The organism is Streptomyces sp. NPDC000878, from assembly GCF_053599695.1.
Genome location: NZ_JBSFMT010000015.1, coordinates 1 through 112609, shown reverse-complemented (window position 1 = coordinate 112609; position 112609 = coordinate 1). Strand labels below are relative to the sequence as shown.

General features: G+C 70.4%; 96 protein-coding genes, 1 tRNA gene and 3 pseudogenes (1 of these 100 cut by a window edge). 58 read left to right on the top strand and 42 right to left on the bottom strand.

All coding sequences use genetic code 11. The features are described 5' to 3' along the window. Nucleotides 1–355, bottom strand: partial view of an FhaA domain-containing protein gene (locus ACWDR4_RS16400; RefSeq protein WP_450409013.1) — the 5' portion only. Its footprint begins 518 nt before the window's first position; 355 of the gene's 873 nt are visible here — the first part of the coding sequence; the start codon lies at nt 353–355; the stop codon falls past the left edge of the window. A 470-nt stretch (nt 356–825) separates the two neighbouring features. Between ACWDR4_RS16400 and ACWDR4_RS16395 the strand changes: the two genes are divergently transcribed. The 4 genes from ACWDR4_RS16395 to ACWDR4_RS16380 all read left to right on the top strand — a co-directional run bounded on the left by ACWDR4_RS16395 (nt 826) and on the right by ACWDR4_RS16380 (nt 3958). Then, a tRNA-Leu gene (locus ACWDR4_RS16395) sits at nt 826–909 on the top strand. Between the two features lie 228 nt (nt 910–1137). Then, the gene (locus ACWDR4_RS16390) at nt 1138–2592 is read left to right on the top strand and encodes a DUF2252 domain-containing protein (RefSeq protein ID WP_450409092.1); all 1455 of its coding nucleotides are present in this window, start codon (nt 1138–1140) and stop codon (nt 2590–2592) included. A gap of 90 nt (nt 2593–2682) precedes the next feature. After that, on the top strand, nt 2683–3591 hold the full coding sequence (locus ACWDR4_RS16385) for a hypothetical protein (protein ID WP_450409011.1): 909 nt from the start codon (nt 2683–2685) through the stop codon (nt 3589–3591). A 37-nt stretch (nt 3592–3628) separates the two neighbouring features. Then, entirely contained in the window at nt 3629–3958 is a 330-nt protein-coding gene (locus tag ACWDR4_RS16380; RefSeq protein ID WP_369029269.1) for a rhodanese-like domain-containing protein, read from the top strand. Between the two features lie 59 nt (nt 3959–4017). Here ACWDR4_RS16380 and ACWDR4_RS16375 read toward each other — a convergent pair whose 3' ends face one another. Then, complete coding sequence (locus ACWDR4_RS16375) at nt 4018–5151, bottom strand: acyl-CoA dehydrogenase family protein (protein WP_450409010.1); 1134 nt, start codon at nt 5149–5151, stop codon at nt 4018–4020. 340 nt (nt 5152–5491) lie between these two features. Between ACWDR4_RS16375 and ACWDR4_RS16370 the strand changes: the two genes are divergently transcribed. The 3 genes from ACWDR4_RS16370 to ACWDR4_RS16360 all read left to right on the top strand — a co-directional run bounded on the left by ACWDR4_RS16370 (nt 5492) and on the right by ACWDR4_RS16360 (nt 8590). After that, on the top strand, nt 5492–6337 hold the full coding sequence (locus ACWDR4_RS16370; RefSeq protein ID WP_450409008.1) for a DUF5819 family protein: 846 nt from the start codon (nt 5492–5494) through the stop codon (nt 6335–6337). After that, nucleotides 6334–7656 (top strand): HTTM domain-containing protein, encoded by a 1323-nt coding sequence (locus ACWDR4_RS16365; protein WP_450409007.1) that lies wholly within the window; start codon nt 6334–6336, stop codon nt 7654–7656. The genes ACWDR4_RS16370 and ACWDR4_RS16365 overlap by 4 nt, the downstream gene beginning before the upstream one ends. Nucleotides 7657–7804: 148 nt before the next feature. Then, complete coding sequence (locus ACWDR4_RS16360) at nt 7805–8590, top strand: TrmH family RNA methyltransferase (RefSeq protein ID WP_450409005.1); 786 nt, start codon at nt 7805–7807, stop codon at nt 8588–8590. 94 nt (nt 8591–8684) lie between these two features. Here ACWDR4_RS16360 and paaN read toward each other — a convergent pair whose 3' ends face one another. Then, the gene (paaN, locus tag ACWDR4_RS16355; protein ID WP_450409003.1) at nt 8685–10391 is read right to left on the bottom strand and encodes a phenylacetic acid degradation protein PaaN; all 1707 of its coding nucleotides are present in this window, start codon (nt 10389–10391) and stop codon (nt 8685–8687) included. Between the two features lie 172 nt (nt 10392–10563). Here paaN and ACWDR4_RS16350 point away from each other — a divergent pair, with 172 nt between their 5' ends. Both ACWDR4_RS16350 and ACWDR4_RS16345 read left to right on the top strand, forming a co-directional pair. Next, a complete protein-coding gene (locus ACWDR4_RS16350; RefSeq protein ID WP_450409001.1) occupies nt 10564–12078 on the top strand; it encodes a 3-hydroxyacyl-CoA dehydrogenase in 1515 nt (504 codons plus the stop codon). After that, nucleotides 12075–12665 (top strand): TetR/AcrR family transcriptional regulator, encoded by a 591-nt coding sequence (locus tag ACWDR4_RS16345; protein WP_450408999.1) that lies wholly within the window; start codon nt 12075–12077, stop codon nt 12663–12665. Before ACWDR4_RS16350 ends, ACWDR4_RS16345 begins: the two co-directional genes overlap by 4 nt. A 12-nt stretch (nt 12666–12677) precedes the next feature. Here ACWDR4_RS16345 and ACWDR4_RS16340 read toward each other — a convergent pair whose 3' ends face one another. After that, a complete protein-coding gene (locus ACWDR4_RS16340) occupies nt 12678–13163 on the bottom strand; it encodes an Lrp/AsnC family transcriptional regulator (RefSeq protein WP_450409090.1) in 486 nt (161 codons plus the stop codon). 190 nt (nt 13164–13353) lie between these two features. Here ACWDR4_RS16340 and pdhA (ACWDR4_RS16335) point away from each other — a divergent pair, with 190 nt between their 5' ends. The 6 genes from pdhA (ACWDR4_RS16335) (at nt 13354) to ACWDR4_RS16310 (ending at nt 20441) form a co-directional block, all read left to right on the top strand. Continuing rightward, the gene (gene pdhA, locus ACWDR4_RS16335) at nt 13354–14487 is read left to right on the top strand and encodes a pyruvate dehydrogenase (acetyl-transferring) E1 component subunit alpha (protein ID WP_450408998.1); all 1134 of its coding nucleotides are present in this window, start codon (nt 13354–13356) and stop codon (nt 14485–14487) included. Further along, nucleotides 14487–15494, top strand: coding sequence for an alpha-ketoacid dehydrogenase subunit beta (locus ACWDR4_RS16330; RefSeq protein WP_450408996.1), 1008 nt, complete (start codon nt 14487–14489; stop codon nt 15492–15494). Before pdhA (ACWDR4_RS16335) ends, ACWDR4_RS16330 begins: the two co-directional genes overlap by 1 nt. Beyond that, nucleotides 15494–16825: a dihydrolipoamide acetyltransferase family protein gene (locus tag ACWDR4_RS16325; RefSeq protein ID WP_450408994.1), complete on the top strand. Its 1332-nt coding sequence runs from the start codon at nt 15494–15496 to the stop codon at nt 16823–16825. Before ACWDR4_RS16330 ends, ACWDR4_RS16325 begins: the two co-directional genes overlap by 1 nt. A 55-nt stretch (nt 16826–16880) precedes the next feature. Next, a complete protein-coding gene (locus ACWDR4_RS16320) occupies nt 16881–17819 on the top strand; it encodes an NTP transferase domain-containing protein (protein ID WP_450408993.1) in 939 nt (312 codons plus the stop codon). After that, nucleotides 17816–19270: a molybdopterin molybdotransferase MoeA gene (locus tag ACWDR4_RS16315; RefSeq protein WP_450408991.1), complete on the top strand. Its 1455-nt coding sequence runs from the start codon at nt 17816–17818 to the stop codon at nt 19268–19270. The genes ACWDR4_RS16320 and ACWDR4_RS16315 overlap by 4 nt, the downstream gene beginning before the upstream one ends. A 64-nt stretch (nt 19271–19334) precedes the next feature. Then, on the top strand, nt 19335–20441 hold the full coding sequence (locus ACWDR4_RS16310; RefSeq protein ID WP_450408990.1) for a potassium channel family protein: 1107 nt from the start codon (nt 19335–19337) through the stop codon (nt 20439–20441). A 23-nt stretch (nt 20442–20464) separates the two neighbouring features. Here the strand turns inward: ACWDR4_RS16310 and ACWDR4_RS16305 are convergent, their stop codons facing one another. Beyond that, the gene (locus tag ACWDR4_RS16305; RefSeq protein ID WP_450408989.1) at nt 20465–21313 is read right to left on the bottom strand and encodes an ABC transporter permease; all 849 of its coding nucleotides are present in this window, start codon (nt 21311–21313) and stop codon (nt 20465–20467) included. Then, entirely contained in the window at nt 21310–22362 is a 1053-nt protein-coding gene (locus ACWDR4_RS16300) for an ATP-binding cassette domain-containing protein (RefSeq protein WP_450408988.1), read from the bottom strand. The genes ACWDR4_RS16305 and ACWDR4_RS16300 overlap by 4 nt, the downstream gene beginning before the upstream one ends. Nucleotides 22363–22526: 164 nt before the next feature. Here ACWDR4_RS16300 and ACWDR4_RS16295 point away from each other — a divergent pair, with 164 nt between their 5' ends. Next, the gene (locus ACWDR4_RS16295) at nt 22527–23507 is read left to right on the top strand and encodes an NAD(P)H-quinone oxidoreductase (protein ID WP_450408986.1); all 981 of its coding nucleotides are present in this window, start codon (nt 22527–22529) and stop codon (nt 23505–23507) included. Nucleotides 23508–23523: 16 nt separating this feature from the next. Here the strand turns inward: ACWDR4_RS16295 and ACWDR4_RS16290 are convergent, their stop codons facing one another. Continuing rightward, nucleotides 23524–23934, bottom strand: a complete 411-nt coding sequence (locus ACWDR4_RS16290) for a hypothetical protein (RefSeq protein WP_450408984.1) — start codon at nt 23932–23934, stop codon at nt 23524–23526. A 148-nt stretch (nt 23935–24082) separates the two neighbouring features. Between ACWDR4_RS16290 and ACWDR4_RS16285 the strand changes: the two genes are divergently transcribed. Continuing rightward, nucleotides 24083–24625: a bacterial proteasome activator family protein gene (locus tag ACWDR4_RS16285; protein WP_450408983.1), complete on the top strand. Its 543-nt coding sequence runs from the start codon at nt 24083–24085 to the stop codon at nt 24623–24625. Nucleotides 24626–24724: 99 nt separating this feature from the next. On the opposite strand, the gene ACWDR4_RS16280 is transcribed toward ACWDR4_RS16285, so the two are convergent. Further along, nucleotides 24725–26362 (bottom strand): protein kinase domain-containing protein, encoded by a 1638-nt coding sequence (locus ACWDR4_RS16280; protein WP_450408981.1) that lies wholly within the window; start codon nt 26360–26362, stop codon nt 24725–24727. A gap of 351 nt (nt 26363–26713) precedes the next feature. Between ACWDR4_RS16280 and ACWDR4_RS16275 the strand changes: the two genes are divergently transcribed. Next, nucleotides 26714–28285: a protein kinase domain-containing protein gene (locus tag ACWDR4_RS16275; RefSeq protein ID WP_450408979.1), complete on the top strand. Its 1572-nt coding sequence runs from the start codon at nt 26714–26716 to the stop codon at nt 28283–28285. A 113-nt stretch (nt 28286–28398) separates the two neighbouring features. Here ACWDR4_RS16275 and ACWDR4_RS16270 read toward each other — a convergent pair. From ACWDR4_RS16270 to ACWDR4_RS16255, 4 genes and pseudogenes are all read right to left on the bottom strand, one after another. Beyond that, nucleotides 28399–28977, bottom strand: a pseudogene (locus tag ACWDR4_RS16270) (phosphotransferase); the annotation flags it as partial. 885 nt (nt 28978–29862) lie between these two features. Beyond that, nucleotides 29863–30279: pseudogene (locus ACWDR4_RS16265) on the bottom strand (phosphotransferase); the annotation flags it as partial. 103 nt (nt 30280–30382) lie between these two features. Next, complete coding sequence (locus ACWDR4_RS16260) at nt 30383–30799, bottom strand: pyridoxamine 5'-phosphate oxidase family protein (protein ID WP_450408977.1); 417 nt, start codon at nt 30797–30799, stop codon at nt 30383–30385. Nucleotides 30800–30901: 102 nt separating this feature from the next. Then, nucleotides 30902–31588, bottom strand: a complete 687-nt coding sequence (locus ACWDR4_RS16255) for a response regulator (RefSeq protein ID WP_450408976.1) — start codon at nt 31586–31588, stop codon at nt 30902–30904. Between the two features lie 321 nt (nt 31589–31909). Here ACWDR4_RS16255 and pdhA (ACWDR4_RS16250) point away from each other — a divergent pair, with 321 nt between their 5' ends. From pdhA (ACWDR4_RS16250) to ACWDR4_RS16240, 3 genes are read left to right on the top strand one after another with little or no spacing between them, the layout of a single operon-like run. Continuing rightward, nucleotides 31910–33250, top strand: a complete 1341-nt coding sequence (gene pdhA, locus ACWDR4_RS16250; protein WP_450408974.1) for a pyruvate dehydrogenase (acetyl-transferring) E1 component subunit alpha — start codon at nt 31910–31912, stop codon at nt 33248–33250. A 2-nt stretch (nt 33251–33252) separates the two neighbouring features. After that, nucleotides 33253–34278, top strand: coding sequence for an alpha-ketoacid dehydrogenase subunit beta (locus ACWDR4_RS16245; protein WP_450408973.1), 1026 nt, complete (start codon nt 33253–33255; stop codon nt 34276–34278). A 10-nt stretch (nt 34279–34288) separates the two neighbouring features. Continuing rightward, nucleotides 34289–35719: a dihydrolipoamide acetyltransferase family protein gene (locus tag ACWDR4_RS16240; protein WP_450408971.1), complete on the top strand. Its 1431-nt coding sequence runs from the start codon at nt 34289–34291 to the stop codon at nt 35717–35719. A 53-nt stretch (nt 35720–35772) separates the two neighbouring features. Here the strand turns inward: ACWDR4_RS16240 and ACWDR4_RS16235 are convergent, their stop codons facing one another. After that, nucleotides 35773–36675, bottom strand: coding sequence for a D-alanyl-D-alanine carboxypeptidase family protein (locus ACWDR4_RS16235; RefSeq protein ID WP_450409088.1), 903 nt, complete (start codon nt 36673–36675; stop codon nt 35773–35775). A 315-nt stretch (nt 36676–36990) separates the two neighbouring features. Between ACWDR4_RS16235 and ACWDR4_RS16230 the strand changes: the two genes are divergently transcribed. Beyond that, nucleotides 36991–37653 carry a GntR family transcriptional regulator gene (locus ACWDR4_RS16230; protein ID WP_450408969.1) on the top strand — a complete coding sequence of 221 codons (663 nt, stop codon included), beginning with the start codon at nt 36991–36993 and terminating at the stop codon, nt 37651–37653. Continuing rightward, the gene (locus ACWDR4_RS16225) at nt 37650–39020 is read left to right on the top strand and encodes an MFS transporter (RefSeq protein WP_450408968.1); all 1371 of its coding nucleotides are present in this window, start codon (nt 37650–37652) and stop codon (nt 39018–39020) included. The genes ACWDR4_RS16230 and ACWDR4_RS16225 overlap by 4 nt, the downstream gene beginning before the upstream one ends. 200 nt (nt 39021–39220) lie before the next feature. Here ACWDR4_RS16225 and ACWDR4_RS16220 read toward each other — a convergent pair whose 3' ends face one another. After that, nucleotides 39221–40045 (bottom strand): maleylpyruvate isomerase family mycothiol-dependent enzyme, encoded by an 825-nt coding sequence (locus ACWDR4_RS16220; protein ID WP_450408966.1) that lies wholly within the window; start codon nt 40043–40045, stop codon nt 39221–39223. 236 nt (nt 40046–40281) lie between these two features. Between ACWDR4_RS16220 and ACWDR4_RS16215 the strand changes: the two genes are divergently transcribed. Then, complete coding sequence (locus ACWDR4_RS16215; RefSeq protein ID WP_450408964.1) at nt 40282–41079, top strand: carbon-nitrogen family hydrolase; 798 nt, start codon at nt 40282–40284, stop codon at nt 41077–41079. Between the two features lie 111 nt (nt 41080–41190). On the opposite strand, the gene ACWDR4_RS16210 is transcribed toward ACWDR4_RS16215, so the two are convergent. Beyond that, on the bottom strand, nt 41191–41685 hold the full coding sequence (locus ACWDR4_RS16210; RefSeq protein WP_450408963.1) for an LURP-one-related/scramblase family protein: 495 nt from the start codon (nt 41683–41685) through the stop codon (nt 41191–41193). Next, on the bottom strand, nt 41682–42698 hold the full coding sequence (locus tag ACWDR4_RS16205) for a helix-turn-helix domain-containing protein (RefSeq protein ID WP_450408961.1): 1017 nt from the start codon (nt 42696–42698) through the stop codon (nt 41682–41684). The genes ACWDR4_RS16210 and ACWDR4_RS16205 overlap by 4 nt, the downstream gene beginning before the upstream one ends. Nucleotides 42699–42749: 51 nt before the next feature. Between ACWDR4_RS16205 and ACWDR4_RS16200 the strand changes: the two genes are divergently transcribed. Next, a complete protein-coding gene (locus ACWDR4_RS16200) occupies nt 42750–43142 on the top strand; it encodes a cupin domain-containing protein (RefSeq protein WP_450408959.1) in 393 nt (130 codons plus the stop codon). Between the two features lie 4 nt (nt 43143–43146). On the opposite strand, the gene ACWDR4_RS16195 is transcribed toward ACWDR4_RS16200, so the two are convergent. From ACWDR4_RS16195 to ACWDR4_RS16180, 4 genes are all read right to left on the bottom strand, one after another. Then, entirely contained in the window at nt 43147–43365 is a 219-nt protein-coding gene (locus ACWDR4_RS16195; RefSeq protein WP_450408957.1) for a DUF6458 family protein, read from the bottom strand. Between the two features lie 137 nt (nt 43366–43502). Further along, the gene (locus tag ACWDR4_RS16190; RefSeq protein WP_450408955.1) at nt 43503–44825 is read right to left on the bottom strand and encodes a M18 family aminopeptidase; all 1323 of its coding nucleotides are present in this window, start codon (nt 44823–44825) and stop codon (nt 43503–43505) included. Between the two features lie 225 nt (nt 44826–45050). Next, nucleotides 45051–46877: an acyl-CoA dehydrogenase gene (locus tag ACWDR4_RS16185; protein ID WP_450408954.1), complete on the bottom strand. Its 1827-nt coding sequence runs from the start codon at nt 46875–46877 to the stop codon at nt 45051–45053. A 175-nt stretch (nt 46878–47052) separates the two neighbouring features. Next, entirely contained in the window at nt 47053–47934 is an 882-nt protein-coding gene (locus ACWDR4_RS16180; RefSeq protein ID WP_450408952.1) for an intradiol ring-cleavage dioxygenase, read from the bottom strand. A gap of 232 nt (nt 47935–48166) precedes the next feature. On the opposite strand from ACWDR4_RS16180, the gene ACWDR4_RS16175 reads away from it, so the two are divergent. The 3 genes from ACWDR4_RS16175 to ACWDR4_RS16165 all read left to right on the top strand — a co-directional run bounded on the left by ACWDR4_RS16175 (nt 48167) and on the right by ACWDR4_RS16165 (nt 52182). Further along, nucleotides 48167–48631, top strand: a complete 465-nt coding sequence (locus tag ACWDR4_RS16175) for an SseB family protein (protein ID WP_235476750.1) — start codon at nt 48167–48169, stop codon at nt 48629–48631. A 222-nt stretch (nt 48632–48853) separates the two neighbouring features. Beyond that, on the top strand, nt 48854–51052 hold the full coding sequence (locus tag ACWDR4_RS16170; RefSeq protein ID WP_450408951.1) for an Ig-like domain repeat protein: 2199 nt from the start codon (nt 48854–48856) through the stop codon (nt 51050–51052). Between the two features lie 158 nt (nt 51053–51210). Continuing rightward, on the top strand, nt 51211–52182 hold the full coding sequence (locus ACWDR4_RS16165; RefSeq protein WP_450408949.1) for a pirin family protein: 972 nt from the start codon (nt 51211–51213) through the stop codon (nt 52180–52182). Between the two features lie 90 nt (nt 52183–52272). Here ACWDR4_RS16165 and ACWDR4_RS16160 read toward each other — a convergent pair whose 3' ends face one another. Next, nucleotides 52273–53142 carry a BRO-N domain-containing protein gene (locus ACWDR4_RS16160; RefSeq protein ID WP_450408947.1) on the bottom strand — a complete coding sequence of 290 codons (870 nt, stop codon included), beginning with the start codon at nt 53140–53142 and terminating at the stop codon, nt 52273–52275. A 73-nt stretch (nt 53143–53215) separates the two neighbouring features. Further along, a complete protein-coding gene (locus tag ACWDR4_RS16155; RefSeq protein ID WP_450408945.1) occupies nt 53216–55363 on the bottom strand; it encodes a SpoIIE family protein phosphatase in 2148 nt (715 codons plus the stop codon). Nucleotides 55364–55700: 337 nt separating this feature from the next. On the opposite strand from ACWDR4_RS16155, the gene aspS reads away from it, so the two are divergent. The 4 genes from aspS to ACWDR4_RS16135 all read left to right on the top strand — a co-directional run bounded on the left by aspS (nt 55701) and on the right by ACWDR4_RS16135 (nt 61273). After that, a complete protein-coding gene (gene aspS, locus ACWDR4_RS16150; protein ID WP_450408943.1) occupies nt 55701–57464 on the top strand; it encodes an aspartate--tRNA ligase in 1764 nt (587 codons plus the stop codon). Nucleotides 57465–57645: 181 nt separating this feature from the next. Next, nucleotides 57646–58572: an intradiol ring-cleavage dioxygenase gene (locus ACWDR4_RS16145; protein ID WP_450408942.1), complete on the top strand. Its 927-nt coding sequence runs from the start codon at nt 57646–57648 to the stop codon at nt 58570–58572. Between the two features lie 177 nt (nt 58573–58749). After that, nucleotides 58750–59727: an intradiol ring-cleavage dioxygenase gene (locus ACWDR4_RS16140; RefSeq protein ID WP_450408940.1), complete on the top strand. Its 978-nt coding sequence runs from the start codon at nt 58750–58752 to the stop codon at nt 59725–59727. Nucleotides 59728–59914: 187 nt separating this feature from the next. Next, nucleotides 59915–61273: an MFS transporter gene (locus tag ACWDR4_RS16135; RefSeq protein WP_450408939.1), complete on the top strand. Its 1359-nt coding sequence runs from the start codon at nt 59915–59917 to the stop codon at nt 61271–61273. Between the two features lie 100 nt (nt 61274–61373). Here ACWDR4_RS16135 and ACWDR4_RS16130 read toward each other — a convergent pair whose 3' ends face one another. Both ACWDR4_RS16130 and ACWDR4_RS16125 read right to left on the bottom strand, forming a co-directional pair. Beyond that, nucleotides 61374–64487, bottom strand: coding sequence for an FG-GAP repeat domain-containing protein (locus ACWDR4_RS16130; protein ID WP_450408937.1), 3114 nt, complete (start codon nt 64485–64487; stop codon nt 61374–61376). A 117-nt stretch (nt 64488–64604) separates the two neighbouring features. Next, on the bottom strand, nt 64605–64970 hold the full coding sequence (locus ACWDR4_RS16125) for a PH domain-containing protein (RefSeq protein WP_398398437.1): 366 nt from the start codon (nt 64968–64970) through the stop codon (nt 64605–64607). 258 nt (nt 64971–65228) lie between these two features. Here ACWDR4_RS16125 and ACWDR4_RS16120 point away from each other — a divergent pair, with 258 nt between their 5' ends. Next, nucleotides 65229–65660 carry a hypothetical protein gene (locus ACWDR4_RS16120; RefSeq protein ID WP_450408935.1) on the top strand — a complete coding sequence of 144 codons (432 nt, stop codon included), beginning with the start codon at nt 65229–65231 and terminating at the stop codon, nt 65658–65660. Nucleotides 65661–65664: 4 nt separating this feature from the next. Here the strand turns inward: ACWDR4_RS16120 and metG are convergent, their stop codons facing one another. Then, nucleotides 65665–67395 carry a methionine--tRNA ligase gene (gene metG, locus ACWDR4_RS16115; RefSeq protein WP_450408933.1) on the bottom strand — a complete coding sequence of 577 codons (1731 nt, stop codon included), beginning with the start codon at nt 67393–67395 and terminating at the stop codon, nt 65665–65667. 170 nt (nt 67396–67565) lie between these two features. Then, the gene (locus ACWDR4_RS16110) at nt 67566–69143 is read right to left on the bottom strand and encodes a VWA domain-containing protein (RefSeq protein WP_450408932.1); all 1578 of its coding nucleotides are present in this window, start codon (nt 69141–69143) and stop codon (nt 67566–67568) included. Nucleotides 69144–69442: 299 nt separating this feature from the next. Between ACWDR4_RS16110 and ACWDR4_RS16105 the strand changes: the two genes are divergently transcribed. Then, the gene (locus tag ACWDR4_RS16105) at nt 69443–71521 is read left to right on the top strand and encodes a PhoX family protein (RefSeq protein ID WP_450408930.1); all 2079 of its coding nucleotides are present in this window, start codon (nt 69443–69445) and stop codon (nt 71519–71521) included. 26 nt (nt 71522–71547) lie between these two features. On the opposite strand, the gene ACWDR4_RS16100 is transcribed toward ACWDR4_RS16105, so the two are convergent. Further along, complete coding sequence (locus tag ACWDR4_RS16100; RefSeq protein ID WP_450408929.1) at nt 71548–72492, bottom strand: LysR family transcriptional regulator; 945 nt, start codon at nt 72490–72492, stop codon at nt 71548–71550. Between the two features lie 276 nt (nt 72493–72768). Between ACWDR4_RS16100 and snpA the strand changes: the two genes are divergently transcribed. Next, nucleotides 72769–73404, top strand: a complete 636-nt coding sequence (gene snpA, locus ACWDR4_RS16095) for a snapalysin (RefSeq protein WP_450408927.1) — start codon at nt 72769–72771, stop codon at nt 73402–73404. A 117-nt stretch (nt 73405–73521) separates the two neighbouring features. Here snpA and ACWDR4_RS16090 read toward each other — a convergent pair whose 3' ends face one another. Together ACWDR4_RS16090 and ACWDR4_RS16085 are read right to left on the bottom strand one after the other, a co-directional pair. Then, nucleotides 73522–75477 carry an FUSC family protein gene (locus tag ACWDR4_RS16090; protein WP_450408925.1) on the bottom strand — a complete coding sequence of 652 codons (1956 nt, stop codon included), beginning with the start codon at nt 75475–75477 and terminating at the stop codon, nt 73522–73524. A gap of 119 nt (nt 75478–75596) precedes the next feature. After that, nucleotides 75597–76379, bottom strand: a complete 783-nt coding sequence (locus ACWDR4_RS16085) for an alpha/beta fold hydrolase (RefSeq protein ID WP_450408923.1) — start codon at nt 76377–76379, stop codon at nt 75597–75599. 101 nt (nt 76380–76480) lie between these two features. Between ACWDR4_RS16085 and ACWDR4_RS16080 the strand changes: the two genes are divergently transcribed. Next, on the top strand, nt 76481–77833 hold the full coding sequence (locus tag ACWDR4_RS16080) for an aminotransferase-like domain-containing protein (protein ID WP_450408922.1): 1353 nt from the start codon (nt 76481–76483) through the stop codon (nt 77831–77833). Here the strand turns inward: ACWDR4_RS16080 and ACWDR4_RS16075 are convergent. Continuing rightward, on the bottom strand, nt 77739–78680 hold the full coding sequence (locus ACWDR4_RS16075) for a hypothetical protein (RefSeq protein WP_450408920.1): 942 nt from the start codon (nt 78678–78680) through the stop codon (nt 77739–77741). The two genes, ACWDR4_RS16080 and ACWDR4_RS16075, sit on opposite strands and share 95 nt — an antisense overlap. A gap of 174 nt (nt 78681–78854) precedes the next feature. Here ACWDR4_RS16075 and ACWDR4_RS16070 point away from each other — a divergent pair, with 174 nt between their 5' ends. Then, nucleotides 78855–79280, top strand: coding sequence for an SH3 domain-containing protein (locus ACWDR4_RS16070; protein ID WP_450408918.1), 426 nt, complete (start codon nt 78855–78857; stop codon nt 79278–79280). 57 nt (nt 79281–79337) lie between these two features. Here the strand turns inward: ACWDR4_RS16070 and ACWDR4_RS16065 are convergent, their stop codons facing one another. Continuing rightward, the gene (locus tag ACWDR4_RS16065; RefSeq protein ID WP_450408917.1) at nt 79338–79787 is read right to left on the bottom strand and encodes a hypothetical protein; all 450 of its coding nucleotides are present in this window, start codon (nt 79785–79787) and stop codon (nt 79338–79340) included. 120 nt (nt 79788–79907) lie between these two features. On the opposite strand from ACWDR4_RS16065, the gene ACWDR4_RS16060 reads away from it, so the two are divergent. Beyond that, entirely contained in the window at nt 79908–81113 is a 1206-nt protein-coding gene (locus ACWDR4_RS16060; RefSeq protein WP_450408915.1) for a PP2C family protein-serine/threonine phosphatase, read from the top strand. Between the two features lie 90 nt (nt 81114–81203). Further along, a complete protein-coding gene (locus ACWDR4_RS16055) occupies nt 81204–82805 on the top strand; it encodes a hypothetical protein (protein WP_450408913.1) in 1602 nt (533 codons plus the stop codon). Nucleotides 82806–82898: 93 nt separating this feature from the next. Here the strand turns inward: ACWDR4_RS16055 and ACWDR4_RS16050 are convergent, their stop codons facing one another. Continuing rightward, nucleotides 82899–84185 (bottom strand): amidohydrolase, encoded by a 1287-nt coding sequence (locus ACWDR4_RS16050; RefSeq protein ID WP_450408912.1) that lies wholly within the window; start codon nt 84183–84185, stop codon nt 82899–82901. A 205-nt stretch (nt 84186–84390) separates the two neighbouring features. Between ACWDR4_RS16050 and ACWDR4_RS16045 the strand changes: the two genes are divergently transcribed. After that, nucleotides 84391–85185 carry a membrane protein gene (locus ACWDR4_RS16045; protein WP_450408910.1) on the top strand — a complete coding sequence of 265 codons (795 nt, stop codon included), beginning with the start codon at nt 84391–84393 and terminating at the stop codon, nt 85183–85185. Nucleotides 85186–85312: 127 nt separating this feature from the next. Here the strand turns inward: ACWDR4_RS16045 and ACWDR4_RS16040 are convergent, their stop codons facing one another. Next, nucleotides 85313–85888, bottom strand: a complete 576-nt coding sequence (locus ACWDR4_RS16040) for an NPP1 family protein (protein WP_450408908.1) — start codon at nt 85886–85888, stop codon at nt 85313–85315. A gap of 20 nt (nt 85889–85908) precedes the next feature. On the opposite strand from ACWDR4_RS16040, the gene ACWDR4_RS16035 reads away from it, so the two are divergent. Next, nucleotides 85909–86031: a hypothetical protein gene (locus ACWDR4_RS16035; RefSeq protein ID WP_450408906.1), complete on the top strand. Its 123-nt coding sequence runs from the start codon at nt 85909–85911 to the stop codon at nt 86029–86031. On the opposite strand, the gene ACWDR4_RS16030 is transcribed toward ACWDR4_RS16035, so the two are convergent. After that, on the bottom strand, nt 86024–87220 hold the full coding sequence (locus ACWDR4_RS16030; RefSeq protein WP_450408904.1) for a glycoside hydrolase family 64 protein: 1197 nt from the start codon (nt 87218–87220) through the stop codon (nt 86024–86026). The two genes, ACWDR4_RS16035 and ACWDR4_RS16030, sit on opposite strands and share 8 nt — an antisense overlap. A 201-nt stretch (nt 87221–87421) precedes the next feature. Here ACWDR4_RS16030 and ACWDR4_RS16025 point away from each other — a divergent pair, with 201 nt between their 5' ends. Beyond that, nucleotides 87422–87835 carry a hypothetical protein gene (locus tag ACWDR4_RS16025; protein WP_450408903.1) on the top strand — a complete coding sequence of 138 codons (414 nt, stop codon included), beginning with the start codon at nt 87422–87424 and terminating at the stop codon, nt 87833–87835. Nucleotides 87836–87860: 25 nt separating this feature from the next. On the opposite strand, the gene ACWDR4_RS16020 is transcribed toward ACWDR4_RS16025, so the two are convergent. After that, a complete protein-coding gene (locus ACWDR4_RS16020) occupies nt 87861–88181 on the bottom strand; it encodes a DUF6401 family natural product biosynthesis protein (protein WP_450408901.1) in 321 nt (106 codons plus the stop codon). Between the two features lie 57 nt (nt 88182–88238). Continuing rightward, nucleotides 88239–88619 carry an ATP-binding protein gene (locus tag ACWDR4_RS16015; protein ID WP_450408899.1) on the bottom strand — a complete coding sequence of 127 codons (381 nt, stop codon included), beginning with the start codon at nt 88617–88619 and terminating at the stop codon, nt 88239–88241. A 143-nt stretch (nt 88620–88762) separates the two neighbouring features. On the opposite strand from ACWDR4_RS16015, the gene ACWDR4_RS16010 reads away from it, so the two are divergent. From ACWDR4_RS16010 to ACWDR4_RS15990, 5 genes are all read left to right on the top strand, one after another. After that, nucleotides 88763–89611 carry a helix-turn-helix domain-containing protein gene (locus ACWDR4_RS16010; protein ID WP_450408897.1) on the top strand — a complete coding sequence of 283 codons (849 nt, stop codon included), beginning with the start codon at nt 88763–88765 and terminating at the stop codon, nt 89609–89611. Next, on the top strand, nt 89571–89843 hold the full coding sequence (locus ACWDR4_RS16005; protein ID WP_450408896.1) for a DUF397 domain-containing protein: 273 nt from the start codon (nt 89571–89573) through the stop codon (nt 89841–89843). Before ACWDR4_RS16010 ends, ACWDR4_RS16005 begins: the two co-directional genes overlap by 41 nt. Before the next feature lie 62 nt (nt 89844–89905). Then, nucleotides 89906–90370, top strand: a complete 465-nt coding sequence (locus ACWDR4_RS16000; protein ID WP_450408894.1) for a CPCC family cysteine-rich protein — start codon at nt 89906–89908, stop codon at nt 90368–90370. 491 nt (nt 90371–90861) lie between these two features. After that, nucleotides 90862–91536, top strand: a complete 675-nt coding sequence (locus tag ACWDR4_RS15995; RefSeq protein ID WP_450408892.1) for an RNA polymerase sigma factor — start codon at nt 90862–90864, stop codon at nt 91534–91536. Then, nucleotides 91533–92579 (top strand): CU044_5270 family protein, encoded by a 1047-nt coding sequence (locus ACWDR4_RS15990; protein ID WP_450408890.1) that lies wholly within the window; start codon nt 91533–91535, stop codon nt 92577–92579. The genes ACWDR4_RS15995 and ACWDR4_RS15990 overlap by 4 nt, the downstream gene beginning before the upstream one ends. Nucleotides 92580–92860: 281 nt before the next feature. On the opposite strand, the gene helR is transcribed toward ACWDR4_RS15990, so the two are convergent. Together helR and ACWDR4_RS15980 are read right to left on the bottom strand one after the other, a co-directional pair. After that, the gene (gene helR / locus ACWDR4_RS15985) at nt 92861–95131 is read right to left on the bottom strand and encodes an RNA polymerase recycling motor ATPase HelR (protein WP_450408888.1); all 2271 of its coding nucleotides are present in this window, start codon (nt 95129–95131) and stop codon (nt 92861–92863) included. Nucleotides 95132–95138: 7 nt separating this feature from the next. Beyond that, a complete protein-coding gene (locus ACWDR4_RS15980) occupies nt 95139–96389 on the bottom strand; it encodes a glycosyltransferase (RefSeq protein WP_450408887.1) in 1251 nt (416 codons plus the stop codon). 299 nt (nt 96390–96688) lie between these two features. On the opposite strand from ACWDR4_RS15980, the gene ACWDR4_RS15975 reads away from it, so the two are divergent. Both ACWDR4_RS15975 and ACWDR4_RS15970 read left to right on the top strand, forming a co-directional pair. Next, nucleotides 96689–98209, top strand: coding sequence for an NCS1 family nucleobase:cation symporter-1 (locus ACWDR4_RS15975; protein ID WP_450408886.1), 1521 nt, complete (start codon nt 96689–96691; stop codon nt 98207–98209). Nucleotides 98210–98280: 71 nt separating this feature from the next. After that, nucleotides 98281–98722: pseudogene (locus ACWDR4_RS15970) on the top strand (Uma2 family endonuclease). Between the two features lie 155 nt (nt 98723–98877). On the opposite strand, the gene ACWDR4_RS15965 reads toward ACWDR4_RS15970, so the two are convergent. Next, nucleotides 98878–99027, bottom strand: a complete 150-nt coding sequence (locus ACWDR4_RS15965; protein WP_450408884.1) for a hypothetical protein — start codon at nt 99025–99027, stop codon at nt 98878–98880. 129 nt (nt 99028–99156) lie between these two features. On the opposite strand from ACWDR4_RS15965, the gene ACWDR4_RS15960 reads away from it, so the two are divergent. From ACWDR4_RS15960 to ACWDR4_RS15935, 6 genes are all read left to right on the top strand, one after another. Beyond that, complete coding sequence (locus ACWDR4_RS15960) at nt 99157–100500, top strand: tetratricopeptide repeat protein (RefSeq protein ID WP_450408882.1); 1344 nt, start codon at nt 99157–99159, stop codon at nt 100498–100500. A 79-nt stretch (nt 100501–100579) separates the two neighbouring features. Continuing rightward, on the top strand, nt 100580–101617 hold the full coding sequence (locus ACWDR4_RS15955) for a permease (protein WP_450408881.1): 1038 nt from the start codon (nt 100580–100582) through the stop codon (nt 101615–101617). Further along, nucleotides 101614–102396 carry a TIGR03943 family putative permease subunit gene (locus ACWDR4_RS15950; protein ID WP_450408879.1) on the top strand — a complete coding sequence of 261 codons (783 nt, stop codon included), beginning with the start codon at nt 101614–101616 and terminating at the stop codon, nt 102394–102396. The genes ACWDR4_RS15955 and ACWDR4_RS15950 overlap by 4 nt, the downstream gene beginning before the upstream one ends. Before the next feature lie 90 nt (nt 102397–102486). After that, nucleotides 102487–103116 carry an RNA polymerase sigma factor gene (locus ACWDR4_RS15945; protein ID WP_450408877.1) on the top strand — a complete coding sequence of 210 codons (630 nt, stop codon included), beginning with the start codon at nt 102487–102489 and terminating at the stop codon, nt 103114–103116. After that, nucleotides 103113–103793, top strand: a complete 681-nt coding sequence (locus tag ACWDR4_RS15940) for a hypothetical protein (protein WP_450408875.1) — start codon at nt 103113–103115, stop codon at nt 103791–103793. The genes ACWDR4_RS15945 and ACWDR4_RS15940 overlap by 4 nt, the downstream gene beginning before the upstream one ends. Before the next feature lie 128 nt (nt 103794–103921). Beyond that, a complete protein-coding gene (locus ACWDR4_RS15935) occupies nt 103922–106039 on the top strand; it encodes a TerD family protein (protein ID WP_450409087.1) in 2118 nt (705 codons plus the stop codon). Nucleotides 106040–106054: 15 nt separating this feature from the next. Here the strand turns inward: ACWDR4_RS15935 and ACWDR4_RS15930 are convergent, their stop codons facing one another. Continuing rightward, nucleotides 106055–107023 carry a hypothetical protein gene (locus ACWDR4_RS15930; protein WP_450408874.1) on the bottom strand — a complete coding sequence of 323 codons (969 nt, stop codon included), beginning with the start codon at nt 107021–107023 and terminating at the stop codon, nt 106055–106057. Between the two features lie 221 nt (nt 107024–107244). On the opposite strand from ACWDR4_RS15930, the gene ACWDR4_RS15925 reads away from it, so the two are divergent. Next, on the top strand, nt 107245–108195 hold the full coding sequence (locus ACWDR4_RS15925; protein WP_450409086.1) for a nucleoside hydrolase: 951 nt from the start codon (nt 107245–107247) through the stop codon (nt 108193–108195). 191 nt (nt 108196–108386) lie between these two features. Here ACWDR4_RS15925 and ACWDR4_RS15920 read toward each other — a convergent pair whose 3' ends face one another. Then, on the bottom strand, nt 108387–109340 hold the full coding sequence (locus ACWDR4_RS15920; protein WP_450408872.1) for an LAETG motif-containing sortase-dependent surface protein: 954 nt from the start codon (nt 109338–109340) through the stop codon (nt 108387–108389). A 342-nt stretch (nt 109341–109682) separates the two neighbouring features. On the opposite strand from ACWDR4_RS15920, the gene ACWDR4_RS15915 reads away from it, so the two are divergent. After that, the gene (locus tag ACWDR4_RS15915; RefSeq protein WP_450408870.1) at nt 109683–111407 is read left to right on the top strand and encodes a glycoside hydrolase family 13 protein; all 1725 of its coding nucleotides are present in this window, start codon (nt 109683–109685) and stop codon (nt 111405–111407) included. Nucleotides 111408–111421: 14 nt separating this feature from the next. Here the strand turns inward: ACWDR4_RS15915 and ACWDR4_RS15910 are convergent, their stop codons facing one another. Continuing rightward, a complete protein-coding gene (locus ACWDR4_RS15910; RefSeq protein WP_450409084.1) occupies nt 111422–112108 on the bottom strand; it encodes a DUF4142 domain-containing protein in 687 nt (228 codons plus the stop codon). 206 nt (nt 112109–112314) lie between these two features. Here ACWDR4_RS15910 and ACWDR4_RS15905 point away from each other — a divergent pair, with 206 nt between their 5' ends. After that, nucleotides 112315–112500 (top strand): hypothetical protein, encoded by a 186-nt coding sequence (locus tag ACWDR4_RS15905; RefSeq protein ID WP_450408868.1) that lies wholly within the window; start codon nt 112315–112317, stop codon nt 112498–112500. The last annotated feature ends 109 nt before the right edge of the window (nt 112501–112609 follow it).

Here is a 112609-nt window from a genome sequence, read left to right as displayed (position 1 = left end):
TGCGCACCCGGTACAGACCGGTGTCCAGGTCGTCGGCCTTCTCCAGGTGCACCTTGATGTCGCCCATGAAGGTGTAGCGCTGCTGCTTGGCGTAGTCCCGCACCATCCCGGCGAGTTCGTCGCCGAGCTGCCCCGAGTAGGGGCTGAGGCGGTCGTAGTCCGGTGTGCTCAGTTCCACGATGAAGTCGTTGGGTACGACGGTCCGGTCGCGGTTCCAGATGGTCGCGTTGTTGTCGCACTCGCGCTGCAGCGCACCCGCGATCTCCACGGGCTGGACCTCGGACTTGAACACTTTGGCGAAGGTGCCGTTGACCAGACCTTCGAGACGCTGCTCGAACTTCTTCAGGACTCCCATGGGGCACCTCCTCCTAGTTGCTGCTCTGTCTGAACCGTGCGTACTGCCCTGCGTACCGCTTCTGCTGTGCCTGCCGTACTTGGTACTGCTTACTGATCGTATCCACGCGCCGGGAAATCGGCTGGTTCCCCCTGTCAGCCCGGTCGACAGGTGTCGACGCCTGACGAAGTTCCCTGAGAAGCTCCTCTTCGAACTCCTCGGGCCGTACTCAGATCGTAGAGGCGGCGCCAAACCAGTGTCCCGCACCTGACTGTGCACCTTGCCCGCCTCCTGAGGAGATGGGCTGGACCGGTACGAGGTTGATACGTGAACAGGCACGTGTTGATACGTAGTCGCGGCCGGTCCGGCTCGGTCTGGGTGGTCGGGGGCGGAGGGAAAGGGATGTGAACCCACCACCTCCAGCGTGCTAATCTTCTCGATGTCGGAAGGCCCCAGCACCGCACGGAGCAGGGCTTGAGGACACACCCAATGCGCGGGTGGCGGAATAGGCAGACGCGCTGGATTCAGGTTCCAGTGCCCGAAAGGGCGTGGGGGTTCAACTCCCCCCTCGCGCACAAGTGAACGGCCCTCATCGTGGATCACGATGAGGGCCGTTTCGCGTTGTCCTCGCACGTCGCGCAGGTGTCCTGCGGGTGTGAGGTCTCTCTCATATGAGGTGCGTCCCACGAGTCGGACCGGGGTCGAAGAGTTATCCACAGGCTCTGACGGGATTTGTCCGGCGGCGGTACGGTCGTCGCGAGTTGATGTTGACAGTGGTGGACGAAGCGGGGAAGGCGGTCGCGATGACCGAGGTCGGTACGGAGACGGCGGGGGCCTCGGTGGCGCCGAGCCGGGCACGGGGGCTTCCCCGGGTGCGTGGCTTCGCGCAGTGGCAGGCGGAGGGCTCCTCCCCCAAGGAGGAGGGGAAAGCGCTGCGGCGGCAGGTCCCGCGCGCCGCGCACGCCTCCTTCGACTCCGGCACGGACGGTTCGCGTCCGGACGCGGAGGCGGCGGTCAGGGAGTCCAACCTCGGACGTATCCCCGGGCTGACCCCGATAAGGGTGGGCAGGATGGCGGCCACCCCGTTCGCGTTCCTGCGCGGTTCGGCGGGCCTGATGGCGTACGACCTCGCCCGTACCCCGATGACCAGGATCCGCGCCCAGATCTGCGGCGACGCCCACGCGGGCAACTTCGGGCTGTACGGGGACGCGCGCGGCGGTCTGGTCATGGACCTGAACGACTTCGACGAGACGGTCCTGGGCCCCTGGGAGTGGGATCTCAAGCGGCTCGTCGCCTCGCTCGTCCTCGCGGGCCGGGAGGCGGGCGCGGACGAGGCCACCTGCCGGGGGGCGGCGCACGGCGCGGTCGGCGCGTACCGCCGCACGATGCGGCTCCTCGCGAAGCTGTCGGTGCTGGACGCGTGGAACGCCATCGCGGACGAGGAACTCGTCTCCTACACGGACGCCCACGACCTGATCGGCACGCTGGAGCGGGTCTCCGAGAAGGCGCGGGGCAACACCAGCGGGCGGTTCGCGGCCAGGTCGACGGAGGTCACCGAGGACGGCGGGCGGCGCTTCGTGGACGCGCCGCCGGTGCTGCGGCGGGTGCCGGACGCGGAGGCCGAGGTGGTGGCGGCGTCCCTGGAGGAATACGTGGGCACGCTCTCGGAGGACCGGCTCCCGCTGCTGGCCCGGCACGCGGTGCACGACGTGGCGTTCCGCATCGTCGGCACGGGGAGCGTGGGCGCGCGGTCGTACGTCGTGCTGCTGCTTGACCACCGTGGTGAGTCCCTCGTGCTCCAGGTGAAGGAGGCCCGGCCCTCGGCGCTGGTTCCGCATCTGGCGACCGCCGGCTTCGACCCGGTGGAGGCGGCGGGCGCGGTGCACGAGGGGCGCCGGGTGGTGCTCGGGCAGAAGCGTATGCAGGTCGTCAGCGACATCCTCCTCGGCTGGACGACGGTCGACGGACTGCCTTTCCAGGTACGGCAGTTCCGCAACCGCAAGGGCAGCGTCGACCCGGCCGCGCTCGCCGCCGACCAGGTCGACGACTACGGCCGGATGACGGGCGCCCTCCTGGCCCGGGCCCATGCCCACAGCGCCGACCCGAGGCTGATCGCCGGCTACTGCGGCAAGGGCGACGAGCTGGACGAGGCGATGGCGACGTTCGCCGTGTCCTACGCCGACCGTACGGAGGCGGACCACGCGGTTCTGGTGGAGGCGGTGCGGGCGGGGAGGATCGCCGCGGAGATGGGCGTCTGACGGGGACGGGAGTATGAGGGCCGCGGGGCCGCCACAGGGTCTGTTCGGTGGCCCTCGGTGTGCGGGTGAGCCGTGGCCTACGCTGGGCGGGTGACGACCCCGGAAGCTGAGCAGTCCTTGTCCGTGCCCGAAGCCGACGGGCCGCGGGAGCCCCTTGACGCGCAGGCGCCGTCCGGCGCGGCCGATCAGGCCGGGGGGGCGGCCGAGGGCGTGGCTGCGGCGGCTCGGCCCGAGGAGCGGCTGGAGCGGGCCGTACGGGTCGCCGAGCAGGCGCTCATCGAGTACGAGATCGCGGTCGAGACCTTCCGGATCGAGGTCGAGAACTTCTCCCGGCTGCACCACCAGAAGCTCGGCCCGATGTACGCCCGCCTCGACGAACTGGACGCCCGGATCGCCGAGGCGAAGGCCGCGCGGACCGGTGCCCCCGAGGACGTGCTCGCGGCGCAGGAGGCGCGGGCGCGGGTCATGCCGATGCCCGGTGTCGAGGAGCTGTTCCACGGCTGGATGGACTCGGAGGGACTGTTCCCGGAGGCCGTGGCGATGCTCACCGACCAGCCGGTGCGGCCTCCGCAGCGGGTCCGTCCGAGCGACGAGGCCCGCAAGCTCTACCGCGAACTGGTCCGCAAGGCCCACCCGGACCTCGCACAGGACGAGGAGGAGCGGGCGCGGCGCGACGAGTTCATCTCCCGGGTCAACGCCGCCTACGGGCGCGGTGACGAGGGGCTGCTGCGGGAGCTGGCAGAGGAGTGGGCGGCCGGTCCGGCGCCCGCCGAGTGGCAGCCGAGCCACAGCGAGGAGCTGTACGCCCGCCTCGAATGGCTTTCCCAGCGCAAGGAACTGCTCACGCTGGTCGCCAGTGAACTGGAGGAGGGTGCGATCGGCGCGATGCTGAAGCTCGCTCCGGACGACCCGGACCGCCTCCTGGAGGAGATCGCCGAGCAGCTCCTGGCGCAGGTCGCGCAGCGCGAGAGGGAACTCGCGGAGTTGCTGGAGCAGTGACCTGGGTATCGTCGGGGACATGAGTTTCGGAGCTGGTGTGCCCACGGTCGAGGTCACGGACCTCAAGGACGGCGACTTCCTGCTGGACGTCCGCGAGGACGACGAGTGGCAGGCGGGGCACGCCGAGGGGGCGTTGCACATCCCGATGAGCGAGTTCGTCGCCCGCTACGGCGAGTTGACGGAGGCGGCGCCGCAGGACGGCCGGGTCAACGTGATCTGCCGCTCCGGTGGCCGGTCGGCCCAGGTCACCAACTACCTGGTCCAGCAGGGCATCGACGCGGTGAACGTCGGCGGCGGTATGCAGGTGTGGGAGGCGGCGGGCCGCCCGGTCGTGACGGATGAGGGTGCGCCGGGCTTCGTCGCCTGAACCCCCGTATCCCTGTGTCCCGTCCCGTACCCCGCGTACGTGACGGCCCGCCGCCGTCTTCAGCCCAGTTGGTGGGCGGCGAGCAGGTCGCCGAGGGCCTCCTCGTGTGCGGCGGCCGGGCCGAGCGACAGTTCCAGGTACTTGGCCCAGGCGTGGTACCGGTGCAGCGGGTAGTCGGTGTCGGCGCCGAAGCCGCCGTGCAGATGCTGCGCGGTCTGCACGACCCGTCGTACCCCTTCCGAGGCCCAGATCTTGGCGACGGCGACATCCCCGGACACGGGCAGCGTGCCTCCGGCCCTCGTGCCGACCCGCCACGCCGCCTGCCACAGCGTGACCTCCATCGCGCGCAGGTCGATGTACCGGTCGGCGGCCTGCACGGCGACGGCCTGGAACGTCGCCAGCGGATACCCGAACTGCTCCCGCTTGCCGGTGTAGTCGCTGGTCATGCCCAGCACCGCCGTCCCCAGCCCGAGCGCCAGCGCGCAGGTCCCGACGGTCAGCAGGTCGCGCAGCCACGGCCAGGCGCCGTCGGCGTCGAGGACGTACCGGTCCGGCAATCGCACGGAATCCAGGCGCAGTTCGCCGAGCCGCTCACCGGCGGTGGATATCTGCTCGGCGAGGACGGCGCCTTCGTGGACGCGGGGGACCAGGGCGAGGACGGTCCGGTCGGCGCCGGTGTGCGCGGGGACGAGGACGAAGTCGGCGTTGTGCGCCCAGGGCACCGCCGTCTGTACGCCGTCGAGCACCCAGAGGTCACCGTCCCGCCCGGCGGTCACGGCGAGTTCGGCGGGGTCGTGGCCGGTGCGGCCGTGCGCGGCGACGGTGAGCACGAGTTCGCCGGTCCCGGCCCGGCGCAGTATCTCGCCCCGCAACTCCTCGTCCCCGTACGCCTGTACGGCCGCCGTGGCCGCGCAGCTCTCCAGCAGGGGCACCCTGGCCAGCACCTTCGCGGACTCGCGCAGTACGAGGCACAGGGCGATGGCGTCGAGACCGGCGCCGCCGAACTCCTCGTCGAGCAGCAGGCTCAGCAGATCCGCAGCGGCCAGCCGCTCCCACAGGGCCCGGTCGAAGTCGTCCGCGACGGCACCCGCGACGAGCGACGGACTGGGCACCGAGTCCGGCGCGACTCCGCCGAACACCGCCAGGGCCGCCTCGACCGCCGCCTGCTGCTCCTCGCTGAACCTGAAGTCCATGGTGCTGTCCTCTCGGGGCGGGGCGGGTATCTGACGGGGCGTCAAGATAGAACAGGTTGTAGAAGAAGGGAACGGGTGGGGGTCCGGGGCGCGGAGTGCGGGGCGAGTGAGCCGACCGATCGTTCGGTTCGTCCGAGTCGATGATCCGGCGGCGGGCCGTAGGGTGTCAACGGCTGTGGATAACTCTCCGGGCCGACCCTCCCGGGTGCCGTGCGGAGGTCGTGCAAGGTGTGCGGAGGGGGCTGCGCGGGGCGGGTGGGCCTGAGTACCGTGCCCGTGCGCACGCCGTGTCGTGGGGTGTGCGGGCGCAGTGGGACCGGGGATCGGGAGACGGGGCGGAATGGACGCGTACGAGGCAGGCTCGGACGCCCGGCACGGGCGCGACGAGCCCGGCGGGGTCGAGGGTTCCCCGCTCGACGGCCCCCCGCCGCCCGGGTCCGGCCCGCCGGAGGGTGACAGCGCACCTCCCCTCGGCACACCGGCCCCCGACGGTTCCCAGGAAGCCCCCCGCCCGTCACTGGCCGCCCTCTCCCTTCCGTACCAGATAGGCGCCGCCCTCGCCCTCGCGGTCGTCGCGGTGGCCGCGTGTGCGCACCTCGGGATGGTCTTTCTGCACGTCGCGCCCTCGAACACGGTCACCAAGCAGCACGCGCGGACGATCGACGACTGGATCTACCCGGAGTTCGAGCAGAACTGGAAGCTCTTCGCCCCCAACCCGCTCCAGCAGAACATCGCTGTCGAGGTCCGGGCCGATGTCCGTACCGCGGACGGCGGGGCCCGTACGACCGCCTGGTACGACCTGTCCGCGCTGGACGGCGAGGCCATCCACGGCAATCCGGTGCCGAGTCACACCCAGCAGAACGAGCTGCGCCGGGCCTGGGACTTCCTCGTCGCCTCGCACGACGCCCAGAACCGCCCCTCGGGCCTGCGCGGGGCCCTGGCCGAGGAGTATCTGCGCCGCATCGTCGTCCTGCGTCTCGACCGTGAGGACGCGGCCGGCCCCGGCGGCACGATCGACCGTGTCCAGGTCCGCTCCCGCAGTACGAACGTCCGGCCGCCCGAGTGGAGCCAGGAGCAGGCGCAGGTGCCCGAGAAGCCCATGTACCGCGTACTGCCCTGGTGGCCCGTCCCCGACGGCGAGACGGTCGCGGGCGTGGCCGACGGGGCGGAGGCGGACGGCTCATGAACCGCATCGCCCCCGCGGCCTCCCGTTCGTTCTCCCGGTCGGTCTCCCACGGCATCGGCCGGGTCACCGAGAACGCCCTGGGTCCCTATCAGGCCGCCGTCGTCCGGATCGGCTTCTCGGCGACCTGGCTGCTGTTCCTGCTGCGTGAGTTCCCGCACCGGCGGGAGCTGTACGGGCCCGACGGCCCCTGGAGCTGGGATATCGCCCAGCAGCTCACCGCGGACAACGGCGCCTTCACGGTCCTGATGTGGTCCGGCAGTCAGATCTGGTTCGAGCTTGTCTATGTGCTCGCCGTGCTCGCCAGTCTGCTGCTGTTGCTCGGCTGGCGGACCCGCGCCCTGTCCGTGGTCTTCATGGTCGGTGTGCTCTCGCTCCAGAACCGCAGCATCTTCGTGGGCGACGGCGGCGACAACGTCCTGCACCTGATGTCGATCTACCTGGTGTTCACGCGCTGCGGCCAGGTGTGGTCCCTGGACGCCCGGCGCGCCCGCGAGGCACGCGCGCGCGTGCTCTTCGATGCCCCTCCCGACCGGGTGGGCCCCGCGCTCTGGACCGTCCTCGGGGTGCTCCTCGTCGCCGGTACCGCCGCCGGCAAGCTCGACGGCGACCCGCTGGTCCCGGTGATCCTCTGGGGCATGTGGCTGGCGCAGGGCGTGTGGTGGGCCGTGGCGCGCCGGGGGCGTGGTGGTGAGCCCCGGATGCTCCTCGACATCGTCGGCAACCTCGTGCACAACGCGGCGCTCTTCGTGATCATGGCCGAGGCCTGTCTGATCTACGCGACGGCCGGCTGGTACAAGATCCAGGGTTCGCGCTGGCAGGACGGCACCGCCGTCTACTACCCGCTCCACCTCGACTACTTCTCGCCGTGGCCCGCGCTCTCCGACCTGATGTCGTCGAGCGGCACGATGGTGATGCTGGTGACGTACGGGACGGTGATCGTGCAGGTCGCCTTCCCGTTCACGCTCTTCAACCGGCGGGTCAAGAACATCCTGCTGGCCGTGATGATGACCGAGCACGCCGTGATCGCCGTCGTCCTCGGGCTGCCCTTCTTCTCGCTCGCGATGATCGCCGCGGACGCCGTGTTCCTGCCGACCTCCTTCCTGCGCCGCCTCGGCGACCGGGCGGCACGCGCGCGTGGACACCTGATTACCCGGCTGCCGGGTAACAGACGTGAAGCGCCCGACCGGCATACGGTGGACGATACGGCGGAACCCCTGCATGTGGGCTCACCAATCGGATTAGCGAAACGTAGTGATGCTGTGGCAGAGTGCGACATGCACGCCCGGCGCCCAGGCGACGTCGGGCACCCTCCTCGGTGAGGTCGCGAGACCTGGCCGACCAGCGTCCGGAGGGACGTGCCACGCGGGCTGACGATTCTGGTCGTTCGGTACCAGGGCACGAAGGCGACTGGCTCACATCACTGAGCAACACCCAGGATCACTAAGCCAATCAGAGACGCTTCAAGGCATGACGGACGCAGCAACGAACCCGAAGACGGCCTCAGTGACCGGCGCGGCAGCCGAGTGGCACCGCCTCGCCGGTACGGCCGTCCTGCTCGACGGCTTCCACGCCCTCAAGCACGCCGTCCGCTTCGGCGCGCGGATCCCGGTGGCCGTGACCGCCGACCGACGCGCGACGCTCGCTCTCGCCGACGAGCTGGCTCCGGACGTACGGGACACCCTGGACGCCCTGCTGACCGAGGTCCCGGAGCCGACGTACACGTCCCTCGTGCCGCGCCCGCATCCCACCGCGGTAGCCGCCCTGGCCGTACGGCCCTCCCGCGCGGCCCATCTGGAGGCGCTCGCGCACACGCCCCGGACCGCGCCTGTCGTCGTCCTCGACAACCCGCGCAACCTCGGCAACGCCGGGGCGGTGATCCGGCTCGCGGCCGGGTTCGGCGCGACCGGGGTCGTCACCACGGGGACGCTCGACCCCTGGCACCCCACCGTCGTACGCGGTGGGGCGGGGCTGCACTTCGCGACCGCCGTGGAGCGGCTGGAGGTGGCCGAGCTGCCGTACGGGCCGGTGTTCGCGCTCGACCCGGAGGGCGACGACATCCGGGGCCTGAAGCTCCCGGACGACGCCGTGCTCGCCTTCGGCTCCGAGCGCAGCGGGCTGTCGCCCGACCTACGCGCGCGTGCCGACCATCTGGTGTCCCTCCCGATGCGCCCCCAGGTCTCCAGCTACAACCTCGCGACCAGCGTGGCCATGACGCTGTACCACTGGAGCGTCACGGGCGGCGCGGCCTTCTGAGTGTGCGGAGCCCGCGCCCTTAAAGGGGCGCGGGGAACTGCGCGACCAGCCCCCACTGGGCCGCAGTGAACGAACCGCGTATCCAGAGGAGTGCTCAGGCCTGCCTGCGGACCTCCACCACCCGGAACCGGTTAGCCACGAACGCCCCGTCGCACAGGGCCGCGTTCGCTGCCGGGTTGCCGCCCGAGCCGTGGAAGTCGGAGAAGGCGGCCGTCTGGTTGACGTACACCCCGCCGGTCAGGTTCAGGGACAGCTGGGCGCACTCCTCCAGGCAGGCCTCCTCGACGGCCTGTTCGAACTCCGGGTCGGTCGTGTACGCGCCGACCGTCATCGCGCCCTTCTCCCGGACCGTCCGCCGCAGCAGCCGCACCGCGTCCGCCGCAGAGTCGACCGCGACGGCGAAGGAGACCGGGCCGAAGCACTCGCTCATGTAGGCGGCCTCGGAGTCCGCCCCATCCCAATATTTCTGCGCGCCGTCGAGCTTCACGATGACGGGGGTGCGGACCACGGCGTCCGGGAAGTCGGGGTTCGTGATCTCCCGTGAGGCCAGGGCGACTTCGCCGAGCCCGGCCGCCGCCTCCAGGCGTGCCTTCACGTCGGGGTTGACGATCGCGCCCAGCAGGCCGTTCGCGCGCGCGTCGTCGCCCAGGAGACCGCCGACGGCGGCGGCGAGGCCGGTGACCATCTCGTCGTACGACTTGTGGCCCTCCTCCGTACGGATGCCGTCGCGGGGGATCAGGAGGTTCTGCGGGGTCGTGCACATCTGGCCGCTGTACAGGGAGAGGGCGAAGGCGAGGTTCGACAGCATGCCCTTGTAGTCGTCGGTCGACTCCACGATCACCGTGTTGACGCCGGCCTTCTCCGTGTAGACCTGCGCCTGGTGGGCGTTGGCCTCCAGCCAGTCGCCGAACGCCGTCGAGCCCGTGTAGTCGATGATGCGGATCTCGGGGCGGGTCGCCAGGGTCTTCGCGATGCCCTCGCCGGGGCGCTCGGCCGCCAGGGCCACCAGGTTCGGGTCGAAGCCGGTCTCCGCCAGGACCTCGCGCGCCACCTGGACCGTCAGCGCGAGCGGCAGCACCGCGCGCGGGTGGGGCTTCACGAGGACCGCGTTGCCCGTGGCCAGGGACGCGAACAGGCCCGGGTAGCCGTTCCACGTGGGGAAGGTGTTGCAGCCGATGAGGAGGGCGATACCGCGCGGGACCGGCGTGAACTGCTTGGTGAGGGCCAGGGGATCGCGCTTGCCCTGGGGCTTGGTCCACTCCGCGGTGCCAGGGGTGCGGACCTGCTCCGCATACGCGTACGCCACCGCTTCCAGGCCGCGGTCCTGGGCGTGCGGGCCGCCCGCCTGGAACGCCATCATGAAGGCCTGGCCGCTGGTGTGCATGACCGCGTGCGCGAACTCGTGCGTCCGGCCGCTGATCCGCTTGAGGATCTCCAGGCACACCATCGCGCGCACTTCCGCGCCCGCGTCCCGCCAGGCGCGCTGGCCGGCCTGCATGGCGGGCAGCAGCACGTCGACGTCCGCGTGCGGGTAGGTGACGCCCAGGGCGATGCCGTACGGGGATTCCTCGCCGCCGACCCAGTCGTCCGTGCCGGGCTGGTCGAGGTCGAGGCGGGTGTTCAGGACGGCGTCGAAGGCGGCCTTGCCCGCGGCCAGGTCCAGGCTGCCGTCCGCCCCGTACGCCTTGGGGTGTTCGGGGTGCGGGGACCAGTACGCGCGTGTGCGGATCGCTTCCAGCGCCTGGTCGAGGGTGGGCCGGTGCTGGGCGATCAGCTGGTGCGCGGTGAGTTCGGCGGCCATCGGTGAACAACTCCTCGTCTCAAGAGCACTTCGTTGAGCTCATGACCTCGGACATGACCTGGGCCATGACCTGGGCAGGAAAGGCACGACAGAGTTAGAGTAACCGAACGATCGGTCGGGACAAGGGGGTCCGCCGCATCTGTGGACAACCCCGTGCGGGAGGATCGCGCACATGACAGCACTCGACCTCAGCAGCCCCGTGGCCGTCGTCGGCACCGGCACCATGGGCCAGGGCATCGCCCAGGTCGCGCTGGTCGCCGGTCATCACGTACGGCTGTTCGACGCCGCTCCCGGGCGGGCCCAGGAGGCCGCCGACGCGATCGGCGCGCGGCTCGACCGGCTCGTCGAGAAGGACCGGATGACGGCGGTCGACCGGGACGCCGCCCGGGGCCGGCTGCACGCCGCCGGGAGCCTCGGCGAACTCGCCGACTGCTCGCTCGTCGTCGAGGCCGTCCTCGAACAGCTCGACGTGAAGCAGGAGTTGCTGCGCGCCCTGGAGGACGTCGTCGACGACGACTGTCTGCTCGCCACCAACACCTCCTCGCTGTCCGTCGCCGCCATCGGGGGCGTCCTGCGCAACCCGGGCCGGTTCGTGGGGCTGCACTTCTTCAACCCGGCGCCGCTGCTGCCCCTCGTGGAGGTCGTCTCCGGGTTCGCCACCGACGTCACGTCGGCCACGCGCGCGTACGAGATGGCCCGCGCCTGGGGCAAGACCCCGGTCGCCTGCGCCGACACCCCCGGCTTCATCGTCAACCGCCTCGCCCGGCCCTTCTACGCCGAGGCCTTCGCGGCGTACGAGGCCCAGTCCGCCGACCCCGCGACGATCGACGCCGTGCTGCGCGAGTGCGGCGGCTTCCGGATGGGCGCCTTCGAGCTGACCGACCTCATCGGCCAGGACGTCAACGAGGCGGTCACCCACTCCGTGTGGCGGGCCTTCTTCCAGGACGTGCGGTTCACGCCCTCGCTCGCCCAGCGGCGGCTCGTCGAGTCGGGCCGGCTCGGCCGCAAGACCGGGCAGGGCTGGTACGAGTACGGAGACGACGCCGAGCGCGCCGAACCGCACACCGCAGAGCGGGCCCAGGCGCCCGCCTACGTCGTCGCGGAGGGCGACCTGGGCCCCGCGTCCGACCTCCTCGCGCTGATCCGCGAGGCGGGCATTCCCGTCCGTGAGGACGAGGAGGACCACGGCACCCGGCTGGTGCTGCCCAGCGGCGGCCAGCTGGTCCTCGCCGACGGGCAGACCAGCGTCGAGTTCCGTGACGTCGTCTACTTCGACCTCGCCCTCGACTACCGGCGGGCCACCCGCATGGCCCTGTCCGCCTCCCAGGACACCCAGCCGCAGACCCTCACCGAGGCCATCGGCCTCTTCCAGGCGCTCGGCAAGGACGTCAGCGTCCTCGGGGACGCCCCCGGCATGATCGTCGCCCGTACGGTGGCCCGGATCGTCGACCTCGCGCACGACGCCGTCGCCAAGGGCGTCGCCACCGAGGAGGACGTCGACACGGCGATGCGCCTCGGCGTCAACTACCCGCTCGGGCCCTTCGAGTGGAGCCGCAGGCTCGGCCGGAGCTGGGCGCACGAGATCCTCGACGAACTCCACCAGCGCGACCCGAGCGGACGGTACGCGCCGTCCCTCGCGCTCTACCGCCACGCGTACGCCACCGACAAGCGGGAGGGCACCCCATGACCACCGCCAAGCGCGACACGTACACGCCGACGACGCTGCTCCAGGTCGCCGTCCAGGTCTTCATCGAGCGCGGCTACGACGGCACCTCCATGGAGCACCTCTCCAAGGCCGCGGGCATCTCCAAGTCGTCGATCTACCACCACGTCACCGGCAAGGAGGAGCTGCTGCGCCTCGCCGTCAGCCGGGCACTGGACGGGCTCTTCGGGATCCTCGACGAGGAGCACGCGCGCGTGGGGGCCGCCGCCGGACGCCTGGAGTACGTCGTACGGCGCATGGTCGAGGTGCTCATGGCCGAGCTGCCGTACGTGACGCTGCTGCTGCGGGTGCGCGGCAACACCGACACCGAGCGCTGGGCGCTGGAACGGCGCCGGGACTTCGACCACCGGGTCGCCGAGCTGCTCAGGGCCGCGGCGGCCGAGGGGGACGTACGCGCTGACGTGGAGGTGCGGCTCGCGACGCGGCTCGTCTTCGGGATGATCAACTCGGTCGTCGAGTGGTACCGGCCCGACGGACGCGGCATGGGTGAGCGGGAGGTCTCCGACGCGGTGGTGCGGCTGGTCTTCGGGGGCCTGCGCAACCCCGAGTGACCTGCCGGGGGCTCAGCCCTCCAGGTCCAGGTCCTCCTCCTCGAACACCAGCAGCGTGCGCGTGCTGAGCACCTCCGGCATCGCCTGGAGACGCATCAGCACCAGCTCGCGCAGCGCCTTGTTGTCGGGGGTGTGGACCAGGAGCAGAACGTCGAAGTCGCCGCCCACCAGGGCGATGTGGTCCGCCCCCGGGAGCTGCCTCAGCTGCTCGCGGACCGTGCGCCAGGAGTTCTGGACGATCTTCAGGGTGATGTACGCCGAGGTGCCCTGACCGGCGCGTTCGTGGTCCACGCGGGCGCCGAAACCGCGGATCACGCCGTCCTCCATGAGGCGGTTGATGCGCGCGTACGCGTTGGCCCGGGACACGTGCACCCGTTCGGCAACGGAGCGGATCGAGGCGCGGCCGTCCGCCTGGAGCATCCGCAGGATGTCCTGGTCGATGGCGTCCAGCGGGCGCGCGGGCGGCAGGGTGCCGCTGCCTTCCGGACGTTCGGCCATTTGTTCAGGTGCCATGTCCCCCCGCCTCCCTACCATGGACGTACTGCGTCCATCTCAGGCTGTGGAGAACCGTTTGTCCACAGCCTGACGGTGCCTGTAGCCAAAATGTGCCGACGACCGAACAATCGGTAGGTGAGGCGCCTCACATCCGTGGTGTGCCCGAAGCCGTCTCCCACGAGGAGGTGCCGTCATGACGGTCATGGAGCAGCGGGGCGCATACCGGCCAACGCCGCCGCCCGCCTGGCAGCCCCGCACCGACCCCGCGCCGCTGCTGCCCGACGCGGCTCCGTACCGCGTCCTCGGCACCGAGGCGGCGGCGCAGGCGGACCCGGGGCTGCTGCGCAGGCTGTACGCGCAGCTGGTGCGCGGGCGCCGGTACAACGCGCAGGCCACCGCCCTCACCAAGCAGGGCCGGCTCGCCGTGTACCCCTCCAGCGTCGGCCAGGAGGCCTGCGAGGTGGCCGCCGCGCTCGCCCTGGAGGACCGCGACTGGCTCTTCCCCAGCTACCGGGACACGCTCGCCGTGGTCGCCCGGGGCGTGGACCCCGTACAGGCGCTGACGCTGCTGCGCGGCGACTGGCACACCGGGTACGACCCGCGTGAGCACCGGGTGGCGCCTCTGTGCACCCCGCTGGCGACGCAGCTGCCGCACGCCGTCGGGCTCGCGCACGCCGCCCGGCTCAAGGGCGACGACGTGGTCGTGCTGGCCATGGTCGGCGACGGCGGCACCAGCGAGGGCGACTTCCACGAGGCGCTGAACTTCGCCGCCGTGTGGCAGGCGCCGGTGGTCTTCCTGGTCCAGAACAACGGCTTCGCGATCTCCGTGCCGCTCGCCAAGCAGACCGCCGCCCCGTCGCTGGCCCACAAGGCCGTCGGCTACGGGATGCCGGGCCGCCTGGTCGACGGCAACGACGCGGTCGCCATGTACGAGGTGCTGAGCGACGCCGTGCGTCACGCGCGCGCGGGTGGTGGTCCCACGCTCGTCGAGGCGGTGACCTACCGCCTGGAGGCGCACACCAACGCCGACGACGACAAGCGCTACCGGACCGACTCCGAGGTCGCCGCCTGGCGCGAGCACGACCCGATCGACCTCCTCGCACAGGAACTCACCGCGCGCGGGCTGCTCGACGAGGACGGCGTCAAGGCCGCGCGCGACGACGCCGAGGCACTCGCCGCCGACCTGCGCGCCCGGATGCACCAGGACCCGGTGCTCGACCCCATGGACCTGTTCGCCCAGGTGTACGCCGAACCCACCCCCCAACTGCGCGAACAGCGGGCCCAGTTGCGGGCCGAGCTGGATGCCGAGGCGGGAGGGGCGCACTGATGACCACCGACGTCGCCCTCAAACCGGCCACCATGGCGCAGGCCCTCACGCGCGCGATGCGCGACGCCATGGCCGCCGACCCGGCCGTGCACGTCATGGGCGAGGACGTCGGCGCCCTCGGCGGGGTCTTCCGGGTCACAGACGGGCTCGCCAAGGAGTTCGGCGAGGACCGCTGCACGGACACCCCGCTCGCCGAGGCGGGCATCCTCGGGGCGGCCGTCGGCATGGCCATGTACGGTCTGCGCCCGGTCGTCGAGATGCAGTTCGACGCGTTCGCCTACCCCGCGTTCGAACAGCTGATCTCGCACGTCTCCCGGATGCGCAACCGCACACGCGGGGCCATGCCCCTGCCGATCACCGTCCGCGTGCCCTACGGCGGCGGCATCGGCGGCGTCGAGCACCACAGCGACTCCTCCGAGGCGTACTACATGGCGACCCCGGGCCTCCATGTCGTCACGCCCGCCACGGTCGCTGACGCGTACGGCCTGTTGCGGGCCGCCATCGCCTCCGACGACCCGGTGGTCTTCCTCGAGCCCAAGCGCCTGTACTGGTCGAAGGATTCGTGGAACCCGGAGGAGCCGTCGGCCGTTGAACCGATCGGACGCGCGGTGGTGCGGCGCCCGGGCCGCAGCGCCACGCTCATCACGTACGGGCCGTCGCTGCCCGTCTGCCTGGAGGCGGCCCGGGCGGCGGAGGCGGAGGGCTGGGACCTGGAGGTCGTCGACCTGCGTTCCCTGGTCCCGTTCGACGACGAGACGGTGTGCGCTTCGGTACGGCGGACCGGGCGGGCCCTCGTCGTCCACGAGTCGGGCGGTTTCGGCGGCCCGGGCGGGGAGATCGCGGCCCGCGTCACGGAGCGCTGCTTCCATCACCTGGAGGCGCCGGTGCTGCGTGTCGCCGGATTCGACATCCCGTACCCGCCGCCGATGCTGGAGCGGCACCACCTGCCCGGCGTCGACCGCGTCCTGGACGCCGTGGGGCGGTTGCAATGGGAGGCGGAACGCTGATGGCACAGGTACTGGAGTTCAGGCTCCCCGATCTCGGCGAGGGGCTCACCGAGGCGCTGATCGTGCGCTGGCTGGTCGAGGTCGGCGAGGTCGTCGCCGTCGACCAGCCGGTCGTCGAGGTCGAGACGGCCAAGGCGATGGTCGACGTGCCGTGTCCCTACGGCGGTGTCGTCACCGCCCGCTTCGGCGAGGAGGGCACCGAACTGCCCGTCGGCGCACCCCTGGTGACGGTCGCGGTCGGCACACCGGCCCACCCCGACCCCGCCGGCGACGCGGACCGGGGCTCCGGGAACGTGCTCGTCGGATACGGCACCTCCGAGGCGCCCGCGCGGCGGCGGAGGGTACGGCGGGAACAGGCGGCGACCGCCGCCCCGGTGGCCGTCACGGACACGCAGGCTTCTGCTGCCCCCGCGCGTCTCGACGGTCCCGTGCCGGTCATCTCGCCGCTCGTGCGCAGGCTCGCCCGCGAGAACGGCCTGGATCTGCGGGAGTTGGCGGGCTCCGGGCCCGACGGACTGATCCTCCGCGCCGACGTGGAGCGCGCCCTGCGCGACGGTGCCACGCGACCCGGGTCCCCGGCCCCGATCGCGACTCCGGTGCCCGCCTCGCACCCCGTTCCCGCTCCCGCCCCTGCCTCCGCCGAGGGCACGCGTGTCCCCCTCAAGGGCATCCGCGGTGCCGTCGCCGACAAGCTCTCCCGCAGTCGGCGCGAGATCCCGGACGCGACCTGCTGGGTGGACGCCGACGCGACGGAACTGATGCACGCGCGCGTGCAGATGAACGCAGCCGGGGGACCGAAGATCTCCCTCCTCGCTCTGCTCGCCCGTATCTGCACCGCCGCCCTCGCCCGCTACCCCGAGCTGAACTCCACCGTCGACCTGGGGGCCAGGGAGATCGTCCGGCTCGACCGGGTCCACCTCGGCTTCGCCGCCCAGACCGAACGCGGACTCGTCGTCCCCGTCGTCCGGGACGCGCACACCAGGAACGCCGAGTCGCTGAGCGCGGAGATCGCGCGGCTGACCGAGGCGGCCCGCACCGGCACCCTCACCCCCGCCGAACTCACCGGCGGCACCTTCACGTTGAACAACTACGGCGTGTTCGGCGTCGACGGCTCCACGCCGATCGTCAACCACCCCGAGGCGGCCATGCTCGGCGTCGGCCGGATCGTCCCCAAGCCGTGGGTGCACGAGGGCGAACTGGCCGTGCGCCAGGTCGTCCAGCTGGGGCTCACCTTCGACCACCGGGTCTGCGACGGCGGCACGGCGGGCGGTTTCCTGCGCTATGTGGCGGACTGCGTGGAACAGCCGGCGGTGCTCCTGCGCACACTGTGATCAGGGTGGCGCGCGCCCGTTCCCTGTGATCAGCGGGGGCCCGCATACTCGGAGGGTGACCGCGCATGAGCCCCCGCCCTCAGGGATCCCCGGTGCCGACGGCTACGACGCTGTCGTGCTCGCGGGCGGGGCCGCCCGACGCCTCGGCGGCGCCGACAAGCCCGGCGTCCGGGTGGGCGGGCGCGCGCTCCTCGACCGGGTGCTCGCCGCCTGCGCCGACGCCGGCACCACCGTGGTCGTGGCCGGCCCCCGGCCCACCGCGCGGCCCGTGATCTGGGCCCACGAGGACCCGCCGGGCGGCGGACCCGTCGCCGCGCTCGACGCGGGCCTGCGCCGGACCGGGGCCGCGCAGGTCGTCGTCCTCTCCGCCGACCTCCCGTTCCTTGACCCCGCGACGGTACGGCGGCTCCTCGGCGCCCTGCGGACGAGCGGCGCCGAGGGCGCGCTGCTCACCGATACCGGCGGCCGGGACCAGCCGCTCGTGGCCGTGTACCGGACGTCCGCGCTGCGCCGGGAACTGGCCGCGCTCGCCCTCGAACACGGGGGTCTCACCGGCCTGCCGCTGCGCCGGCTGACCGGCGCGCTCGCACTCACCCGGGTGTCCGACCCCGTCGCGTCCTTCGACTGCGACACCTGGGACGACATCGCCGCCGCCAGAGCACGCATCAGGGAGCATGGGCACGTGTTGGACGAATGGATTTCCGCAGCCAAGGACGAACTGGGCATCGACCTGGACGTCGACACCGGCCTCCTCCTCGACCTCGCCCGCGATGCCGCGCACGGAGTGGCCAGGCCGGCCGCCCCGCTGACGACGTTCCTCGTCGGATACGCGGCGGGCCGGGCCGGGGGAGGCCCGGAAGAGGTCGCCGAGGCCACCCGCAAGGCCGTCGCCCTCGCCCTGCGCTGGGCCGAGGAGGCCAAGGCGGACGCGAAGACCGCCGACGCCGAACCCGGTGCGGGCAAGGCCCCCGACAGCCGCCCGGACGCCGGATGACCGCCCGCAGCGACCTGGACGACCTCGGCGTCGAGGAGGCGCTCGCCCTCGTGAACGAAGGCAACGGCAGCGGCGGCGGCAGCGGAAGCGGTGGGCAGGGCGACGGGCCGACCGCCGAGGGCGCCGCAGTACCCGCCCCCAGCGGGGAGGGCGTCTACGACGTGGAGGCCGACCACCCCGGACCCGGCACCGGTCCTGGCACCGACGGGGACCTCACCCCTACCTCCGCCCCCGCCCGCCCCCGGGCCACCCCCTGGCCCCAGGCCCGCGCCACCGCCGAGCGCGCCGCCCGCCAGGTCCCCCGTACCGCCAAGGCCCCCGTCTCCGTCCCCCTCGACGCCGCCCTCGGACTGGTCCTCGCCGCTCCCCTGGCGGCCCTCACCGACCTCCCCTCCTTCGACACCTCCGCGATGGACGGCTGGGCGGTGGCCGGACCCGGCCCCTGGGCCGTGCGCGAGGCCGGTGTCCTCGCCGGGCACGCGCAGCCCGAGCCGCTCACCGACGGCAGCGCGGTACGGATCGCTACGGGCGCCCGTATCCCGTACGACACGACCGCTGTCCTGCGCAGCGAGCACGGCCGCACCGACGACAAGGGCCGGCTGCACGCCACCCGGGACATGAGCCACGGCCAGGACATCCGGCCGCGCGGCCAGGAATGCCGCTCCGGCGATCAGCTGCTGCCCACCGGCACCTTCGTGACCCCGGCGGTGCTCGGGCTGGCCGCTGCCGCCGGGTACGACACGCTCGCCGCGATCCCCCGCCCCCGGGCCGAAGTCCTCGTCCTGGGCGACGAGTTGCTCACCGGGGGACTCCCGCACGACGGGCTGATCCGGGACGCGCTCGGTCCGATGCTGCCGCCCTGGCTGCGCTCGCTCGGCGCCGACGTCGTGGCCGTACGCAGGCTCGGGGACGACGCCGAGGCGCTCTACGCGGCCCTGAAGAACTCCCCCGCCGAGCTGATCGTCACCACCGGCGGCACCGCTTCCGGACCCGTCGACCACGTCCACCCCACCCTGCGCCGCCTCGGCGCGGAACTGCTGGTGAACGGCGTGCAGGTGCGCCCCGGGCACCCCATGCTGCTGGCCCGGATCAAGGAGAACCAGCACCTCGTCGGGCTGCCCGGCAACCCGCTGGCCGCCGTCTCCGGGCTGCTCACCCTTGCCGAGCCCCTGCTGCGGACCCTCGCGGGACGGGCGGCACCGGAGCCGTACACGCTGCCGCTCAAGGACGAGGTGCACGGGCACCCGCACGACACCCGGCTCATCCCCGTCGTCGTACGCGGCGACCGGGCCGTGCCGCTGCACTACAACGGGCCGGCCATGCTGCGCGGTATCGCGGCGGCCGAGGCCCTCGCGGTCGTACCGCCCGGTGGCGCCCGACCCGGTCAGGAACTGGAACTGCTCGATCTGCCCTGGGCGGCAGCCGCCGAAGCCGGGGCGTGTTTCACGTGAAACATTCGGGTCCGAAGGACCGCAAGGACCCGAAGGGTCCGAACGGCGTTCACCACAGGGGAGGATGTTTCACGTGAAACTGCCGGGCCATGACGCCATCGCCCGCCAAGCGGACGAGCATCTGGTGACCCATCGGGTGAAACTTCCCCGGACCGTGGTGGAACGGCCGATCCGCCAGGTCGGCAAACGTGTCGCCATGGCGCTGCTGGTGCTGGTCGGGACCGCGCTCATCGTCTACGCCGACCACGACGGCTACACCGACAACTCCGACGGTTCCGTCGACCTTCTCGACGCCTTCTACTACGCCACCGTCACCCTCTCCACCACCGGATACGGCGACATCACGCCCGTCAGTGACGCTGCCCGGTTCACCAACATCTTCGTCATCACACCGCTGCGCGTGCTCTTCCTGATCATCCTGGTCGGCACGACTCTCGAAGTCCTCACGGAGCGCACGCGCGAGGAGTGGCGGCAGAACCGCTGGAGGGCGGCCTTGCGAGAGCACACCGTGGTCATCGGGTTCGGGACCAAGGGGCGGTCGGCCGTGCAGACCGTCTGTGTCACCGGGCTGAAGAAGGAACAGGTCGTGGTCGTCGACCCCAGCGCGAAAGCCGTGGAGGCGGCCACCGCCGAGGGGTATGCCGGGGTGGTCGGGGATGCCACGCGCAGCGACGTCCTGTTGCGGGCCGAGCTGCAGAGGGCGCGGCAGATCATCATCGCCACCCAGCGAGACGACACGGCCGTCCTCGTCACGCTGACCGCCCGGCAGCTCAACCGCACGGCGAAGATCGTGGCCGCCGTGCGCGAGGAGGAGAACGCGCCGCTGCTCAAGCAGTCCGGCGCCGACGCTGTCATCACCAGTGCGAGCGCGGCCGGGCGGCTGCTCGGGCTGTCCGTGCTCAGCCCCGCCGCCGGTATGGTCATGGAGGACCTCATCCAGCAGGGCAGCGGGCTCGACATCGTCGAACGGCCGGTCATAAAGGCCGAGGTGGGCAAGGGGCCGCGCGAGACGGACGACCTGGTCGTGAGCGTCGTACGCGGACATCGGGTGATGGGCTACGACGATCCGTCGATCGGGGAGCTTCAGGTGGCCGACCGGCTCATCACCATCGTGCGGGCGACGCCGGGCGCGCATGTGGCGCCCGACGTCCGTCCGATCCGCGACAACTGACCGGTGTCCTGAAGGGGTTGTGGCTACTTGCGGTTGTAGAGCCGCATCGTCACCGGGCCGAAGACCAGCACCAGCAGGCCGGCCCACCCCAGCGACCAGGCGATCTCCGCGGTCGGCCACTCGCCGGCCATCAGCTCCCGTACCGCCGACGACACATGGGTGATCGGGCTGTTGTTGACGAAGGCCTGGAGCCAGCCGGGCATGGTGCTCGGGTCGACGAAGACGTTCGACAGGAAGGTCAGCGGGAAGATCACCATCATGCTGACGCCCATCACCGACTTCTCCGTGCGCAGCAGCAGCCCGAACATGGTCCAGATCCATGAGAAGGCGAAGGAGAAGACCAGGAGGAGGGCGATGCCGGCGGCCACGCCCACCACTCCGTCGGGGCGGTAGCCGAGGATGATGCCGACCGTCAGCATCACCACGGACGCCATGGTGTAGCGCAGGGCGTCGCCGAGGAGATAGCCGACCATCACCGCGGGCCGCCAGATCGGCAGCGTACGGAAGCGGTCGAAGACGCCCTTCTCGATGTCCGTGTTGACCGAGACGCCCGTGTACATCGTGATCATCACGACCGACATCACCAGGATGCCCGGCAGCAGGAACTGGATGTACTCGCGCGGGGAGCCCGCGAGCGCGCCCCCGAACAGGTACGTGTACATCAGCACCATCATGATCGGGAACGCGGTGACGTCGAAGAGCTGCTCCGGGACGTGCTTGATCTTGAGCATCGCGCGCCAGCCGAAGGTGAGCGACGTCGAGAGCGCGCTGGGGCGCGGCGGCCGGTCCTTGGAGATGAGCAGCGCGGCGAGCGACTCGGCGCTGACCGGGGCGAGTTCCCGGCCTTCGGTGGTGGTGGTCGCGGTACTCATGCCGCCACCTCTCCTTCGGAAGAGTCAGCTGCGGAGTCGGCTGTGGAGCCGTCTTCCGTGTCGTGTCCGGTGAGGGCGAGGAACACCTCGTCCAGGCTGGGCTGCCCCAGGGAGAAGTTGTCGACGTGGATGCCGCAGCGGGCCAGTTCGGCGAGCGCGCGGGCCGCCTGCTCGGCAGCCGTGTCGCTGACCGACGTACCGATACGGGCCGTCAGCGCGACCGGGTCGGGCTCGCGCTGCACGGTCGCGTCGAGGGCCAGCCGCAGCACCTCCTCCGCCTCGGGCCGCTGGGCCGGATCGCGCAGCCGCAGATGGACGGAGCCGGCGCCGACGGACGCCTTCAGCTCGCCCTTCGTGCCCTCCGCGATGACCTTGCCCTTGTCGATGACGGCGATCCGGGACGCCAGCTGGTCGGCCTCGTCCAGATACTGCGTGGTCAGCAGGACGGTCGTGCCCTGGGCGACCACCGCGCGCACGATGTCCCACACCTGGTTGCGGCTGCGCGGGTCGAGGCCGGTCGTGGGTTCGTCGAGGAAGAGCAGGTCGGGGGTGTTGAGGATGGACGCGGCGATGTCGATCCGGCGCCGCATACCGCCCGAGTAGTGCTTGACCTGCTTCGCCGCCGCCTCCGTGAGCCCGAAGGCCTCCAGGAGCTGGGCGGCACGCTCGCGCGCGGTCCGCTTGTGGTGGCCGAGGAGCCGGCCGAGCAGCACCAGGTTCTCGGTGCCGGTGAGGTCCTCGTCGACGGACGCGTACTGGCCGGTGAGGCTCACCCTGCCGCGTACCGCGTCGGCCTCGCGCACCACGTCGTGGCCGAAGACGTGCGCCTCGCCGCCGTCCGGCCTGAGGAGCGTGGCGAGCATCTTCACGGTGGTCGTCTTGCCGGCGCCGTTCGGCCCGAGGACTCCGTAGACCGTGCCGGTGGGCACGGTGAGGTCGACGCCGTCGACGGCCCGGGTCTCGCCGAAGGTCTTCACCAGACTCGCGGTCTCGATCGCGAGGTCGGGCGCCTCGGCCGCCCTGCCCGCTCTGGCTGCCTGTGGGCTCATGTCTCGTGGTCCTTCCGGAGTCCTTGCGCGTACGGGGTGACGCATAGGGAGACCGTCGGTCGGCCGGAAACTCATCGGTCGCGCGACCGTACGTCTCTCCACGGTCTCTCCGCCAGACGCGGACCGCACATCGATTTCGCCGGATCGGGGAGTAGCGTCCCCTCATGCGTGCGATCACGATTCCCGAACCCGGAGGGCCCGAGGCGCTGGTGTGGGCCGAGGTCCCCGATCCCGTGCCCGGCGAGGGCGAGGTGCTGGTCGAGGTGGTGGCCGGCGCCGTCAACCGTGCCGACATCCTGCAACGCCAGGGCTTCTACAACCCGCCGCCAGGCGCCTCCCCGTACCCCGGCCTCGAGTGCTCCGGCCGGATCGCCGAGGTCGGGCCCGGAGTGTCCGGCTGGTCCGTCGGCGACGAGGTGTGCGCGCTGCTCGCGGGCGGCGGTTACGCGACGAAGGTGGCCGTGCCGGCCGGGCAGCTGCTGCCGGTGCCCGAGGGCGTCGACCTGAAGGGGGCGGCGGCACTGCCCGAGGTGACCTGCACGGTCTGGTCGAACGTCTTCATGATCTCCCACCTCCGCCCGGGCGAGACCTTTCTCGTGCACGGCGGCTCCAGCGGCATCGGCACCATGGCCATCCAGCTCGCCAAGGCGGTCGGCGCGAAGGTCGCCGTGACGGCGGGCACGAAGGAGAAGCTCGACCAGTGCGCCGAGCTGGGCGCCGACATCCTCGTCAACTACCGCGAGCAGGACTTCGTCGAGGAGCTGAAGCAGGCCACCGGCGGCGCGGGCGCCGACGTGATCCTCGACAACATGGGCGCCAAGTACCTGGACCGCAACGTCCGCGCCCTCGCCGTCAACGGGCGGCTCGCGATCATCGGTATGCAGGGCGGCGTCAAGGCCGAGCTGAACATCGGCGCGCTCCTCACCAAGCGGGCCGCGATCAGCGCGACCTCGCTGCGCGCCCGCCCGCTCGCCGAGAAGACGGCGATCGTGGCCGCCGTACGCGAACACGTCTGGCCGCTGATCGCCGCCGGTCAGGTCCGGCCGGTCGTCGACCGGGAGTTCCCGATGAGCGACGCGGCGGCGGCCCACCGGCTGGTGGAGGAGAGCGGGCACGTGGGAAAGGTGCTGCTGGTGGCCCCGTAAGGGGACATCCCGGGGGTCACGCCCTGCGTACGCGCAGCTGCAGCCCGAGAAATGCGAGGCCCAGGCCGAGGCCGATGAGGACGAGCCCGCTGCCCAGCGGCAGTATCCGCAGCACCGGGTGGGTGACCGGGGCGGGCAGCGCGGCCGTGTCCCGTGCCTCGCCCGGGTCCGGGACGGAGGTGGGTACGGGCACAGGGGCCGGCTCCTCGTACGCCACCTCCTCAGGCGGCGCGGACTCCCGCCGCCCGGGGCGCTCCCGCCCCTCGCCCGCCCGGCTGCCGGCCCGGGAGGCCTCGGGGGCGGGCCGGGAGACGTAGGAGACGTCGTCGTACGCCGGTGTCGTGCCGTGCGGGGTGGCGGCGAGCGTGGGGGCCGCCAGGGCCAGCAGGGTGCCGCAGACGCGCAGTGTGTGGAGCCATGGAGTCATGTCGGGCCCCTCCCGCCGCGGAGTCGCCAGTCACCAGGGTTCGACGGGACCAGCCTCACACGCACCCGCCCGTCCGGCATCCCGGACGGGACACCGCCGGGCCGGACCCACCGGCCGGAACAGCGACCTGGTGCGACAGAATGGCGGTATGGAGATGCCGAGGAACGAAAGGTCGCCGGAGAACCCCCAGATCCTGGTCGTTGGCCAGGACGGGATGGCTCTCGGGGGCGGTGGTGACGAGGACTCCCGAGAGATCCCGGTGACGGAGATGGTGGAGCAACCCGCCAAGGTCATGAGGATCGGCAGCATGATCAAGCAGCTGCTGGAGGAGGTGCGCGCGGCCCCTCTCGACGAGGCGAGCCGGGTGCGGCTGAAGGAGATCCACGCCAGCTCGGTCAAGGAGCTGGAGGACGGTCTGGCGCCGGAGCTGGTCGACGAACTGGAGCGCCTGTCCCTGCCGTTCACGGATGAGGGCGTTCCCAGCGACGCCGAGCTGCGGATCGCGCAGGCCCAGCTCGTGGGCTGGCTGGAGGGCCTCTTCCACGGGATCCAGACCACCCTGTTCGCCCAGCAGATGGCCGCGCGGGCCCAGCTGGAGCAGATGCGCCGCGCGCTGCCGCCGGGAGTCGGCGGCCACGAGGGCGACGACGATCCGCGCACGGGCGGACGCACGGGCGGGCCGTACCTGTAACTCTTGTGGGGATGTAACTCTTGTGGGGAGGGGCCCGGCAGCCGACCGACCGGCCGCCGGGCCTCTCCCTATGAACCGCTGAACTGTTGAACCGTCCGCTCAGGACGGGTTGCCCGACGACACGCTCAGCTCGATGACCGGCATGTCCTCCGGGTCGGCGTCCGTGCCCGCGGAGGGGAACTGGTCGGTGACCGTGTCCTTGCCGAAGGTGTTCTCGTCGATCCGGGTCACCTTCATCCGCCACCCGGCCGCCTGGAAACAGGACTTGACCGAGGTCAGGTTCTTGTAGCGGACGTCCGGCAGCTGGATCTTGTCCGGGTCGGTGTACGACTCCGGCGCCTCCGAGCACTCCTCCGCGTCGATCTTCTTGCTCAGGTCCGGCCCCTTGTACCCCGTCACCGACCCCGATCCCGACCCGGTTTCCGACGTCTGCGAGGCCGAGGCGCTCGCACTGCTGTCGCTGCCGGCCGCACCGCCGTTGCCGGAGTCGTCCCCGCCCAGCTTGAGGGCCAGGAGCAGCCCGCCGACGGCGACGAGCGAGACGACGATCGAGCCCACGATCACCGGGGTGTTGCTCTTGCGTCCCCCTCCGGGAGCGGCCGGCGTCGGGAAGGCGGCCGGCGGCGTGTACTGCGGTGCGTACGCGCCGGGCGCCTGGTACGCGGCCTGCTGCGGATAGCCGTACGCCGGAGCGGCGCTGTACGGATTCGGGGTCGGGGCCACAGGCGGCTGGTACGGGGTCTGTACGGGGCCCGGCGGGGGCGGGGTCGCCTGGCCGACCGGTGGGAACACCGCCGAGGCGACGCCCGCGCCGCTCTGGGACGGGGCGCCCGGGACGATGTTCGGGGCGGCCGGGTGGAGGGAGGCGGCCACGCGCAGACACTCGTCGCGCATGGCGACGGCGCTCGGGAAACGCTCGTTCGGGTTCTTCTTCAGCGCGCGGGCGACGAGCGCGTCCACCGCCGGGGGCAACGCGCGGTTGACCGAGGAGGGGACGACCGGCTCCTCCTGGACGTGGGCGTACGCGATCGCAAGCGCCGAGTCGGCGTTGAACGGCAGCCGTCCGGTGACCAGTTGGAACAGCATGATGCCGACCGAGTAGAGATCGGAGCGGGCGTCCACGCCCCGGCCCAGCGCCTGTTCCGGGGAGAGGTACTGCGGGGTGCCGACGACCATGCCGGTCTGCGTCATCGACGTGACGCCCGACTGCATGGCGCGGGCGATCCCGAAGTCCATCACCTTGACGACCCCGCGCTTGGTCGTCATCACGTTGCCCGGCTTGATGTCCCGGTGGACCAGGCCCATCTCGTGGCTGATCTCCAGCGCCGCCAGCACGTCCGCGGTGACCCGCAGCGCCTTGTCGGCGGGCATCGCGCCGAACTGCCGTACGTCCGCGTCGACAACGGAGCCGAGCGGCTGCCCCTCGACGTACTCCATGACGATGTACGGGGTCATGGTCCCCGCGACCTCGTCCTCACCGGTGTCGAAGACCGAGACGATGTTCGTGTGCGTGAGCTTGGCCACGGCCTGGGCCTCGCGGCGGAAACGCTCGCGGAAGGCCTGTTCCCGGCCGAGTTCGGTGTGCAGTGTCTTGATCGCGACCTGCCGGTCCAGGACCGAGTCGTACGCGAGGTGCACCGAGGCCATGCCGCCCTCGCCGAGCAGATCGCGCAGCTGGTAGCGCCCGCCGGCGAGCGCGTGCCCCGTGTACCGGCCGTGTGCGCCGTCGTGGCTCATGTCTCAGCGTCCCCCGAGCTTTCTCACAGCCGCACGTGATCGATTGGCTCATACCGGGCCAAGTCTGCCGGAGGGCACTGACACGTCAAGCGAGGTGCCCGTTCCGTGACCGTACGAGAAGGAAGCGTCGCGGAAGCGTTACAGGTGCTGGACGGACGGGGCGCGGAATTTGCACGACGATATCGGCAACGGGTTTGATGTCCGGTCTGCCCGGGACTCGTACCGGGGCTCCTTCCGGAGCTGCTCCCGGGCCGCCTCCCGGACCGGAGGCTTGCGTGGAGGCTGTAGCGTGGCCGACGGAGACCGTAACAACACCGCGCGCACCGCGGGCAGAAACGACGGCGAGGACTGATGGCACAGCAGCGCGCTCAGGGCCCGTCCGACCCCGAGGCGGCTGGCGGCGGTATGTCAGACGCGCCTGAGTTGTGGGGCAACGGCGGACTGGTGGGGGACGGCCGGTACCGGCTCACCCACAGACTCGGCCGGGGCGGCATGGCGGAGGTGTTCGCCGCCGAGGACGTACGCCTCGGGCGGACCGTCGCGGTCAAACTGCTGCGCGCCGATCTCGCCGAGGACCCGATCTCCAAGGCCCGCTTCACGCGCGAGGCCCAGTCGGTGGCCGGGCTCAACCACCACTCGATCGTCGCCGTGTACGACTCCGGCGAGGACTACGTCGGCGGCCACTCCGTCCCGTACATCGTGATGGAGATCGTCGAGGGGCGCACCATCCGTGACCTCCTCATCAACGCCGAGGCGCCCGGGCCCGAGCAGGCCCTGATCATCGTCTCCGGGGTGCTGGAGGCGCTGGCGTATTCCCACCAGCACGGCATCGTGCACCGGGACATCAAGCCCGCCAACGTGATCATCACGCACAACGGTGCCGTGAAGGTCATGGACTTCGGCATCGCCCGTGCGCTGCACGGGGCGTCCACGACGATGACGCAGACCGGCATGGTCATGGGCACGCCCCAGTACCTCTCCCCCGAGCAGGCCCTCGGCAAGGCGGTCGACCACCGCTCGGACCTGTACGCGACCGGTTGTCTGTTGTACGAACTCCTCGCGCTGCGACCCCCGTTCACGGGTGAGACCCCTCTCTCCGTGGTCTACCAGCACGTCCAGGACATTCCGGTGCCCCCGTCCGAGGTCTCGGACGCGGCGCCGCCGGAGCTGGACGGGCTCGTCATGCGGTCCCTGGCCAAGGAGCCGGACGACCGCTTCCAGACCGCCGAGGAGATGCGCGGGCTGATCCAGTACGGCCTGCAGATGCTGTACGACCAGGGCGGTCACACCGGCACCTGGAACACCGGGCCCGTCGACATGCACGAGGGCCGGCACACCCCCTCGGGGGGCTTCGCCGGCACCGCGGTGATGAACCAGCACCCGGGCGACAACTCCGGGACCACCCAGATCCCCCAGCCGATCCTGCCCGTCGGGTACGGCGGCGGGGACGACGGCGGCTTCGAGGGGCACGGCAACCGGAGCGGTGGCCGGGGCAAGCTGTGGATACTGGCGTTCTTCGCGGTGATCGCCATCGCGGCGGGCGTCGCCCTCGCTCTCCAGAACGGCAACGGCGACGGTGGCGACACCGGTACCACCCAGTCGCCGACGACCTCGCAGACGGCGACGAACGACGACGCCACGGCGAGTCCGAGCGAAGAGGTCTCCGAGGAGACGTCGAGCGTCGAGACGGACGACGGCAGCGGCTCGGACGGCGGGTCCCAGTGGACGCCGTCGCCCACACCGTCGTACACGCAGTCCGAGACCGCCTCCTCCGAGCCGTCGCCCACACCGTCGGACGTGCAGACGAGCGTGCAGCCGTCGAACACGGTGTCGGAGCCGGCGGACACGGCGACCGCCTCGCCGGAGGACACCGGCGACACCGGTGAGGAAGACGGCGGTACCGAGGGCGGCACCACTCCCTGACACCGGCGGGCCGGTGACCTCCGGCCGACGGAAAACAGCCTCCACGCGCGCGTGCGACCCGAAGAGGGCCCACGCGCGCGTGCCGTTGTTCCGGCCCCCGGCTCCGGTGGGCGTCAGTCCGTGAACGCCCCGCACACCGCGTCGTACTCGCGCGTCCACCACACCGCGAGCGCCGAGGCGGCCGGGAACTGGGAGTCGGCGCGGGTGTCCCCCCGCTCGTAGTGCCAGCGCAGCATCCAGAAGTCGTTGAGCCGCTCCCACCACACCCGGTGCACGGCGGCGGCCAGCTCGGAGGGCGTGGCCCCGGCCGTACGCCGGTACGCGCGCGCGTACGCCCGCACCTTGGGCAGGTCGAGCGTGCCGGCGGGCCGTACGAAGAAGATCGCGGCGGCGCGTACTGCCTCCTCCGCGCGGGGCTGCACACCGAGCCGGTCCCAGTCGACGATCGCGGCGGGCGCGTCCCCCTTGTAGAGCAGGTTGAACGGGTGGAAGTCACCGTGCACCCACCCCACCGAGCCACCCGGCGGTGGCCGCCGATCCGCATGCTGCTCCAACAGCGCCCGCCGCTCCAGCAGCCGGTACCGGGCCAGCTCGTCGAAGGCATCGGTGGGGCGACGACGGCGAACCTGGGCGAGGAGGTCGTCAATGAGCGCGAAGGTGTCGACGGGGTCGGCCGAGGGGGCGTGCACGGGTTCGGCGGGGCCGTTGGCGGGGGCTGGGCCTGGGGTTCCTGGGGTGGGGTGCGGGGAGGGGGACTTTGCGGTGGCTTCGGTGGTTGCGGAGGGTTCGGCAGCGGTGGCGGCCCGGTACTGGTCGGCCGCCGGGGGTCGGCTTGCGGGGCTGTCGGTGGGAGCCGGGCTTGGGGCTGCTGGGGAGGGGTGATTCGCGTGGGTTTCGGTGGGGGCGGTGGTCCGGTACCGGTCGGCCGCCGAGGGTCGGTCTGCGGGGCTGTCCCAGTGCCGGCTGCCGGGTCCGTCCAGGTCCAGGTCGGTGACGAGGCCCTGGTTCCGGCTGGCGGTTTCGTCCCAGTGCCGGTTGGCGGGTGCGGCCCAGTGTCGGCCTACGGGGTCGTCGCAGTTCCGGCCGATGGGTCCGTCCCAGTCCTGGCTGGCCGGGCTGTCCCGGTGCCGGTTGGTGGGGGTGCCTTGGTTGCGGCTGGCGGTTTCGTCCCAGAGCTGGGCGGCGGTTCCGCTCCGGTCTCGGTCGGTGGGGACGCCTGCGTGCTGGCCTGCGGGTCCGTCCCAGTGCCGGTTGGCCGGGCCGTACCGGTCTTGGTCGGCGGCGAGGCCTTGGTGCCGGTCGGCGGGTTCGCCCCAGTCCCGGCCGGCGGCTTCGCCCCGGTTCCGGTCGCCCGGGCCGTCCTGGTTCCGGGCGGCGGAGCCGCCCTGCCGGGGGGTGATGCCCCGTCGGGCGGGTTCGTCGCGCCCAGCGTTTCCAGCTCGTCGGCCTGTCTCCGCCCACAGGGAGAGGCTGTTCTGTTCGGTAGTCGGCTCGTGGGCGGTGGGCTGCTGTCGGCCGGCGGTCACCCCTGGCGTCGGGACGCCCTGGTTCCGGCCGGTGCCCTCGCCCGGTGCCCCGCCCCGCGTCGGCATCACGCGTTCCAGGCTTGCGTGGACCACGCCCAGCAGGGCGCCCAGTCGGCCGCACTGGACGGTGGTGAGCTGGCCGCCGTGGCGGTGGCGGCCGTCGATCCAGGGGTGCAGGGCGTAGGCGTGGCCGCCGACGACGGCGACCGTACGGCCGTCGCGGCCGGGCAGGGGCGGGGCCACCGGGACGCCGAGATCCGCGAGGCGCTGGGTCGCCCGGTGCTGGCGGGCGATCGCGGCGGGGTCGGCGGTCTCGGGGTCGAAGTGGTGCTTCAGGAAGTAGTCGCCGCGCGTGGTGGCGAGCCGGTAGCCGCGGTTCAGCAGCCCCTGGTCGACGGGGTCGCAGGTCAGCGCGGACCCGGCGGAGTACTGGCGGAGGAGGGCGCCCAGAGGGGGAGCGTGGGGCACAAGGGGTGGTACAGATGAGCGCGGCACGCGCCAGATGCTAGGGCACGAGCCGGGCGCGTGAGCGGGGCGCTTGTCACACGCAGTCACAGGTGACCGCGTGCTGTCACGGGCAGTCGGTTTCGATCACGGAGTGCACGGTGGCGAACTGGGGTTCGACTCGAAGGTAGACAGGGTCGAAGGGCACGCCGTCCACGGAGCGCGGTGCGGGCCCGAACCGGTCGAGTTCGGCGGGGGTCGGCTCCACGGCCGCGCACTCCCCGACGACCTGCACGGACCACGACCGCCGGTTGCGTGCCGACGGAACGTCCGCGCCGTACGCGACGACACCGCCCACGCACGCCCGGTGGTACCCGTGCCCCCTGTGCAGGCGCAGCAGGACCCGGCCGTCCACGACGATGTGCCGGGCGGACGCCAGGAAGGGCAGCGCGCGCATGCTGGTCGCGACCCGGCCGTGCGCCACGCGGCCGAGGAGGTCGGCGGCGCGCTGGTCGTCCTGCTCGTTCTGTTCCTCGGTCGGCATGCACTCACTGTGTGCGGCGGCCGAACGGGCACACCAGGGGCGCTCGCCCCCAGAAGAGAGGCCTTAGGTCCCGATTCGGGCGCCCCGGAGGGCTCTGAAACCTTAGAAACCCCGGCTCTGCCCCTGCCCCTCCGCCTGCATCCGTGCCACGTACGCCGCCGCCTGTGCGCGCCGCTGCATGCCCAGCTTGGACAGCAGTCCCGACACATAGTTCTTGATCGTCTTCTCGGCCAGGTGCAGCCGTTCGCCGATCTCGCGGTTGGTGAGCCCCTCGCCGATCAGGTCGAGGATCCTGCGCTCCTGGTCGGTCAGGTTCGCGAGCCGCTCGTCGCCGCGCACGCCCGTGTCCGCGCCGCCGCTCCGCAGCCGCTCCAGGACGCGGGCGGTCGCCACCGGGTCGAGCAGGGACTTGCCGGCCGCCACGTCCCGTACGGCCGCCAGTAGTTCATGTCCGCGGATGGCCTTGAGGACGTACCCGGAGGCGCCCGCCATGATCGCGTCGAAGAGGGCCTCGTCGTCGGCGAACGACGTCAGCATCAGGCATTTGACGCCCGCGTCCAGGGAGCGGATCTCGCGGCACACCTCGACGCCGCTGCCGTCCGGGAGCCGTACGTCCAGCACCGCCACGTCCGGGCGGGTGGCCGGAATCCGTACCAGCGCGTCCGCCGCCGTCCCGGCCTCGCCGACCACCTCGATGTCGTCCTCGACCGAGAGCAGTTCATGGACTCCCCGGCGGACGACTTCATGGTCATCGAGGAGAAATACAGTGATTTTTCCGTCTTCGGACACGGAGACAGTCTCACATACCGATCTCTTCCCGCGGCCTGGGTGCGCGGGATAACGTGCCGTTGTTCCGGCCCCCTGCAAGGCTGTGACCAGGGCCCCTTCCCGACTTGTTCAATTTACTTGGATTTCCAAGCAAAATCGCAGGTCAGGGGGGTTTCATAGAAATATGGCGCACTGGGTAACGTGATGCTTGCGGACGCTCGCCGGGACACCTGTCACGCCTGTTCCCGGCCGAGCGGCACCCACCCCGTGCACGGGTATCGGGAACAGGTGACCGCACTGGTTACCCGGCAACCCCGGGGCCGGACCGACGGAGGAGTACACGTGACCGTGGAGAGCACTGCCGCGCGCAAACCGCGACGCAGCGCCGGAAGCAAGACCGGTACCACCCGCACCACCGCGCAGAGCGCCGACGCGCCGGCCGCCGACGCATCAGCCACGGCCGCGCAGCCCGCCACTGCCACCGCGTCCAAGGCCACGGCCGCGAAGCGCGCCCCCGCCAAACGAGCCCCCGCCAAACGAGCCGCCCCCAAGAAGCCCGCCGCCGAGCCGGCGCAGGCGGTCGGGACGGCCGCGACGGGCGCCGATCCGGACCTCGTCCAGCTGCTCACCCCCGAGGGCGAGCGCGTCGAGAACGCCGCCTACGACCCGTACGTCGCCGCCCTCACCCCCGACGACCTGCGCGGTCTGTACCGCGACATGGTGCTGACCCGCCGCTTCGACGCCGAGGCCACCGCCCTCCAGCGCCAGGGCGAGCTGGGCCTGTGGGCCTCGCTGCTCGGCCAGGAGGCCGCCCAGATCGGCTCCGGCCGCGCCACCCGCACCGACGACTACGTCTTCCCGACCTACCGCGAGCACGGCGTCGCCTGGTGCCGGGACATCGACCCGACCAACCTGCTCGGCATGTTCCGCGGCGTCAACAACGGCGGCTGGGACCCGAACAGCAACAACTTCCACCTCTACACGATCGTCATCGGCTCGCAGACCCTGCACGCCACCGGTTACGCGATGGGCGTGGCCAAGGACGGCGCCGACTCCGCGGTCATCGCCTACTTCGGGGACGGCGCCTCCAGCCAGGGCGACGTCGCCGAGTCCTTCACCTTCGCCTCGGTCTACAACGCCCCCGTGGTGTTCTTCTGCCAGAACAACCAGTGGGCGATCTCCGAGCCGACCGAGCGCCAGACCCGCGTCCCGCTCTACCAGCGCGCGCAGGGCTACGGCTTCCCGGGCGTACGGGTGGACGGCAACGACGTCCTGGCCGTCCTCGCGGTGACGAAGTGGGCCCTGGAGCGGGCCCGCAGCGGCGAGGGCCCGACGCTGGTCGAGGCGTACACGTACCGCATGGGCGCCCACACCACCTCCGACGACCCGACCCGCTACCGCCACGACGACGAGCGGGCGGCCTGGGAGGCGAAGGACCCGATCGCCCGCCTTCGCACATATCTGGAGGCCTCAAACCACGCGGACGAGGGATTTTTCGCGGAACTCGAGGTCGAGAGCGAGTCGTTGGGCAGGCGAGTACGCGAAGCGGTCCGTGCCATGCCGGACCCGGACCCCTTCGCGATCTTCGAGCACACCTACGCCGACGGGCACGCGCTCGTGGACGAGGAGCGGGCCCAGTTCGCCGCCTACCAGGCGTCGTTCGCGGATGGGGAGGGGGCGTGATCATGGCGGCTGAGACAGTGGCTTCGACGAACGCGGCGGCGAAGACCGTGACGTCCAAGAACTTGGCCCTGGCCAAGGCGATCAACGAATCGCTGCGCAAGGCCCTGGAGTCGGACCCCAAGGTCCTGATCATGGGTGAGGACGTCGGCAAGCTCGGCGGGGTCTTCCGGGTCACCGACGGTCTGCAGAAGGACTTCGGCGAGGAGCGGGTCATCGACACCCCGCTCGCCGAGTCGGGCATCGTCGGCACGGCGATCGGCCTCGCCCTGCGCGGCTACCGCCCGGTCGTGGAGATCCAGTTCGACGGCTTCGTCTTCCCGGCGTACGACCAGATCGTCACCCAGCTCGCGAAGATGCACGCGCGCGCGTTGGGCAAGATCAAGCTCCCGATCGTCATCCGCATCCCGTACGGCGGCGGCATCGGCGCGGTCGAGCACCACTCGGAGTCCCCGGAGGCGCTCTTCGCGCATGTGGCGGGCCTCAAGGTGGTGTCCCCGTCCAACGCGTCGGACGCGTACTGGATGATGCAGCAGGCCATCCAGAGCGACGACCCGGTGATCTTCTTCGAGCCGAAGCGGCGCTACTGGGACAAGGCCGAGGTCAATGCCGAGGCCATCCCGGGGCCGCTGCACAAGGCCCAGGTGGTCCGTGAGGGCACCGACCTCACCCTCGCCGCCTACGGCCCGATGGTGAAGCTGTGCCTGGAGGTCGCGAACGCGGCGGCGGAGGAGGGCCGGTCCCTGGAGGTCCTCGACCTGCGGTCGGTCTCCCCGCTCGACTTCGACTCCGTCCAGGCCTCGGTCGAGAAGACCCGCCACCTGGTCGTGGTGCACGAGGCACCGGTGTTCTTCGGCTCGGGCGCGGAGATCGCCGCCCGGATCACGGAACGCTGCTTCTACCACCTGGAGGCACCGGTGCTCAGGGTCGGCGGCTATCACGCCCCGTACCCGCCGGCGCGCCTGGAGGAGGAGTACCTACCGAGCCTGGACCGGGTGCTCGACGCCGTCGACCGCTCGCTGGCGTACTGAGGAGAGGGACGTGACGACGATGACTGACGCGTCCGTTCGCGAGTTCAAGATGCCCGACGTGGGCGAGGGACTCACCGAGGCCGAGATCCTCAAGTGGTACGTCCAGCCGGGCGACACGGTCGCCGACGGCCAGGTGGTGTGCGAGGTCGAGACCGCCAAGGCGGCCGTCGAACTACCCATCCCGTACGACGGGGTCGTCCGCGCACTCCACTTCCCCGAGGGCACGACGGTCGACGTGGGTACGTCGATCATCGCGGTGGATGTCGGGGGTGGTGGCGGTGGCGGGGCTGTGGCTCCGGCAGCGGCCGAGGCACCGGCAGCGGCCGAGACTCCGGTTCCGGTCGAGGCACCCGAGGAAGCGAAGCCGCCGGCCCGCCAGCCGGTGCTCGTCGGCTACGGCGTGGCCGTTTCCTCGACCAAGCGCCGTCCCCGCAAGGGCGCCGAGGTCCCGGCCCAGGAGGTCGCGGCGGCGGTCCAGCACGAGCTGAACGGCCACAGCACCCTCACCGGCCTGGTCGGCCCGGCCGGAGGAGCCGCCCGTCCGCTGGCGAAGCCGCCGGTGCGCAAGCTCGCCAAGGATCTCGGGGTCGACCTGACGACGGTGACCCCGTCGGGCCCCGACGGCATCATCACGCGGGAGGACGTGCACGCGGCGGTGGCCCCACCGGCCCCCGAACCGGTGCGCACCACGCCGGTCGCGGCCCCGGCAGCGACCGTTCCGGTGACCACGTACGACGGCACGCGGGAGACGCGCGTCCCGGTCAGGGGCGTACGGAAGGCGACCGCGCTGGCGATGGTCGGCTCGGCGTTCACGGCGCCGCATGTCACGGAGTTCGTGACGGTGGACGTGACGCGCACGCTGAAGCTGGTGGAGGAGCTGAAGCGGGACAAGGCGATGGAGGGGCTGCGGGTGAACCCGTTGCTCCTGATCGCCAAGGCCCTGCTGGTCGCGATCAGGCGCAACCCGGACGTCAACGCGTCCTGGGACGAGGTGAACCAGGAGATCGTGCTCAAGCACTACGTCAACCTGGGCATCGCGGCGGCCACCCCGCGCGGTCTGATCGTCCCGAACATCAAGGACGCCCACGAGAAGACGCTTCCGCAACTGGCGGCGGCGCTCTCCGAGCTGGTGTCCACGGCGCGGGACGGCAAGACCTCTCCCGGGGCGATGCAGGGCGGCACGGTGACGATCACCAACGTCGGCGTCTTCGGCGTCGACACGGGTACGCCGATCCTCCCGCCCGGCGAGTCCGCGATCCTCGCGGTCGGCGCGATCAGGCTCCAGCCGTGGGTCCACAAGGGCAAGGTCAAGCCGCGTCAGGTCACCACACTGGCGTTGAGCTTCGACCACCGCCTGGTCGACGGGGAGTTGGGGTCCAAGGTGCTGGCGGACGTGGCGGCGATCCTGGAACAGCCGAAGAAGCTCATCACCTGGGCGTGAAAATGGGGGCGGCCACTTCGAGTGGCCGCCCCCATTTCCGTCTGGCGTGGGCGTCAGCTGATCTTGGCGTAGCCGTAGTTGATGAGCTTCTTGACGTCCGCTGTGCGGTTGGCCGCGTTGGAGGCGGTCAGGACGGCGCCCATCACCGACTCGCCGTTCTTCGTGGCGGCGAAAATGAGACAGTACTTGGCCTCGGTGCCTGAGCCGGTCTTGATGCCGAGCGTGCCGTTCCAGCCGAGCAGGGTGTTGGTGTTCGTCCAGGTCGTGTTGCGGGTGCCGCCGGTCTTCGTGATCGTCTTCGCCGTGTACGACTTGGTCTTCACGACGACCTTGAAGGCGCCGCTCTTCATCGCGCTGCGGGCGAGCAGCGTGAGGTCCTTCGGCGTCGAGTAGTTGTTGCCGTTGCTCAGACCGTCGAACGAGTCGAAGTGCGTGTTCCTCATGCCGAGACTCGTGGCCTTCGCGTTCATCTTCGCGATGAACGACTTCGTGCGCGCGGCCACCGTCGAGCCGGTACCGAACTTGTCGGCGAGGGCCATCGCGGCGTCGCAGCCGGACGGCAGCATCATCCCGTACAGCAACTGACGGACGGTGACCTTGTCACCGACGATCAGCTTGGCGGACGAGGGGTAGCCCTTCTTGACCATGTAGTTGCTGACGTCCTGCTTGATCGTGACCTTGGTGTCCAGGTTCACGTTCGCCTGCGAGAGCACGACCGCCGCGGTCATGACCTTGGTGGTGGAGGCGGTGAGGCGCCTCGTGTTGGGGGCCTTGCTGAACAGAGTCGCGCCGTTGGTGCTGTTCATCAGGAATCCGCCTGGGGCGGTGATGGTGGGTGTGGCTACAGCGGCCTGCGCGGGCGCCGCGGTGAGCGCTCCGGTCGCGAGCACGGCGCCGGTGGTGACCACGACGGCTGCGGCTCTGCGGAAACGGATGCCCTGGATGCCGGTTATCAACTTCAATACCCCGATTACGTCTGAATCGTCCGAATGCCCCTGGAGAGCGGCCGAGTTGGCCGAGTCGTCGGCGGAACGCCGCTCCCGTGTGACTCGTAACTAGCACAGTTGGTTGTGCGCGTGCTGAGGCGGGTTCCCCGATTTTCCCTTTCTGAGGGACGCCGTACGGATGTTCGTGGTTCCCGCGACCCTTCCGGAGATTGAACTGCTGCCCGTGCGGCGACGTCACGCCCCGACCGGGGATCGGCCTGAAGGATCGGTCCATATGGCGGACGGTCGCCCCTCATGGGTACGTGTTGTATCTATGCTGTCGGCATGAGCAGCCTGGCCGTGCAGCACGTGAAGCAACCTCCCGCCGCCGACCGTGTCTACACCCACGTCAAAGAGGGTGTCCTGGACCGCCGTTACGAAGGCGGGACCCTGCTCACCGAAGGCGAACTGGCCGAGGCCGTCGGGGTCTCGCGCACACCGGTGCGCGAGGCGTTGCTGCGCCTGGAGGCCGAGGGGCTGATCAAGCTCTACCCGAAGAAGGGCGCGCTCGTCCTGCCCGTCTCCGCGCAGGAGATCGCGGACGTCGTCGAGACCCGGCAGCTGGTCGAGGAGCACGCGATCCGCAAGGCGGTGCCCGCCTCACCCCGGCTGATCGCCCGGCTCACGGAACTGCTCGAACAGCAGCGCGAGCAGGCCGCGGTCGGTGATCTGGCCGGGGCCGCCGTGACCGACCGCTGCTTCCACGCCGAGATCGTCCGCAGCGGCGGCAACGAGATCCTCTCCCGTCTCTACGACCAACTGCGCGACCGGCAGCTGAGGATGGGCGTCGCCGTCATGCACGCCCACCCCGACCGCATCACCAAGACGCTCGTCGAGCACCAGGAGATCCTCGACGCGCTGCGCTCGGGCGACCCGGAGGCGGCGGTCGCGATCGTGCACCGGCACGTCAGCTGGTTCTCCAACCTGGCGCGGGGCGAGGTCCGATGAGTCGCGGGGGTGACGTGAACAGCGGCTTTGGAAAGGGCAGTTCCGGTGCGGGATCCGGTGCGGGATCCGGTGTGCTGCCCGGCGATCCGCCCGGTGGGCGCCGTGCCGTCCTCGTCTGGTCCGTCGGCGTCTCCGTGTACTTCGTCGCCGTCATCTTCCGTACGTCGCTGGGGGTGGCCGGGCTCGACGCCGCCGACCGCTTCCACGTGGGCGCGTCCGCCCTGTCCACCTTCTCGATACTCCAGCTCCTCGTCTACGCGGGCATGCAGATACCCGTCGGCCTGCTCGTCGACCGGCTCGGCACGAAGAAGGTGCTGGCCATCGGGGCGGTGCTGTTCACGGCCGGTCAGCTCGGGTTCGCCTTCTCGCCCTCGTACGGCACGGCTCTCGCGTCGCGTGCGCTGCTCGGGTGCGGTGACGCGATGACGTTCATCAGCGTGCTGCGGCTCGGATCCCGGTGGTTCCCGGCGCGGCGCGGGCCGCTCGTCGCGCAGCTGGCGGGGCTGGCCGGGATGGCGGGCAACCTCGTCTCGACGCTCGTCATCGCCCGGCTGCTGCACGGCATCGGTTGGACGGCGGCCTTCGCGGGGAGCGCGTTCGCCGGCGTGGTCGTACTGGTGCTGATGCTGGTGTTCCTCAAGGACCATCCGGAGGGGCACGAGCCGGAGCCGTTCCCGCATCAGGGGGCCGCGTACGTGCGCCGGCAGATCGCCGCCTCGTGGCGTGAGCCCGGGACCCGGCTCGGGCTGTGGGTGCACTTCACCACCCAGTTCCCGGCGATGGTGTTCCTGCTGCTGTGGGGCCTGCCGTTCCTCGTCGAGGCGCAGGGGCTGACACGGGCGACGGCGGGTGAGCTGCTGACGCTGGTCGTGCTCTCCAACATGGTGATCGGCCTGGTGTACGGCCAGATCGTCGCCCGGCACCACACGGCGCGGCTGCCGCTCGCGCTGGGCACGGTCGGTGTGACGGCGGTGACGTGGGCGGTGACGCTCGCCTACCCGGCGGTGTCCGGCGCCGAGCACGTCCCGATGTGGCTGCTGGTGGTGCTGTGCACGGTGCTCGGGGCTTGTGGGCCCGCGTCCATGCTCGGGTTCGACTTCGCCCGGCCCGCGAATCCGCCCGAGCGTCAGGGGACGGCGTCCGGGATCACCAACATGGGTGGGTTCATCGCCTCGATGACGACGCTGTTCGCGGTCGGCGTGCTGCTCGACGCGACCGGGGACGACTACGCCGTCGCGTTCTCGTTCGTGTTCCTGTTGCAGGGGGTTGGCGTCAGCCAGATTCTGCGGTTGCGGAAGCGGGCCGCTCTGCGGGAGTCGGAGCGGTTGGTTGCCAGCAGGGTTTCTACAGTGCACGTTCCTGTGTAGGTGGGCGGTGCCTTGTGTGGGCGTCTCTGGGGGCTGCCGCCCCCAGGCCCCCGCTGTCGGCCTGAACGGCCTCGTCCTCAATCGCCGGACGGGCTGAAGATGCTGGCCGGCGCTGAGAAGTGGCCGTCACGCTCGATGAGTGGCCGCCACGCTTGTCGAGTGACCGCCGCGCTCGATGAGTGGCCGTCACCCCGACAAACTTACGGCGTCACCGCGAAGTGGCGCAGGATTGCCGCCGTCAGGCTTGGGTCGCCCTCTGCCTTGATGCGGTCGGCTACCGACTCCGGGGTCACCCGGCCGCAGGCCAGGCGGAAGTAGGTCTCCCAGTCGAGGGCGAAGGTGGCGGCGGGGCCGAGGGCCGGGGACGTTTCCAGGGTGCCGCGGCCGTTGATGTCGACGCGGATCGTGCGCAGGAACTCGATGGGACCGTGCACGTCGAAGACGATCGCCGAACTGCGCGGCGCCCCCGCGTCCTTGGCGACGACCTTCGGCAGCGCGCCGAGCAGCATGTCCCGCGCGACGTGCGCGCCGGGGGAGTCGATGTTGCCGGGTCGGCCGAGTGCCGTACGCAGATCCTGTTCGTGCACCCACACGTCGAACGCCCGGTTGCGCATCGCGTCCACGAGGGCGGTCTCCTGGCCGTGCAGGCCGCGGATCTTCGCCCCCGGTTCCCGTGACTCGTTGCGCAGCTGCCGGTTGCGGCGAATGACCGTGTACTCCAGCTCCGACGTCATCTCGGGGGCCGTGTGGTGCCGCCGTACGTCGACCTGCATCTCCGTGTAGCGCTGCTGCTCGTTGGTGACGTGGTAGAGGTCGCGCGGGAGCGTGTGGATGGGGCGCGGGTCGCCGAGCATCTCGCACTCCATGCCGATGACATGTGAGACCACGTCACGGACCGACCAGCCCGGGCATGGGGTCCGGCGGTTCCACTCACCCTCCGCGAGCGGCGTCACCAGCTCGGATATCGCTTCGATGGAGTGGGTCCAGGCGTCGGCGTAGGGCTGGAGAGTGGGATGCAGACTCACGGAACGGGACCCCTCGGGCGGTCGGTGCGCGGGCAGTGATGACGGCGGATGACGTCGGGTGACGGCGGATGTCGACGGCGTTGTCGGTGGGTGCGAAGGCGCGGACGGGAGAGCGGGATTGCTGTCAGCGGGTGTCTTGGAACGTTAAGTTACGCTGCTGTGAGGCACCCCGGCAGTGCTTTCGTGTGACGATCGTAGGCCCGTGTGAACGGCTCGAATGTCAGGACGGTGGTAGTGTGCGCGCCTCGCTCATCCAGATCGGTGTAGAAGAGGGCGAATCGGTCGAATCGCGTCGGCGGCGTGTGGCGTCGCTGGTACGGGACGAGGCCGGTGCCGATCTCGTCGTACTGCCCGAGCTGTGGACGACGGGGGCTTTCGCGTACGAGCTGTTCGCCGCCGAGGCCGAGCCGCTGGACGGGCCGACGTACGAGGCGATGGCCAAGGCCGCGAGTGACGCGGGCGTGTGGCTGCACGCCGGGTCGATTCCGGAGCGGGACCCTGAGGGGCCTCTGTACAACACCTCCCTCGTCTTTTCTCCGGACGGTGAGCTGGCTGCCGTCTATCGCAAGATCCATCGGTTCGGCTTCGACAAGGGTGAGGCCGTGCTGATGGGGGCGGGTGCGGAGCTGGTGACCGTCCGGCTGCCCGGGACGACGGTTGGTGTCGCCACGTGTTACGACCTCCGTTTCCCTGAGTTGTTCCGTGGGCTTGTCGATGCTGGTGCCGAGACGATCGTGATCTCGGCGGGGTGGCCGGAGCGGCGGCGGTCCCACTGGACGTTGCTGGCTCAGGCGCGGGCGGTCGAGAACCAGGCGTTCGTTCTTGCGTGTGGAACGGCCGGGGAGCATGCGGGAGTTCCGCAGGCCGGTCACTCGATCGTGGTTGATCCGTGGGGTGAGGTGCTCGCGGAGGCGGGGGCGGGCGAGGAGGTTCTGCGGGTCGAGTTCGATCCGGCGAAGGTGGGGGAGACGCGGGAGGTGTTTCCGGCGCTGAAGGATCGGGTGCTGGGGTTGGGGGTTCCGGGGCGGCCCTGAGTTTTCTCGCCCCCGCCGCCCTTACCCGTTCCCATCCCCTGGGGGCTGCGCCCCCAGACCCCCCTTCGGCCTGGACGGCCTCGTCCTCAAACGCCGGACGGGCTAAAAAGATCAATCGTCCCCCCGTTCCTTCTCCGCCAGGTGGATCACGCATACCGCCACCGCGATCAGCAGGGCCGGGTCCGCGTCGTCACGTACGACGTCCACTCCGTAGGTCTCCCGGATGTGCAGCCAGCGGCGGGAGATCTGGGCGAGTAGTTCGCCGTCGTAGTCGACCGCGAACTCCCGGTCCAGGATCTTTCCGCTGACGTCCAGTTCCGTGCCGTCCACCAGCGACACCCGGTAGTGGTTGCGGAGCAGGGACAGGCGTTTGCGTTTGATGGTTGCCAGGGTGTCGCCGTCGCGTTCGATCACCATCGTGTCCCGCAGGGCGAACATCTTCTGGTGGATGTCGATCAGGACCCTGCCCTGCGTGTCCTTCAGCTCGAAGGTGTCCCGCAGCCGCATGGCCTTGCCGTCGACCAGATAGACCTTGGTGCCGTGCTGGTCCTCGATCCAGTAGTCGTCGCCGATGCCGAGCAGCCGGTCGCGTACGAGGAATCTCATGTACTCACCGGTTCCCCGCCTCCGCGTCCAAAACGCCGCCGGTACGCCGATGGACTGAGTCCGGTCTCACGGCGGAGCCGGGCGCGCAGGTTCGCCGCCGTGCCCAGGCCGCTGCGGGCCGCCACCACGTCGAGGCGTTCCTCGCCGCGTTCGATCAGGCGGCGGGCGAGGGTGACCCGTTCTCCCGTCAGCCAGGTCAGGGGTGTCGTGCCGAGTTGGGAGCGGAAGCGGCGGTGGAGGGTGGCCGGTGAGACCGCCGCCCTGGACGCCAGGCCGGCCACCGTCAGGGGGTCGGCCAGGCGTTCCTGGGCCCAGGCCAGCAGGGGGCCGAGGGATTCGTCCGGTGTCGCCGGCACCGGGCGTTCCACGAACTGGCGTTGCCCGCCGTCCCGGTGGGCGGCGAACACCAGGCGCCGGGAGACCGCGTTGGCGATCTCGGCACCATGGTCCGTACGCCAGATGTGCAGCCCGAGGTCCAGGGCGGCGGCGCTGCCTGCGGCCGTGAGGATGTCGCCGTCGTCCGTGAACAGGACGTCCGGTTCCAGGAGGACCCTTGGGTGCAGTTGTCTGAAGGTGTCCGCCCACAGCCAGTGGGTTGTCGCCCGGCGGCCGTCCAGCAGGCCCGCCTCCGCGAGCGCGAAGCTTCCCGTGCACAGGCTCATGACGCGTGCCCCGCGCGCGTGGGTGCGTCGTACGGCGTCGAGTACGGCCTCACCGCGCGGTACGACGTTGTCCGGGCGGCCCGGTACGACGAGGGTGTCTGCCTCGTCCGCCGCCTCCAGGCCGGCTACCCCGGTGAGGGTGAAGAAGCCGTGGTTCAGGCGCACTTCGGGGGTCGGTGCGCACACCGTCACCTCGTACAGCGGGCCCGGCAGGCCGAGTTCGGGGCGGGGCAGGCCGAACAGTTCGGTCGCGACACCGACCTCGAACGGGTTCGTGCCCTCGTCGACGATCACGGCGACGCGGTGCGGTCCCGGCCGCTTCCCGCCGGGGTGAGAGGATTCTTGCGGCATGTGCGATTTCTAGCACTCGTGCGAGGGCGGGTACACCCGCACGATGGGCCCATGACATCCCAGCCCGTCTCCGTTCCCGCCGCCCTCGGCTCCTTCTCCGCCCTGTGGAGCCCCCGCATCCTCACCACGGTCAACGACTACGACGTACGCGTTGCCAAGGTCGAGGGCGAGCATGTCTGGCATGTGCACGAGGGGACCGACGAGTTCTTTCTCGTTCTGGACGGTGAACTGCACATCGCCCTCCGGGAGTCGGCCGGTGAGCGCACGGTCGTCCTCCCGAAGGGCTCGGCCTTCACGGTGCCGCGCGGCACGGAGCACAAGCCGTACGCCCCGGTCCGTACCGAGATCCTCGTCCTCGAACCGTCCGGCACCCTGACCGTCGGCGACCGCCATGGCGACGTACCCGGTCATGTGGACGTCACGACGGGCCACGCACTGTCCTGAGAGCTCAGCCGTGGTACCGGTCATCGTCGATCACGGTCGTCGAGGGCGGTATCAGGACCCGCCTGCGCCGGGCGACGCTGCGGAACGCCAGGGCGCCGATCACTCCGACGATCATCAGGATGACTCCGACCAGGTCGAGGTTGACCCCTTCCATCTCCCAGTCGGTCGCGAAGGTGAGGATGGCTCCCACGGCGATGAGGATGATGCAGCCGCCGAGGCTCATGAGTGTTGCCTCCCTGTCCGGTCCGGTCGTTCCGGAGGATCCGGTTGTTCCGGTCGGTTCCGGGTGCCCGGACCCGGGACAGGTATGCGCGGCCGTACGAGGCCCCTTCGCGACGCCCCTTCGCCAATTGCCCTCAATTACCCTTCCAGGAACGCCACCAGCGCGTTGGCGAGCAGATGCGGGTCGTCGGCGCCGCACAACTCCCGTGCGCTGTGCATCGACAGGATCGCCACCCCTATGTCGACGGTCTTGATGCCGTGCCGGGCCGCGGTGATCGGGCCGATCGTCGTGCCGCAGGGCATGGAGTTGTTGGAGACGAAGTTCTGGAACGGGACGCCGGCCTTGTCACAGGCGGCGACCCAGACCGCGCGGCCCGAACCGTCCGTGGCGTAGCGGTTGTTGACGTTGACCTTGAGGATGGGGCCGCCGTTGACGCGCGGGTGGTGCGTCGGGTCGTGCCGCTCCGCGTAGTTGGGGTGGACGGCGTGGCCCGTGTCGGAGGAGAGACAGACGGTGCCGGCGAACGCCCGCGCCCGGTCCTCGTACGACCCGCCCCGCGCGAACACCGAACGCTCCAGGACGCTGCCGAGCAGCGGGCCGTCGGCGCCTGTGTCGCTCTGCGAGCCGTTCTCCTCGTGGTCGAAGGCCGCGAGGACCGGGATGCACGGCAGCTCGCGGGGGTTCGTCGCCATGGCCGCGAGTGCCGCCGTGGCGGCGTGCACGGACAGTAGGTTGTCCATGCGCGGGCCCGCGACCAGCTCCCGGTCGCGGCCCAGGTACGCGGGCGGTTCCACGGAGTGGACCATCAGGTCCCAGCCGGTGACCTCGCCCGGTGCGAGCCCGGACTCCTCTTCGAGGAAGGCGATCAGGTCGCCCTCGCGGACGTCGTCCGACATGCCCCAGATCGGTTGCAGGTGGCGCTGCTTGTCGAGCTTCAGGCCGTCCGTGTTCACGGCGCGGTCGAGGTGGATGGCGAGCTGGGGGACTCGCAGCAGGGGCCGGTCGATGTTCACCAGGCGCGTGCTGCCGTCCCGGAGGGAGAGGCGGCCGGCCAGGCCGAGGTCGCGGTCGAGCCAGGAGTTGAGCAGCGGTCCGCCGTAGATCTCCACGGCGACCTGGCGCCAGCCGTGTCCCCCGAGGTCGGGCACCGGCTTGACCCGCAGGTTCGGGGAGTCGGTGTGGGCGCCGACGATCCGGAAGGGAGTGTGCGGCGCGGCGCCCTCGGGGACGTACCAGGCCACGATCGCGCCGCCGCGCACCACGTACTTGCCGCCGCTGCCCGAGGCGGAGGCCGCCGATGTCTCCGCGTCCCAGGCGTCCGTCTCCGCGACCTGGCGGAAGCCGGCCTTCTCCAGCCGCTCGGCGGTGTTCGCCACGGCGTGGTACGGCGACGGACTCGCCGCCAGGAAGGACATGAGGTCGTCGGTGTGGCCGCGGTCGAAGCGGTGGGGTGCGCTCATGGGGTTCACCTTAACGACGTAATAGGGCCCGCTCCCTGGGATGGTGAGCGGGCTCTCGTAACGGGGCTGTGAAGTCCGGACAACTGGCTGGACATTCGGTTTTCGGACACCGGGCGGACCGTGCGGGTGTGTCCGGGTTCAGCAGTACGGCGGCCCGCCCCGGGGTGAACCCGGGTGCGGGCCGCCGTACTTGGCCTGCTGTACGTACGTACGAGAAGGGTGTGGCTAGAAGGCCGCCTCGTCCAGTTCCATCACGTCGAGGTCGACGCCGGCCGCGAGCCTGCGGGCGCCGGTGACGCCCGGGAGGACGTTGGCCGCGAAGAACTTCGCCGCCACGATCTTGCCGGTGTAGAAGGGGACGTCCTTCGCGGACGCCGTCTGGAGCTTCTCGGCGGCCACGGCGGCGCCCTTGAGGAGCAGGTAGCCGACGACGACGTCGCCCGAGGCCATCAGCAGGCGGGTGGTGTTGAGGCCCACCTTGTAGATGTTCCTGACGTCCTGCTCGGTCGCCGCGAGGTCCGTCAGCATCAGGCCGACGATGGCCTCCAGCTCGACGGCCGCCTTCGCGAGCTGCTCGCGCGCCGCCGCCAGCTCCTCGCCGCCCGTGCCCGGCGCGAGGAACTTCTTGATGTCCTCGGCGAGCGAGTTGAGGGCCGCGCCCTGGTTGCGGACGATCTTCCGGAAGAAGAAGTCCTGGCCCTGGATGGCGGTCGTGCCCTCGTACAGGGTGTCGATCTTGGCGTCGCGGATGTACTGCTCGATCGGGTACTCCTGGAGGAACCCGGAGCCGCCGAAGGTCTGCAGCGACTGGGCGAGCTGCTCGTAGCCCTTCTCGGAGCCGTAGCCCTTCACGATCGGCAGGAGCAGGTCGTTCAGGGCCTCCAGCGCGGCGGTGTCCTCGCCGGCGGCCTCCTTGACCTGGATGTCGTCCTGGACGGAGGCCGTGTAGAGGACCAGCGCGCGCATGCCCTCGGCGTACGCCTTCTGCGTGATCAGTGAGAGGCGCACGTCGGGGTGGTGGGTGATGGTGACCTTGGGCGCGGCCTTGTCACCGAAGGCCGCGAGGTCGGAGCCCTGGACGCGCTCCTTGGCGTACTCCAGCGCGTTCAGGTAGCCCGTCGACAGCGTCGAGATCGCCTTCGTGCCGACCATCATCCGGGCGAACTCGATGATCCGGAACATCTGGCGGATGCCCTCGTGCTTGTCGCCGATCAGCCAGCCCTTGGCGGGGTGCCGGTCGCCGAACGTCATCTCGCAGGTGTTGGACGCCTTGAGGCCCATCTTGTGCTCGACGTTCGTCGCGTACACGCCGTTGCGCTCGCCCAGCTCGCCGGTCTCGAAGTCGAACTCGTACTTCGGGACCAGGAAGAGGGAGAGGCCCTTGGTGCCGGGGCCGTGGCCCTCGGGGCGGGCGAGGACGTAGTGGAGGATGTTCTCCGACATGTCGTGCTCACCGGACGTGATGAAGCGCTTGACGCCCTCGATGTGCCAGGAGCCGTCCGCCTGCTGGACCGCCTTCGTGCGGCCCGCGCCCACGTCCGACCCGGCGTCCGGCTCGGTCAGGACCATCGTCGAGCCCCACTGCTTCTCGGTGGCGATCGCGGCGATCTTCTTCTGGACCTCGTTGCCCTCGTCGTAGAGGACGCTCGCGAAGGCGGGACCCGAGGCGTACATGAACACCGCCGGGTTCGCGCCGAGCAGCAGCTCCGAGTACGCCCAGATCAGGGAGCGCGGCGCGGTGGTGCCGCCGATCCCCTCAGGCATGCCGAGCCGCCAGTACTCGGAGTCCATGAAGGCCTGGTACGACTTCTTGAAGGACGCCGGGACCGGAGCGGTGTTGGTCTCCGGGTCGAAGACAGGCGGGTTGCGGTCGGCGTCCGCGAAGGACTCCGCCAGCTCGTTCTCCGCGAGGCGTGTCAGCTCCTCCAGGATGCTCTTGGCGGTGTCCGTGTCCATCTCCGCGAACGGACCCGTCCCGTACAGCTTGTCGCGCCCGAGGACCTCGAAGAGGTTGAACTCGATGTCGCGGAGATTCGACTTGTAGTGCCCCATGGCGACTGCTCCGTAGAGAGATCGGCGAGGCACTGACTCCTCGCGCCTAATACGCATACCAACTAGTAGCTTCTTGCCTACGATGATGCTACCCGTCGGTAATAAGGCGCAACCCCAACCGGTCATCTGTGACGCGTTACGCGTGCGAAGGCCTGGTCGCGGGGAGGTGAATGGTCTAGACCGGGACGGTGAGGGTGGCCGTGTAGCCCTTGTCCACACTGCCTTCCATGGTCGCCAGCTGCTGGTCGTAGCCGTCGCTGAAGATGTTGTCGGTCTCCAGGGAGAGCTGGCCGAGGTTCTCCACGCTCCGGCTGTAGCCGTCCGTCGCGTACACCGTGTCGCAGACGTCCTTCGGGAACGCCAGCTGCGAGGTGTTCGTTATCGACGTGGCCGCGGTCGCGTCCTCGAGGTTGCCGTAGACCTCGAAGTGGATGTGCGGCCAGCGGCCCGTGTAGCAGGCCGGGAAGATGCTCGTGAAGGTGACCTGGCCCTTGTCGTCCGTCTCCTGGACGCCCCGCAGGTAGTTCTCGTCGGTGACGCCCTCCGAGTAGAGGGAGTAGTTGCCCTCGCGGTCGCAGTGCCACAGATAGACGGCCGCGCCCACCTTGGGGGTGTCGCAGCCCGAGGCCGCGTCGACGACGGTGAGCGTGATGGTGAGCGGTACGCCCTCGGCCTTGCCGCCCGCCGAGTTCCCGAAGCTGGACGTGATGTCGCTGCGGACGACTCCGCTCTCCTTGAGCACGTTCACCCCGTTCGAACCGTCGCCCGGGTAGGGGCCGGCGGTCTCGTTCGGGATGGTCGCGCACTCGCCGGAGGAGGACGCCGTCCCGCTGGAGGAGGAGCTGGAGGAGCTGGAGGAGGAGGTGTCGGTGGCGGCCGAGGACGTGGAGTCGTCGTCGGCGGCGCAGCCCACCAGCGGCACCAGGCTGGCCCCGGCCAGCAGCCGGATCATCCGGCGGCGGGCGAGGACGGGGAGGTCGTAGGAGAGACCTCTGTCGTGCTCGTGGTCCTCGTGGTCGTGGTGCCCGTGTCCGTGCCCGTGCGCCTGTCCGCTCATGGCCGTCTCCCTTTACCTGTACCCGGCCGGTGATTGCCCGGCCTTTGCCGCTGCCTGGTGGTTTCTTTGTCGAGGCCGACGGTATGAGCGCCCGCTGTGGGAAACCAGGGTCGAACCTGTGGACTTCCCATGGGACGTACCGGGCGGGGCGGGCGGAAGCAGGGGGCCGGGGCGGACGGAAGCGGGGACCGGGCCGCCCCGGCTTCGCCGCGCTCTCGGTACTCTTGCGCGCATGTACGGCTATGACCAGAACGCTGGCGCGCAGCAGCAGTACGCGCAGCCGCAGCAGCAGATGCCGGGCGGGTACGGCCAGCAGCCGCCGCTGTACCCCGAGCCGTCCCCGCCGTCCCTCGCGGACGCGGTGCGCGCCTTCACGACGGGCTCGATGTCGGCCGAGGACTTCCAGCAGGTCTTCGCCACGTCGAAGGTGTACTGCCCGCGCGGCGACAACCCCGGGTTTCTGGCGCTGCACAACACCCAGCAGCCGGTGATCCCCATGTTCACCTCCCTGAAGGAGCTGCGCCGCTACGCCGGCAAGGAGTCCAAGTACTTCGTGATCACCGGCGCCGAGGTCATCGACCTGCTGCCCACCGGCTACGGCTTCGTCGTGGACATGGAGGGCGAGCACCGCATGGTGTTCGACGCGAAGGCGGTCGAGCAGATGGTGGAGTTCGCGATGCGCAGGATGTACGGCTGACGGCCTTCGGCGTGTGTGGGATCCGCTGCTGAGTCCGCCGTTGAATCCACCGTTGAGCCAGCCGTTAAATCCGCTCCACGTTTGTCACAGGCATGCCATAGGGTTCCTCCTGGCAGCCGCGCCCCGTCCGTCACCGCTTCCCGCGGTCGCGTCCGGGTGTCGCGCGGCGCTGTCGACTCCCGGTGATCCCGGGTTCCTTGTGGGGGGTTCGTTCCTGTGCGCATGCGCAGCACTTCGACCGCGACGGCACTCGCGGTTCTCTTCAGTTCGGTGGCGCTGAGCGTCGTCACCACGGGTCCCGCCTCGGCGGCGGTCGCCACCGTGCAGTCACCCGGCGGCATCGTCGCGGACGCGGCCCTGAAGCGGGTCTTCGTCGGCGACAACTTCAACGGCCGGGTACTGGCGGCCAATTACTCGGGCACCGTCGTCGACTCGGCCGGCGGCTTCGGCTCGGTCGCCGACCTGGCGCTCTCCGACGACGGACGCACGCTGTACGCGTCCCTGCCCGCGCGGAACCAGATCGTGGCCCTCGACCCGGCCACCCTGAACGTCAGGACCCGGTACGCGGTACCCACCGACACCGGCCCGCGCTACCTCGCCTTCACCGGCGGCAAGCTCTGGTTCAGCTACGGCGACCAGTGGGACGGCGACCTGGGCTCGGTCGACCCGAACTGGACCGAGGCCCCGGACCCGGACCCGTCGCCGACCCCGACGTCCGTCCCGACGTCCGAGTCCCCGTCCGTACCGCCGTCCGAGCCGCCGACATCACCCGACCCGACCACCGAGCCGAGCGCGGACCCCGAGCCGAGCGTCGAGCCCTCGACGGAGCCGCTGCCCGACCCGAGCGTCGAGCCCAGTTCGCCCGAGCCCTCCCCGGAGACCTCCGCCGACTCCCCCGCTCCCGACGCACCCTCCACCACGACCCTCGCGGCCGGGGCCGAGGCTGCGGACAGCCCGGTGTCGATGGGCCTGTTCCCGCAGGCGCACCCCGGCGTCTGGGGCCCGGGGCTGCTCGACACGAGCCCGTCGGCGCCCGGTCTGCTGGCCGTCGGTCAGACCGGCTTGTCCTCGGACTCGATGGGCGTCGTGGACGTCTCCGGTCAGACGCCCGAGCTGACCGCCTGGTACCAGGGCGACTACACGCTCAACAACGGCCTCGGTGACATCGACCTCGTCCCAGGAGCCGCACAGGTACTGGCCAACGGCACGGACCGGGACGCCTACGCGAACGGCGCCTTCACCAAGGCGGGTGCCTATCCGGCCGGCCAGAGCGCCGACATCGCCCCGAACGGCCTGGTCGCCCAGGCCAACGGCACCAAGGTGGCCGTCTACCGGCCGAACGCCACGAGGCCGCTGCGCACGTACACGAACGGCGCGTACGGCATCGGCGATCTGGCCTGGGCCCCGGACTCCTCCCGGATCTTCGCCCTGGTCGGCACCGGCACCGGATACACCCTCAAGGCGCTCACCGACCCGACGAAGAACGTCCCGACCCTGACGGTGAACGCCCCGACGAAGGCCACCCGCGCCAAGAAGCTCACGGTCTCCGGCAAGCTGTCGGCGACGGTCGCGCTGCCGGCCGGCGCCAAGCTGAGCGTCACCCGTACCGACCTGGAGACCCCGAACGGCAGGGCGCTGCCGTCGGTCACCGTGAAGTCGAACGGTACGTACTCCTTCACGAACACCCCGCCGGTCGGCGGCACGGTCACCTACAAGGTGTCGTACGCGGGTGACGCGGCGCACACTCCGGTGTCCGCCTCCGACAAGGTCGCGGTGTCCCGGGCGGCGACGACGCTGACCCTGAACAACAACAAGAAGCTCTACTCCTACGGCACCGACGTCAGGTTCACCGCGCACCTGGGACGGACGTACAAGAACCGCACGGTCGAGATCTGGGTCGACCCGCACGGCAACGACAAGCCGAAGAGGCTGGTCAAGAGCGGCAAGGTCAACTCGGCCGGGAACCTCACCGTGACCGTCGACATGACCCGCGACACGAACGTCACCGCGGTCTTCAAGGGCGACGCGCGCTTCGCGCCGAAGACGGTCAAGGTCACGGCGTACGCGAAGGTGCGGATCTCCACGGCCGTGTCCCGGCACTACAAGACGGCGAAGATCGGCTCGACGTCGTACTACTGGTTCCACAAGAACACCGACCCGGTGCTGACGACCTCGATGCCCTACTACCCGGGCCGCCAGCAGCGCTTCGACCTCCAGGTCTACTTCGAGGGCACGTGGTACTCCACGGACTCCGAGTACTTCGGGATCGCCACGAACGGCAAGTCGGCGGTGCAGCTCGTGGCGCCCGGTGAGTCGGGCATCCGGGCGCGGGTGCGGTCGGCGTACATCGACGGTTCCTCCGGCGACAATGTGAACTCGACGACGTACGGATCCTGGAAGTACCTGTACTTCAGCAACTAGCACTCCAGTAACCAGCACTCCAGTAACGAGTACGTCAGTGGCCGGCCGATCCCCGGTCGGCTGTGGAGGCCCGGAGGGAATGCCCTCCGGGCTTTCGTCGTTAGGGGTAGCAGAAAGTTCAATGCTCAACTAAACTGGCCGCACAAGGAGGTACCGACATGCCTGCAGTGACCGTCGAGAACCCGCTGACCCTGCCCCGTGTGGCCGCGCCGGCCGACGCCGTGGCGCGTCCCGTGCTCACCGTCACGACCGCGCCGAGCGGTTTCGAGGGCGAGGGATTCCCGGTGCGCCGGGCGTTCGCCGGGATCAACTACCGCCACCTCGACCCGTTCATCATGATGGACCAGATGGGCGAGGTGGAGTACGCGCCGGGCGAGCCCAAGGGCACCCCCTGGCACCCCCACCGGGGCTTCGAGACCGTCACTTACATCATCGACGGGGTCTTCGACCACCAGGACTCGCAGGGTGGCGGCGGCACGATCACCAACGGGGACACCCAGTGGATGACGGCGGGCTCGGGCCTCCTCCACATCGAGGCGCCCCCGGAGTCGCTCGTCGTGTCCGGCGGCCTGTTCCACGGCATCCAGCTGTGGGTGAACCTCCCGGCCAAGGACAAGATGATGGCCCCGCGCTATCAGGACATCCGCGGCGGCCAGGTCCAGCTCCTCACGTCCCACGACGGCGGCGCGCTGCTGCGCGTCATCGCCGGTGAGCTGGACGGCCACCAGGGCCCCGGTATCACCCACACCCCGATCAGCCTGGTCCACGCGACGCTGGCTCCGGGCGCGGAGGTCACACTCCCCTGGCGGGAGGACTTCAACGGCCTGGCGTACGTCCTCGCGGGCCGCGGGAGCGTAGGTGCGGACCGGCGCGCGATCCACAAGGGCCAGACGGCGGTCTTCGGCACGGGCTCGTCCCTGACGGTCCGCGCGGACGAACAGCAGGACGGGAACACGCCGGACCTGGAGGTCGTACTCCTGGGCGGCCAGCCGATCCGCGAGCCGATGGCCCACTACGGCCCGTTCGTGATGAACACACGGGCGGAGCTTGAGCAGGCGTTCGAGGACTTCCAGAAGGGCCGGCTGGGAACTGTGCCGGCGGTGCATGGAATGTCCGAGGGTGGTCTGTAGGCCGTAGGAAAGTTCAGTACTGTACGAGCGGGCCCGAAGCCGCAACTTTGGTTTGCGACTTCGGGCCCGTCTGTCTTCGGCGCTACTGGACTACGGCAGCACGTAGAACGGAGTGTCGTCCGGAGTGCGGCCGGCCTCGCGTACGCATCCCTGTTCGGACAGCAGCTCCAGGCTGTGGCGGACGCGGTCCGGTGAGAGCTCGGTGTGTACGGAGATCTCCTCCACGCTGTAGTTGGCGCCGCCGTGCAGCAGCGCCGGGGCCAGGTGGGCGGCGACCTTGTGGACGTCCTCGGTGACGACGAGGTTCCTGGACTTCCAGTTGGACAGGAGCTGCTGGGGTGTCAGCTCCGGTGCCTGGACGGGGCGGACGAGGTTGCCGGTGCGGCGGAGGGTCTGGGTGATGTCCCTCAGCATGTCGACGATCACGTTCTGCTTGGTGTCGATCTGACGCAGGGTTTCGTCCTGCCGGTCGACGCGTTCTTCGAGCCGGACGAGGGCGTCGGCGAGTTGCTGGGGGACGGCGTAGGCGGTGACTGTGGTCGGGGTGGGTTGCAGGGTGGCGGGTTCGAGGGAGTAGGAGCCGTCTCGCTGGATGGCGACGATGACTTCGGTGACCCAGGCCTTGAAGGGCTGGGACCCGGGCTTGGTGCAGCCGTTGACCAAGCGGATCAGGCCCTGGAGATCGATGAGGTTCATGTCTCGTCGCCACTCCCGACCTGCGGGAATGCTGAGACCATAACCTCCAGTTAGGGTCTCAAGAATCTCTCGGTGCTCTGTGGGGACATGGTCCGCCAGAGTCTTTTGAGGGTTCTTGTACCCCAGCTTGTTGAGTACGTCCGCCGCGGGAAACCAGTGCGTCCCGTCCGGCAGCGTCAGCCTCCGTACCCGCGCCCCCGTGGCCGCGTACACGAAGTCGTTGATGTCGATCGCGTCTTTGCGCGTGTTGTTCTGCTCGTTCATCGAGCATCACCTCCGCCTCGGAAAGTAGGCAGGTGGAGGTGCGACCCGTGCTCACAGCAAGGATGTTCACCCGTTAGTGGGGCTTCTTTTCATACAACTCGAACCAGATGCTCTTGCCCTCGCCCCGAGGGTCCACCCCCCACGCGTCCGCCAGCATCTCGATCAGCATCAACCCCCGGCCCGACGACGCCAGTTCGCCCGGGCGGCGCTTGTGCGGGAGGTCGTCGCTGACGTCCGTGACCTCGACGCGGATGCGGCGTCCGCCGGGGTCGCCCGTGACCTCGGCGACGACCAGGGCGTCGGCGTCCGTGTGGACCAGGACGTTGGTGGTCGTCTCGGAGATCAGGAGGACCGCCGAGTCGACCTGGTCGGGGCTGGGCCAGTCGTGGAGCTGCTCGCGGAGCTGCTGGCGGGCCACGGCGACCCGCTCGGGTTCCGCCTGGGCGATCGTCAGCATGGTGCGGCGGACCGTGGGGCGTGCCTTCGGTGCCACGGTGCCGTCCGTCACGCACTCCTCCGGGCGGCTCAGGAGCAGCAGCGCGATGTCGTCCTCGCGGCGGTCGGCGAGCGGGCCCGTGGTGTGGTGGGAGGAGGGGCCGTGTACGGCCTGGACCAGGGCGTCGGCCAGGGACTCCAGGTCGTTGCCCGCGTCTCCCTCGCCTCCCCTGTCCCCCTTGTGCTCCTCCAGCGTCCTGCGGATGCGCTGCCAGCCCGTTTCCAGGTCGTGGCCGCCCGTCTCGATCAGGCCGTCGGTGCACAGGAGCATGGTCTCGCCGGGTTCGAGGGCGAGGAGGGTGGTGGGGTAGTCGGCGTCCGGGTCGATGCCCAGGGGCAGGCCGCCGGCGGTCGGGCGGGCCAGTACCGTGCCGTCCGCCATCCGGATCGCCGGGTCGGGATGGCCGGCGCGGGCGATCTCCAGGACGCCGGTCGCGGGATCGACCTCGACGTACAGGCAGGTCGCGAAGCGCAGGTCACCGTTCACCTGGTCGTGGGTGATGCCGTGCAGGAAGCGGGAGGCGCGGGAGAGGACCGCGTCGGGGCGGTGGCCCTCGGAGGCGTAGGCGCGCAGCGCTATCCGGAGCTGGCCCATCAGACCGGCGGCGCGGACGTCGTGGCCCTGGACGTCGCCGATGACCAGGGCGAAGCGTCCGCGGCCGGGCAGCGGGATCATGTCGTACCAGTCGCCGCCGACCTGGAGGCCGCCGCCGGTGGGTATGTAGCGGGCGGCGACGTCCATGCCGGGTATCTCGGGGCCGAGGGTCGGCAGCATGGAGCGTTGCAGGCCGTCGGTCAGTTCGCGTTCCGATTCGGCCACGCCCGCCCGGGAGAGGGCCTGGGCGAGCATTCGGGCGACCGTGGTCAGGACCGAGCGTTCGTCGGGGGTGAAGCTGACCGGGTAGGCGAAGCCCGCCATCCAGGCGCCCATGGTGCGACCCGCGACGGTCAGCGGCAGGAACGCCCAGGACTGGCGGTCGAACACCTGGGCGAGTGGCCAGGCGGTGGGATAGCGGGACTTGTAGGCCTCGGGGGAGGAGAGGTAGACGGCCCGGCCGGTGCGGACCACCTCGGCGGCCGGGTAGTCGGTCTCCAGGGGCATGTGGGAGAAGGGGCGCTCGTCGCCGGGGCGCTGGCCATGGTGGCCTATGACCGTCAGGCGGTCGCCCTGGACGCCGAAGACCGCGAGGCCGTCCGGTGAGAAGCCCGGCATCGACAGGCCGGCCGCGACCCGCAGCACCTCCTCCGTGGACCGTGCCTCGGCCAGCGCCCGGCCCGCGTCCAGCAGGAACGCCTCGCGGGAGCGGCGCCAGTCACCGGTGACGGGGGTGCGCGCGGCGGTGCCCGGCTGGGGCTCGGTGACCTCCTGGAGGGTGCCCAGTACGTCGTACGCCTTGCGGTCGGCCTCGAAGTGCGGCTTCGACCGGCTGCGGATCGTACGGATCACCCGGCCCCGTTCGTCCATGACCCGGGCCCGGGTCTCGGCGATGGTGCCCTCGGCGACGGCGAGCTGCATGACGCCGACGACCTCGTTCCAGTCGACCGGGTGGAGCCGGGCTCTGGTCGCGGCCTCCGTGAGGGTGGCCGGCTCGGAGGGCAGGCCGAGCAGGCGGGCCGCCTCGGCGTCGAGCGTGACCAGTTTTGTTGCTGTGTCCCAGTGCCACATACCGGTTGCGAGGGCGACCAGGACGTCCCCCACGGCGGGCAGGGGCTCACCAGTGCGCATTGACCTACTTTATGGAGAGGTGATCGCAGCGTGCCACCCAAGCTGTACAGACCAACCTGTGTGAAAGCTGTGCAGGCCGGGCTGTGCGGACTCTACGGGCAGGGGCAAGCTGCGCGGAAGCGGTACAGGGTACGCGTGCGAACAATTGCGGGGAAGCGGTATCGGGGCGGCCGGTACCCTGGGGCTGAGCTTTTCAAGGTTCCGAGGTTTCGAGGTCCTGGTGTTCCGGTGTTCCGGTGTTCCGGTGTTTCACGTGAAACACCGACATCGGCCCTGGCCCCGACCCCGGCCCCGACCCTGATCCCATCCCCGATCCGCGAAGGCTGGATGAACGACGATGCATCGGTACAGGTCCCACACCTGCGGCGAGCTACGCGCCTCTGACGTCGGCAGTGACGTCCGGCTGAGTGGCTGGCTGCACAATCGGCGCGACCTGGGCGGCATCCTCTTCATCGATCTCCGCGATCACTACGGCATCACGCAGCTCGTCGCCCGCCCCGGCACGCCCGCCTACGAGGCCCTCGACAAGGTCTCCAAGGAGTCGACCGTCCGGATCGACGGCAAGGTCGTCTCGCGCGGCGCGGAGAACATCAACCCCGATCTGCCCACCGGTGAGATCGAGGTCGAGGTCGGCGAGGTGGAGCTGCTCGGCGCCGCCCAGCCGCTGCCCTTCACGATCAACACCGAGGACGGGGTCAACGAGGAGCGGCGCCTGGAGTACCGCTTCCTGGACCTGCGCCGCGAGCGCATGCACCGCAACATCATGCTGCGTACGGCGGTCATCTCGGCCATCCGGCACAAGATGACGGCGCTGGGCTTCAACGAGATGGCGACCCCGATCCTCACCGCCACCTCCCCCGAGGGCGCCCGCGACTTCGTCGTGCCGTCGCGCCTCAACCCGGGCCGCTTCTACGCGCTGCCGCAGGCCCCGCAGCAGTTCAAGCAGCTGCTGATGATCTCCGGGTTCGACCGCTACTTCCAGATCGCGCCCTGTTTCCGTGACGAGGACGCGCGTGCGGACCGTTCGCCGGGCGAGTTCTACCAGCTCGACGTCGAGATGAGCTTCGTGGAGCAGGAGGACGTCTTCCAGCCCATCGAGAAGCTGATGACCGAGCTGTTCACGGAGTTCGGCAACGGCCGTGAGGTCACCTCGCCGTTCCCGCGCATCCCGTTCCGCGAGTCGATGCTGAAGTACGGCTCCGACAAGCCGGACCTGCGGGCCCAGCTGGAGCTGGTCGACATCACCGACGTCTTCGAGGGCTCGGAGTTCAAGGCCTTCGCCGGCAAGCACGTACGCGCCCTGCCGGTGCCGGACGTGTCGTCGCAGCCCCGGAAGTTCTTCGACCAGCTCGGCGACTTCGCCGTCACGCTGGGCGCGAAGGGCCTGGCCTGGGTGCGGGTCACGGAGGACGGTTCGCTGTCCGGGCCGATCGCGAAGTTCCTCACCGAGGAGAACGTCGCCGAGCTGACCAAGCGGCTGTCGCTGTCGGCCGGTCACGCCGTGTTCTTCGGCGCGGGCGAGTACGACGAGGTCTCGAAGATCATGGGCGCGGTGCGCGTCGAGGCCGCCAAGCGTGCCGGGCACTTCGAGGAGAACGTGTTCCGGTTCTGCTGGATCGTGGACTTCCCGATGTTCGAGAAGGACGAGGACACCGGGAAGATCGACTTCTCGCACAACCCGTTCTCGATGCCCCAGGGCGGTATGGAGGCCCTGGAGACCCAGGACCCGCTGGACATCCTGGCCTGGCAGTACGACATCGTCTGCAACGGCACGGAGCTGTCCTCCGGCGCGATCCGCAACCACGAGCCCGACATCATGCTGAAGGCGTTCGGCCTCGCGGGCTACGACGAGGAGACCGTCGAGCGCGAGTTCGCCGGCATGCTCCGCGCGTTCCGCTTCGGCGCCCCTCCGCACGGCGGGATCGCGCCCGGCGTCGACCGCATCGTCATGCTCCTCGCGGACGAGCCGAACATCCGCGAGACGATCGCGTTCCCGCTCAACGGCAACGCCCAGGACCTGATGATGGGCGCGCCGACGGAGCTGGAGGAGACGCGGCTTCGGGAGCTGCACATTTCGGTGCGGAAGCCGCAGGGGAAGTAAAGCGCAGGCAATTCAAAAAGGGAGGACTTTCCTCCTTCGACGGGTCCTTGACGGGCCCTTGGCGGGTCCTTCGGTGGCCCTTCTGTGAGTGGCTCGGAATCGGCGGCGATTCCGAGCCATTCTCATGTCACCCTCAGGAATCACAGTGCTTTGACAGGTTCGATTCATAATCTCCATGGTCATGACTGAAACCCCCCAACAGACAGCAGCAGAACGGGAATTGACGCGTCGCAGGGTCGTCGTCGCCGGTGGCGCGACGGCGGTGACGGCCACTGCGGTGGCTCTGGGCGCCGGGCTGGCGTCGGCGCAGGGAGCGCCGGAAGCGCCCGCGGTGAAGGGTACGTACGGTTCCGGCACCCCCACCGGCACGCCCGAGGCCTGCTACGTACTGACCACGGAGACCACCGAGGGCCCGTACTACATCGACGCCGACAAGCTCCGGCCGGACGTCACCGAGGACGAGGAGGGCATCCCCCTCACCCTCAGGCTCAAGGTGATCGACGCCGAGACGTGCAGGCCGGTGCGGAACGCGGCCGTCGACATCTGGCACTGCTCGGCGCTCGGCATCTACTCCGGCTACGAGGCCATGGGCAACGGCGGTGGCGGTGGCGGCGGCACCCCGCCCACCGACGCGCCGACGGACCTCCCCACAGGTCCGCCCCCGACGGACGGCCCCGGCGGCCCCGGCCACCAGGAGCCGACCGACGACGAGCGCTATCTGCGCGGTACGTGGAAGACGGACCGGCACGGGTTCGTCACGTTCCGGACGGTGTTCCCGGGCTGGTACCGGGGCCGTTGCGTCCACATCCACGTCAAGGTGCACGTGGACGGCACCTGGACCGACGCCGGCTACGAGGGCGGGCACACCTGCCACACGGGCCAGCTGTTCTTCGACGAGGAGTCGGTGCTGCTCTCGGCGTTGGTGGAGCCGTACTCGACGAACACGGCGACCCGGACGACCCTCGACGAGGACACGATCTACCCGGACAACGGGGCCGAGGGCGGGCTGCTGCGGCTGCGGTACAAGAAGACGGACATCGGGCGCGGAGTTCTCGCCGAGCTGACGATGGGCGTGGCGCCGGACGAGACGAACGACAGCACGGAGTGATGCGGTCGGAGTGAATTAGATAAGGGAAGCCTTACCTAATTTGCATAGCATGAGGGGCGGGAAATAGACGGCTATTTCTCGCCCCTTTCGTGGATTCCTCGCCGATTCACGGAAAGGCAAAGGAAAGCACAGTCCTTTCCCATGGTCCTGACAGGCGTCTTACCTAAGTTCCGAGCCATGACAGAGAACCAAGGGCCGAAGCACAAGCGGGATCTGACGCGCAGGAAGGTCGTCGTCACCGGCGCCGGAGCGGTTGCCGCGGTGGGCGTCGCGGGCGGAGTCGCGGCGGGCGCGTTCGCGGGCGGGACGGGCAAGAAGACCCCCACCCCCAAGGCCTCCGGCAGCAGCTCGGAGGTCTGCTACACGCTGACCTCGGAGACCACCGAGGGCCCGTACTACATCGACGCGGACAAGCTCCGCCAGGACATCACCGAGGACAAGGAAGGCATCCCGCTGACCCTGAGCCTCCGGGTGATCGACAACGAGACGTGCAAGCCGATCGTCAACGCGGCCGTCGACGTCTGGCACTGCGACGCGCTGGGCCTGTACTCCGGCTACGAGAGCCTCTCCAGCGGCGGCGGCAGCGCCCCGACCGACGCCCCCTCGGGCACCCCGACGGGTGAGCCGCCGACCGACGCGCCGTCCGGCGGCACGGGCGGTGGCGGTGGCCACGAGGAGCCCACCGACGACAAGCGCTACCTGCGCGGCACCTGGAAGACGGACCGCCAGGGCCGGGTCACCTTCAAGACGATCTTCCCGGGCTGGTACCGGGGCCGCTGCGTCCACATCCACACGAAGGTGCACGTGGACGGCACCTGGACGGACGCCGGCTACGAGGGCGGCACCACCTGCCACACCGGCCAGTTCTTCTTCGACGAGGAGTCGGTGCTCGCCTCGGCCGAGGTCGAGCCGTACTCGACGTCGACGACCGAGCGCACGACGCTCACCGAGGACACGATCTACGACCAGAGCGGCACCACGGGCGGTCTGCTCAAGCTGAAGTACAACAAGACGAACATCGCCAAGGGTGTGATCGGCTCCATCACGATGGGCGTCGACCCCGAGGCGACGAACACCGGAACGGACGACGCGGTGCAGCCGAGCGCGTCCGCGTCGGCGACGGACACGGCTTCGCCCTCCGCTTCCGCGAGCTGACGGACGTACGGCCCGCGAAGGGCGGCCCGGAACCCTCCCCCAGGTTCCGGGCCTTCGTCGTGCCCGGAGGAGTTCACATACATGTACGTCGACCCAACCCATTGACCCGGAAGTTCGGCCTCCGTAGTCTCCTCCGATGCCCGTGTACGTGATTGCTGTTCACGTACATGCACAGAGGGAGACAACGATGTCAGAAGCTGTGGTGCCCGCCGGACGGATGCCCGATGGTCAGGTGTCCGACGCCGAGAGCCGGGCCGTCGGTAAGTTCCTGCGCCGGATGCTGCCGATCCTGGTCCTGATGCTGCTGGTCAACCAGATGGACCGGACGAACGTCGGCTTCGTCCAGGACGAGCTGAGGGCCGACGTCGGGGTGAGCGCCACCGCGTACGGGCTCGGCGCCGGGCTGTTCTTCATCGGGTACGCGCTGTTCGAGGTGCCCAGCAACATGCTCCTGGAGCGGTTCGGCGCCCGGGTCTGGCTCACCCGCATCATGATCACCTGGGGTCTGGTGATCGTGACGATGTGCTTCATCCACGACGTCACGACGTTCTACGTCCTGCGCTTCCTCCTCGGTGTCGCGGAGGCGGGCTTCTTCCCCGGGGTGCTCCTCTACTTCACCCAGTGGCTGCCCGACTCCAGCCGGGGCCGGGCGAGCGCGATCTTCCTGGGCGGCTCGGCGACGGCGTACATCGTGACGGGCCCCATCACGGGCGCGCTCCTCGAACTGCACGGGACGGGCGGATTCGCCGGCTGGCGCTGGATGTTCGCGCTGGAGGGCGTCTTCTCGATCCTCGTCGGGGTAGTCGCCGGTTTCTTCCTCGTCTCCCGCATCGAGGACGCGCGCTGGCTCACCCCGGAGGAGAAGGCGGCGCTGAGCACGGCGGTCGCCCGTGACGAGGAGGCCCGCGCCCGCGCCCCGAAGGTGTCCCGCCTGAAGCTCATCCTGCACCCCCAGGTCGCCCTGCTGACCGGCGTCTTCTTCGCGATGGCGCTCACCGGGTACGCGATCACCTTCTGGCTGCCGAGCCTGGTCGACGACATCGGCGGGCTGTCGTCCTTCCAGGTCGGGCTGCTCACGGCCGTACCGTGGATCTGCGCGGTGATCGCGATGTACACGGTGAGCCACTTCACCGACAAGGCCCCGGACCGCCGCCCCTACCTGGCGATCGCCCTGGTCCTGTCGGCCGTCGGCACCTTCCTCGCCACTCTGGGCTCCCCCTGGTTCGGCCTCGCCGCGCTCACGCTCGCCGCGGTCGGCGGGAAGTGCGCGGCCACCCTGTACTGGCCGATGGCCCAGTCCGGGCTCGACCTCAAGGTCGCCGCGCCGGGCCTGGCGGTGGTCAACTCGATAGGAAACCTGGGCGGTTTCGTCTCCCCCTTCCTCTTCGGCTACCTCAAGGACACGACCGGCAGCACGAACGGAGGCCTGTACACGCTCTCCGCCGCGTCACTGCTCGCGGTGATCGGGGTGTTCGCCATCAGGAACACGCGCGGGGGTACGAGGTCCGGGGCCGCCGTGCCGAGCACCAGCGCGGTCGCCTCCTGAGCCGGTGGGCAACGGCGAGGCGCCCGGGGTGAACACACCCCGGGCGCCTCGGCAGTCGGCCGACTTCGGCCGGCCTGGTCAGCATCGGTCAACTACACGATCAGGAGACGGACTTGTATGTCCCCCAGCCGCTCCCGATCTTCGTGCGCGCCCCGAACGACCCCTTCCCGTCCCCGCTCTGGCGGTACAGGTTGCCGGCGGTGTCGCGGGCGACGAGGTCGGCCCGGCCGTCGTTGGTGATGTCGCCGGCGCCGACGACCGCGTTGTACGAGGCTCCCCAGGACCCGAACAGCTTCGTACGGGCCGTGAAGGTGCCCCGGCCCGTGCCGTTGAACCGGTACAGGTTGTTGGCCTTGTCCTGGGCGAGCAGGTCGCCGATGCCGTCGCCGTTGAGGTCCCCGGCGCCGACGATCTTCTTGTAGCCCTTCCAGTTGGCGTACAGCGCGACCGCCCCGGAGAGCTTGCCGGCGCTGGTGCCCTTGTAGAGGTAGACGGCCCCGGTGGACGCCTTGCGGGCGATCAGGTCGGGGCGGCCGTCGCCGGTGAGGTCACCGGGGGAGGTGAGGATGTCGTGCTGGGTCCAGCCGGAGGTGGCGAGGGTGGTGTACGCCGTCTTCGGGTGGACGGTGGCGCCGCAGCCCGGCTTGTAGAGGCGCAGGGCCCCGTTGGCCAGCCGGATGAGGACGTCGTTGCAGCGGTCGCCGCTGAGGTCGCCGAAGGGGACGGCCGTGATGGAGGTGGGCCAGCCGTTGCCGGTGTGGCCCACGTCGTCGAACTTGCCCCTCCCCAGGCTCTCGTGGAAGCCCAGGGCGCCGGAGCGGCTGAGGGTGACGAGGTCGCCCGAGCCGTTGACGTAGTCGAAGTCGTGGCGCACGGCCGACCCGCGTTCTACCCCGCCGCGTCCGGTCGCCACGGTGATCTGCGTCGACGTACCGAGCCCGGTCGCTTTGAGGGTCCAGGTGAAGGAGCCGTTGGGGAAGTACACCCCGCCCGCCGTCTTGCCGTTCCACGACACCGACACCCCCTGCACTGCCGTGCCGGAGCCGGTGAGCGTGCGGGTGGCCCGGCCCGTGGGGCCGCTCTGGACCGAGGTGAGGGTCAGGGACCAGGAGGTGGCGGGGCGGGAGAAGTCCCAGACGGCCCTCCAGGGCGACGCGGGCGACACCGGGCTCTCGGACCAGGCTTCGAAGACCGTCAGGTTGGACGGGGCGACCGCCGTCGTGGCGACGTGCGTCTGCTCGTACGAGTCGAACCAGGCCACCAGACCCGTGTACTCGTCCACCGTCCAGCGGTAACGCCGGTCCGCCGCGAGGCCGGTGTCCGGGACGCGGGACGCGAGCACGCGGGTGGCGCCGGTGCGGGTCTCGGTCAGCACCAGTTCGTCGGTGGCGTGGTCGTGGCGGACGGTGAACCCGTCGCCGAGGAGGACGTCACCGGGCTGCACGGCGATCGACTTGCGGGACGCGGTGTCGTACACGCCCGCCGAGGCCGTACCGCAGGCCCAGTACACCCAGCGGCCCGCCGCCTGCAGTTCGCTCGGCACGCAGCCGAGGCCCGGGACGGTGACCGTGGCGAGGGTCTTGTTCGCGGTGAGGCTGTAGGAGGTGAGCTGACCCGAGGTGGCGGTGGCGCTCCAGAGCGCGGGGCCGTTGAGGGCGGCGGCGCGGATCGTCCGCTTCAGCTTCTGGCCCTGGCCGAACTCCCCCACGTACTGAGCGGGTGTGGTGCCGCCGGAGTTGTAGAGGACGTAGCCGTCGGAGGCGTCGACGATCGCGCCGCCCGCGGTGCCGAACGACAGGGTGGTGTCGGACCATTCGTCGCCGATGGCGGTCAGCAGGTCCTTGCCGGAGACCTTCTGGAGATAGACGTCCTCGGGGCGGCTGTCGCTGTTGTCGCCCCACATGACCGCGCAGGCGGTGACCGCGTACGGGCACGAGGGCAGGGCGCCAGAGGCATTCTTGGCCGCCGAGGCGGTCAGCGTCGTGCCGTTGTCCGTGGTGAGGGTGCGCACGGACGTCGTGTCCGTGGCGCTCTCGGGGTTGTCCGCCACCACCCGCAGGCTGCCCCGGCTGAGGGCGAGCCCCGTCTTGAGGTTCTCCTCCGCCGGGATCCGGTACGTCTTCGTCAACTGCAGCGAGCCGTCCGCGTCCTGGCTCACGCGCTGTGTCCACCAGTCGGCGGGGCCGGTGCCGCCGGTGACGAAGGCGTCGTTCCCGGAGGCCTGGATCGAGTAGTCGCCGGCGGAGGTGAGCAGGGTCCGCGTGGAGCCGTCGGTGAGCGACGCGGCTTCGAGGGTCGCGCCGCCTGTCCGCTTCGTGGCGGGCAGCAGCAGCCAGTCGCCTACCAGGACCGGATCACCGGCGATGGGCTGGAAGAGGTCCGGCACGGCGAGGTACGGCAGGGTGAAGACCTGTTCCGGGGCGGTCAGGTCCGCGCGGGACTTGAGGTGCAGTCTGGTGGCGTCGGCCGTGGACCAGCCGATCCGGTCGTCGGTCTGCAGGAAGTGTGCGGTCGACGGGACGTCGGTGAACACCTGCGTGATCACGGCCGTCGCGAGGTCGATGTAGTAGACGTCGCCGTCGCGCGCCCAGAGCACGCCGGAGGAGTCCGCGCCCACGATCTCGTAGTCCGCGATGTACGAGGCGTCGCCGGTGAGGGTGCGCTCGTACCGTTTGCCGTCCACCACGTTGATCAGGGTGGAGCTGGTGACGATCGTGTCCCCGGCGAGGCCCCGGTACTTCGCGCCGGTGCCGGAGGTCACGACCAGCCGCTTGTGCGTCGCAGGGTCCCAGAGGGTGACGGAAGCGCTGCTCAGGGACGTCGGCAGAGCGACCAGGTCGCTGTCCGAGCCGTACCAGGAGGCGTGGCAGGCGGAGCCGAGGGACGTGCAGCCCGCGACCGGGGTGTAGACGCCGCTCGCGTTCTCGACGGTGACCGTGCTGCCGTCCGCGTAGTCCGTCCACAACAGTCCGTCGACCGCCCACTGCCGTTGCAGGAAGCCGGTTTCGCCGGCGACGAGCGGCTGCGTGGCACGCGGGGTGTCCGAGTTCGGTTCGCTGAGCGTGATCTCCGTGGCGGATGCCTGGGGCACGGCCGCCTCGGCGGCGCCGGCCACCGGTCCGGAGAACGCGTACAGGGCTCCGGCCAGCAGGGCCAGAGCGGTGGCGGAGACAAGCGCGGTAGGCCCGCCCCGTCTCAGGGCGTGTCTGCCCACGTGAAGTTCCCTCCCCAGGAGGGCTCCCCAGCCCTCGCACAAGTGAGCGGACTTTACCAGGGCTTGGGACGGGCCGTGATCTTGCGTCCCGCTTTTCCCGCTTCGCCTACTTGGCCGCTACTTGGCCACGAACTGCGTCAGGATCGCCTGGACCTCGTAGATGTCGACGCCCTTGGTGAACGTCTTCTGGACCGGGGTCGGGGAGCCGGAGATCCAGATCTTGAGTTCGGCGTCGAGGTCGAAGGTGCCCGCCGTCTCCACCGCGAAGTGGGTGATGCTGCGGTACGGGACCGAGTGGTACTCCACCTTCTTGCCGGTGATGCCCTGCTTGTCGACCAGGAGGAGCCGGCGGTCGGTGAACAGGATGGTGTCGCGGATCAGCTGGTACGCGGCGTGGACCTGCTCGTTCTGGCCGAGCAGCCGGGCGTAGTCCTGCTGGGCGGCCGACGGGTCGACGGTGTGCGCGTTGCCGAAGAGTGCCATGGTTGTGCCCCCCTGTGGACAGACGTAAATCTCTGCCCATGTCTCAGTAATTGACTGGCTTCACATGATCTTCGGCCTGTATATCGGCTGAAACAGTGGCCTGCCTAGAGGAGCGGGAGATTCCGTACATGCGGAGATAGACGGCTATCGGGAGCGTCCACGGGAGGTTCGCAGGCGACACACAGACTTCTCGTCGGGAGCGCACAGAGGCGGGGCCTTACATGGGAACTGTCGTACTCGCTCCCGCTGGAGGAAGCCATGGGAATCGTCGTTCCGTTCACGCTGCTGCTGATCGTGGGAGCGGTGGCCTCCGTCGTGCTGCTGCGCAGGCAGCAGGCCGGGATGTCCGGGCTGGACGCCGAGGTCGAGGCGAACCGGTGGGTCGTGCGGCTCGGGGGGAGTCTGGCCGGGCTTCGGCCGGGGGCCGACGAAGCCGCCGCACAGGCGTTGGCGGAGGCCGCCGGCCGGCATCACGCCGCCCGGGGACAGCTGGCCGCCGCCCGTACTCCCGCCGAGTACGCGCTCGCGAGGGAGACCGCGGTGGAGGGGCTTCAGTACGTCAGCGCCGCCCGTACCGCGCTCGGGCTGGAGTCCGGTCCGCCGGGCCCCGGCACCGGGGAAAGTGACGGGAGCGGCAGAACCGCCCGTCAACTCCGGGGAGTCGACGGGCGGTTCGGGGTGACTGCCTGAGCGGTTACGACTGCTCGGGTGCGCCGCCGAAGCGCTCCTTGTACGTCTCCAGGTCCTCGTCCGTCAGCTTCGCGAACAGGACCGGCGGGACCGTGAAGGCGGTGCCGGCGGGGACGGCGGACAGGGACTTGGCCTCCTCGGCCGTGATCCACGTCCTTGTGTCGCCGTCCAGCGCGAAGGCCGCGCGCATCGTCGCCGCCGTCGCCGGGATGAAGGGTTCCGAGACCACCGAGTAGAGGTGGATGAGGTTCATCGCCGTACGGAGGGTCAGGGCCGCGCCGTCCTGGTCGGTCTTGATCTCCAGCCAGGGGGCCTTCTCCTCCAGGTAGGAGTTGCCCGCCGACCAGAGGGCGCGCAGGGCTGCCGCCGCCTTGCGGAACTGGAGCGCCTCCAGCTGGCTCTCGTACTCCGCGAGCAGCTCGGCGATCTGCTCGCCCAGCCGCACCTCCGCCTCACCGGCCGCCGCGCCCGCCGGGACCTCGTCGCCGAAGCGCTTCTTCGAGAAGGAGAGGACACGGTTGACGAAGTTGCCGAGGGTGTCCGCCAGGTCCTTGTTCACCGTGGCGGTGAAGTGCTCCCAGGTGAAGGAGGAGTCGTCGGACTCGGGGGCGTTGGCGATCAGGAAGTAGCGCCAGTAGTCCGCCGGGAGGATGCTCAGGGCCTGGTCGGTGAAGACGCCCCGCTTCTGGGACGTGGAGAACTTTCCGCCGTAGTACGTCAGCCAGTTGAAGGCCTTGACGACGTCGACCTTCTTCCACGGTTCGCGGACGCCGAGTTCCGTGGCCGGGAACATGACGGTGTGGAAGGGGACGTTGTCCTTGGCCATGAACTCGGTGTAGCGGACGGGGTTGTCGCCGCCGTCCGCCTCGTACCACCACGACTTCCAGTCCCGGTTCTCCGGGTCGAGGTCCGACCACTCCTTCGTCGCGCCGATGTACTCGATCGGGGCGTCGAACCAGACGTAGAAGACCTTGCCCTCCGCCGCCAGCTCCGGCCAGGTGTCCGCCGGGACCGGGACGCCCCAGTCGAGGTCGCGGGTGATCGCGCGGTCGTGCAGGCCCTCGGTCAGCCACTTGCGGGCGATGGAGGAGGCGAGGTGGGGCCACTGGCCCTCATGGGCGGCCACCCACTCCTCGACCTCGTGCTGGAGCTTCGACTGGAGGAGGAAGAGGTGCTTGGTCTCGCGGACCTCCAGGTCGGTGGAGCCGGAGATGGCGGACCTGGGGTTGATCAGGTCGGTGGGGTCGAGGACGCGTGTGCAGTTCTCGCACTGGTCGCCGCGCGCCTTGTCGTAGCCGCAGTGGGGGCAGGTGCCCTCGACGTAACGGTCCGGGAGGAAACGTCCGTCGGCGGGGCTGTACACCTGGCGGATCGCGCGCTCTTCGATGAACCCGTTCTCGTTGAGCCGGCGGGCGAAGTGCTGCGTGATCTCGACGTTCTGCGGGGAGGAACTCCGCCCGAAGTAGTCGAAGGCCAGCGCGAACCCGTCGTACACCGCCTTCTGCGCGTCGTGCGCCTGCGCACAGAAGTCCGCTACGGGGATCCCCTGCTCCTTCGCCGCCAGCTCGGCCGGGGTGCCGTGTTCGTCGGTCGCGCAGATGTAGAGGACGTCGTGGCCACGCTGACGCAGGTAACGGGAGTAGACGTCCGCCGGGAGCATGGACCCCACCATGTTGCCCAGGTGCTTGATCCCGTTGATGTACGGAAGGGCGCTGGTGATGAGGTGTCGAGCCATTGCGGGCTGCTCCCAAGTCGCTACATGGAGTGACGGTCTTGGTGTGTTTGGACCGTCTACGAACCTTGAAATCGTAGCCGACTGGTATGGGGCGCCCGCCTCCCGTTTTTGCTCGGTGGGAGGCGGGCGGGGTGGTGCGGTGCGTGCGGTGTGTGTGCGGTGTCCTGGCGCTACGGGCGCCAGTTCGCCAGTACGCCCTCGTACAGCTCCGTGTCCGTCAGTTCGCGCGGGGTCGGGCCCGCGTGGAAGAAGGACGTGTTGTCGGTCTTCAGCTTGCGGAGGTAGTCGAAGGCCTTGTTGTCCTGCTCACCGAAGGCGACGAAGGAGAAGAAGACGTCCGGGTGGCTCTTCGCCGCGTCCGTGAGGGACTGGGTCGCGGGGGTCTTGGCGTCCGGGGCGCCGTCCGTCTGGAAGACGACCAGGGCGGGGTCGGTGGTGCCGGACTTCTGGTAGTGCGTGAGGACCTCCTCGACGGCCACGTGGTAGCTCGTACGTCCCATGCGGCCGAGGCCGGCGTGGAGTTCGTCGATCTTGTTGTCGTGGTCGGGGAGAGTCAGCTCGCCGGTGCCGTCCAGTTCCGTGGAGAAGAAGACGACGTGGACCGTGGCGTCGGGGTCGAGGTGGGCGGCGAGGGCGAGGGTCTGCTCGCCGAGGGCCTGGGCGGAGCCGTCCTTGTAGTACGGGCGCATTGACGCGCTGCGGTCCAGGACGAGGTAGATCTTGGCGGGGGTGTTGGTGAGGTTGAGGGTGGTGAGGGTTTCGGCGGCGGAGTTGTACGCGGTGAGGAGGGTTGCGGGCACGGCCTCGGCTTCGCCATCGGCCGTTTCAGTTTTCCCACCCGCACCACCCGTGGCGCTTTCGTTCTCGGGTGCGGGTGTCCCCTGTGGGGCTTCCCCCGCGTCGGCGGCTGCCGGTTCCAGGTCGTCAGCAGGCTCGGGCACGGACTCCGGTTCCGTTTCCGGCTCCGCCGTCACTTCGGGTACTTCGGGTACTTCGGGAGCGGACTCCTCGACGACCGCTTCGGCCTCGACCTCGGGCTCCGGGGCGACCTCGGTCACCTCGGCGACCGGCTCGACCTCGGGTTCGGGTTCGGCCTCCGGGGTCGGCTCCTCGGCGACAGGCTCGGCCTCGGCTTCGACCTCGGGCTCGACCACGGGCTCGGGGGTCACCTCAGCCACCGGCTCCGGGGTCGCCTCGACAACAGCCTCAGCCTCAGGCTCGGCCGCCAGCTCCGGCTCAGTTTCCAGCTCCGGCTCCGGCGTCACCTCAGCCTCGACAACCGGCTCGGCCTCCGCCTTCACCTCGGCCTCAGCCGCAACCTCAGCCGCCGACTCAACCTCAGCCGCCGACTCAACCTCAGCCGCAACCTCGGCCGTCGGCTCAACCTCAGCCACCGCAGGCTCCGCCTCCGCAACCGGCGTCGCCTCGGCCTCGTCCACCGGCTTTGCCGGCTTCGGCACCGTCACGTTGTCGAAGGCTGCCGACACCAGGTCGTCCACCACCGAGGACGGGGCGGGGGCCGGGGTGGGCTCCGGAGCAGGTGCCGGGATGGTGGCTTCCGGGGTTTCCGGAGTTGCCGGGGTCTTCGGGGGTTCCGTCAGGGTCGGTTCCGGGGACGGTGCCGGAATCTTCGGCTCGGTGGCCTCCTGCTGAGGAGCCGACTCCGCCTCCCGCGCGGGCGCCGCCTCGGCGTCCCGCCCCTTGCGTGACTTGCCGAACGCGTTCCGCAGGAGAGTGAGAATGCCCATGTGCGCAACCCTTCACGTGAGTTGTAGCCCGTCAATCCCTGGCCAGGACGGACACGTAAGGTTAGCGGGCCGAGCTGGCGATCTTGGGCAGGGTCTTTCACGGAACCCGACGGACGTCAAGAGTGCCACTCCGCCAACCTCCCAAGCCGCCCCTCATCAGGGCTCGGGCGCCCTCAACACCCTTACCGCTCCCACAGGTTCACCCTTCGTTCACCCAGCGGCCCCGCCCCTGCACCCCCGTCCCCCTAGCGTCGCGCTGACACCAAGGGCACGTATGGGGAAACCAAGGGGAGAGTAAAGTGCGCAAGCTGCTGCCGTTGATCGGATCGTCGTCCGAATCGCATCCTGGCGGCCGGTCCGCGATGACCTGCCGTTTCCGGTGTGGTGACGCCTGCTTCCACGAGGTTCCCAACACCAGCACCAACGAATACGTCGGCGACGTGATCGCCGGCGCCCTCAGCCGCCGTTCCGTGATGCGCGCCGCAGCCGTCGTCACCGTCGCCACGGCGGCCGGTACCGCCGTGAACGTCGCCGGTGCCCAGGGTGCGGAAGCGGCCACCTCGGCCACCTTGGCCTCCCGTCACCCGCATCCCTCCCACTCCTCCGTGCCGCGCGGCCTCCGCTTCACCGCCGTCGAGCCCAACACCGCCGACGCCGTCACCATCCCCGGCGGATACGGCCAGAACGTCGTCATCCGCTGGGGCGAGCCCATCCTCCGCGGCGCCCCCGCCTTCGACCCGGAGAAGCAGACCGCCGCCGCGCAGGCCGGTCAGTTCGGGTACAACAACGACTTCCTCGCCCTGCTCCCCCTGCACGGCAACCAGAAGCTCCTGGTCGCCAACCACGAGTACACCGACGAGATCCTGATGTTCCGCGGCTACGACGCCGCCAACCCCACCCGCGAGCAGGTCGAGATCGCCTGGGCCGCGCACGGGCTCTCCGCTGTGGTGGTGGAGGGGGACCGGAGGACCGGGAAGCTCACGCCCGTACTCCGTCACCCGCTGAACCGGCGCGTCACCGCCACCACCGAGTTCCGGATCACCGGACCGGCCGCCGGCTCGGATCTCCTCAAGACCTCCACCGACCCGACCGGCCGCAAGGCCCTCGGCACGCTCAACAACTGCTCCGGCGGTACGACGCCCTGGGGGACCACCCTCCACGGCGAGGAGAACTTCAACCAGTACTTCGCCAACGCCTCCCGCGACACCGACAAGCGGTACGGCATCGGCACCACCGCCAGTGAGCGCAAGTGGGAGCGGTTCGACAAGCGGTTCGACGTCGCCCAGGAGCCCAACGAGGTCCACCGCTTCGGGTATGTCGTGGAGTTCGACCCGTACGATCCCTCCTCCACGCCCCGCAAGCACACCGCCCTCGGACGCTTCAAGCACGAGGCCGCCACCATCCGGCTGACCTCCGACGGGCGCCCCGTCGTCTACACCGGCGACGACGAGCGCTTCGACTACTTCTACAAGTTCGTCAGCAGCAAGCGGATGCGGCACGGGGATTCCCGTTCCGTCCGCGAGCACAATCTCTCACTGCTCGACGAGGGCACGCTCTACGTCGCCAAGCTCACCGGCGACTCCCCCGCCATCGAGATCGACGGCACCGGCAAGCTGCCCGCCGACGGTGAGTTCGACGGCAGCGGTACGTGGATCCCGCTGGCGACCGCCACCGCCAAGGGCGCCGTCTCGCACGTCGACGGCATGACCGCTGAAGAGGTTTTCGTCTTCACTCGGCTCGCCGGGGACAAGGTCGGCGCCACCAAGATGGACCGGCCCGAGGACATCGAGCCCAACCCGAAGTCCGGCAAGGTCTACGTCGCGCTCACCAACAACACCAACCGCGGTGTCGGTTCGAACCCCAAGTCCGACGAGGCCAACCCGCGCAACGCCAACAAGCACGGCCACATCCTGGAGCTGACCGAGCGCTGGAATCGGCCGGAGAGCACCTCGTTCGCCTGGCTGCTCTTCCTCGTCGCGGGCGACCCCGACGACCCGGCGACCTACTTCGCGGGCTTCCCGAAGGACGACGTCAGCCCGATCTCCTGCCCGGACAACGTGGCCTTCGACCCGCACGGCAACCTGTGGATCTCCACCGACGGCGCCCAACTCGGCTCCCACGACGGCCTGTTCGGTGTGGCGACCCAGGGTGCCCGGCGCGGTGAGCTGAAGCAGTTCCTGACCGTGCCGACCGGCGCCGAGACCTGCGGTCCGGTCATCGGCGAGCGCCAGGTGCTCGTCGCCGTGCAGCACCCGGGCGAGATCACCGGCGCGACCGTCGAGGCACCGGCCAGCACCTGGCCCGACGGCCCGGGCACCTACGTCCGCCCGGCGGTCGTCGCGGTGTGGCGCAAGGACGGCTGCGACATCGGCAGCTGACACCGGCGAGCAGCGTCCAGCGGTATCTACGGGAGGGCTGGGACCGGGGGAGTTTTCGCACCGCTCTGTTCCAGCCACTCCCGGTACGCCGGTGCCTGCCGCGCCACCTCCCCGTACGCCTCCGCCAGTGCCGTATGCACCCCGTCGAGGTCCGTCTCCGTACGGGCTGCCAGCAGCAGCCGTACGCCCAGCGGGTCGCCGTGCAGTCGGCGTACCGCCATCTCGGGGCGGGGCAGGCAGGTCGCCTGGCACACGGTGACGACCTCGCCGGTCGCCACCAGCGAGGCCGTGGTGTGGTAATCACCGTGCAGGACACGGGGGTTGAGGCCCGCGGTGCGCAGCATGCGCAGTACGGCGTCGAACTCGCCGTCGACCGTCTCGTCCACCATCCAGCGGTCGCCGGCCAGCTCGGAGAGGTGGACCACGGGTCTCTCGGCGGCCGGATGGTCGGCGGCCAGGGACACGAACTGGGGTTCCCTGTCGACGAGTACGCGCAGGCACACGCCGTCCGGGACCCGGAGCGGACAGCCCTCCACCTCGTGCACGAACGCGACGTCCAGCTGGCCCTCGGCCACCATGCGCAGCAGCGCGTTCGCGGAGACGTCCATACGGAGGGTGGGTTCCTGGTGGCGTTGGCGCAGTCGGCGGAGCCAGCCGGAGAGGGCGCGACTGGCCGTCGAACCTATGCGTAGTTGGGGTCCGCCTGCTGCTGCCGCCCTCGCCTCTGTGACCAGTGAGCGCATCTCCGCCACCAAGGGGCGGGCCCGGCTCAGGACCACCCGGCCGAGCGGTGTCGGACGGCAGCCGGCCCGGGTGCGGGTGAACAGCTCGCCGCCCAGCTCGTGTTCGATCCGGCGCAGCTGGGTGCTCAACGAGGGCTGGGCCACGCCTAGTTGGCGGGCGGCGCGGTGCAGGCTGCCGGTGTCGGCGATGGCGCACAGCGCCCGCAGGTGTCTCACCTCTAGTTCCATGTGGTCGGCTCCGTGTGGGTCGCGCGCATGCACATGTCCATGCCATCCGACGGTACACAGGGTGCGGGTCCGTTGTGGTTGGTCGCGCCCCGCGGCGGAGCCGCAAATCGATACAGCCCCGCGCCCCTGAAGGGGCGCGCCACCGCGGCCGGTGACAGGGGCGCGGGGTTGGCGATAGGGCGGGGCTATCGCCACTTGCCATCATCACAGCCGCCGTACAGGCACCGACACTCACGATACGACCGATCGACTCACCCCCCACTCAAGGAGTCATCGATGCGCAAGTCCACCTCTGGTGTCGTGGCGGCGGCGTTAGGCCTCAGCCTGGCAACTCTCGCGCTGGGTACGGCAGTTCCCGCGACGGCCAGTCCCACCGTACGGGCCTCGTACGCGGGGTCGGCCGAGGAGGCCGCCGCCAACAAGGCGTTCTTCGAGGCCGTGTTGAAGTCCGTCGCCGAGAAGCGCGCCGCCAACCCGCGCTCGGCGGCTGCCGTCACCGTCATCTACAACGCGTCCCGCGCGCCCTCCTTCAGCGCCGAGATAGCCCGCTCCACCTCGATCTGGAACAGCTCGGTGACGAACGTGAAGCTGCAGTCGGGCACCGCGTCCGCCGCCGACTTCACCTACCGCGAGGGCAACAGCTCCAACGGCTCGTACGCCTCCACGGACGGTCACGGCAGCGGGTACATCTTCATCGACTACGCGCAGAGCGAGCAGTACGACCCGACCCGTATCACCGCCCACGAGACGGGTCATGTCCTCGGTCTGCCCGACCACTACTCGGGCCCGTGCAGCGAGTTGATGTCGGGCGGCGGTCCCGGTACGTCCTGCACCAATGCCACCCCGAACGCGGCCGAACGCTCCCGCGTGAACCAGCTGTGGGTCAACGGGCTCGCGGCAGCCCTGCGCTAGCACCCCAGTAGCACGCCCCGAGTAGCACCCCGGTACTACAACACCCCAGTAGCCCCCACCCCCCACAGGCGCGGGCCGTCCCTCTGCACAGGGACGGTCCGCGCCCCCCTTTGCCCGCTAGTCGTGCGGTGACGTGATCGCCCGCGCCGCCGCCACCTCCTGGCGCAGCGGCTCCAGCACACTGTCCGCCGGTCCGCTGAGGTCCGTACGCACCGCGTACAGCGTCTCCACCCGGCGCAGTCCGTCCGCCAACTCCCGCAGCTGTACGACTACTTGCGCGATCTCGGCGTCGGACGGCGGCTCGGCGCCCTGCTTGACGTGGACGCGGGCGGCGGTCGTCGCGTCGACGATGCGTTCCACCGCGACGACCAGGGGCCACCAGGCCGCCGCCCGCCGTCCGGTGGGCGGCGGTTCGGTCAGGGCGCGCTGGAACTCCGTACGGACGACGGAGAGATCGCGGTAGAGGCGGCGCCGCATACGGGCGCGGGCCGCGCCCTCGGTGTCCTGGCGGAACGCCGATTCCACATAGCGGCCCGTGTCCGCGACCGCGTCGGCGAGGCGGTCGCCGACGCGGGTGTGCCAGCTCTCCGGCCAGAGGAGGTAGCCCGCGACCAGGGCGATTCCGCAGCCCATGAGGGAGTCGAGGAGTCGGGGCAGCAGCAGGCCGGCGCCCTGGTGGTTGAGGACGTCGGAGAGAAGGAGGATCACCGGGGTGATGGCGGCCGTCTGGTAGCCGTATCCACGCGGGGTGAACGCCGGGATCAGCGAGGCGAGGAGCAGGATCACCGGTACGTCCCACCAGCCTCGCGGCACCTGGACCAGTACCGCCGCCGCTACCACCAGCCCCGCGACCGTGCCCAGGGCGCGCAGCAGCGCCCGGGAGAAGACGGAGCCGAAGTCGGGCTTCATGACGAAGGTGACGGTCAGCGCGACCCAGTACGAACGCGGCACCGGCACGATCGACACCAGTACTTGTGCGAGGCCGATGCACAGGGCGAGACGTACGCCGTAGCGCCAGGAGTCGGCGGACAGGACGACGTCCCGGGCGCCGCGGACGGCCCGTACGCGCAGGCCGGCGGGTCGGCCGAGGCGGTCGTCCGGAGTGGTGACCCCGGTGGTGCGCAGGTCGGGGGAGCGGCTGCCGACCACCTCGGCGGCGTGCCGCAGCGCCTGTTCGACGGCGCGGGCGGTCTGGTCGCCGGGCGCGGGGAGGTGCTGCCCTATCGGGCCGCCGTAGCCGGTCTCGACGGCGTCGGCGAGGTGGCGGACCGCCTCCGGGACCTCGGGCGGCAGCGGGCGGCCCGCCTGGTGGGCGGCGGGGGCGGCCTCGACGACCGGGGTGATGGCGTTCAACTGGGCGAGCAGCCGCACGAGTTCGGGGCTGCGGCCGTGGTGGCGGGTGCGCTTGGCGAGGACGAGGTCGTACGACTGGTTCAGGGACTGGGTGACGGCGTACCGGGCGTCCTCGTAGCCGTCGGTGGCGCAGGCGGCGAGCAGTTCGGCGACCGTACGGTAGGTCTGCGCGACCGACGCCCGCTCCGGCACCCCCGACCGCAGCGGCCAGGCGAGCAGGGCGAGGGCCAGGACCAGCAGGCCGCCGCCGGACATCAGCACCGGCGCGAGCCACCACGACCCCGGCAGCGGCAGGCCCGCCCCGATCACGGAGTTGAGGAGCAGCAGCAGTCCGGAGACGGAGGCGACCGCGCCGATCGTCGAGATCATCCCGGAGACGAGGGCAACGCAGGTGACGGTGGCGACGGCGGTCCAGCCCTGGCCGTAGACCAGCGATCCCAGGGTGACGCCGAGGGCGCCGAAGAGCTGGGGGATCGCGATGTTGAGGATGCGCATCCGGTACGCGTCGGCGGTGTCCCCGATGACGCCCGAGAGGGCGCCCATGGCGGCGAGGGCGCCGTAGGCGGCGTGGTCGGTGGCGAGGCCGACGGCGAGGGGCAGCGCCATGGCGATGGCGGCGCGGGCCACGGCGGGACGGTTGACGGGCGGGGCCGGCTGGGGCCGGAGGTTCCGCACCAGCCAGTCGGGAGGTGTGAGGCCGATGGGGAACTCGTGGGGCATGGCCCCCATTATCGTCGTGGGCGGCGAACTCCCATTTGAGGCTGCGGGCCGTCTGTGGCTGGTCGCGCCCCGCGGCGGAGCCGCATGTCGACACAGCCCCGCGCCCCTTTGGGGCGCGTTCAGGCCACCGTGTCGATTCGCGCCGTCAAGAAGTCGGCGAGGGCCCTGTTGAACTCCGTCGGGCGTTCCAGGTTGGGCATGTGGGCCGAGTTCTCGATCACGTGGAGGGTGGAGTCGGGGAGGGCCGCGTGCATGGCCTCGGCGTCGGAGACCGGGGTGTAGGTGTCGTCGGCGCCCACGATCACCAGGGCGGGGACGGTGAGCCGGGTCAGCACGGGGCGGTAGTCGGGGCGCAGGGCGCGGCCCCTGAGTGCCGCCGCCGCGCCCCGGGGGTCCGTCGCCGTCATCATGCGGTGGACGTGGGCCTTGACCTGCGCGTCGGCGTACGGCGCCACCATCTTGCCCAGGACCTCGTCGGCGTACCCGCCCATGCCCTCGTCGAGCAGCCGGTCCGCCATCGCATTGCGGGCGAGGCGTCCCTCCGCGGTCTCGGGGGCGGGGAAGGTGTCGGCGAGGACGACGCCCCGGACGCGTTCCGGGAAGCGGTCGCAGCACTCCATGACGATCTGCCCGCCCATCGACAGCCCGCCGAGCACGCACGACTCGACCTTCGACTCGTCGAGCAGCGCCTCGATGTCCTGGGCGAACCGTGCGAGCGGGGTGACGGTGTCGGGGGTGAGCGGGGAGGTGCCGTAGCCGCGCAGGTCGGGGGCGATGACCTGGCGGGTGGCCGAGAACTCCTCGATCTGCGGGTTCCACATCGTGCGGTCGAAGGGGTGACCGTGGATCAGGACAAGAGGGGTAAGAGGAGTAAGAGGCACAAGTGGGGTAAGGGGGGTCATGTGGACGACCCTAGATCGACTCGGCTCCTCGGTGCAATAAGATCTTTGCTCTCGGTGCAATCCCGCCGGGACGGCAATTCGCTTCTGTACGGGGGTACTTGATGGACGACGACTACCGGCGTCTCGCCGACCGCATAGCCGACGACATCGCCGCCGGACGGCTCCGCCCCGGCGAACGGCTGCCTCCGCAACGGGCGTTCGCGCGGCAGCGCGGGATCGCCGGGTCGACGGCCGGGCGGGTGTACGGCGAACTCGTACGGCGTGGACTGGTCGTCGGCGAGGTCGGACGCGGCACGTTCGTCCGGGCCGCGCCACCGGCGCCGAACGGGCGCGCGCTCGCCGAACCGGCGGCCACCGGCAGGGCCACGACCGTCAACATGGAGCTGAACTACCCTTCCGCACCGGGCCAGTCGGAGCTGCTCGCCCCGGCACTCGCGCCCCTGCTGCGGCCGGATGTGCTGACGGAGGCGCTGCGCCCGGCGCCCGCCAACGGCACCCCCGAGGCCCGTGCGGCGGTCGCCGGGCTGCTCGCCACCCCGGGCTGGCGGCCCGACCCCGACGGCGTTCTCTTCGCGGGCAACGCCCGGCAGGCGATCGCCGCCACCCTCGCCTCCCTGGTCCGGCCGGGCGGCCGGGTCGGCGTCGAGGCGCTGACGTACCCGCTGGTCAAGGAGATCGCCGCCAGACTGGGCATCGTTCTCGTCCCGCTGGCCATGGACCAGGAAGGCCTGCGCCCCGATGCCCTCGCCGCCGCCCACCGCAGCGCTCCCCTGTCCGCGCTGTACGTCCAGCCGACGCTCCACAATCCGACGTCGGTGACCATGGGCGAGGGGAGGAAGCGTGAACTCGCGCGCGTGGTACGGGAGTTGGGCGTGCCGGTGGTGGAGGACCGGATCTGGTCGTTCCTGGTAGAGGTGGGCGAGCCCCTCGCCGCTCACGTCCCCGAACTGGCCCATGTAGTCGACGGGTTGTCCAAGCGGGTCGCGCCCGGGCTCACCGTGGGTTTCCTCGTCGTACCGCCGGACCGGGCGGAAGCCGTCGCGGCGGCTGTGCGGTCGGGTGGGTGGAGTGCGGGGCGGTTCGCGCTGGAGGCCGGTGTGCGGTGGGTCGAGGACGGGACCGTGGCCCGGCTCGTGGCCGCCAAGCGGGTGGACGCGGCGCGTCGACAGCGGTTGCTGGCACGGGAGTTGGCGGAGTTCGGGGGCGCCGTGCGGTCCGATCCGTACGCCTACTACGCCTGGTGGGAGTTGCCCGCGTCCTGGCGGGCGGAGACCTTCACGGCCGCCGTCGCGGCGCACGGGATCGCCGTCACGCCGGGGGACGCCTTCGCCGTGGGCCCGCAGCGGGCGCCGGACGCCGTCAGGCTCGGACTCGCGTCGGCTCCGGAACCTGAACTGGCGCGGGCGTTGCGGACGCTCGCCGCAGTCGCCCGGCGCGGCCGTACCGGTCGGTGACCCACATGCCGAGGGCGACGGCGAGACCGAGGGCGAGGAGCAGCCAGGAGACCGTGCGGAGGGTGGCGGTCAGGGCGTCGTAGACGGCGCCGGCGGCCGGTGCGGAGACGCCCGGTGGCAGATCGGCGAGGGTGAGGCGGCGGACGATCGCGAGCGCGACGCCGAGCAGCGCCCCGCCGAGGGCCGTACCGAGCGCGGTCGCCGTGATCGCCCGGCGGCGCCGGACGGCGAGCGCGATCCCGGTGACGGCGAGGACCCCGGCCGTCACCGGAAGCCAGAAACCGGCGACTTCGAGCACGAGAAAACCCTTCCGGAGCGGTACGAGATCCTGGGCGGGCAGCACCGCGACCTCGGTGTGCGCGACGGGGATGTGGCTCGCCAACGGCACGTGGTCGTCGGTGAGTTGGCGCTTGACCTGGGCGGTCACCGGGGCGAGGTCGATGGTGACGGCGCCCTCGCCGCCGTAACTGCCGTAGGGGCGACGCCTGTTGGGGTCGTCGCTGCGCAGGGCGTCCAGGACGGCCTCGTGGGTGGCGCGGTTCGCCGTGTCCCAGGCCGAGCGGAAGGCCTCGGTGCGGGTGAACGAGTGCACCGCGTCCTGCACGAAGTGGTTGGCGCCGGCATCGAAGGGGCCGACGTCGATCGCGTGCGTGATCCCGGCGCCGAGGTTGTCGGCGATGGCGTCCTGGACGTACGGGTTCTCGGCGAGCGGCGCCATCGTGGTGACGTACCGGCCGGTGTCGGCGAGCCCGTACGCCGCCCAGGCCGAGAGCGCGCCGAAGGGCAGCAGCAGGCACGCGAGGGCGGTGAGCGCGGCCGAGACGGCGCTCCGGAGGCGATGGGGCACTCCCCCAGGCAAGGGCCCGGGGGCGGGAAACGCGAGCCGGTTGACTGCATATGGGCGTGCGGGACAAGCCTCTGCGGTGGAGCCTCCGGTGGAGCGTTCACCCGAACGGGTGTTTCCTGGTTTTGGGGGTGCATCAGGCGGTTCGGGGAGCTTCGAGGAGTTCGGAGGCGGGACATGCGCATCACCCCGGCCCTGTTCACGGGCGGAATTCTGGCGGCGTCGATATCGCTCCTACCGGTCGGTACGGCGACGGCGGCCACACCTGCGGGAGCGGACGGCTCCGGGGTCCGGGGCACCGTCGTCTCCGCCGGTGACCTGAACCTGCGGAAGCAGCCGACCACCGACTCGGCCGTCGTCGGGCAGCTCTCACCTGGCAGCCACGGCCGCGTCGAGTGCGCGGTCGTCGGACAGACCGTGCGCGGCAACCCGCACTGGTACTGGCTGGCCGGCGTCAACGCCTGGGCCAGCGCGGCCTTCATCGACACCGGGGGCAGGTCGGTGCCCAGCTGCACCGACCCGTGCCCCGAGTGGAAGGACGACGACGGTGACTGGAGCGTCTCCGGGACGTGGAGCTTCAGCTGGAACGTCACCTTCGGCTGAGATCACCTTCGGTCGAGATCGCCTTCGGCTGAGACGGGTGCTCATTCGACTGACTGCTCATTCCACCTGGTGACCGGCCGCGTCCTCGTGCGTGTAGTAGCGGTAGAACAGCGCCGCCGTGACGAATCCCGCGACCACCAGCGAGTTCCCGCACGACCGCAGCACACTCGCCCCGGTCTGGCTGTACAGGAACCCGAACGCGATCCCGGCGAACGTGCCCCACGCCACCGCGTGCAGCTCGCGCTTGAGCCGCGGTGCAACGGCCCGTACGCCGATGAGCACCGCCATGAACGCCAGCGCGCTGACGAAGCCGAACAGGACGTTCCAGCCGGTGATGGGACCGCCGTCGCGCCGGTTGGCCGCGGCCCAGAAGCCGTAGACCAGCCCGAGTACGACGGGCAGGGCCCACTTCGTGGCCAGGTGGGTCCGGGCGCTGAAGATGTCGGGGATACCCGGCTTACCCGGCATCCCTGACCTGCCGGGGATGCCGGACGTCGTCTGAGCCATGAGAGTGCTCCTCTCGCCTCGCCCCCGCCCTCCAGAGCACACCTGGAGAGGGCCGCTGGCAAGTCGACGGATGAGACGGATGAGTCGACAGCGGGGGGCGGCCGTGTTTCGCTGGGTTCCATGAAGCCGGTGGACCCAGTGGGCCCAGCGGGCACGGGCCCAGTGGGCGCTGCCGAGGGGCCCGCCTTCTCGGCCGCCTCCGCCGGACGCGGTGTCGGCTGGCTGCCGCCGCTGGTGCTGCTCATCGGCATCGCGGTCCTCGACTGGAACACCACCGGCGAGTTCCGGATCATCTCCTGGATCGTGCTGGTGCCCGGGATCGCCGCCGCGCTCTGCGGGGTGGTCGGCACGTCCGTCTTCGCCGTCCTGTCCCTCGGTACGTACGTCTTCGTCGACGGCGCCTGGCCGCACCAGTACCAGACCGGACTGCCCGACTTCATCCTCGTCGCCCTCGGCGGGCTGCTGGCCGTCCTCGCGTGCGTGGTCCGGCTGCGCGGTGAGCGGCGCATGCTGCACATGCGGGACGTCGCCGAGACCACCCGCCGTACGGTGCTGCGCCCGCTGCCGCCCGGCTGGGGCGGCCTCGACCACGCGGCGGTCTATCTCGCCGCCGACGCCGTCGCCCGGGTCGGCGGCGACTTCTACGACATCCAGCCCGGCCCGTACGGCACCCGGGTCCTCATCGGTGACGTCCAGGGCAAGGGGCTCGGCGCGGTCGAGGCGGCGGCTGCTCTCCTCGGCACGTTCCGGGAGGCCGGGTACCACGAACCGGCGCTCGCGACCGTCGCGGAACGCCTGGAGGTACGGATGCTGCGGCACATCCGCTACCGGGCGGCCGTCGGCCGTGACGAGGGAGACCGGTTCGCCACGGCCGTCCTCATCGGCTTCCCGGAGGAAGAGGAACAGGGAGCGGCTGCCGCCGGGCTCGTCGTCGTCGACGTCGTCAACTTCGGTCATGAGCCCTCCCTGATCGTGTCTCCCGACGGGGTACGGAGCCTGCCGCCGGGGGACGGGCTCCCGCTCGGGCTCAGCGAGTTGACGTCGGGCGGCGACGTGTTGCCGTCCGTGGCCCGGGTGCCGCTCGCCGCCGGGGAGACCCTGCTCCTCGTCACCGACGGGGTCACCGAGGCCCGGGACGCCGACGGGGTCTTCTTCCCGCTGCGCGAACGCGTCGCCGAGGCCGTCGCCGCCGATCCGCGCACCGCCGATCCGCTGCGCCTGGTGGCGTTTGTACGGGACGGCACGCTGCGGCACTGCGGCGGTCATCTCGCCGACGACACCACGGTGTTCGCGGTGCGGGCCGTACAAGCCGACCAAAGAGGGTGATAGTCCTCCCGACAATCCCCCTTCGCAGTCGCACCGGTTACGGTGCTGCCTAGGCATGTGACCGGTGTGGGGGACGTGAGGGGAGGGACCATGGCTGGGACATCGGGTTCGACGGGACCAACGACCGGAACCGCGCTGCTGCTTGCCGCCTCGCCCATGGGCAAGGGCTGTCTTGTGGACGCGGCGTCCGTGCTGCCCGTGCTCGCCGCCGTCGCCCCCGCCGTGCTGTCCGGCACCGACACCGCGAACGTCGTCGAACTCGCCGACCCGCTGGAGCCGCAGGCCGTCCTGACCCGGCTGCGCGCTGCCGCGGTGGCCCCCGGGCCGCTCACCGTCTACCTCACCGGCCAGCTCCAACTCGACCGCAAACAGCACCTTCCGCATCTCGCACTGGCCCGTACGACGCCCGCGACGGTTCGCTACACCGGGTTTCCCTGGCGCTGGATCGCGGAGGAGCTGCGGCTGCGCGCGCCGGGCACGACGACTCTCTTCCTCGACCTGCACGCCGATGCCGCCGCGTGGCAGTACGTCACCGCGCGGCCGTTCGAGGCGGGGCGGGGGGTGAGTGTGTACGGGCGGGTGGCTCCGCCGCCGGGGCGGCGGGTGGTGGCTGTGCCGGCGTACATGCGGACGGTCGCGACGATTCTGCGGAGCGGGTATCGGCCGGATGCGGGGCAGTTGCATCAGCAGGCGCTGGGGCGGTTGTCGTCGGAGGGGGTGGCTTTGGGTGATGTGGTGCTGGCGTGGGACGCGGGGGTGAACACCGGGGTGAATGTCGGGGCTGTTTCCTCGCCCCCGCCGCCCCTACCCGTCCCATCCGTACCTGGGGGCTCCGCCCCCAGACCCCCGCATCGCGCTGAACGCGCTCGTCCTCAAACGCCGGACGGGCTGGAGACGCGGGCCGTAGCTGAAGAGGCACCGTATGGGCTGGAGATGTCGGCCGGGGCCGAAAAGGTGCTCGGCGGGGCCCAGTTGGCACCGGGTCAGGGCGGCAAGGCGTCGGGCGGGGCCGAAAGGGCGCTCGGCGGGGCCGATGAGGCGCCGGTTGGGGCCGGAAAGGCGCCGGGCCGAGGGGAAGAGGCACCTGGCGGGGGTGCCGAGGTGTCGGGCCGGGGTGACAAGGTGCTGGCCGAAGCCGAAAAGGTGCTCGGCAGAGCTGGCGAGGTGTCGGCCGGAGTTGAAACGGTGCTCGGCCGGGCCGGAGATGTGCCGGCCGGAGCCGAAGAGGTGCCGCGCCAGCTGCTCGGCAGTGACCCCCATTCCTTCATCACCTCCGCTGTGCAGGCCGGTCGGCACGGTGACGCCGACGCGCTTGCCGCTCAGTGGGAGCAGGCCGCCTACCTGGCTCACGGTGCCGCCTCCGAAGAGGCGCTGCACTGGACCGAGGTCCGGGCCGATCTCGCGATGTTCGCCGGGGATCCGGCCCGGAGTTGCCGGGCCTGGCTGGCCGTCGCCGGGACGCGGCTCAGTGCCGGGCAGGCCCCGGACGCGCCCGCCGTCGAAGCGGCCGTCGACCGGGCCCACCACCAGTGGACGAGCCTCGGGGACAGCGCCGACGCGCGTGAACTCGGGCCGGTGGTCGTCGAGTTGAGGCGCCGGGTGCCGGGGCGGCGTGAGGGTGCCGTACGGCACGCCGAGCGGCAGCTGGAGAAGTTGGAGACGCCGCGGACCGCCCAGCACGTGCCCGGCTGACTAGGCCGCACGTTTGGCCCGTGCAGTGATCGTTGTGGTCAACAGCTGGTCCGGCGCCGAACGTGCAATCAGCCCGGGGCAACCCGCACGCCATCAGCCCCCGGCGACCCGCCCCCGCACCCCGTCCGCCCCCGCCGACAACACACCCAACGCCCCCGACACCAGCGTCCGTACCCCCGGCGCCACCACCGAAAGATCCGGCGCGAACAACGGACTGTGGTTGCTGGGCACCGCCGCGAGCTTCGCCATCAGGTCGTCGCCCCCGTCCGCCGCGTCCCACACCCCCGCCGGCGTCGTCGTCACGAACCAATAGCTGTACGGGAGTTGGTCCGCCGCCAGGTGGGCGAAGTCCTCGCTGCCCATCGCCGGGCCGGGGTCGAAGACCGTGCCCGCGCCGAAGACCTCGCGGTGGACCTGGGCGACCTGTTCGTCGAGCGTCGCGTCGTTCACCGTGACCGGGAACGTCGCCCCGACCCGGATCTCCGGCTCGCTCGGGCAGCCCGCCGCCAGGCACTCGCCCTGCGCGATACGCCTGATCGCGGCCAGCATGCGGTCCCGTACGTCGTTCGACTGCGTGCGCAGGTTCAGGGCTATACGGGCCGTCGCCGGGATGATGTTGTGCCGGGTGCCCGCCTCGATCACACCGACCGTCAGGACCGCGGAGTCCCGGGCCGCGACCTCGCGCGAGACGACCGTCTGGAGCCGGGTGACGATGTACGCCGCCGTCACCACCGGGTCCACCGTCGTCTCCGGGCGCGAGCCGTGCCCGCCTCGGCCGTGAACCACGATGTCCACGTCCGTCGACGCCGACATGATCAGGCCCGGGATGTGCGGGTACAGGCCCGCCGGGCCCGGTGCTGCGTGCTGCGACAGCAGGGCGTTGGGGCGCGGGAAACGCTCGTACAGGCCGTCCGCCAGCATCGCCCGCGCGCCCTCGCCCGTCTCCTCCGCCGGCTGGCCGACCAGGATCAGCGTGCCGTTCCAGGTGTCCCGGCCGGAGGCAAGCGCTTGGCCGGCGCCCGCCAGCCACGTCACGTGCAGGTCGTGGCCGCAGGCGTGCATCACTCCGGGGACCGTGGAGGCGTACGGCAGGGACGTCTCCTCGGTCACCGGGAGCGCGTCCATGTCGGCGCGGAGCAGGACCGTCGGGCCGTCGCCGTTGCGCAGGACGCCCACGACGCCCGTGCCGCCCACGCCCTCCGTCGTCTCGTACCCGGACTTCCGCAGGCTCTCGGCCAGCAGCCCCGCCGTGCGGTGTTCCGCCAGGGACAGCTCGGGGTGCCGGTGCAGGTCGCGGTAGAGGTCCTCCAGGGCCGGGACAGGAAGGTCGGCGGTCAGGTCGAGCGCGATACGGGCTGCGGGCGAGGGAGTGGTCGTCACGGGGGCAGCGTATTCCTCCCTTGTCCAGAGAGGTCACCCGTTCGGCCGCGCACCCCCGGCCGTCCCCCAGCCCCGCTGATATCCACGAGGAGAGCCCCCGCCCCTCAGGGGCGCGGGGAACTGCGCGACCAGCCCCCACCGGCCCGCAGCCAAATCACCACCCGTCCCGCGGAGCGCACATCACCTAACGAAGGAAGACCACCCCATGGTCACCAGCAGCAGCACCAGCACCCCGCTCGCCATCGACTTCACCCAAGGCCTCGACGACGCCTGGTCGAAGATCGCCCAGTTCGTGCCGAAGCTCATCGGTTTTCTCGTCATCCTCGTCATCGGCTGGTTCGTGTCGAAGCTGATCGCCCGTGTCCTGGACCGGGTCCTGCGCAAGGTCGGCTCCGAGCGGCTGTCCGAACGGGCCGGTACGGCACGGCTGTTGCAGGACTCCGCGTACGACATGACCGGCATTGTCTGCCGGATCGTCTACTACGCGCTGATGCTGATCACGCTTCAGCTCGCCCTCGGCGTCTTCGGCGCCAACCCGGTCAGCACGATGATCAACGGCATCGTCGCCTGGCTGCCGCGCGCCATCGTCGCGGTCGTTCTCATCGTCGTGGCGATGGCCATCGCGAACGCCGTGCGCGGGATCGTCGCGGGCGCGCTCTCGTCCGTGTCGTACGGCCGTACGGTCGCCACCATCGTCTGGGGCTGCATCGTGGCGGTGGGCGTCATCGCCGCCCTCGGCCAGGCGGGCATCGCCACCGATGTCACCCGGCCGGTGCTGTACGCCGGACTCGCCACGGTCGTCGGCATCCTGGTCGTCGGGGTCGGCGGCGGCATGATCACGCCGATGCGCCAGCGCTGGGAGCGGATGCTGACGACGGCCGAGCGCGAGACCGTGAACGCCAAGGGCAGCGTCAGCGCCTACCAGGCGGGCCGCGAGGACGCCCTCGCCAACCAGCCGGTCCGGGAGCGGACGGATCTGCCGCGTACGACCGACATGTAGCGAGTAGGGAGTAGCGAGTACGGAAAAGAAGGTGCCGCCGATGGGACGGGGCGGGGGAGCTCTGGTCCCACCGGCGGCTGCTCATGCCGGGCCGTGTGTCAGGAGTACGGACTCACGGGCCCGGGGATCAGAACGCCGGGATGGCGGACTTCGCCCGGCTGTCGGCCTCGCGGGCCTTGTTGATGTCGGCCTGGAGGTTGCCGGTCAGCGGGAAGTTGGCCTTGCCCCACTTGGAGTTCCACAGGGCGTTGCGCGGCGCGTCGGCCATGTTCTCCATGGTGACCAGGGCCGGGCGGTCCCAGGTGCCGTTGCCCCAGACCACCGGGCTCTCACCCCACTTGGCGAAGCGGAAGGCGTGCGTGCTCGCGCCGTCCTTGTGGTAGACGATCTCGACGCGGTTGTAGTTGGGCTCGTTGTTCACCTTGCCCATCGGCACCTCGCTGATGGGGTGGGTGCTGTAACCGCCGTGCCGGGAGGCGGACAGGAAGCGGGGGCTCTCCTCGCCCTGCTTCTGGAAGACCACGACGGACTCCCAGTCGTGGCGGTGGCCGAAGGCGTCGGCGCCGTTCAGCGTCTGGTCCTTCTCGAAGCAGAGCGCGTAGACGTACAGCCCCTGGGCGGCCCGCTGACCACCCCCGGCGAGGAGATCGACTCCCTCGCCTTCAGTGCCGACAGCGGCACGCTGTACGCGGGGAGCGCTCATGTCCCCTCCAGCGGTACGCCGTGGACGCGGACCGGGCGGCCACCCGGGTGTGTGCCCGGGCGGGCGCCGGTGCGGATCTCTCGCGGGAGCAGTGGGAGACGTACGTGCCGGAGGTGGCGTACCGGAAGGTGTGCGTCAGCTGAACGGGTCGAGCGTGATGTACGCCGTCTGCGGGTTGCTGTCGTTGACCAGCGACTCGTGGGCGCCGACATCGTCGAAGGCGAAGGCGTACGCCTTGCCGTCGGCCATCTGGGCGTGGATCTTCCGGGCGTAGTGGTTGGTCACCGTGTCCTGGTAGAAGCCCGCCGAACTCGTGTCGGGCTGGCTGGAGTTGGTCAGGAGGGTGGAGCGGTTGTAGCCGGCGCACAGGGTGCGGGAGATCGGGCCGCGTACCAGGTCGTTCGGTGCGTCCAGGAACTTGTAGCAGCCGAAGATGCTGTCGGCGTCGGGCTTCTGGAAGCTGGTGACGACGGCGCCGGCGCCGTTGGTGAAGTTCATGACGTTGCCGGAGACCCGGCCGTAGTACTTGGTGGCCGGCTGGTCCGCGAAGGGTGTCACCGTCAGCGTGGAGGTGGAGTACTTGCTCCACACCCGGTTGATGTAGTCGTCCATGACGGTGCTCGGGAGGGCGCCCGCCTCGATGCCGTGCCCGGGGGCGAGGGCCCGCAGGATCGTGCCGTCGGAGCGGGTGCGGATGAGGCCCGCCCAGCCGCCGGGCTGCGCCCTCAGGGAGTTGAAGAACCCGGCGTAGCCGCCCGCCTTCAGATGACCGGTGTTCTTGACGGCACCCGCGGTGTTCTTGACGCCGACCGCGTACGGGGCCGAGAACATGTCGACCTGCGTGCTGTTGAGCCACAGGCCGGCGTCGTTGAGCGTGTACTCGGTCCAGTTGAAGAGGATGTTCGCGTTCGGGTCGGTGGGATTCTGCACGGCGGGCTGCACGAGACCGCCGGTGGTCACCTTGAAGACCAGCTTCTGGCCGTAGGAGAAGTAGACCCGGCCGGAGAACTTCGGCATCCGGAGCGTCATCGTCTGCCCGTTGGCCGGACCGACGATCGACGCGTCGGGCGCGGGGGTCGGCGGGTTGCCGCCGACGGGCCAGGCGTGGAACGTGCCGTTGGCGTCGGCCCAGCCCTGCTGCCCGGTCGTGAGCAGGGTCCCGATGTTGTAGACGTAGATCTGGTCGCCGCGCCCGGAGTTGTTCTTGAACTCCAGCGGGATGGTCGTGGGCACCGCGGCTTCGGCGCGGGTCGCGGGCCCGGCGGCCGTGAGTCCCGTGGCGACGGCCGCCGCGGCGACCAGGGGCACCAGCACCTTCCGTGTGGCAAACACGTTCGTCCTCCTCGTGTCGCGAGCTGTGCTGAGCTGTGTTTGTGCTGCGCTTGAGAGCGCTCTCAGATTGCTCTCGTGAACGGGACACGTCAAGGTCTAGACCAAGATGGGTTGGGTTGCTTGGGTTGCTTCTCTGAGCGCGAGCTAGGTTCTGTCTCCGTCACGAGAGAGTGACGCGACGCGAGCAGAGAGGCATCGACCATGAGCCGACCGACTACTGCGACTCCCCTGCCGAAGGACACGAAGGTACTGTCCATCGGCCTCCACCCGAGTGCGCTCGACTACAGCCAGATGCCCGACGGTCTCGACGAGGCGACTCTCGGCGCCCGGATAGAGGCCGGCACCGCGGCGCTCCACGAAGCGGGGTTCGACGTGGTCCCCTGCCTGGTCGGCACGTCTTCGGACGATGCCGAGGCGGCCGTCCGGGAGCTTCTCCGGGAGCACACGTTCGGCCTCGCGACGATCGGCGGTGGCATACGCATGCTCCCGGAGCACACCCTGTTGTTCGAACGACTGATCAACGTCCTCACGGAGGCGGTGCCCGGAATCCGGCTGGGCTTCAACACGACGCCGGGGGACACCATCGACGCGCTGAGACGGTGGCTCCAGGAGTGAGCACCTTCTGGTCGGCGTTCCAGTTCTAGTCGGCGTTCTCCGTGTTCTCCGCGAGGAGGCTGTGCCGTTCCACCAGCCAGCTGATGGCGGTCAGGCGGCACACCGCGTAGTCGTGCCCGACGGGTTCGCGCCAGTCGAGTTCGCCGAGGGCGTCGAGGAACCCGAGAGCGTAGTCGGCGAGGTCTTCGCGGTGCGGCTGCCGGGGGACGAGCCCGGGGTGGTTGGCTTGCAGCCGCTCCCGTATCTCCGCGACGTGCTGGTCCACGGCGGCCGTGAAGGCAGGCTCGAACGCGAACTCCGCGAAACGGGGCGCGAACGCGCTGCTGATCTTGGCCAAGGGGGACATTGCTCCACGGTATGTGGGAGGAGGGGGTGGCAGGAGAGGTATATGTCATGGTTTCCATCACACCTGCTCCTTGTTCTCGCACTCGAACCAGACGGTCTTCCCGGTGCGTGTGGGATGCGTGGGCAAGCTGTACCAGCCCCACCGGTCGGTGACGGCCTCGACGATGACGAGTCCGCGCCCGCGTTCTTCGTCCACAGCTGTGGAAAACTCCGGGCCGCGCGGTTCCGTGTCGGTGACCTCGACGAGAATCCCGGCGGGGCGCCGCAGCATCAGTACGGTGGCGCGCCGGTCGGGGACATGCCGTACGACATTGGAGACCAGCTCGGTCAGGGCGAGGGTGGCGGAGTCGGCGAGGCCGGGCATGCCCCAGGCGTCGAGGTACGCCCGAAGGATGCACCGGAGGTGCCGGGCCGAGTGGTCACCGAGGGTGAAGTTCATGCCGTACCTCGGCCCAAGTGGGCTTTCGTCCCGGTCGGTTGCGTCAGTTGCGTGATTCACGTCACCAGAGTGAGGTGTCGTGGTTACGCTGGGCTACCTCGTGAATCCAACGACGCGAAGCGTCAGCTTGGAGGTGGCCCGCCGTGCCCAACATCCGCGAACTCGACCCCAGTGCTTCACCGCTGGACTACTTCGGCTTCGAGCTGCGCCGCAGGAGAGAGGAAGCGGGCCTGACCCAGGGGCAGTTGGGCGGCTGCGTCTTCTGTACGGCGTCACTGATCGGCCAGGTCGAGACCGCGAGGAAGGTCCCGACCAGGGAGTTCGCCGAGCGGGTGGACGCGGCGCTGGGAACGGACGGGATGTTCTCGCGGCTGGTGGGGCTGGTGCTGCGCAGCCAACTCCCGCACTGGTTCCAGGCGTACGCGGAGATGGAGGCCAGGGCCACATTCATCTCCACGTATCAGTGTCAGTTGGTGTACGGGCTCCTGCAGACCCCGGAGTACGCGCGGGCGGTGCTCGGCGTACGCAACCATGCGGACCTCGACGCACAGGTGGCTGCTCGGATGGAGCGGCAGCGGATCCTGAAGGGGGAGCAACCGCCGGTGGCATGGGTGGTGTTGGACGAGGCGGTGCTGCACCGGCAGATCGGCAGCCGGGAGATCATGCGAAATCAACTCTCTCGCCTGTTGGAACTGCCTCCGGACGGCTGGACCCAGGTTCAGGTGCTGCCTTTCGAGGTCGGTCAACACCCCGGGTTGATGGGCTCGTTCACTCTCATGCGCTTCGACGACGACCCGAACATCGTCTACACCGAGGACTTCGTCCAGGGGCACATGACCGCCAATCCGGACGCACTCAGGGAAGGCTTCCTCCGATACGATCATTTGCAGGCCGCTGCCCTCTCCGTGGAGGCCTCGGCCGAGTTGATCGCTCGTGTGATGGAGGAGCGTTATGGGCACCAGCCAGGACCTGTCGGCAGCGCGGTGGCGTAAGTCGTCGTACAGCGGTGACACCGGCGGCGAGTGCGTCGAGTGCGCCCCCCTCGGCACCGCATCGTGGCGCAAGTCTTCGTACAGCTCCGACACCGGCGGCGACTGCGTCGAAGTTGCCGCCCTCACCCCCCACATCGCCGTCCGCGACTCGAAGGCCCCCGACCGGGGCGCTCTCACGCTCACGCCGGAGGCCTTCGTCGCGTTCGTGCTGGGCGTGAGTACATGCGATTAGGCGGGCTCCTCCTCTCCTTTTGGCGACAGCGGCATCTGCGGGCCGAGTGGGCCGAACTGAAGATGCTGGAGGCCGCCGAGGCGCGAGGGGAGTCACTGGTGATCCCGGAGAGTACCGTCGCGCCGCCTCCCGGGGGTTGGCTCCCGTGCCCCTGCTGCGGGCATCAGACGTTCGGCGAGCAGGGGTCCTACGAGATCTGCGACGTCTGCTGCTGGGAGGACGATCTGGCCCAACTGCGGTGGCCGTGGAACTTCGGCGCCAACGCGGTGTGCCTGGTGGACGCGCAACGCAACTACCAGCGTTTCGGGGCGATGGAAGAGCGCTTCCTCAAGAACGTGCGACCTCCGGCGCCTGATGAGCCGCTGGATCCCGGATGGCGCCCGATCGATCCGTCGCGAGACTCCTTCGGAGGGCCGGAAAGCCGTGGGGAATGGCCAGAGGACATGACGCTTCTGTACTGGTGGCGTCCAACGTTCTGGCGGGCGAACGAGCGTCCTGCGGCGCCGCTTTCCCTTCCGCAGGACTGAGCCCGGGCCGGCTTCGACACCTCACTGTTCAGCTGTCCACGGTGACGAGTGTCGGCAAGGGGAGAGGACGCAGTATGTGCAGGGGCCCCACCCGATCGTCCGTCCATGCGACGGGTGAGCGGGCGGGGCCCCTGGCCTCAGAGGGTGGTCAGCGCCACTCGGCCGGGATGTGCTTCACCTGCTTCAGTGACCTTCCGCGACCGATCCCCAAGATGTGGCGCCATCGCAGCCTCATCCCACAGGGCATGTCCATGCTCCGACCGCAAGCCCCCAGGCGTGGCCTCCATCCGTCGACAGCCCGGGGCGAGGGCGGCCGTGCCCTCAGTGACGTGGCGGAGTCTGCCCGGCAAGGGCCCCAGGCTCGTCACTGGCGAATGGTCCGAGAAGCCGGAATGGTTGCAGCGGTCCGGTGATGTGCACTGCGGGGTTGGTCCGGCCATGGTGTGACGCGGATCACCGCAGCGCGGTCCTCGCAGAGGACAGGGAGGAGTGTGGAGATTTCACTGCGGGCCCGCGTGCGAGCCGGGGATCCGGATGCGTTCAGGCAACTCTTCGACGAGCACGCTTCGGTGGTCCACCGGCACGCCGTCCGGATGACCGGCAACTGGGTCATGGCCGACGACATCGTGTCGCTGACCTTCCTGGAGGCATGGCGGCTGCGTGAGCGGGTGCTTCCGGGTGAGGACAGCCTGCGCCCGTGGCTGCTGGGGATCGCGACGAACGTCGCGCGCAACACCGCGCGGGCGGCGCGAAGACACCAGGCCGCGCTCGTCAGAGTCCCGCCCCCCGATCCCGTGCCGGACTTCGCCGACGAGGTGACACAGCGCCTGGCCGACACCGAGGAACTGGCCGCCGCGCAGAAGGCGTTGAGCACGATGCGCCGCGGGGAGCGTGAGGTGTTCACGCTGTGCGTGTGGGAGGGCCTGGACGCCGCCACGGCGGCCGAGGCCCTGGGCGTGGCCGTCGGCACCGTACGGGCCCGGCTCTCGCGCGCGAGGAAACGCCTGCGCAAGCTCACTGAGCTCGAACTCGACGGCGGCACAGGCGGCAACAACGGCGCGGAAGACGCCACCGGGGAGAGCCGAGTGCAACGCCCGGCCACGGTCGGACAGTTACCGGTCAGCCGCCATCAGGCGGCTCGGTCCACGCAGGAGAAGAAGCGATGAACACCAACCCGCGACGACGCGATCAGCCGGTCGACTACCAGGATCTGGCCGAGTTGCTGCCCGCGCCTGGCCGTCCGGTGCTCGCGCAGGACCGCCACCGCGTACTGAGGGAACACCTGATGGAGCAGATCACTCACGAGACCACCCACGAGCAGTCGGGTGCCACCAACCCATCACCGAGCGCATCACCTGTGCCCCCCGCACGCCGACGCCCCGGGCGGCGCCTCGTTCTCGTCGCGGCCCCGCTGGCACTGGCCGCCGTCGTGAGCCTGGGCGTAGTCGCGGTCGACGGCGCACAGGACGGCCGGCGCGACCCGGCTGCCGCAGGTGTCACCGCGGACGACCACCGGAAAGCCACGCAGTTGCTGGACCGGATCGCCCTGGCGGCGGCCGACCGCCCGGCGGTCACGGTACGCGGCGACCAGTACATCTACACCAAGTCCCAAGGGTCGGCAGGTGAGCTGGGCGTTGACTTCCGCGATTTCGAAGAGCTCGCGAAGCGCAAGGGGACCTTCACGGTGGAGGAGTACAAGGGGCCCGTCCGACGAGAGCAATGGGATTCGGTGGACGGCAAGCGGGACGGTTTGAGGAAGGGCGTCGCGCTCAACGACCCGTCCAAGAAGATGGTCATGGACATGAGCGGCGTCGGATACCTGACCTTCCGGCAGCTTCAGGCTCTGCCCACCGATCCCGACGCGCTGCTGAAGAAGCTCTCCGGCGATGCGAAGAATGTGGAAGCGAGCCGCCTCACGGAAGTGGTCGTCGAGAACCTCGGGGCCATCATCGACGACGCCACTCTGCTGCCCGACCTCAGCGCCGCGATCTACCGTGCCATGGCCAAGCTCCCCGACGTGCGCGTCGTGAATCATGTCAAGGACGCCGCGGGGCGGGAGGGCGTCGGCCTTACGTTCCAGGGCTCCTCAAAGGGCTACGCCTGGGTCTTCGACCCGTCGAGTCTCGTCTACCTTGGAACAACCAAGAGCGCACTCCTGGGCATTGGCGTCGCGGACAAAACGGGTGAGGTGCCGGTCAGCTCATCCTGAGTCAGCCTCGGTGCCGCCGCGCAGCCAGAGGGCGTCCGCTCCGGCGGACGCCCTTCTGGAGTTCCGGCGGTGCCGAAGGTGCTGTGAACCGCATCAAGAAGATCAAGAGACAGCTGTACGGTCGTGCCGGATTCGACCTGCTCCGCAAGATGATCCTGCTTCAGTGACGCTCCGCGACCGCTCCCCAAGATCTGTGCCAGAACCCAAATGGCGCCGCCGTAGCCAGCTTGGCCGACCCGAATAACCGCGGTACTTGCGGACGCCCTTGAGGCTGACATCGTTCATGCTGGGCTCGTTGCCGCAACACGGGCAGATGGCAGCCTCGTTGGGCCGGCAAGGACGACGAGTTGCTGCGTCGCCCGAGTCATCGCGACATAGCGATCCACCGCCCCCTCGATCCCCTCGCCGAACGACTCCGGGTCGATGACGACCACCAGGTCGAATTCGAGCCCCTTCGACAGTGACGGGGTCAACGACCGCACCCGGGGCCTCGCTTGGAACCCGGGATCACCGATGACGCACGCGATGCCGTCGGCGTGTGAGGCGAGCCAGCTGCCCACGACCTCGTCCAGGTCGGACACCGAACCGTGGACGACAGGCACCCCGCCGCTACGGATGGACGTAGGCACATTGGCGTCGGGGAGGGCGGCCCGGATGACCGGCTCGGCCTCCGCCATGATCTCTTCAGGCGTCCGGTAGTTGATGCTCAGCGAAGCCATGGTCACGCGGTCCAGCCCGACCCGTTCGAGCCGTTCCTCCCACGACTCCGTGAACCCGTGCCGGGCCTGCGCGCGGTCCCCGACGATCGTGAAACTCCGCGACGGGCACCGGAGAAGCAGCATCTGCCATTCCGCGTCGGTCAGTTCCTGGGCCTCGTCCACGACGATGTGCGCGAACGGGCCCGCGAGCAAGTCCGGGTCGGCGGTGAGCAGTTCGGACTCGTCGACCAGGCTGACCTTGGCGTCCTGGCCGCGCAACATCCGCACCAGGCCCACGCCGTCGTCCCCGTCGGCGCCGGAGGCGGACGCCGCGTCGATGAGGTTGTCGACGACCTGGTCCATGCGTTCGCGCTGGGCCGCGAGGACGGTTTCGTGGCGGCGTTTCCGGCGGGCCGCCTCGGGGTCGCCGAGCCGCTGGCGGGCCGCGTCGAGGTACGGCAGGTCGGACACCGTCCAGGCGTGGGCGTCCGCGCGCTGGAGTGTCCGTACGTCCTCGGGGCTGAGCCAGGGCGCGCACATCCGCAGATAGGCGGGGACGGACCACAGGTCTCCGACCACGTCGGTCGCTTCGAGGAGCGGCCAGGCGCGGTTGAAAGCGGCGAGCAACTCACCATCCTGCGCAAGGGACTTGCGCAGCTGGACGGGCGAGACACCGAGGTCGCTGTCGGGGCCGGCGTCCTCGTACGCCTCCTCGTGCTTCTCGGTGAGGATGGTGAGCAGTTCCTCCCAGACCTGGTCTCGGGCCTCGTTGTGGGGCACGCCGGGGGCGGATTCGAAGGCGACGGCCCAGTCGCCGGCGGTCAGCCGGACGTCGGACCAGGGGGTCGAGACCGTGATCCCCCGAGTGGGCGGCTCCTCGTAGAAGCGGACGGCCTTCTCGATCGCCTTCACCAGGTCGAAGGACGACTTGAGCCGAGCCACGTCCGGGTCGGCCTCTACCGCCGCCGACGCACCCTCGTCGACGAGGTCCCGCAGGGTGCAGGTCTGCACGCCCTCCTCGCCGAGGCTGGGCAGGACATCGGCGACGTACGCCAGGTACGGCCGATGCGGACCGACGAACAGCACGCCGCCGCCACGGCGTTGATGACCGAGACGCGGGTCGGCGTAGAGGAGATAGGCGGAACGGTGCAGCGCGACGACCGTCTTCCCGGTGCCCGGCCCGCCGTCCACGACGAGCGCACCGCGCGAACCCGCACGAATGATGGCGTCCTGGTCGGCCTGGATCGTGCCGAGGACATCACGCATGCGCGGCGAACGATTCCCCCCGAGACTGGCGATGAAGGCGGACTGATCGTCGAGGGCGGCAGCATGCCCCTTGAACCCGTCCGCCGCGAACACCTCGTCCCAGTAGTCGCTGATCCGGCCGTCGGTCCAGCGGTACCGGCGGCGGCTGGCCAGCCCCATCGGGTTGCCGTGGGTCGCGCCGAAGAACGGCTCGGCGGCGGGCGAACGCCAGTCGAGCAGCAGCCGATGCCCGGTGCTGTCGGTGAGGCCGAGCCGTCCGACGTACACGGGCTGCTCGGGATCATCGGCGTCGACCATGTTCCCGAGGCAGAGGTCGAGCCCGAAGCGGCGCAGGGCGCGTAGCCGGCCGGTGAGTTGGTGGATCTCGGTGTCCCGGTCCATGGCCTCGCGGCCGGTGCCGCCGGGGGCCCGACGTACGGTGTCGAGCCGGTCGGACAGCTCGGCGATCGTCTGCTCCAGACACTCCGCGACGGCGGCGAAGTGCTGCTCGTCGCGGCCGATGAGCTTCGGATCGGCTTTGGCGGAGAGCCGCTCGGGAAGGCCGAAGGCGCTGATGGTGCTCCTAGGTGTGGTGGTCGGGAATGTCACTGGACGATCAGCTCCGATCCGAGTCGAGCAGCAGCTTCGCGGCGACGGTCGCGCCGTCGGTACGGACGGTGGGGGCCAGGGCGGTGGCCCGTTCGCGGGTCTCGGGGGCGAGGGCGATGGTGAGCGCGGCGGACAGGGACTCGAAGGTCGGCGTCGGACCGTCCAGTACCGCCCCGACGCCCAACTCGGCGACCCGGGCACCCCAGTAGGGCTGGTCCACGATCTGCGGCACGATCACCTGGGGCGCACCGGCCCGCGCGGCCGTGGTCGTCGTACCGGCGCCGCCGTGGTGCACGACGGCGGCCGTACGGGGGAACAGGGCCTGGTGGTTGACGTCGCCGACGACGAAACAGTCGCCCTGTTCGTCGATGAGCCCGAGGTCGGCCCACCCGCGCCCCACGAGCACACGCCTCCCCTGCGCCCGCACAGCCTCGACGGCGACGCGGCCGACATCGCTCGCGCCCCGCATGGGCATGCTGCCGAAGCCGACGTAGACGGGCGGTTCACCGCCGGCGAGGAACGCCAACAGGTCGGCGGGCAGGGGCCGTTCGTCGGGCAGCAGCCAGGCACCGGTCTGCACGACGTCGAGGTCGAGGGCGACATCGACGTCGGAGGCCCCCGTTTCGTGCCGTGGCCAAGGGGCGAGGACGGGATCGGCGGCGAGCAACGGCCGCCCGGTGAAGACATGCCGGACGATGTCGTCCACGACGGCCTGCCCGATCGCCACCCGGTGAGCGTTGATCCCGGGCCCGTACAGAAGGCCGAAGTTCTTGGAGTTGATCTCCCACAGCACCCGGTTGTCGGTCTCGTCGGGCGGGAACGGCCGCCCGGGCAGCGCGTGCGGCCTGTGGTGGAGGGACGGCAGCATGGTCGGGAAGTAGGCCACGTACGAGAAGGGAACGCCGAGCTTCTCGGCAACGGACCGGGCGGCGGCCACGGCGGGAACGAGCCCGGTGGCAACGACGGCATCACACCCCTCGGCCCCCGCCAGGACCGCCTCGTACTGCGCGACGGTCAAGGCGGCGGCCCGCTGGGGCAGGCCCTCCGGGGTCATCGGAGCCGACCCGGTCACCACGGCCCGCACCGGCTCGGCGGCCGGCACGAACTCCACCCCGACCCCGGCCAGCAACTTCGCGAACTCCTCGTCCGAGGGCGCACACACCCGCACCTCGGCACCGAGTTCCCGCAGGGCCACGGCGAGCGCGGCCATCGGCTGGACATCCCCGCGCGACCCATAGGTGGACAGCAATACACGCACTTCGAAACTCCCCGTTTCCGCAGTTCCACGGCCTAGACCGGAGATTCTGCGGCAGAACGGGGGCCTTGCCGCAAGCCCCCCTGTGCGCTATACCTTGAGTATGGCAAGGGGTTCAGAACTCCTTGCCTTTGCTTTTTTTCCCGCCCGGGCCCGCCTGCTCCCGCCCGCGATGAACCTGTGATGGAAAAGAACTTCCGTTGACCGGCCGGTTACGTCTGCGGCATTTGGGAGAAACATCCTGCCCGTTCTCTTTACGCCATCCGGCGCCATCGTGGCGACCCGCGCAGGAAGAGAACGCGATGACGGACACGGACAGAGACGCGGAGGGCACGGACACCAAGTCCGTGCCGACCTCGACGTCACTCCCCGAGGGCTACTCCCCCCGGCTCTACAACGAGGACCTCGCCCCGGCCACCGAGCGCAAGTGGGGCGCGTTCAGCATCTTCAACGTGTGGACCTCGGACGTACACAGTCTGTACGGCTACTTCCTCGCCGCGAGCCTGTTCCTGGTCGCCGGTAACACCTTCAAGTTCCTGATCGGCATCGGTGTCGGATCGCTGGTCATCTACTACCTGATGACGCTGATCGGAAAGGCGGGCGTGAAGACGGGCGTCCCGTACCCCGTCCTGGCCCGCGCCTCCTTCGGCACCTTCGGCGCCAACGTGCCCGCCCTGGTCCGGGCCGTGGTCGCCACCTTCTGGTACGGCGCCCAGACCAGCGCGGCGGCAGGCGCGATCGTGGCCTTCCTGATCCGCTACGACGGCCCGAAGGACCTGCACGAGACGACCCGCCTCTTCGACCACAGCGGCCTGGAAGTGATCTGCTACCTGGCCGTCTGGGCGGCCCAACTCCTCATCATCAGCAAGGGCATGGAGACGGTACGCCGGTTCCAGGACTTCGCGGGCCCGGCGGTCTGGCTGATGATGCTGGTACTGGCCGTTGCACTGTCCGTCAAAGCCGGAACCCTCTCCTTCTCGGTGGACATGCCGGCCAAGGACCTGGCCGCGCTGGCGAAGAACGCGACGGGCCTGGACGTGACGCCGGGTTCGTTCGCCGCGATAGCGGCCATCGCGGCGACCTGGGTGACGTACTTCGCCGCGCTGTTCCTGAACTTCGGCGACTTCGCCCGCTTCACACCGGACGAGAAGACCCTGAAGAAGGGCAACGTCTGGGGCCTGCCGGTCAACCTGATCCTGTTCTCCCTGGTGGCGGCGCTGACAACAGCCTCTGCCAGCAAGGTGTATGGCGAGGTCATCCTCGAACCGGCGGCGATCTCGGCGAAGTTCGACAGCGCGTTCCTGGTCCTCCTGGCCGCCCTGACCTTCGCGGTGGCAACGCTCGGCATCAACGTCGTCGCCAACTTCGTCAGCCCGGCCTTCGACTTCGCCAACGTGGCGCCGAAGCACATCTCGTTCAAGCGCGGCGGCCTGATCGCGGCGGTCATCGCCCTCCTCCTCTACCCCCTCCACCCCTGGGACAACGCCCCGAGCTTCGTCAACGCCATCGGCTCGACGATGGGCCCGATCTTCGGCGTGGTCGTCGTCGACTACTACCTCCTCCGCAAGGCCCAGCTGAACGTCCCCGACCTCTACCGCGAGGACGGCGAGTTCCGCTTCCAGGGCGGCTGGAACATACGCGCCTTCGCGGCGGCGGCGATCGGCGCGATCTTCTCCAGCATCCTCCCGACGTACGGCCCGTCCGGGTACGGGGCGGCACTCGGGCCGTACTCCTGGTTCATCGGGGTGCTGGTCGCGGGGGCGATCTACTTCGGGGTGAGCGGGGGGAAGAGCCCGCTGACGGGCGCGCGCTCGTCCGAGTGAACGGTTCCGGATTCCGTATCCGGACCGTCAGTCAGCTCTGGGACTGTCGCGCTGAGCGAAGGAGGCAGGTAATGGCGACGGCGGAGTCGAGCGTCGTGCAGGCCTTCGAACTGTTCAGCGCGGCTGCCCCTGAAGGCTGGCGCGTGGAACTGGTCGAGGGGGAGATCTGCGTGTCGCCGCCGAACAACGGGCAGCACGCGGAGATCGTGTCGGAGCTCAGCGGGCAGGTCCGGGATCACGACAAGAAGCTGGGCCGCTGTACGGGCATCGGCCTGAACGTTCCCGGAGCCTCCGAGACCGGCCATGTCATCCCCGACCTGGTCGTCGCACCCAAGGGGGTACGCCCGTGCCGGTATCCCTGTCTACCTGCTGATCGACCGGGAGGAGGGTGAGGTCCTGGTGTACTCCGAGCCGTCGGGCGACGACTACGCCAAGAGCCTCAAGCACAAACTGGGCCTGACCGTGCCCTTGCCCGCGCCCCTGGGGTTCGAGCTGGACACGGCGGAGTTCTGAGGGCCGGCGCGGTTCTGACGTGCCGACCTCAGGCTGGTTCCGTCGGCGGCAGGTTCGGCGTCTCTGTGCGGTAGCGGGCCTCCACCGGCGCCGACGATCAACTGACCACCGCGAGGCCCTGGTCCGCTGGAGCTGACGCTTCCCTGCCCCGATCCCTACCCCCGCCCGCTCTGCACCTGCCCCAACTCCTGCACGGGCCCGGCTCGCTGCGGCTCCGCCGCCCGCGCCGGGCCCGCGTTCGCTGCGATGATGAGTGTGGCGGCGGCGACGATCGCCGCGCAGATCGCTCTGGTGTGTGAGAGCACGGCAACCTCGCAACAACAGCGATGACAGCGTCAACAGCGATAACAGCGATGTATTAAGCGCGTTTAACTCGTGGCTTAACGTAGAGCTTGACGGACCTCAACGGCAAGTAGGCGCAGGGGAGTTGGGTGATGGCGGAGCGCGACGACCCGGAAGTCATCGGGCGCAGGGTGCAGCGGCTGCGTATCGAGCAGGGGCTGACGCAGAGGCAGTTGGCGGAGCCCGCCTACACCCCCGCGTACATCTCCACGGTGGAGGCGGGACGCGTGCGCGCCTCTGACGAGGCGTTGCGGCACATCGCCGAGCGGCTCGGGGTGGCGTACGAGGAGCTGGTGACCGGGCGTCCGGCCCATCTGGCCACGGATGTTCGGCTCCGGCTCACCGACGCCCAGCGCACCCTCGCCACCGGCGAGACCGAGGCGGCGGCCAAGCAGTACGGCGAGTTGAGGGAGGAGGCCGCCCGGCTCGGGCTCCTCCCTGAGGAAGCCGCCGCGCTGCTCGGGCTCGGCGAGTGCGGGGTGGAGACCGGCGATCTCGCCTCCGCTCAGGAGTACTTCGAGCTGGCCGAGCGGTGTCTGGCCGATGGGCCCCTCACGGGGAGGGTGCCTGCTCTGCGAGGGCGGGCTGTTGCTCACTATCTCGCCGGCGAACTCCGTTATTCCGTATACCTTCTTGAGTCCACCATCGATGAGTTGAACCGTAGCGGGCTGCACGATCCCGATGCGTTGCTGCCGCTGTACGCCAGCTCCATCGCCCCCTACATGGACATGGGCGCCCATGCCCGGGCCGCCCAGGCCGCCGAACTCGCCCTCGCGCTCGCCCCGCAGGTGAGCGACCCGGCCCTGATCGCCCGGATGCACCGGCAGGTCGCCCGGACGATGCTCGCCGAGGGGCGGTACGCGGAGGCCGACGCCTCGCTGGCCAAGGCCTCCGAGCTGTACCGGCAGCTTCAGATCCGTACCGAGCTGGCCAACTGCCACTGGATGCGCGGGTATTTGTACGCCCAGCAGGGCGAACTCTCCCGCGCAGAGGGGGAGTTGCGGGAGGCTCAGGCCATGCTCTCCGCCAAGCGTGCCGCCCTCTACAGCAGCCAGGTCGCGGTCGAGCTGGCCGACGTACTGCACCGGCGCGGCAAGTCCGAGGAGGCGGCGGCGCTGCTGCACGACGTACTCGGGGACTTCTCGTCGGAGCGCGGAGCCATGCACTCGGCCGCCGCCCACCGGCTGCTCGGCATCATCGCCGAGGACGCCCGGGACACGGAGAAGGCGGAGGAGCACTACGTACGCGCCCTGAGCGTGCTGGAGCGGGCCGGCGCCGCCGGTGACCTCGCCGACCTGTGCCGGCTGCTCGGCGATCTGCTGCGCCGGACGGGGCGCGTCGAGGCCGCGCTCGACGCCTACCGGACGGGACTGGGCCACCGTACGGCCCCCGGAACGACCACCCTCGGGCCCGCGCCCGCACAGCCTCCTCTCTGACGAGGACTGGGTGGCGCACAGTCCCGGGGGTTAGCCTGCGGCCGGACCTCTGCACATTTCACCGGGACGGTACGAGCGCGTGGACAGCGAGCACGGCGGCGGGTACGGCCAGTACGGCGGCGGGGCCCGTGTGGTCGACGGGCTGCGGTTCGCCGTCCGCGCGCTCGCGTACGCCGTCGTCGCCGGCCTCGCGCTGATCGTCATCGCGACCGTCGCCTCCGTCCTCGGACCGACCCTCGCCCTCGACCTGTACACGCCCGCCGTGGCCGCCTGGTGGACGGTGTTCACGGCGGTCGTCGTCCAGGCGGTGCCCTTCCTGCTGCTTGGCACGGTGGTGTCGGCGGCGATCGCGGCCTTCGTACCGGAGAAGGTGTTCACCCGGCTGCTGCCGCGCAACCAGGCGCTCGCCGTGCCCATCGCGGGCGCCGCGGGGGTCGTACTCCCGGGGTGCGAGTGCGCGTCCGTGCCGGTGGCGGGGAGTCTGATGCGGAGGGGGGTCGCTCCGGCCGCGGCACTCGCTTTTCTGCTCTCCGCCCCGGCCATCAATCCCGTGGTGCTGGTGGCGACCTCCATCGCCTTCCCGGGGCAGCCGGACATGGTGCTCGGGCGGCTGGTGGCCTCCCTGGCCACGTCGGTGATCATGGGCTGGCTCTGGGCGCGGTTCGGGCGCGATGAATGGCTTCGGAAGCCGACCTCAGCGGGTGGGCCGGCGGACTCCGGCTGGCGCGGGTTCCTGCCCGGGCTCCAGCACGACTTCCTGCACGCGGGCGGCTTCCTGGTGCTGGGCGCGGGCGCGGCGGCGACCTTCAACATCGTCGTACCGAGATCCGTGCTCGACGTGTTCACCGGTTCGCCCTGGCTGTCCGTGCTGCTGCTCGCCGTACTGGCGGTGGTGCTGTGCGTGTGCAGCGAGGCGGACGCCTTCGTCGCCGCCTCGCTCAGCGGCTTCTCGCCCACGGCCCGGCTCGCCTTCATGGTGGTCGGCCCGATGGTCGACCTCAAGCTGTTCGCCCTCCAGGCGGGCACCTTCGGCCGGTCCTTCGCCGTCCGGTTCTCCTCGGTGACGTGGGTGGTCGCGGTCGCCAGCAGTGTCGTCGTCGGGTGGTGGTTGTTGTGAGGCGGTACGGGGCTGCCGTGCTGTTGCTGCTCACGGGCGGGGCGGTGCTACGGATCTCGCTGTTCAGCGAGCTGTATCTGCGGTACGTGCAGGCGGGGTTGCGGCCTTACCTGGTGGTTTCCGGGGTGGTGCTGGTGGTGCTTGGGGTGGTGGCTGCGGCTGCCGTGGCTCGGGGGAGCGACGAGGACGATCACGAGCACGACCACGAGGAGGAGCAGGGTCACGACCAGGCTCAGGATCACGACGACCATGGGCACAGTCATGGGCACAGTCACGGGTACGGTCACGGGCCCCGGATCGCCTGGCTGCTCACCCTTCCCGCCCTCGCGCTGCTCCTCTTCCCGCCGCCCGCCCTGGGCTCGTACAGCGCGGACCGGGAGGCGGCGCGGCAGGCCGCGCAGGGCGTGGGGACGTTCCCGGCGCTGCCCGCCGGGAATCCGCTGGCGCTGACGGTCGGCGAGTTCAGCTCGCGCGCGATCTTCGACAGCGGGCGGTCCCTGAAGGGCCGTACCGTCAGCCTGACCGGCTTCGTCACCCACGGGGACGACGGCGCCTGGTACGTCACCCGCCTCCTCGTCTCCTGCTGCGCGGCCGACGCGGCGGCGGGCAAGGTCGAGATCCGCGACGCCGACGCCCCGGTGACGGACACCTGGGTCACGGTCACCGGAACCTGGGTGCCGAAGGGCAAGCTGGGATCGGACGCGGCCTGGCCGCCTGTGCTGGACGCGGGGTCGGTGAAGAAGGTGGCGGAGCCGTCGAACCCGTACGAGAAACGGTGACGGTCGCCCGGAATTGACGGGTGTTTGAGCGGCGGTGAGGCGTGGTGAAAGGATTCCGCCTGTGCCGGACAAGGCCAGGTCGTGGAATCCATGACGGAGACGGAACAGAGGGCGGCCCGGGATCAGCGGGCCCGCTTCGAGGCGCTGGCGCAGGTCGTGACGGAGCCGCTGCACCGCTATCTGCTGCGGCGCGCCGACGCCGACCAGGTCGACGACGTCCTCTCGGAGACGCTGCTGGTGCTGTGGCGCCGCATCGAGGACGTACCGGGGCTGGAGCCCGGTGCCGTACCCCATGAACGGCTGGACCCCGATGCCGTACTGCCCTGGTGCTACGGCGTGGCCCGTGGCTGCCTGGCCAACGCCCGCCGTGCGGACCGGCGCAGACGCTCGCTCCTGGAACGCCTGACGTGGACGGCGGCGGGCCCGGCGCGGGATTCGGAGGACCCCGACCACACCGCCCTGCACGCGGCGCTCGCCCAACTCCGGGCGCTGGACCGGGAGGTGGTCCTCCTGTGGGCGTACGAGGAGTTGCCGCCGAGCCGCATCGCCGAGGTGACCGGCCTGAGCGCGAACGCCGTGAGCATCCGGCTGCACCGCGCGAAAAAGAAACTGGCGTCGCAACTGGAGCGAAAGACCGCCCCGCACCCCGGACATGAGACGGACGAAGGACAAGAAACCGGAAACGGAAACGGACCCGGAAACGGAAGGAGCAGTCGATGAACGACGACGAGTTGCTGGCCCACCTGAAGGCCACGGACCCGGCACTGACCTCGAAGGCTCCGCGACCCGACGTCCCCCGTCTTGTGGAGGCCACGATGAACACGCCCACGAACACGAACACGACCACAGCCACGACCGCAGTCGCCAAGGGCACGGGAACGCGCCGCCGCCTCCTCGTACCGGCCATGGCGTTCACCGCGCTGCTGCTGGTGGGAGGCGGTGTCACCTGGGGTGTCGCGCGGGGCGGAGAGGGTACGGCGGACACCGCGGGTGCGGGTGCGGGTTCGTCGGATGTCAATCCGGTGCCCGGGCTTCAGCCCCTGACCCTGACTTTCGCGGACAGCGGCCCGTCGCAGGTGAAGTGCGCGGCACCCACGCCCGACCTCCTGCGCCGCCACGAAATGGCCTTCGAGGGCACGGTGACGGCCGAAGGAGGCGACCGCGTGAACCTCCGGGTCGACCACTGGTACCGCCTCGACCCCAACCTGGCCAACCCGACCGACACGGTCGGCCTCAGCTACGACGGGGCGATCTCGGAGACCCCGGACTTCCGGATCGGAGCCCACTACCTGGTCACCGCCGACGACGGCATCGTCCCGATCTGCGGCGGCACCACCGAGGCGACGGACGAGGACAGGGCCATGTTCCGGGAGGCGTTCGAGACCTCCGGGAATTAGCGGACAGTAGGCCCCTTTCCGCTATTTGGGGTCATTGGTCGCTGTACGGCGCTAGGGTTCCCTTGATGCGCGGGGTGTGGTGCGCGTCACATGTCGCTACGGTGCATCTGGGGGGCCTCATGCGCGAGATGGTCAAGGGCGCCAATGTCGGCCTGGCGGAGCTGAGCGGGGACGTCGGCTCGGTGATGGTGCGGCTGAGCTGGAGCAGCCCGTCCGGGGAGGGCGACGCGGATGTGTCCGTCCTGCTGCTGACCGCCGACGGCAAGGTGCGCGGCGACGGGGACTTCTACTTCTACAACAACCCCGTCGCCGCCGACGGCAGCGTGCAGTTGCTGGGCAAGGCACCCACCGCCGACGGCAACGAGGACCGCATCACCTTCGACCTGACGGCGATCGCGGACGACGCCGAGCGGATAGTCGTCGCGGCGAGCCGTTACGAGGGCGCACGCTTCTCCGACCTGCACGACCTGTGCCTGACGCTCGCCGACGGCGCCGGCGACAGCCTGTTGCGCTTCTCCATCGAGAACCCCGGTGAGGTGGGTGCCCTGCTCTTCGGCGAGCTGTACCGGCGGGGCGGGGACTGGAAGTTCCGGGCGATCGGCCAGGGGTACGAGTCCGGACTCGCGGGCCTGGCAACGGACTTCGGGGTCGACATCGACGACGAGGCGGAGACCGGGGAGGAGTCGGCTGCGGAGGAGGCGGCTGCCGAGGCGGAGCAGTCGGACGGGCGGGCGGTACCGGCGCCGGAGTCGCAGGCCGAACCCTTGCCCGCCATCCCCACGCAGGCGACGGGCGAACGCCCCGTGGAGTCCGTACCGACCACACCCACCGCACCCTCGGTACCCTCCGCGTCGCCCGGTCAACCGGTGGCGGCCAAGGCCCCGTCCCGCCCCCGTACCGCGAAGAAGAAGGTCACGCTGCCCAAGGTGGCGAAGAAGTCCCTCGCCGAGAACGACTCCTGGCGGGTGGCGAGGCTCTTCCCCGCCTCCGCCCTCAAGAGCGACCGCGAGCGCGAGACCCGGGCGACCTCCGTGCTGCTGTCGGTGATGACCCAAGTCCCGGAGTTCGGGCGGCGGTTGACGGCAGCGTTCGGGGCGCCGTCCGGCCGGATGGAGACCTTCACGGAGGTCTCGCTGCCCAACGGCGACACCCCGCGCCGCCCCGACGGCGTGATCCGGGTCGAGCGGGCAGGCAAGCTCTGGACCGCGCTCGTCGAGACGAAGACGAACGGCAACTCCCTCAAGCCGGACCAGGTGCAGGCGTACGCCGACATCGCCACCCGGCGCGGCTACGAGGCCGTCATCACCCTGTCCAACGACGTCGAACTCGACGGCAGTCCGCTGGTCGAGGTCAAGATGGACGGCCGGCGCAAGCACAAGGTCGCCCTCTGGCACCTTTCCTGGGCCGAAGTCGCCCACCAGGCCCAGATGTTGATCCGCCACGAGGGTGTCGGCAACGCGGCGCACGCCTGGCTGCTCCAGGAGTTGCTGCACTACCTCCAGCACGAGAACTCCGGCTGCCACGGCTTCCAGAACATGGGCCCCGCCTGGGTCCCCGTACGCAACGGCATCGACGACGAGACCCTGTGCCAGGGCGACCCGCGCGCGGTGGACGTCGTCGAGAGCTGGGAGCGGCTGGTCCGGCAGGTGTGCCTACGCCTCGGCGGCGAACTCGGCCAGAAGGTACTGCCCGTACAGCGCGCGAAACGCGGCAGCGACCCGCGCACGCGCCGCGCCGCCCTCGCCGACCGACTCTGCACCGACGGCCGGCTGGAGGCCGAACTCCGGATCGACGGCACCCCCGGCATCCTCGCCCTCTGCGCCGATCTGCGCACCGGCAAGCTGCGTACGTCCATCGAGATCGCGGTGCCCGAACAGGGCTACCCGCTCACCTGGACCAAGCGGCTCGTGCGCCAACTGGCCGACGCCCCGGCCGACTTGCACGTCGAGGCGCTTCTCACCGGCCAGGCGCCCGGTCCGCGCGGCACCCTCGAACGCCTCCGCCCGGAACCGGCCGACCTTCTGCCCAAGGACGGCACGCCGATCACCGGCTTCCGCCTGTCCCTCTTCCGTGGCATGGGCAACACCCGCGGCAACGCCGAGTCCGGCTTCATCCGCAGCGTCGACGAATCCGTGGATCGCTTCCACGCCCACGTTGTCGTCCACCTGGACCGCCGTACACCCTCGGCGGCCTCTCCTGCACCCTCTTCCTCGTCCCGTACGCGGGAAGCGGTCGCCGCGGGCTGACCGGCGGGGCGAGGGTCAGTACACGTCCTGGTCCGCGCCCTCATCCGTCTCCGCCTCGGGCTCCTGCGCGTCCTCCTGCCCGTCCCCCTGAGCCTGCTCCCAGTCCGGCTGCTGCCCCTGCTCCTGCGGCTGGACCGGCGCCTGTGTCGGGCTCTGGCTCGCGCCCTGCACCGGGGTCTGCGGCTGGGCCTGGCTCTCGTTCCTGGTCTGTCGCAGGCGTTCGGCGCCGACCTGGAGGGCGTGGACCGTGTACTCCGTGCGGGGCTCGGCCAGGCCGCCGTTGGTGACGAGGATCGCGTCGTCGCCGACCCGTACGGCGGCCAGATCCAGGGTGAGTGTGGCCGGGGCGCCGTCCAGCTCGCCCCTCGTCGACAGCCGCAACCCCTGCCTGGCCTCCCCGGCCTCCGGCAGCCCGACCTCCGTGACCCGCACCTCCTGCCGGTTGCCGCGTGGTCCGGTCGCCGTGAACCGCGCGCACTTCTGCGGCATCGTCTTCAGCCAGGCGAGCCCCTTGTCCACGTCGGCGCGGTGGGCCGCGGTGACCTGGTAGCGGAGCTGGCCGCCCTCGTCGTAGTCGTCGAAGCCGGCGACGGCCCGGGCGCCGGCCGGCTCGCCCAGCAGCTCCTCCGTGTACACGGCGTCGAGGAGGCGTCCGCAGTCGGCGTTGTCCGTCGTCGCCTTGAGCAGCGCGTCCCGCCAGAGCGCGGCGCCCTCGGTACGGGTCCACGGCGCCCCGAGATCGGCGTCGGTGAGGAGGGCGCTCTGCGCCTGGACGTCGGTGAGGGCGGGCGGAGCGGTCGCCGCCTTCGCGATCGGGGCCGGAGTGTCGGGGGAGGCGGCGGCGGGTCTGGCCTGCCGGCGTTCCGTGGTGTCCCCGGCGCCGCCGTCCCCGTCGTGCATGCACGCGGCCATCGTCAGCAGGGTGCCCATCCCGAGGGCCGAGGCGAGCAGCCGTACCGCACGGGGAGAGGGCCGACGGGTCATCAAGGGGTTCCTCCAGAAGTGCCGGTACGTCAGATTCCTCCTCCGACGGCACCATCGCCCGCACGCTCCCACCAGCGGGCCGGGCCGTACGGGTGACTCACCCCAGGGGGCACGTGGCAGCCTGTGCAGCCGGGAAAGGAGCCCTCACCGTGACGACCGCCCAGCCCAGCCCCCTTGCCCAGCAGGCAAGTTCAGCCGACCCCGTCCCCGAACCCGCCCCCATCCCCGTGATCATCGACTGCGACACCGGTGTCGACGACGCCCTGGCCCTGCTGTTCGCCGTACGCCACCCTGGACTCGACCTCCGCGCGGTCACCTGTGTCGCCGGGAACACGGACGTCGACCAGGTCGTACGGAACACCCTCACCGTCCTCGACCGGGCCGGCGCCCCCGACCTGCCCGTCGCGCGCGGCGCCGAACGGCCGCTGATCGAGCCCGCGCGGCCCGCTTCCCATGTGCACGGGCGGGACGGCATGGGGGATCTCGGCCCGCACGCGCCCACCTCCCGTACGGCCGTCGACGTGGACGCGGTGACCCTGCTGCGCCGCGAGATCCTCGGCTCGCCCCGCCCGGTCACCCTCATACCGACCGCGCCGCTCACCAACATCGCCCTGCTCCTGCGTACGCACCCCGAGGTGACCCGCAACATCGAGCGGATCGTCTTCATGGGCGGCGCGGTGGCCACCGGCAACGCCACGCCGGTCGCCGAGTACAACGTGTGGCACGACCCGGAGGCCGCCGCCGTCCTGCTCACCGCCGGGGTGCCGATCACGATGTACGGCCTGGACGTCTTCCAGCGCGTCGTCGTACCGGCCGCCGACGTCCAGCGACTGCGCGCGAGCACGGAACCCGGCGCACGTCTCGCCGGCGAGCTGCTCGCCCACCGCGACCCGGCCGCCTCCGGCGACCCCACCCCCAGCGGCGGCCTGGGCGACGCGGGCGCCGTCTGCGCGGTCGCCGACCCGGCGGGCCTGACCACCAGCCTCCTCCCGGTCGAGATCTCCCTGGCCCCCGGCCCGACCCGAGGCCAGACGGTCGTAGACCGCAGGCGCCGCCACGGCGAATCCGAGATCCACCACGGAACACGAGAACAGCCCCTGGTGGACGTGGGATTGGACGTCGATGTGAACCGCTACGTGAAGCTCTACCTGCAGACGATCGAGACCCGATAGGGCGGGGCGACAGCCTCCGCCCCAGGGGCGCGGGGAACTGCGCGACCAGCCCCCACCAACCCGCAGACACCCACCCACGTTTCCTCCCACCCCCCGACCCCACCCACTCACCGCCACCGAAAACGACAGCCCCGGCACCGCTCGCAAGGAGCGGCACCGGGGCTGTCGTACTCAGGTGCTACTGCACCGGATCACACCCCGGCGCGAGCCGACTTCCGCCGCTTCGTCGCGACGACGATCGCCGCCCCACCGATCAGCAGCGCAGCGGCACCCCCCGCGATCGGCCCGGTCGCACTGCCGCCGCCGGTCTCGGCCAGCGGCGGCTCGGAGCTGTCCGGGCTCGTCGGCGTGGCCGGCGGGGTGGACTCCGGCGTCGACTCGGACGGCGTCGGCGTCGACGGCGTCTCGGAGGCGGGCGGGGTCGTCTCGGACACCGGCTCGGAGGGAGTCGGCGTACCCGGGGTCTCCTCGGCCGGAGGCGTCGGGGTCGGGGTGCCCGGGGTCTCCTCGGCCGGCGGAGGCGTGCTCGTGGTCGTGCAGTCCTTCGTACCGCCGTTCCAGGCGGCGATCAGCAGGTCCTTGATGACCGTACGGTCCGGCCCCTTGGGCAGCTGGCCGTGCTCGAAGCCGTCGTTGGCGTCGAGCTTGCCGTCGAACTTGGTCCTGCCCCGGTAGAGGTCGATCTGCGCGTAGCAGCCCGCGTCGGGCACCGCGATGTCGAGCGAGTCGGTCTGGCCCTGCTTGACCGTCACGGTGTCGAAGTCGACGAAGACCTGCTCGCCGGAGGTGGCGAACGTGGGGCCGTGGGCGAGGTAGGAGGCGAGGGAGGCGGTGCAGGTGGTGGCGTCACCGGCGGTGCGGACCTGGATGTGGACCTTGCCGTCGTCGGTGGGCTTGAGGTTCTGGTCGTCGACACGGACCGAGTCGAAGAAGTTCTTCCCGTCGAGGGAGAACTGGCAGCGGTCGGTCTCGGTCTTCGTGCCCGCGCCGGCGCCGGGCTTGTAGCCGCCGGTCTTGGCACCCCAGCCGTCACCGCCGGGCGTGCCGGTGGCCCAGGCCCCCGAGGCCGAGGCCGCGCACAGGGCGAGCGCGGCGGCGCCCGTCCCCAGCAGGCGCAGGCCGGTGACACGTCTCGCTATGGACATGCGGATCCCATCTTCGCGTGGGCGAGAACCCGGGTACGGCGAGAGGGCAGCACGTTGCGGCCGGGCCGTACCGGGGGAATGTGGTCGAAGGAACACCGGGCCCATTGGTCAAATGCGCCACAGCGTTTCCACATCGTCGATCTTGCGGACCGGAGTGTCAACTCAGGGAAATGCAAAGGGCGTTCCGGTGTCATCACAAATCCGCCACAGAAGGAAGGATGTGTTCCGGGGGCGCGTGCGTTCACCTTCCCGGCGAATTGGACAGAGTTGGGCTTGTCGCCGTCCGCTCACGGACCACTGGCCGCAGCAACCCGCAACAAGTCGCAGCGAAGGAGACAACGAGTGCCCGAACCGACTCCGGACCTTTCCTCCCGGGACCCCGACTGGTGGCGCCAGGCCGTCATCTACCAGGTGTACCCGCGCAGCTTCGCCGACGCCGACGGCGACGGACTGGGCGACCTGAAGGGCATCACCCAGCGCCTCACCCACCTGGCCGCCCTCGGCGTGGACGCCCTCTGGCTCAGCCCCTTCTATCCCTCCGAACTCGCCGACGGCGGCTACGACGTCGCCGACTACCGCGACGTCGACCCCCGCCTCGGCACCCTCGACGACTTCGAAGCCATGGTCGCCGAGGCCCACCGGCTCGCCCTCAAGGTCATGGTCGACATCGTCCCCAACCACACTTCGCGCCGGCATGTGTGGTTCGAGGAGGCCCTGCGCGCGGCCCCCGGCTCCCCGGCCCGCGACCGCTACGTCTTCCGCGACGGAAGGGGTCCGGACGGCGAACTCCCGCCCACGGACTGGCAGTCGGTGTTCGGCGGCAGCGCGTGGAAACGGGTCGAGCCGGACCAGGCGCCCGACGGCCAGTGGTACCTGCACCTCTTCACCCCCGAACAGCCCGACCTCAACTGGGCCAACGAGGAAATCCGCGCCGACTTCCGCACCACGCTCCGCTTCTGGTCCGACCGGGGCGTCGACGGCTTCCGCATCGACGTCGCCCACGCGCTGACGAAGGACCTGACTCCTCCCCTGCGCGACCTGGGCGCCCCGGAGTTGAGCGGCGAGGCGGCCCTGGCCACCCTCCCGCCCGGCACCCACCCCTTCTTCGACCGCGACGAGGTCCACGAGATCTACCGCGACTGGCGCAAGATCCTCGACGCCTACACCCCACCCCGCATGGCGGTCGCCGAGGCCTGGGTCCCGGGCGCCCGCCGCGCCCTGTACGCCCGCCCGGACGAACTCGGCCAGGCCTTCAACTTCGAGTACCTACAGGCGAGTTGGGACGCGACCGAACTGAGGCAGGTCATCACGGACTCCCTCGCCACGGCCCGCTCGGCGGGCGCCTCGGCCACCTGGGTCCTCTCCAACCACGACGTCGTACGCCACGCCTCCCGCCTGTCACTCCCCCCGGGCACCGACCCGAACACCTGGCTCCTCTCGAACGGCACCGCCCCACCGGTCGACGAGCGGGCAGGCCTGCGCCGGGCGAGGGCGGCGACCCTCCTCATGCTGGCGCTGCCCGGTTCGTCGTACGTCTACCAGGGCGAGGAACTGGGCCTCCCCGAGGTCGCCGACCTGCCCGCCGAGGCCCTCCAGGACCCGATCTGGGAACAGACGGCCCACGCGAGCAAGGGCCGCGACGGATGCCGGGTGCCGCTGCCCTGGACGACCACCGGCCCGTCGTACGGCTTCGGCGCGGGCGCGGCCTGGCTGCCGCAGCCGGCGCACTTCGCGTCGTACGCCGTCCAGGCGCAGGACGGCGTCGAGGGCTCGACCCTGGAGCTGTACCGCACGGCCCTCGCCCTGCGCCGCCGCCTGCTGTCGGGCGAGGACCTGACCTGGTCGGCGGAACAGGCGCCCGGCGTCCTGGACTTCACGCGCACGGACAGCACGGACAGCACGGACAGCACGGACGGCACGGATGGCGCGGACGGCTGGCGCTGCGTGACGAACCTGTCGGACGCGCCGGTCGAACTGCCGCCCGGAGACGTCCTGTTGAGCAGCGGGCCACTGGAGCCGGACGGAAGCCTGGGCCCGGACACGACGGTCTGGCTCGGCAACAACTAGCGGGGGACGGGCTCTCACCCCGCCGTGGGACTCGGCGAAGGGTCCGGCGGCGGGGTGAGGACGACGGTCGGGGAGCCCGGTGCGGGGACGGGTGGAGTGACGTCGGAGGCGGGCAGTTTCGGCGGGGTGGTCTCCTGGAAGAGCACCTGGTCGAAGTTGACGAGCCCGGTCTTCTCCATGACCGTGATGTGGTCCAGAACGGTGGTGTTGGCCTGGTCGGCGAGGGCCCGTACCAGCGTGTTCTTGGTGGTGGACCGGATCTTGGCGACGGTGTTGAAGATCGACCCGTGGGTGACGCGCAGGATGTTGGCGAAGTCGGTGTCGAACTGCTTCCCCCTGCTGTCCGCGTTGAGTGTGGAGATGAACCCCTGCTGCTGCGGACTGGGCAGGTTGGGGATGACGACCCCGAGCTGCGGAGCGATCCGCCGTACGGTCGCGTCGAGGGCGGCGTGTCCGGCGACGAGATGCTGTCCGGCGGTGACGACGGCCGGCGAAGTCCCCTTGGCGATGGCCATCTGCCCGACCGGGTACTCCCAGAGCCCCGCCGCCCGCACCTTCACGACGAAGTCCCGGTCGGCCTCCGTCAAGGGCCCCGCTGAGGTCTCGGCGACGATCCGCGAGGGCGAACTGGACACGGTCTGGACACCGAGCATCGCGGGATAGGCGAGCGCGGCCAGCGTCAGCGCCAACGCGCCACCCACGACGAGGGTGCCGGTCGAGTTCCGGGTGAAGCGCACGTTGGTTGCCTCCTGTTGCGACGGGGAGTCGTCGAGGAGGAGTACGGCTGCGTGGGCCGCCGGAACCTTTGCTCTCCGTAAGGCCTGCGCAAAAGGTCAACCATGAGAACGATCCATGATCCAGGTGCGGGCTGGCAGGATGTCGCGGGTCGTACACGGAGGGGAAGATCATGGAGACAGTCGTGCTGAGCGGCGTTCTGGCGCTGGTCATCGGGGGATGCGTGTGTGTCGTGTGGGCGGCGAGGGGTGGGCCGCGGTGGGTGCGGGTGGTGGCCCGCGTGACGCTGTTCGCGGGGGAGGCGGCACGCAAGGGGAACTCGGGCCGCAAGTCGTCATCGTCGGACGACGGTTCGTGAGGTTTCTCGCCCCCGAACCGCCGTATCGCGCTCGTCCTCACGAAGGTCGCGGCCAGCACCGAAGCACGGGGCGCGGGGTGTGTGGTGGTGTTCGCCGAAGAGATCCACG

Excerpts from the sequence above, each read along its gene's own strand:
- ACWDR4_RS16390 (WP_450409092.1), top strand. The coding sequence starts at position 1,138 with ATGACCGAGGTCGGTACGGAGACGGCGGGGGCCTCGGTGGCGCCGAGC.
- ACWDR4_RS16375 (WP_450409010.1), bottom strand. The coding sequence starts at position 5,151 with ATGGACTTCAGGTTCAGCGAGGAGCAGCAGGCGGCGGTCGAGGCGGCC.
- ACWDR4_RS16370 (WP_450409008.1), top strand. The coding sequence starts at position 5,492 with ATGGACGCGTACGAGGCAGGCTCGGACGCCCGGCACGGGCGCGACGAG.
- ACWDR4_RS16365 (WP_450409007.1), top strand. The coding sequence starts at position 6,334 with ATGAACCGCATCGCCCCCGCGGCCTCCCGTTCGTTCTCCCGGTCGGTC.
- ACWDR4_RS16360 (WP_450409005.1), top strand. The coding sequence starts at position 7,805 with ATGACGGACGCAGCAACGAACCCGAAGACGGCCTCAGTGACCGGCGCG.
- paaN (WP_450409003.1), bottom strand. The coding sequence starts at position 10,391 with ATGGCCGCCGAACTCACCGCGCACCAGCTGATCGCCCAGCACCGGCCC.
- ACWDR4_RS16350 (WP_450409001.1), top strand. The coding sequence starts at position 10,564 with ATGACAGCACTCGACCTCAGCAGCCCCGTGGCCGTCGTCGGCACCGGC.
- ACWDR4_RS16345 (WP_450408999.1), top strand. The coding sequence starts at position 12,075 with ATGACCACCGCCAAGCGCGACACGTACACGCCGACGACGCTGCTCCAG.
- ACWDR4_RS16340 (WP_450409090.1), bottom strand. The coding sequence starts at position 13,163 with ATGGCCGAACGTCCGGAAGGCAGCGGCACCCTGCCGCCCGCGCGCCCG.
- pdhA (WP_450408998.1), top strand. The coding sequence starts at position 13,354 with ATGACGGTCATGGAGCAGCGGGGCGCATACCGGCCAACGCCGCCGCCC.
- ACWDR4_RS16330 (WP_450408996.1), top strand. The coding sequence starts at position 14,487 with ATGACCACCGACGTCGCCCTCAAACCGGCCACCATGGCGCAGGCCCTC.
- ACWDR4_RS16325 (WP_450408994.1), top strand. The coding sequence starts at position 15,494 with ATGGCACAGGTACTGGAGTTCAGGCTCCCCGATCTCGGCGAGGGGCTC.
- ACWDR4_RS16315 (WP_450408991.1), top strand. The coding sequence starts at position 17,816 with ATGACCGCCCGCAGCGACCTGGACGACCTCGGCGTCGAGGAGGCGCTC.
- ACWDR4_RS16310 (WP_450408990.1), top strand. The coding sequence starts at position 19,335 with ATGTTTCACGTGAAACTGCCGGGCCATGACGCCATCGCCCGCCAAGCG.
- ACWDR4_RS16305 (WP_450408989.1), bottom strand. The coding sequence starts at position 21,313 with ATGAGTACCGCGACCACCACCACCGAAGGCCGGGAACTCGCCCCGGTC.
- ACWDR4_RS16300 (WP_450408988.1), bottom strand. The coding sequence starts at position 22,362 with ATGAGCCCACAGGCAGCCAGAGCGGGCAGGGCGGCCGAGGCGCCCGAC.
- ACWDR4_RS16295 (WP_450408986.1), top strand. The coding sequence starts at position 22,527 with ATGCGTGCGATCACGATTCCCGAACCCGGAGGGCCCGAGGCGCTGGTG.
- ACWDR4_RS16290 (WP_450408984.1), bottom strand. The coding sequence starts at position 23,934 with ATGACTCCATGGCTCCACACACTGCGCGTCTGCGGCACCCTGCTGGCC.
- ACWDR4_RS16285 (WP_450408983.1), top strand. The coding sequence starts at position 24,083 with ATGGAGATGCCGAGGAACGAAAGGTCGCCGGAGAACCCCCAGATCCTG.
- ACWDR4_RS16280 (WP_450408981.1), bottom strand. The coding sequence starts at position 26,362 with ATGAGCCACGACGGCGCACACGGCCGGTACACGGGGCACGCGCTCGCC.
- ACWDR4_RS16275 (WP_450408979.1), top strand. The coding sequence starts at position 26,714 with ATGGCACAGCAGCGCGCTCAGGGCCCGTCCGACCCCGAGGCGGCTGGC.
- ACWDR4_RS16260 (WP_450408977.1), bottom strand. The coding sequence starts at position 30,799 with ATGCCGACCGAGGAACAGAACGAGCAGGACGACCAGCGCGCCGCCGAC.
- ACWDR4_RS16245 (WP_450408973.1), top strand. The coding sequence starts at position 33,253 with ATGGCGGCTGAGACAGTGGCTTCGACGAACGCGGCGGCGAAGACCGTG.
- ACWDR4_RS16230 (WP_450408969.1), top strand. The coding sequence starts at position 36,991 with ATGAGCAGCCTGGCCGTGCAGCACGTGAAGCAACCTCCCGCCGCCGAC.
- ACWDR4_RS16225 (WP_450408968.1), top strand. The coding sequence starts at position 37,650 with ATGAGTCGCGGGGGTGACGTGAACAGCGGCTTTGGAAAGGGCAGTTCC.
- ACWDR4_RS16210 (WP_450408963.1), bottom strand. The coding sequence starts at position 41,685 with ATGAGATTCCTCGTACGCGACCGGCTGCTCGGCATCGGCGACGACTAC.
- ACWDR4_RS16205 (WP_450408961.1), bottom strand. The coding sequence starts at position 42,698 with ATGCCGCAAGAATCCTCTCACCCCGGCGGGAAGCGGCCGGGACCGCAC.
- ACWDR4_RS16200 (WP_450408959.1), top strand. The coding sequence starts at position 42,750 with ATGACATCCCAGCCCGTCTCCGTTCCCGCCGCCCTCGGCTCCTTCTCC.
- ACWDR4_RS16195 (WP_450408957.1), bottom strand. The coding sequence starts at position 43,365 with ATGAGCCTCGGCGGCTGCATCATCCTCATCGCCGTGGGAGCCATCCTC.
- ACWDR4_RS16190 (WP_450408955.1), bottom strand. The coding sequence starts at position 44,825 with ATGAGCGCACCCCACCGCTTCGACCGCGGCCACACCGACGACCTCATG.
- ACWDR4_RS16185 (WP_450408954.1), bottom strand. The coding sequence starts at position 46,877 with ATGGGGCACTACAAGTCGAATCTCCGCGACATCGAGTTCAACCTCTTC.
- ACWDR4_RS16180 (WP_450408952.1), bottom strand. The coding sequence starts at position 47,934 with ATGAGCGGACAGGCGCACGGGCACGGACACGGGCACCACGACCACGAG.
- ACWDR4_RS16175 (WP_235476750.1), top strand. The coding sequence starts at position 48,167 with ATGTACGGCTATGACCAGAACGCTGGCGCGCAGCAGCAGTACGCGCAG.
- ACWDR4_RS16170 (WP_450408951.1), top strand. The coding sequence starts at position 48,854 with ATGCGCAGCACTTCGACCGCGACGGCACTCGCGGTTCTCTTCAGTTCG.
- ACWDR4_RS16165 (WP_450408949.1), top strand. The coding sequence starts at position 51,211 with ATGCCTGCAGTGACCGTCGAGAACCCGCTGACCCTGCCCCGTGTGGCC.
- ACWDR4_RS16160 (WP_450408947.1), bottom strand. The coding sequence starts at position 53,142 with ATGAACGAGCAGAACAACACGCGCAAAGACGCGATCGACATCAACGAC.
- ACWDR4_RS16155 (WP_450408945.1), bottom strand. The coding sequence starts at position 55,363 with ATGCGCACTGGTGAGCCCCTGCCCGCCGTGGGGGACGTCCTGGTCGCC.
- aspS (WP_450408943.1), top strand. The coding sequence starts at position 55,701 with ATGCATCGGTACAGGTCCCACACCTGCGGCGAGCTACGCGCCTCTGAC.
- ACWDR4_RS16145 (WP_450408942.1), top strand. The coding sequence starts at position 57,646 with ATGACTGAAACCCCCCAACAGACAGCAGCAGAACGGGAATTGACGCGT.
- ACWDR4_RS16140 (WP_450408940.1), top strand. The coding sequence starts at position 58,750 with ATGACAGAGAACCAAGGGCCGAAGCACAAGCGGGATCTGACGCGCAGG.
- ACWDR4_RS16135 (WP_450408939.1), top strand. The coding sequence starts at position 59,915 with ATGTCAGAAGCTGTGGTGCCCGCCGGACGGATGCCCGATGGTCAGGTG.
- ACWDR4_RS16125 (WP_398398437.1), bottom strand. The coding sequence starts at position 64,970 with ATGGCACTCTTCGGCAACGCGCACACCGTCGACCCGTCGGCCGCCCAG.
- ACWDR4_RS16120 (WP_450408935.1), top strand. The coding sequence starts at position 65,229 with ATGGGAATCGTCGTTCCGTTCACGCTGCTGCTGATCGTGGGAGCGGTG.
- metG (WP_450408933.1), bottom strand. The coding sequence starts at position 67,395 with ATGGCTCGACACCTCATCACCAGCGCCCTTCCGTACATCAACGGGATC.
- ACWDR4_RS16110 (WP_450408932.1), bottom strand. The coding sequence starts at position 69,143 with ATGGGCATTCTCACTCTCCTGCGGAACGCGTTCGGCAAGTCACGCAAG.
- ACWDR4_RS16100 (WP_450408929.1), bottom strand. The coding sequence starts at position 72,492 with ATGGAACTAGAGGTGAGACACCTGCGGGCGCTGTGCGCCATCGCCGAC.
- snpA (WP_450408927.1), top strand. The coding sequence starts at position 72,769 with ATGCGCAAGTCCACCTCTGGTGTCGTGGCGGCGGCGTTAGGCCTCAGC.
- ACWDR4_RS16090 (WP_450408925.1), bottom strand. The coding sequence starts at position 75,477 with ATGCCCCACGAGTTCCCCATCGGCCTCACACCTCCCGACTGGCTGGTG.
- ACWDR4_RS16085 (WP_450408923.1), bottom strand. The coding sequence starts at position 76,379 with ATGACCCCCCTTACCCCACTTGTGCCTCTTACTCCTCTTACCCCTCTT.
- ACWDR4_RS16080 (WP_450408922.1), top strand. The coding sequence starts at position 76,481 with ATGGACGACGACTACCGGCGTCTCGCCGACCGCATAGCCGACGACATC.
- ACWDR4_RS16070 (WP_450408918.1), top strand. The coding sequence starts at position 78,855 with ATGCGCATCACCCCGGCCCTGTTCACGGGCGGAATTCTGGCGGCGTCG.
- ACWDR4_RS16065 (WP_450408917.1), bottom strand. The coding sequence starts at position 79,787 with ATGGCTCAGACGACGTCCGGCATCCCCGGCAGGTCAGGGATGCCGGGT.
- ACWDR4_RS16060 (WP_450408915.1), top strand. The coding sequence starts at position 79,908 with ATGAAGCCGGTGGACCCAGTGGGCCCAGCGGGCACGGGCCCAGTGGGC.
- ACWDR4_RS16055 (WP_450408913.1), top strand. The coding sequence starts at position 81,204 with ATGGCTGGGACATCGGGTTCGACGGGACCAACGACCGGAACCGCGCTG.
- ACWDR4_RS16045 (WP_450408910.1), top strand. The coding sequence starts at position 84,391 with ATGGTCACCAGCAGCAGCACCAGCACCCCGCTCGCCATCGACTTCACC.
- ACWDR4_RS16040 (WP_450408908.1), bottom strand. The coding sequence starts at position 85,888 with ATGAGCGCTCCCCGCGTACAGCGTGCCGCTGTCGGCACTGAAGGCGAG.
- ACWDR4_RS16025 (WP_450408903.1), top strand. The coding sequence starts at position 87,422 with ATGAGCCGACCGACTACTGCGACTCCCCTGCCGAAGGACACGAAGGTA.
- ACWDR4_RS16020 (WP_450408901.1), bottom strand. The coding sequence starts at position 88,181 with ATGTCCCCCTTGGCCAAGATCAGCAGCGCGTTCGCGCCCCGTTTCGCG.
- ACWDR4_RS16015 (WP_450408899.1), bottom strand. The coding sequence starts at position 88,619 with ATGAACTTCACCCTCGGTGACCACTCGGCCCGGCACCTCCGGTGCATC.
- ACWDR4_RS16005 (WP_450408896.1), top strand. The coding sequence starts at position 89,571 with ATGGGCACCAGCCAGGACCTGTCGGCAGCGCGGTGGCGTAAGTCGTCG.
- ACWDR4_RS16000 (WP_450408894.1), top strand. The coding sequence starts at position 89,906 with ATGCTGGAGGCCGCCGAGGCGCGAGGGGAGTCACTGGTGATCCCGGAG.
- ACWDR4_RS15990 (WP_450408890.1), top strand. The coding sequence starts at position 91,533 with ATGAACACCAACCCGCGACGACGCGATCAGCCGGTCGACTACCAGGAT.
- ACWDR4_RS15975 (WP_450408886.1), top strand. The coding sequence starts at position 96,689 with ATGACGGACACGGACAGAGACGCGGAGGGCACGGACACCAAGTCCGTG.
- ACWDR4_RS15960 (WP_450408882.1), top strand. The coding sequence starts at position 99,157 with ATGGCGGAGCGCGACGACCCGGAAGTCATCGGGCGCAGGGTGCAGCGG.
- ACWDR4_RS15945 (WP_450408877.1), top strand. The coding sequence starts at position 102,487 with ATGACGGAGACGGAACAGAGGGCGGCCCGGGATCAGCGGGCCCGCTTC.
- ACWDR4_RS15940 (WP_450408875.1), top strand. The coding sequence starts at position 103,113 with ATGAACGACGACGAGTTGCTGGCCCACCTGAAGGCCACGGACCCGGCA.
- ACWDR4_RS15935 (WP_450409087.1), top strand. The coding sequence starts at position 103,922 with ATGGTCAAGGGCGCCAATGTCGGCCTGGCGGAGCTGAGCGGGGACGTC.
- ACWDR4_RS15930 (WP_450408874.1), bottom strand. The coding sequence starts at position 107,023 with ATGACCCGTCGGCCCTCTCCCCGTGCGGTACGGCTGCTCGCCTCGGCC.
- ACWDR4_RS15920 (WP_450408872.1), bottom strand. The coding sequence starts at position 109,340 with ATGTCCATAGCGAGACGTGTCACCGGCCTGCGCCTGCTGGGGACGGGC.
- ACWDR4_RS15905 (WP_450408868.1), top strand. The coding sequence starts at position 112,315 with ATGGAGACAGTCGTGCTGAGCGGCGTTCTGGCGCTGGTCATCGGGGGA.